Raw genomic sequence first — 114,432 nt, 5'->3', positions numbered from 1 at the left:
GCTGATCGCGATCATCGAGTCGCTGTGGCTGCAGATCGGCCCCTACATCAATCTGCTCAAGGAAACCGACAACTGGACCAGCGCCAACCGCGATCACAAGGCGATCCATGCGGCGCTGCTACACGGTGATCCCGTGGCGGCGCGCCAGGCGCTGCAGGACGACATCACCGAGGCGGCGAAGGCGCTGGGACGCGTTCTGAAGACGTAACGTGGAGCTGGACAGGCCGGCGGCATCCTTCAGTCGACGGTTCGTTCCTCGATCGCGTCGACCCGGTCGGGGTAGAACGCGATAAGGCCCGCGATGGCTGAGACTGCGGCAAAGGGCGCCTGATAGCTCCACGCGGCGTTGATCGAGCGCCCGCCTCCGTTTGGGACGCTGAAATACGTGCAGTCACCTTTGTAGGGGCAGTAGGTCGCGTGCGAGTTCGCTGCCAGAAGCGACATGTCGACATCCTCGCGCGGAACGTACTGGACCGGAGCATAGGCCGCCTCTCTTAGCGTCAGGGCTCGGCGCGTGTCGGCGACGACGCGGCCTGCGACCGTCACCACAACACGCTTGGGATTGTGCGCGATGCTGACTGGATGATCAGGTCCCGGAATCTTGACCGTCTTCGGTGATTGCGTGTCCATTGTGGCCATTATCCTGCCTCCTGCCGTGTTGAGACGGCCCGCGATGGGCGCACCATGATCGATGGTTCGTAACACGGGAGAGCTGCGCCATCAGCCGACATTGAACAGCTGACTGCAAGCGAAATTGGCATCCCTTCAATTTCGAATTTGGTCTCCGATGCTCAACGATGATGCCGCCATCAAACGTGTCCACCGTGTCGCGCGATCTTGACGCGACCAACTGGCTCCACAGCAGCTTGACATGCCACTTAGGAAACCGATAGCGTATCAAATAACAAAATGACGTTTCATTATATGAAATGGAACGCACGAGGAAACGCTCTTGTCGACCGATCCGGACATCGCTGCGGGTAAATCCGCGCCTGCCGGCACCAGCACGCTCGATCTCGCGCTTCGCGCGGTCGAGTATCTGGTGCAGCAGAGCCGCGCGTCCTCGCTCGCGCAGATCGCGGAGGCTCTGTCGGCTTCGAAGGCCACGATCTATCGGCATCTGGTGACGCTCCAGAAGCACGGCTTCGTGCGGCAGGACGCGGAGACCGGCCGCTACGAGGCGGGCATTAAGCTGCTCGTGCTGGGCGAGTCGCTGCGGCAGCGTTTCGACATCGTCAGCGCGGCCCGCGAAGAGCTCATGATCCTGCGCGACCGCACAGGACAAGCGGTCACGGTTTGCGCAGCGATCGACGCCGAACTGATCGTCCTCGAACTTATCCAGGGCCGAACGCTGATCGAGTTCGCGACACGGCCAGGTACGCGGCTCGCGTTTCATGCCAGCGCGCACGGCAAGATCTGGCTCGCCTTCGGCTCGCAGGAGCGCATGGCAGCGATCGCCAGCGGCCCGCTCCAGGCCTGGACGCCGGCGACAATCGTCACGAAAGACGCCCTGCTTGCCGATCTCGACAGCGTTCGCGAACGGGGCTGGGCGACCGCTCCCGACGAGGTCATCACTGGCGTCAACACGCTGGCGGCTCCCGTCTTCGACCATCGCCATGCGCTCGTCGGCTCGATCGCCATCGTCGGCTCGACGCAGTTCATCACACCTGTCCCCGATCCCGAACAGATCCGTGAGGTCGTCGGCGCCGCCGCACGCATCTCGCGCGGTTTGAACTGGCAAGACTGACAGACACGGCAAGACAGCAAGACACGGAAAGACTGAGAGCATGAGCTATTCGCTAGCCGTCGACATAGGCGGGACCTTCACCGACATCGTCTTGCGCGACTCGCGAGGAGCCTTGAGCGTCGACAAGACGCTGACCACCCATCACGACCTGCTGGAAGGCTTCTTCCGGGGTGTCGATTCCGTCATGGGCAAGGCGGGTATCGCTGCCGATGCGATCGACGGCGTCGTCGTCCATGCTACCACGGTCGTCACCAACGCGCTGATCGAGCGCAAGGGACTGCCCACCGCACTCGTCGTCACCGAGGGTTTCCGCGACGTGCTCTCGATCCGCAACGAGCACCGCTACGACATGTACGATCCGCAGATCGAGTTCCCCGAGCCGCTGGTGACCCGTGACCTGACCTTCGGCATCAAGGAGCGCGTGCTGGCGGACGGAACGGTGGCGCTTGCACCGACGCCGGAAGACATCGCCGCGCTTGCAGAAGATCTGCGCGCCAGCGGCGCGCGCGCCATCGCGATCTGCTTCCTCAACAGCTTCGCCAATCCGGAAAATGAGGCGATCGTCGCAGCCGCGCTCTCGCGCGAACTGAACGACGTCTTCATCTGCACCTCGGCCGAGGTCGCGCCACAGATTCGCGAATACCAGCGGGCATCGACCGCGACGGTCAACGCCTATGCGATGCCGATCTCGCAGCCCTATCTCAAGCGCCTGAGCGACAGGTTGCGCGTCGAGGGCTTCGCCAACACGCCCCTGATCATGCTGTCCTCCGGCGGCGTCGTCGGGGCCGAGACGGCCGGCAAGAACCCCGTGCGGATGATCGAGAGCGGCCCCGCCGCCGGTGCACTCGCCGCCTGTCATTATGCCGAACTGCTCGGCATCGACCGGCTGATGTCCTTCGACATGGGCGGCACCACCGCCAAGGCCTGCCTGATCGAGAACCGCACGCCGCTGATCACCGGCCTGTTCGAGGTCGACAGGCGCTACCGCTTCCGCGAGGGCAGTGGCCTGCCCGTCACCGTACCGTCGATCGACCTGATCGAGATCGGCGCCGGCGGCGGCAGTATCGCCCATGTCGACGACCTCGGCCTGCTCAAGGTCGGTCCCGAGAGCGCCGGCTCCAATCCGGGGCCGGCCTGCTATGGCAAGGGTGGCCAAAGCGCGACCGTCACCGATGCCGACCTAGTGCTCGGGCTAATCGATGCCGAGAACTTCCTCGGCGGCGACATGTCGCTCGACAAACCGGCCTGCGACGCCGCCCTGATGCGGTTGGGAGATGCGCTCGGGCTCAATGCGGTGCAGGCGGCGCGCGGTATCTATCGGATCGTCACGGAGGCCATGGCCTCGGCGGCGCGCACGCACGCCACCGATCGCGGCGTCGATTATCGCGGCTTGCCGCTTTTCGCCTTCGGCGGTGCCGGCCCCTTGCATGCCTGCGGCGTTGCGGATCTGCTGCAGAGCACGAGCGTGATCGTGCCGCCGCAATCGAGCGTGTTGTCCGCCTTCGGCACGCTGGTCACCCCGGTCCGTCTCGATCTCGTCCGCAGCGACCTGACGCGGGTCGACCATCTCGACTGGAGCCGCGTCGACCGCGTGCTCGGCGATCTCGAGAGCGAGGGCCTGACGGCACTGGGCGAATCCGGCTGCGCGGCTGCCGACGTTACCATCCTCGTCGGCGCCGATATGCGCTATGTCGGCCAGCAGCACGAGGTCACGATCATCTTCGAGACCGACCCGCGCAAAAGCCGCGACACGGCAGCGCTGACCGCGCAGTTCGAGGGCGTCTATCGCACGCTTTACGGGGTCAATCCCTCGCATGTGCCGATCGAGCTTGTGACCTGGCGCGTCGTCGCGCGCGGTCCCTTGCCGCATTTCGACGGTCAGGAGCGGCCGCAGATCGAAGCCGGCGCGCCCAAGCGCCGCCGCCCGGTCCATGCCTGGGAAGATGGCCAGTCCGTCCCCGTCTACGAGCGCTCAGCGCTTGCTGCCGGGCAGACTATCACCGGGCCCGCCATCATCGAGGAGCGCGAGACCACGACCGCGCTTCCGCCCGGCTGGAGTGCGACGATCGACGCGCTCGGCTGCATCGTCGCCACGAAAGGCTGAACTCCGATGGCAAAGTCACAGCCCATGGCAAAGGCGCTCCCGATGGATGGCGTCGAACTCGAGATTCTCTGGTCGAACCTGATCGGCATCGTCAACGAGCGCGCCAAGGCGCTGCAGCGCATCGCCTTTAGCCCGATTGTGCGCGAGGCCGGCGACCTCGCCTGCGCGCTCTTCGACCAGCGCGGGCGCATGGTGGCCCAGGCCAACACCGGTACGCCGGGCCATATCAACTCGCTCGCCATCGCCGGCGCCCATCTGGTGCGCCTGTTCGAAGGGCGCTGCGAGCCCGGCGACGTGCTGATCACCAACGACCCCTGGCTCTCGGCCGGGCACTTCTTCGACATCACTATCCTGACGCCGATCTTCGACGGGCAGAAGCTGCTCGCCTATATCGGCTCGACCATCCACCACACCGACATTGGCGGCTACGGTATCGGTGCCGGCGCCCGCGACGTGCATGAGGAGGGGCTTTGGATCCCGCCGCTCAAGCTCTATGAGCGCGGCAAGCCGAGCGAGATGCTGCACGACATCATCCGCCGCAACGTCCGCACGCCCGACGCGGTGTTCGGCGACCTTTCTGCGCAGGTCTCCTCGGGCGAGGCTGCGGCCGAGCACCTGATCACGCTGTGCGAGCGTTACGGCATCGACGACATCGAGGCCTTGTCGGACGAGATCATCGACCGCTCCGAGGAGGCGACCCGGAACGCCATCCGCAAGCTCAAGCCCGGCACCTATCACGGCGAGACCTCGTTCGACGTGCCGGGCGGCGAGATCATCACGCTGAAGACGGCGCTGACGGTGGATGTCGAGGCCGGCACGATCATCATCGACTTCGCGGGTTCCTCTCCGCAGACGACGACGGGTATCAACGTCGTGCTGAACTACACCCACGCCTATTCGACCTTTGCCGTGCGCTCTTGCCTCAACCCGGACCTGCCCAACAACACCGGGTCACTGGCACCGATCGTGGTGCGCGCGCCGGTGGGCTCGATCATCAACTGTGCCTACCCGGCGCCGGTGAACGCACGCCATGTCGTAGGCATGTACGTGCCGATGCCGATCCTGAAGGCGCTTCATCAGGTCATGCCGGAGCGGGTCCTCGCCGAAGGCTCCGGCGCGGTCTGGACGATCCAGATTCAGGGCCGGCGTCCGGACGGCGAGCCCTTCACCTCGTCGATGTTCAACTATTCCGGCGGCATGGGCGCGCGCGCCGGCAAGCCCGGCCCGAGTGCGACCTGCTATCCGACCGGCGTCGCGGCCGTGCCGATCGAAATCCTCGAGGCGGCCATGCCGGTCGTCTTCGATCGCAAGGAATTGCGCCCGGGGTCCGGCGGCAAGGGCCGGATGCAGGGCGGCGATGGCCAGATCATCCAGTTCCACATGCGGACCGACCATGCCTGGCTGCTCAACGCCGTGCCGAGCCGGCTCGAGCGTGGCCCCGATGGCATCAATGGCGGCCTGTCGGGCGCGCCGGGGCGCTTCCTCGTCAACGGCAAGTCCGTCAGCGAGGCCAAGAAACTGACCATGCAGGCCGGCGACATCGTGCTGCTTGAGACGCCGGGCGGCGGCGGCTACGGCAAGCCGCTCGCCTGAAACCATCGCGCAGGACAAGAAAAAGAAAACGGCGGCCCCTTCGCGGGTGACCAGCCGGACCCAAAGGAAACCGGGAGGACAGATGATGAAGCAGACCCTTGTTGCGGCCGCATTGGCCGTGGGCATGGCCTTGATCGGCGCGTTGCCCGCCAGCGCGCAGGAGCCTTACAAGATCGGCGTCTCGGCCGGCCTGACCGGCTATGCCGCCACCGTCGACCGCGCCTGGCGTGACGGTGTCGAGCTGGCGGCGGCGGCGGTCAACGCCAAGGGCGGCGTCATGGGCCGCAAGATCCAGGTCATCGTCGAGGACAACCGCTCCGAGCCTCAGGAGGCGGTGACTGTCTATCGGAAGATGCTGAGCTCCGACAAGGTCGACGTCTTCGTCAGCGGCTGCGTCTCGGCGGGTAATTTCGCGGCGGCGGGCCTGCTGCTGCGTGCCAAGGTGCCGATGATGCTGTGCTCCATCCTGCCGCAGCAGGCCGAGCACCTGCCCTGGGCCTTTACCACTTTGCCGCCCGCCGGCTTCGAGGTCGACAAGCGCCTGGAATACCTCAAGGAAAAGACTCAAATTCGCAAGATCGCGGTGCTGTACGACCCGACGCCCTATGCGAACCTTCAGAAGGGCGTGGCCGAGCGCAACGCCGCCAAGTTCGGCCTCCAGGTCGTCTCGGTCGAACAGTACAAGCAGGACGATGCCGATCTCAGCGTGCAGATCAGCAAGGCGCGCGCGGCGGGTGCCGGCGCGATCCTGAAGATAGGCCTCGGCGGCACGACGCTCACCGCCGCCAAGAACATCAAGCAGCTCGGCGCCGACATGCTGCTGCTCACCAGCCTCGAGGACCTCGCCGTGTTCGGCCCGGTTTCCGAGGTGCTGGGCGACAAGTTCTTCTTCGTTGCCTCGCCCTCGCAAGTCTACGAGGCGCTGCCCGAGGGCGCGCTCAAGACCGGCATCAAGGCGTTCCTCGATCCCTGGCGCGAGAAGTACAAGGACCGCGACCCGAACTGGGCCTCGCGCGGCTGGGACGGCGTCATGCTGACCGTCGCGGCGATCGAGAAGGCGAAGTCTTTCGAAGGCGAGAAGGTGCGCGACGCCTATGAGACGCTGAGCGGCTTCCAGGGCACGACCGGCCTCTACAACTTCCGCCCCGACCTGCATCAGGGCATCACCGAGAACCCCTTCGTGCTGGCGACCATCGAAGCCGGCAAGGTCAAGGTGGTGCAGTGAGCCCTGCGGTCGCGGCCAGGACCGAAACGAGCGCTGCTGCGTCGAGCCCTGCTCGTCCGATCCTGGCCGCGACCGACCTTTCGGCGCGATACGGCCATGTCGAGGCGCTGCATGGGGTCGACATTCGCATTGGCGAGGGCGAACTCGTCGCGGTGCTCGGCCCCAACGGGGCCGGCAAGTCGACCCTGCTTCGCGCCATCATGGGGCTCTCGGTAAATAGCGGTGAGGTTCGTTTCCGGGGCGACCTCTTGCCACGGAGCGACGCGGTCGCGGTTGCCTCGCGCGGCATCGTGCTGGTGCCGGAGGGGCGTGGCCTGTTCGCACCGATGAGCGTCTCCGACAATCTTGAACTCGGTGCCTATCGCCTGCGCGACAAGGCCGAGTTCAACCGTCGCCGCGAGCGCGTGCTGACGCTGTTCCCGCGTCTGAAGGAACGACTCGGCCAGGCCGCCGGCTCGATGTCGGGCGGCGAGCAGCAGATGCTCGCGCTCGGGCGCGCGCTGATGGCCGGCCCAAAGCTCCTGCTGCTGGACGAGCCCTCGCTCGGCCTGGCGCCGCGCGTTACCGGAGAAATTCTGGAGACGCTCGGCCTCCTGAACCGCGAAGGCCTGGCGATCGTGCTGGTCGAGCAGAAGGCGCCTCTCGCGCTCGAACTCGCAAGCCGCGTCTACCTGCTTTCGCTCGGGCGCATTGTCGCCGAACTCGATCCGCGTGACATCACATCCCATGACGATCTCGCCCAGCATTATTTCGCCTGAACGGCGCACCGGTGTGCCGCGACTTGCGGGGCTGCTGCCCTGGCTGTTCGCGGCGGTCGTGGTCGGCTACGCGATGGTCGTAGGCGGCTATGCCGCGACCGTGGTCTCGTTCGCGCTGATCTACGCCGTCTTCGTCACCGGCCTGAACCTGTTCATGGGTTTTGCCGCTCAGGTCTCCTTCGGCCAGAACGCCTTTGCCGCGATCGGCGGCTATGGCTCGGCCGTGCTGACCGCGACCTATGGCTGGAGTCCGTTGCCTGCCATGGCGGTGGGTATCACGGCCGCCGTACTCGCCGCCGCGATCGTCGGCTTTCCGGCGCTGCGGCTGAAGGGTCATTATCTCGCCATGGGCACGCTCGCCATCGGGCTGATCACCTATGAGATCACGGTCGAATGGCAGTCGTTGACGCAAGGCTATCTTGGCATCTCCGGCATCCCGCCCTTCGGCATCGGCGCCTATGAGGTCACGTCCGACAGGRGCCAGCTCGTCATGCTCTCGCTCGTCGTCGCGGCCTCTGCCTTCGCCGCATCGCGTATCCGCCGCTCGCGCTTCGGTCGCGCGCTCTCGGCGGTCGCGGGCAGCGAGGAGGCGGCGACCGCACTCGGCATCGACGTCTCCCGTTACAAGCTGATGGCTTTCCTGCTCTCGGCGGGGTTCGCGGCGCTTGCCGGCTCGCTCTTCGTCCATGTCGTCGGCTATGTCAGCCCCGAGGTCTTCGGGCTGCACATGGTGATCCTCACCTTCACGATGCTCTATGTCGGCGGTATCGGCACCGTCGCGGGGCCGCTGGTTGGGGCGCTGATCGTCAGCCTGCTGCCAGAGACCTTTCGCCCCTTCAAGGACTATCAGGACCTTGCTTATGGCGTGGCGCTGATCCTGCTGCTGATCTACGCGCCACGTGGTCTCGCCGGCCTGTTTGCCCCGCGAGGCCGCTCATGAGCCGCCTCAAACTGGAAGGCGTGACGCGCCGTTTCGGCGGGCTTGTCGCGGTCGACGACATCTCGTTCGAAGTGCCGGCCGAGGGCGTCACCGCCGTGATCGGCCCCAACGGCGCCGGCAAGACAACGCTCTTCAATCTGATCTCCGGCGCGCTGCCCCCGAGTGCGGGGCGGATCCTGTTCGAAGGGCGCGACATCACGGGCCTGCCTGCTCATAAGGTCGCGGCTGGCGGCCTGGTGCGGACATTCCAGTTGGTCAAGCTGTTCGAGGATCTGAGCGTGCTCGACAACGTCAAGGTCGGCTGCCACCTGCAAGGCAAGGCCGGACTGTTTGCAGCGCTGCTGCAGCCGGCCTCGTCACGCCGCGAGGAGGCCGACGTCGATGCGAGAGCACGCGCGTTACTGGCTTTCGCCGGGCTGGAAACCTTTGCCGACGAGCCGGCCTCGGGCCTGCCTTATGGCCGCCAGCGCATGCTCGAACTGGCGCGCGCCATGGCGGCAGGGCCGAAGCTCATCCTGCTCGACGAGCCGGCTGCTGGCCTCAACACCGAGGAATCTGCGGCCCTGTCGCGCATCATCCGCCGCATCGCCCAGGACGGGACAAGCGTACTCCTGATCGAACACGACATGACGCTGGTGATGACCACCGCGGACCGCGTCGTCGTGGTCGATTTCGGCCGCAAGATCGCCCAGGGCACACCCGCCGAGGTGCGCGCAAACCCTGCCGTAATCGCAGCCTATCTCGGCACCGGCAAGCCTTCCGCGACTGATTCCGCCACGCAGGAGGCGGCCCATGGCTGACTTGTCCTACATCCCGCAGGTGCTCGTAAGCGGGCTCGGCATCGGCTGCGTCTACGGGCTGATCGGGATCGGCTTCTGCGTGATCTACAACGCGAGCGGCATCGTGAACTTTGCGCAGGGCGCATTCGTGATGCTCGGCGGCATGATCACCCAGGTCTTGTTTGCGCGCAGCGGCATGCCTTTACCGCTTGCGGCCCTGATCGCGATCGCGGCGGTTGCGGTGCTGGGCGTCATGATCGAGCGCGTCGTCGTCCGGCCCTTGTGGAACCGCAAGGCGACGATGTTCGTGATGATCCTGGCGACGCTCGCCACCCAGATCGTGATCGAGCGCCTGACCCTGATCGCGGTCGGCGACCAGCCCAAGACGCTGCCTGTCTTCACCGACAGGCCGCCGCTGATGTTCGGGTCCGTCGCGATCGGCTACCAGCTGATCTGGATCGTCGGCGGGTCCTTGGCGATCGTCGCGGCGCTCGCGGCCTTCTTCGGCCTGACGCGAACCGGCAAGGCGATGCGGGCTTGCTCGATCAACCGCGAGGCTGCGGCCCTGCAGGGCATCCCGGTCTCGCGCATGCTGGCGCTGGCCTTCGCGCTCAGCGCGGCGCTCGGCGCCATTGCAGGCATCCTGATCACGCCGACGCAGTATACCGCCTTCAATGTCGGCGTGCCCTTCGCGATCAGCGGCTTCATTGCGGCAATCGTCGGCGGCTTCGGGCGGCCCTTCGGGGCCTTCCTCGGCGGATTGATGCTGGGCCTGCTGCAGGCGCTCGCCATCGTCGGCTTCGGTGCTGGGCTGAAGAACGTCGCAGCGCTTTCGGTGCTGCTGCTCTTCCTGTTCATCCGGCCGTCGGGAATCCTCGGCACAGCCAAATAACCCACCATCATCGGGGAGAACCGCCATGGACATTCACAAGATCGATTGGAGCCAAATTCCATGGACGCCGGTGCGTCCGGGGGTGGATCGCAAGGGCTTTTCCGGCAATGCCGCGACGGTGGCGCTGCATCGGCTGATGCCCGGCCACGAGCCCAAACCTCACAGCCACCCCCATGAGCAGATCGCCTATATCGTCAGCGGCACGATCCGCTTCTTCATCGACGGGGAGGAGCACCTGATCGGGCCCGGCGGGCTGGTCCTGATCCCCTCCAATGTCGAACACTGGGGCGAGGTCGTCGGAGACGAGCCGGTGATCAATCTTGACGTGTTCACCCCGAAAAGACCCGAATACGCCTGAAAGAGATAGGCGCCGCTGGCGGGGTGCTTGATAGGGCGGGCCATACGAAGGACAGTGTCGAGCTGCCGTCCGTCAGCTTATCCGTTCGAAGTCAATCGTGCGGCGTTGGGGATCGACGGCGGTCAAGCTGACCTTGATGGCGTCGCCCGGTTCCGCACCCAAGCCCCGAACGCGCGCGACGATCGGCCAGTCACGCAGCTGAATGCGCAGGCCGTGCTCGTCCATATCGGTGACGACCGCCTCGAACACAGTGCCTTCCTGACCCCTAAGCATGACCGATTCAGCCAGCGCAACGACGGTGCGGTCGATCTGCCCGTCGCGCGCGTCGGCTTTTGCCATCACCGGAGAAAGCCGCTCGAAGGCATCGGAAACAGGAGTCGGGACTGGCTGGCCGTTCGCGACCGCGAGCACGGCGCGCAGGACATAGCGATCAGCCAGGCGGCGCAGCGGCGCGGTGGCATGGACGTAAGTCGCCGCCATCGGCGCATGCCAGGGCACGATGCCCTCGCGATAGGGGACATAACCCGCGCCGCCGCTCGCCCGCCGCACGGCGAGCATAAAAGCGGCATGGCGGCTGTCGGCTGGATCGAGTGTCTTGTCGAAGGCAACGAGCGTTTCCGCGTCTGGCCATGTCAGCCCCAAGGCCTTCGCTGTCTGCCGCAGGCGCTGGACCGCCTTCGAATCCGGCTCGGGCATGACACGGAAGAGGCCTGTACGAGCGGCCAGCAGCGCGTCGGCAACGGCGAGATTGGCCGCCAGCGACAATGCGGCGTTCCGATCTTCGGCACGCAGCCGGGGACGAAACATCAGCTCATAGCGACCGTCCCCAACAGGTTCGACATCTTGTTCGGGCGGATCGACGCGGGCTGCGCCACGCCTGATCTCGGCTGCCTCGATGCGCCTCGCGAACTCGTCGAAATCGGGCGGCAGTTCGGTAGCAAGAACCTTGTCATAGGCTAGCTTCGCCCGGCTGCTGATGAGCGCGCGTTCGGCACTTTCGAGACGAACGTAGCCATCGGCATCGACGCGCGTCGTCAGGATGATCGAAGGGCGCGGCACGCCCGGAAGCAGGCTCGCAGCGCCCTCCGACAGCACAGGCGGATACAGCCCGGCCTTGCCGTCCGGCAGATAGAGTGTGGTCCCGCGCTGCCAGGCTTCGCGATCGACAGGATCGCCGTCCTCGACGAACCAGGCGACGTCCGCGATGGCGTAGTGCAGCAGGAGATCATTGCCGCTGCGCTCGATCGCAAACGCCTGGTCGAGATCCATCGATGTCGCGGGGTCGAGCGTGACGAAGGGGACCTCCGTGCGATCGACGTGATCGGCCGGAGCCTTGCGGGTCGCGGCCTCCGCGGCCGCGAGAACAGCCGGCGGGAACCCATCGGGTACGGCGAACTGCTGGCGGATCGCAGCCAGCCCTCCGACCAGGGCATCCGTCGTGTCGATGAGTGTCTTCATCCAGCCCGCAGTCCTAACATCACGCGTTTTCGCCGAGGAGTCTCGGTGAGCCGCGCCACCTCAATTCAAATCCCGCAACTTAAAGGGAGGTACTCACGATTGAAGAAATTCAGCCATGACGCGTTCTCCGCTTTCAAGCCAATGGCGGCGCGGCGACCTATCAAGGATGAAAGACCCAGATTTTGCCCGCAAGCAGATATTCATATGCGACGTCCCTCAGCCGGTGTGGTGCTACCCGGCATCAACTTTATTCCGGTCGGGACGCTCTTGGTCACGACATAAGAGTAGTAGCGCTCGATACCGATCGCCAATTCCAGCAACCGATCCATGAGCCGCTGGTAGTTGCCGATGTCGGGCGTGACGACGCGCATGATGTAGTCGATGCCGCCGCCGGTCGCGTCGCAGGCGACGATGGAAGGCTCCCGCGATACCGCCTCTTCGAAGCGGCGGAAATCCGCCTGTTGGTGGCTCTTCAAGCTGATCTCGACGATCACAGTCGTTCGCGGTGCCTCCGGATTCAGCTCGACGATCGCGGTATAGCCTCGGATCACGCCGGCCTTTTCTATCCGGCGCAGCCGCTCCCAGCAGGCGGCCGGCGACAGCGCCACCGTTTCGGCAAGCTTGAGCTTGGTCATGCGGCCGTCGCGCTGCAGGGCGGCGACGATCTTGAGATCGATACTATCGAGCTTCATCTTCGGGGACCGGGGGTGCATAATGTCATGAATTCCATCCTCTAAGAACGAGACAATTCCATGGCCCGTCAAGCCGAGCGGCCCTTCGGCAACACGCCCCCTCCCAGTGTCGAGAAGCCTGTCGAATGGCGCCCGACCCTGAAGAGGGAAAAAGGCGCGACCAAGCATGCCGCGCTGACCGAGCGCATCATCGGCGATATCGAGGCCGGTATCCTGAAGCCGATGGACCGGATGCCGACGCATCGCGATCTTGCCCGCGAGATCGGGATTTCCGTCCAGACCGTCAGCCTGAGCTACAAGGAGGCCGAGCGCCTTGGCTATCTCAGCGGCGAGGTCGGGCGCGGGACTTTTGTGAAGCGCCGCGTCACCGAGCAGGCCGGACGGCTGATGCTGGACCGCAGCCCGACCGAGGTTATCGATCTCTCGATCGTGCGAGGCGTTTATCTCGAAGCTCATGAGGCTGCATCGCGCCAAGCGTTGGCGGATATGGCCGCGGGCGATACCGGTGCCTTCATGCGGCCATGCCGGCCGATCGCGGGTCTTGACCGCCATCGAGACACGGCGCGGCTCTGGTTGGCTCCCCTTGGTGTCGAGACCTCCGCAGAACGCATCCTGATTACCAATGGCGCGGCGCATGCCCTCTTTCTGGCGCTCGCCTGCGTGGTTCGCGCCGGCGACCTCGTTCTCACCGAGAACTTGACCGATCACGGCATCATCGGCCTCGCCACCATCCTCGGCTTCAGCCTCAGGGGCTTGGCCACGGACGAGGAAGGTATTCTCCCCGATGCATTTGAGGCGGCTTGCCGGGCTGGCGGCGTCCGCGCGCTTGTCCTCATCCCGACACTCAACAATCCGACCAGCCACGTTGCCGGTCCCGAGCGCCGACGCGCTCTCGCGGATGTCGCGCAGCGCCATGGCGTGTTTGTCGTCGAGGACGAAGTCTACAAGCCGTTGATTCCCGAGCCGCTGCCGTCGATCACCGGCATGCTGCCCAATCTTGGCTTCTTCCTCACGAGCTTTACCAAAACGGTGCTGACCGGCCTGCGTGTCGGCTATCTCGTGGTGCCGCCACAATATTCGATCCGCGCGGCCTCGATCCTGCGCGTGACCAGCTGGAGCGGCACCTATTTGCCGGCCGAGATCGCGACGCGCTGGGTCGAGGATGGGACCGCGCAAAGGCTGCTCGTCGTCCAGCGCGAGGAGGCGAGGGCGCGCCAGCACATCGTCACGGAGACGCTTGGTCAGCATGTCGCATCGAGCCACCCGCTGTCACTTTGCGCATGGCTCAAGGTTCCCGCGCATTGGACCGAAGACAGCCTCACGCGCTCGCTCGCCGATCGGCGCATCGCCGTGACGCCGTCCGACCCATTTGTCGCTGGCGCGGGTCATGGCGGCGGGATTCGGATCTGCCTGGGCGGGCGGATAAGTCATGCATTGCTGGAACTGACGCTGGCGACGGTCCGGCAGACATTCGAGCAGCTGCCGCCGGTCTTCGACATCGGCGCAATCGGCTAGAAAGCCGCGCGGCACTACAGGTCAAGACAAGCCCGAATTGAATCATGACAATATAATAATTGACATGAAATAACCGCTCTCGCAGCATGACAAGCGAGAGGGGAATGCCAGTGACCCAACCGCACCTTGCTATCACCGTCATTGATCGCCTTGCCGTGCCGCAGGCCTCGGCCGGTCTTCGTCGGACTCATCGAGGTCCAAGCCGCCGCCGCGCGAATTGCCGGGTGGGTCGAGCGCGCGCCCTTGGTGACGTCCCCTTCATCGACACCAACGCTGAAGCGGGAGACGCTGCGTGACCGTGACGCTGAATTTTTCGCGCGAGGAGTATGCCGAGCGCCTCGCCAAGACCCGGGCCGCGATGGAGCGGGCGGGCATCGAGCTGATGGTCGTCACCGACCCATCCAACATGCACTGGCTGACGGGCTACGATGGCTGGTCGTTTTACGTCCACCAATGCGTGCTCGTGCCGCCGAGCGGCGAGCCGATCTGGTACGGGCGCAAGCAGGACGCGAACGGCGCCAAGCGCACGGCCTATCTCGGCCATGACAACATCATGGGCTATCCCGATCATTACGTTCAGTCGACCGAGCGCCACCCGATGGACCTGCTGGCGCAGATCATCGCCGAACGCGGCTGGGACAGGCTCTCCATCGCCGTCGAGATGGACAATTACTATTTCTCCGCGGCGGCCTTCGCCTCGTTGCAGAAGCACCTGCCGAATGCCCGTTTCAAGGATGCGGGCGGGCTGGTGAACTGGCAGCGCGCGGTCAAGAGCGCAACCGAACTCGATTACATGCGCAAGGCCGGGCGCATCGTCGAGTTGATGCATGAGCGCATCGTCGAGGTCATCGAGCCCGGCATGCGCAAATGCGATCTCGTCGCCGAGATCTACGACGCCGGAATTCGTGGAACGGCCGAGTTTGGCGGCGATTATCCGGCGATCGTGCCGCTGCTGCCCTCGGGCGCCGACGCCTCCGCACCGCATCTCACCTGGGACGACAAGCCGATGCGGCTGGGCGAGGGCACGTTCTTCGAGATCGCCGGCGCCTACAAACGCTATCATTGCCCGCTCTCGCGCACGGTCTTCCTGGGCAAGCCGACCCAGGCCTTCCTCGACGCCGAAAAAGCGACATTGGAAGGGATGGAGGCAGGCCTTGCCGCGGCGAAACCCGGCAACACCTGCGAGGACATCGCAAACGCCTTCTTCGCCGTGCTGAAGCGCTACGGCATCATCAAGGACAACCGGACCGGCTATCCGATCGGGCTGTCCTATCCGCCCGATTGGGGCGAGCGCACGATGAGCCTGAGACCCGGAGACCGGACGGAGTTGAAGCCCGGCATGACCTTCCATTTCATGACGGGGCTCTGGCTGGAGGACATGGGCCTCGAGATCACCGAGAGCATTGCGATCACGCGGACGGGCGTGGAGTGCCTGTCGAACGTGCCCCGCCAGCTCTTCGTGAAGGACTGACCCACGATGTCGAGCGCGGCGCTTCGTCCCTCACCCATCGCCGCGACGGTCGATTTCGCCGGCCGGGGCGTCCAGCACGGCCATCTGCGCCTGCCCTACAGCCGCGACGACAGCGCCTGGGGCTCGGTGATGATCCCGATCTGCATCATCGCGAACGGTGAGGGGCCGACGGCGCTCCTGACCGGCGCCAACCATGGCGACGAGTACGAGGGGCCGGCGGCGCTGTTCGAACTGGCGAATACGCTGGACGCAAGCCAGGTCTCGGGCCGCGTCATCATCGTGCCGGCGCTGAACTATCCGGCCTTCAGGGCCGGGACGCGGACTTCGCCGATCGACAAAGGCAATCTCAACCGCAGCTTTCCGGGCCGTCCGGATGGCACGGTGACGGAGAAGATTGCCGACTACGTTACGCGCCACCTCCTGCCGCTGGCAGATATCGTGCTCGATTTTCATTCTGGCGGCCGGACGCTCGACTTCCTGCCCTATGCCGCAGCCCACGAGCTGCCCGACAAACGGCAGGAAGAGCGCTGCTTCGCGGCTGTCGCGGCCTTTGCGGCTCCGTATTCGATGAAGATGCTCGAGATCGACGCCGTCGGCATGCTGGACACCACCGTCGAAGGGATGGGCAAGGTCTTCGTTACGACCGAGCTTGGCGGCGCCGGGACAGCCAGTGCGAGCAGCATCGCCATCGCCCGACGCGGCGCCACGAACCTCCTCAAGCATGCTGGAATCCTCGCGGGTCCGCTGGAGCCCTCGCCAACGAAGTGGCTCGACATGCCATCAGGCGACTGCTTCGCCTTTGCGCAGGATGATGGGCTGGTCGTGTTCGCGCGCAATCTCGGCGAGGCGGTGCGCGCCGGCGATCTCATCGCGCAGATCTATCCGATCGGTCGCACCGGGTCGGCGCCGGCAGACTACCGCGCCGCGATGGATGGCGTTCTCGCAGCTCGCCATGTGCCCGGTTTGATCAAGGCCGGCGATTGCCTGTCGGTTCTAACCGTCCTGACGGAGGCGCCCTGAAGAGCCTCGGCCGGGAACGGCCCAACTCCCATCCGCCGGCGGCCAACGCCAGAGACCCGAGCCAATCGGCACGCGGACACATCATCATCAGAGGAGAATGACCATGCCGTTCCTGAAAATCGCCGGATTGTCCGCTCTCGCCTTCGCCGCCGGCCTCGCAGCCGCCGGCGCTACCACGCTCAAGGATGTCAAGGATCAGGGCTATATCCGCGCCGCGACCGCCAACGAGGTGCCCTATTCCTACATGAAGGACGATGGCACTTCGGCCGGCATCGGGCCCGATGTCGCCAATGCAGTGCTCAAGAAGATGGGCGTGAACGAGGTCAACTGGACGGTTACGCCGTTCGGCACGCTGATCCCCGGGCTCAAGGCCAGGCGCTTCGACTTCGCAGCCGCCGAGCAGAATATTTCCGCCGAGCGCTGCAAGCAGGTGTCCTTCACGGAACCGAATTCGTCCTATGGCGAGGGCCTGCTGGTGAAGAAGGGCAACCCGAAGAAGCTCACCACCTATGCCGACATCGCCAAGGACCCGTCGCTGAAGGTCGCCGTCGTTTCCGGCGCCAACAATATCGATTTCCTGCGCGCCGTCGGGGTCAAGGACAGCCAGGTGATCTTCATCACCGCCAATGCCGATGCGCTGGCGACCGTCCAGAGCCGCGCGGACGCCTATGCGGCGACCGAACTCACCGTCGCCTCGCTTGCCAAGGGTCAGGCCAATGTCGAGCAGGTCGCGCCCTTTACCGATCCGGTGGTGAACGGCAAGCCGGTGCGCAATTTCGGCGGTTTCGCCTTCCGGCCCGAGGACAAGGAGCTGCGCGACGCGTTTAATACGGCGCTGGTCGAGTACCGCAAGACCGACGAATACAAGAAGACCCTTGGGACCTACGGACTGTCCGAGGCCAGCACCAAGGCCGCGGCAGAGCGCAAAGTCGAGGATCTCTGCGCCGGTAAGTAAGACATCGATAGCCGGCTCCGCCCGCCCTCGCGGGGGGCGGGGCCATCGCGGCACGATAAAAGGGAGCCCGGGATGGAATGGCTAGGCTATCTGCCCGCGCTATCGCGCGGCGCGCTGGTGACGGCATCGATCACGGCGGCGGCGATCCTTATCGGGGCCGCCATCGCCTTCCTGGCGGGCATTGCGCGCGTGGAGGGTGGGCGCTTCATCTCGCTGCTGGCGCTTTGCTACACCGAGATTTTCCGGGGCACCTCGCTGTTTGTCCAGCTGTTCTGGTTCTACTATGCGCTTCCGCTGGTCGGCCTGAGCCTGGAGCCTGTGACGACCGGCATTCTGGCGCTTGCGCTGCATACCGGTGCCTATGGGTCGGAGATCGTGCGCGGTGCGCTGCAGTCGGTTGCGCTGCAGCAGCACGAGGCGGCTCGGGCCCTGAATTTCGGCCGCGCGCAAACGCTCGTTCGCATCACCCTCCCGCAAGCGCTGGTCGAGATGATGCCGGCTTTCGGCAATCTCGCGATCGAGACGCTGAAACTCTCGTCGCTCGTGTCGCTGATCTCGATCGCCGACCTGACCTTCCGCGCCCAGTCAATCCGCAATCTGACCCTCGACAGCGCCGGGGTCTACTCGCTGACGCTCATCGGCTATTTCGCGATGTCGCTGGTGCTGATGCTGATCATGAAGCTGATCGAGCGGCTGGCCCGTCGCGGCGCCGCCTTCCCACGCGCGGCACATTCGTGAGAGCCGTCGCATGATGTACGGCTTCGCGTGGGATACGACGACGACGCTGACTTACCTCACGTCGATCCTGCCGATCATCCTGATCGGTCTCACCGTGACGCTTCAGGCGGCCGCAGCCGGCTTCGCGATTGCGCTGACATTGGGGCTCGTCTTCGCGCTGCTGCGACGCAGCCGCTACCGGACGGTATCATGGGCCACGGTCGCCGTGGTCGAGTTCCTGAGGGACACGCCGCTGCTCGTGCAGCTCTTCGTGCTTTATTACGTGCTCCCGGATTATGGCATCACCCTGCCGGCCTTCCTGAGTGGCGCGCTCGCGCTCGGGCTACAATATTCGGCCTACACCTCCGAGGTCTATCGCGGCGGCATCGAAGCCGTGCCGCGCGGGCAGTGGGAGGCGGCGACGGCGCTGAACCTCTCGCGAGCCCAGATCTATCGCGACATCGTCGTGCCGCAGATCGTCCCCCGCATCCTGCCCGCGATGGGCAATTATCTCGTAGCAATGATCAAGGAAACGCCCGTGCTCTCGGTCGTCACGGTGCTGGAGATGATGGGGCTCGCCAGCATGATCGGCGAGCGCACATTCGAGTACCTCGTCCCGCTGACATTGGTCGGCGTAATCTTCCTTCTCCTGACGCTGATCTGTTCGGCCGGCCTGCACCGCCTGCAAAAGATCTTGCCGAAAGCCGGGATACCGCTGCGATGACCGACATGGCCCAGGCGCCTATCATCGAGTTTGCCGGCGTGACCAAGCGTTTCGGCGCGCTGACGGTGCTCGACGATTTCAACTTCTCGGTCGCTCAGGGCGAGAAGGTGACGCTGATCGGCCCGTCCGGATCGGGCAAATCGACGGTGTTGCGAATTCTGATGACACTGGAGCCGTTCCAGGAGGGCCGCCTGACGCTCGCCGGCATGTCCTATCAGGAGCCTGCCGGGCGCGGTCCCTTCAAGGCGTCGGACCGGCATCTGCGCCAGATCCGCAGCCATGTCGGTATGGTCTTCCAGAGCTTCAACCTGTTTCCGCATATGAGCGTACTGCGCAACGTCGCCGAGGCGCCGATACGGGTTCTCGGCCTGCCGCGCGGCGAGGCCGAATGCCGGGCCATCGATCTGCTCGCCATGGTCGGGCTCGCCGATAAGAAGGATCATTTCCCCTCGCAGCTCTCGGGTGGCCAGCAGCAACGCGTGGCCATCGCGCGCGCTCTCGCCATGCGACCACGCGTGCTGCTCTTCGACGAACCGACCTCGGCGCTCGACCCGCAACTCGTCGGCGAGGTGCTCTCCGTCATCCGCGGGCTCGCCAGCGAGCACGACCTGACCATGCTGCTGGTGACGCATGAGATGCGCTTCGCGCGCGAGGTGTCGGATCGGGTCTGCTTCTTCGAAAAGGGCCGCATCTGCGAACAAGGCGATCCGGAACGCATCTTCAGCGCGCCGGAACAGCCGCGGACGCGTGAATTCCTCGCCTCGGTGCTGGGATGAGTCGGCGCCGAGACTATCTCGGTGGGACATCGATCTTTCGAGACTCCATCGGCGGACCGCCGGTTCTTCGGAAGCTGTCCCGGCCTCGATCCGCCTAGGCTCGTCATGAGCCGAGGGAACGCGATCATGAACGTATTGAGCGATCAAGACGGCCAAGCCCGCCATGGCGGGCTTGAGCCGCCGGCCTGTCACCCCGGCCTGTCACGCCTCGCTGATCGGCGGCTGCTTAAACACCGCGCCTATATCGATGGGCGCTGGACCGCCGGGCGGGACGGCGAGGTCTTTCCTGTCACCGATCCCGCGAGCGGCATGGTCGTCGCTCAGGTCGCGGCCTTGGGATCGGCCGAAGCATCGAGGGCGATCGACGCCGCCCACGCGGCGTTCCCGGGCTGGAAGGCTCTGCTGCCACAGGCGCGGGCGGCCCTGCTGCGGCGCTGGCACACGTTGATGCTGGCGGCGGCTGAAGATCTCGCGCTGCTGATGACCCTGGAACAGGGCAAGCCGCTGGCGGAATCGCGCGGGGAGATCGCCTATGCCGCCGAGTTCATCGCCTATTATGCAGAGGAAGCGCTGCGTCCGAATGTCGAAGGCGTCACCAGCCATCTGACGGGCGCGCAGATGGCGCTCTCACGGGAGCCGGTGGGTGTCGCGGCGCTGCTGACTCCCTGGAATTTCCCCTCCGCCATGCTGACGCGGAAAGCGGCGGCGGCATTGGCTGCCGGCTGCACGGTGGTCGTCCATCCGTCCTCGCAGACGCCGCTCTCGGCGCTGGCGCTGGCCGAACTAGCCGACCAGGCAGGCTTGCCCGCAGGTGTGTTCAATATCGTCACCGGCGAGGCGGGGCCGATCGCGGAGATCTACTGCACCGACACACGCGTGCGGGCCGTCAGTTTCACTGGATCGACCGAAATCGGGCGGCTCATGGCGGGCAAAGCGGCCGCGACCGTCAAGCGCGTGGTGCTGGAGCTGGGCGGTCACGCCCCTCTGATCGTCTTTGACGATGCCGATCTCGAGCGTGCGGTCGCGATCGCAATGGACGCCAAATTCGCGACGTCCGGGCAGGATTGCCTGGCCGCGAACCGGATCTACGTTCAGCGCGGGCTTTATGATTGCTTCTGCAGCGCCTTTGCCGAACGGGTCGCGGCCCTTCGCGTCGGCCCCGGCTTCGATGATGGTGTCGAGATCGGCCCGTTGATGCACGCGGCGGCGAAACAGAAAGCGGAAGCGCAGATCACAGACGCCCTGGCCCGTGGTGCCCGGCGCCTGACCTGCGACCGCACCATGCCCGGCCCGCTGTTCCTGTGTCCGACCGTGCTCGCGGACGTGCCCGACGAAGCGCTGATCATGCGCGAGGAAACCTTCGCGCCTGTGGCCGCGATCGCGCCGTTCGACCACGAGGATGAGGTCGTCGCCAGGGCCAACGAGACCGAATACGGCCTCGTCGCCTATGTCGTGACCCGCGACGGGGCCCGGGCCGCCCGCATGGCCAAGGCGCTCGACTACGGCATGGTTGCGATCAACCGCGTGAAGATCACCGGCGCGCCGGTCCCGTTCGGCGGCGTGAAGCAGTCCGGCCTTGGTCGCGAGGGTTCGCGACACGGGCTCGAGGCCTTCACCGACCTCAAATATGTCTGCCTCGACCTCAGCTGAGGCATCCTTTTCCGCATCAGATAAGGACACATCGTCATGCTCGATCAGCCCCCCCGCGCCGACAACGAACTGGACGCCTGGGACCGCGACCATTTTTTCCACCCGTCGACGCATATGGGCCAGCATGCCCGCGGCGAGACCCCCAATCGCATCATCACCGGCGGCGAGGGCGTCTTCATCGTTGATCGCAACGGCAGGAAAAGCCTGGACGCCTTCGCTGGCCTCTACTGCGTAAATGTCGGCTACGGTCGCAAATCGATCACCGATGCCATCGCCGAACAGGCCGCAAAGCTGCCCTATTACCACGCCTATGCCGGGCACGGCTCCGAGCCGTCGATCCGCCTCGCCAAGATGATCATCGACAGGGCGCCCAAAGGCATGAGCCGGGTGTTCTTCGGCCTCTCCGGCTCTGACGCCAACGAGACCAATCTCAAACTGGTCTGGTATTACAACAACGCGCTGAAGCGCCCCGAGAAGAAGAAGATCATCTCGCGCTGGCGCGGCTATCACGGCTCTGGGATCATGACCGGAAGCCTCACCGGCCTGGCGGCTTTCCATAACCTCTTCGACCTGCCGAAAGCGCCGGTGCTGCATACCGAAGCACCCTATTATTTCCGGCGGGCCGATCGCGACATGAGCGAGGAGGCGTTCTCCCAGCATTGCGCCGACAAACTTGAGGAGCTGATCCAGGCCGAGGGGCCCGAGACGATCGCGGCCTTCATTGGCGAGCCGGTGCTCGGAACCGGCGGCATCGTCCCGCCGCCCGCTGGCTACTGGCCGAAGATCCAGGCGGTGCTCAAGAGGCACGATATCCTGCTGATCACCGACGAGGTCGTTACCGGGTTCGGACGCCTGGGAAGCATGTTCGGCTCTGACCATTACGGGATCGAGCCGGACCTGATCACCATCGCAAAAGGGCTCACCTCGGCCTACGCGCCGCTTTCGGGCGTCATCGTGTCGGAGCGGTTCTGGCGGGTCCTCGAAAAAGCCTCTGACGAATTCGGGCCGATCGGTCATGGCTGGACATACTCGTCGCATCCCCTTTGCGCGGCGGCGGGCGTCGCCAATCTCGAGCTCGTCGATGAACTCGACCTCGTGCGCAATGCAGGCGAAGTCGGCGCCTATCTCAATGCGGTGCTGAAGGATGCCGTCGGTGCCCATCCCCTTGTCGGCGAGGTGCGCGGGGAGGGCATGCTGGCGGCGGTCGAGTTCGTCCGCGACAGGGACGATCGCGTCTTCTTCGATGCTGCCGACAAGGTCGGCCCCCGGATCGCCAGCGCCTTGCTCGAACGGGGGGTCATCGCTCGCGCCATGCCACAAGGGGACATCCTCGGCTTCGCACCGCCGCTCTGCATCACGAAGGAGGAGGTCGATCAAGTCGTTGATGCGACGCGGCATGCTGTAGAGGCGGTAGCGAATACGCTTTAAGCGGCGATATCATTGAATAAAGACGTCGTAGCTGCGTGCGCGACGTCTTTATTCAGTCGCTCCTCGGGTGTTGAGCGGCTTTGCAGAGTTCCGGGTCAATTCGCGATACGATCCGAAAATCGCTTGGTCGATTGGTCGAGACGCTTGATCTCGCCATCGACCACCGATGCGGCCTCGGCAATGCCTGCACTGTGAGCGAACGTGTGCTCGGCGTCGATTCCGACACGACGCATGGCTTCAGCGGCGGCTCCGGCTTGATGGACAGCCTGGGTCAGCAGATCCGTGATCTGGTCGACTGTCAGATCCTGCTGGTCCGCAGCGGCGCTGATGCCTTTCGAGGCATCGATGATCGACGTGATAGAGTTCCCGATATCCTGCATCGCGCTCATCGACCGGTCCGCAGCCTGTTGAACCATTGTGATTCTCGAGGCGATCTCAAGTGTCGCTTCGGCAGTGCGCGCCGCCAGGGATTTGACCTCGCCAGCGACGACCGCAAAACCCCGTCCCGCCGTTCCCGCCCGCGCGGCCTCGATCGTTGCATTCAAGGCGAGCATATTGGTCTGGGCCGCGATTGTATGGATGACCTCCGACACTTTGCTGATCTCGTTGACAGCCGCACTCAACTCGTCTCGGCACATCATCGAAACGTCGACACTCGTCGCCGCCCCTTGAACGAGATCGGCCGTCCCGTTGGCGTTCTGGCGGATTTGCGTAGCAATCGCCGATAGTTGCTGTGATCGATCCTGTGCGCGGGCGATGTCGTCGTTGACGGAGCTCACTTGCTGAATGGCTCCTATGAGGGAGCTATGAGCCGCATTTGCAATGCAGGCTAAGACGTTTGCAGCGCTTGCCGTGCGCTCCGCCGATTGAGAAACCTTCCCTATGATAGCCCCGACCTCGTCGTGGAACTCCTGGGACTGGCCCTCGATGCGCTGTCGTCGCTCCTCTTCGCCAGAGGCGCGTTCTTGGGCTGCGCTTCGCAGTTGCGCGGCCGTCAGCTCCGCCTGCACGCGGTCAATGTAAAGCTGGGCGAACGCCCGTAGACAGATCAGCAGGATCACGACGTAGATGATCAGAAGTGCCAGGCTGGCGACCGCTTCATTGGGCGGTGTGTACAGAACCTGGGTCATTCGCCCGATCATCACGATGCCCGAGAACGTCAGTGCCGCCGCCGGCATGCTCGCCATCGTGAAAATGCCGGCGAAGACAAGGCCGGCCAGCATTGTCGCGATCAGCGATTCCATTCCGGGCACGACAGAAGGATTGAGCCACAATCCTGCAATGAGCCAAGGCAGCGCCATGACACTTGAATCGATGATGGTGCGCCGCGCGAAACGCGACGAGGGAGTTTTTTGAAGACGCTTATGGGCCAGAACTCGCGTTCGATGCAGGCCAAGCAAGCCGATCGCCCAGACGCTGGACAGCCATGCGATCGCGCTCCAGACCCAGCCGTACCAGACGGCAGCGAACGCTGTCACCGATGCAGCCGCCATGTTCGAAATCATGACGGGTGGCAAGACGGTACAGAATACCTCCGCCTGCATAGCCCGCAAAAGCGCGGCTTCCCGCTCGTTCAATTGCGGTAATCCGAGCCAGGCTTGGACCGCAAGATCGTACTTCTCGAGGTGGGACATGCGAGGCGCATGTACGGCTTGTTCAGAGGTCATGATCTGATGCTAATTCATCGGCGGAAACAAACTGGCATCGGCGGATTAACGAGAGATGTTTCGTGCCTGCCACCTGCGTCCAGGGTACCCGTGTGCCGTTGGCCCACAGCATCCCAATCTCATTGATTTGCCAAAGGCTCGATCGTTCCGGGAGCGTGGTCGGCCTTCATCGGCTTGATGGACGCGCTTGAGACGGCCGGTGCGCACAATTTAAGAATTGGCTGTCTCAAAGGTCCCAATCCAATCGCATAAGGCTTATAAGCAGTGCGTCGCATCCTTCGTGTGGGCGTCGAATAAGGATTATCGGATGAACAAGCTCTCGATCACATGCGCTATGACCATAGCCGTATTGGCTGGTGGCGGGTCGGCCTCGGCGCAAACGGCTGCTGATCAGCAGGCGGTGGCCTATCAGGCGGCTCGCAACCAGCTCGGTATCCTCCTCTACTGCACTGACAAGGGTTTTCTGACGGCGGATGTTCCGGAGATTCAGCGCAAGATGCTCGGGATGCTGCCGGCACCGGCGGACAAGAGCGGGGGCGATGCCGCCGAGGCCTCCGGTCGAAAGGGGATGATCTCGGCGATGGGAATCAATCAGGACATCGAGGCCGCCGCCAAGGCACAGGGCGGATCGGTCCAGCCTCTCTGCACGCAGATCGGCGCTGCGGTGAAGCAAGCCGGAGCGATGCTGCCGAAGTAGCGCGACCTGGCATTGACCGTGTGCCCGATGGGAGGCAGGGGTCCTGCCGCTCTCAAGTCCGAGAGCTTATCATCCCATGGCCTCGACCCGCCGAGCTCTCGCCCGGCGGGTCGTTTCATAGCGATGGCCGGCACACCTTTGCGTGCATCCCGGACTGTCGAGGGACGCGAGGTTCGGGGATGGATCGTCGATCGTTGATCTGCAGCGGCGGAGCCCTCGTCGCCATCTTGCCGATCTTGTCATGGGCACCTCGGGCGGCGGCCCAGCAAATTCCTTTTCCTTTTCCGGATGATGCCGAGGCAGCAGCTCGGCTTGCACCGAGTGTGTTGATGCTCAAGGCACCGCCCCTGCTCGCCGCAGGGCGAGGCGACGAGGCGACCTTCTGGTTCTACGCCGGACAATTGCGCTACCGCAGCTTCCTCGCCTCTCATCCCGGTCTGGACCCATCGGGAGATCCGGCACTGTTCGCGAGCCTCATGGAAGCCATCGGGCGCCCGGTCAACGAATACGCCTTCGGCGACGTGCCGCGGCTGGCGGCGATTCTCGGGCAAGTGCTCGAATGGGATCGCCGCTATCCCGATCCGTCGCTCGCCGGCCCGGAGCACGAACGAGCGCGGAAGGGTCTCGATGGACTTCGTGCCCAAGTCCTCGCCCAAGCCGAGACCATTCGCAGCGAACGGCAGCAGCGCGGATTGGCCAATCGCTGAAGCTGGCGGCGATCAGTAAGTCTTCTGCTCTTGGCCCGTTGCTGCCATCGAGGGCGGGTTACCGCGAAGATGATCAGCGCGAACCGGGTCGCAGCCCGTAGGGACCTGAAGCGTCAAAAGGCAGCATCATCCTTAGGCGATCGTTCAGCATGCCTCATCACCTCAAATTCATTCCGCCAGCGGAGTGCTGTCGGAGGGGGTTATTTGGGGATTCGATCAACCGTGCTGCAGCTCCAGAACTGTATCCTCGAAATGATCGCCAGGGGAGAAACCCTTGAAGCGACGACGGATCGGCTTTGTCGCGAGATTGAGCTGCGTCTGCCAGGTGTCTGGTGTTCGGTCTTGCGCGTCGAGAGAAACGGCTTGCTTTATCCACTCGCCGCCCCAAGTTTCCCCGACACATATTGCGCGATGCTGGAAGGGCTGATGATCGGCCCCCAGGTCGGCTCCTGCGGTAGCGCCGCCTATCACGGGACGGCTGTCTCCGTGACCGATATCGCGACGGATTTCCGCTGGGCCGACTTCAAGGAGCCCGTCCTGGCAATGGGGCTCAAGGCATGCTGGTCCTCGCCGGTTTGCGGCGCAGATGGCACGGTCCTCGGCACCTTCGCGTTTTACTTCCGGGAGAAACGTGGCCCGACACGCCGTGAGGAGGACATGGTCAAGTCCTGCGCCTCCCTTTGCGCCATAGCCTTGGAGAGGCATCAGCGCGTCATCGAGCGCGAACGCCGGGCCTATGTCGACGCCTTGACGAATTTGCCGAACAGGGCAGGTTTCGACGTCGCGCTGGAGCGACTATCCTGTGCCCAACCAGGCGCTTGGGCATTGCTTGCGCTTGACCTCGATAACCTCAAGATCATCAACGATACATTCGGTCATGCCACCGGCGACGCCTTGCTGCAGACCGTTGCGTCGCGGGTCAGCGCCAGTGTGTCACCGGACCGGGTGTTCCGAATGGGCGGCGACGAGTTCGCCGTGATCTTGCAGCGTGCCGAGGCACTCGCCGACATCGAGCGCGTTGCCCTCTGCATTCTCGAAGCACTGGCGGTGCAGGCCGAGTGCGGGGGTCACATGATCATGCCGCGCGCGACGATTGGCGGCGCGATCCTTTCTTCTGAGGACCCTGACGCCGACAGCGTGCGTGCACATGCTGATTTTGCGCTCTATCACGCCAAGGAAAGCGGGCGGGGTCGTTTCGTGCTGTACTCGAAAGGGATCGGTAGCGCGATCGAGACGCGCGTCAACGTCATCCGGGATGTCGGTGCTGCGCTGCGGGATGGCAGGATCGATGCGTATTATCAGCCCATCGTAAAACTGGACACCCGCGAAATCGTCGGATTGGAAGCACTATGCCGCCTGCGTAAGCCCAGCGGCGAGATCGTATCCGCGGCGGCATTCCACCAAGCTACCTCCGATGTCAGCATCGCTTCGCAACTGACGGAACGCATGGTTTCGATCGTCGCGGCCGACGCCCGCTCCTGGCTGGAGCAGGGCATCCCGCTGCAGCATATCGGCATCAACATAGCCTCTGCCGACTTCCATAGCGGCACGCTCCACACGCGTCTGGAGGCCGCCTTTGGTCGGGAGAACGTCTCCCTGAAACATATCATCCTGGAGGTGACGGAGTCTGTCTATCTCGGCCAGCGCGACCCCGTCGTCGCGCGCGAGATCAAGGCCTTGCGCGGCCATGGCCTGCGCGTAGCCCTCGATGATTTCGGGACGGGCTTCGCCTCGCTGACGCACCTGCTTACGGTCCCCGTCGACATCATCAAGATCGACAAGACGTTCGTGGACCGGCTTGCTCCAGGCGATCCAAGCCTGGCGATCGTCGAAGGCCTGGTCGACATCGCGCGCAAGATGGACCTCAAGATCATAGCCGAGGGTGTCGAGACGGAGGCGCAGGCCAACCTTCTAACGGACGTCGGCTGCAAGCTGGGCCAAGGCTACCTATTCTCGCCCGCCGTTCATCGCAACATCGCGACCGGGTTGTTGAAGCGGTTCGCCCAACCGCTGGCCCAAGGGGTCGGCCAAGCAACAGACCTACCATCGCGCATCGGCCGTGCGAAGGCATGAGCGCGCCACCACGATCTTCATGGATAGTCTTCACCAGGGTCGCTACCGCGAGCGGTCATCGGCGGGTCCGGTGCTTAAGGCTGCTGCGACCTCTTGCGCGGCCAAGTCCGCCTCCTCCGCCTCCTTCTCCATGTCGCTCCTCGTTTTGGCCTTGAAGTGCAGCTCCGCGACGTAGATTTCATCGCCGGTCTCGTCCTCGACCTTTACCGTGAAGTCAGCGGTATTGCCGTTCGGGAGGCGTTCGCGGGCCATGTCGGCTAAGGCGACCTGCGCATCGTCCATGGCGGCCTTCGCATGAGGAAACTCCAGGGCCTCGATGGACCGATCTCGGGTGCGGTCGGTGTTGGTGGTAAAAACAAACTTCGGCATTGTGCACGGCCCTGTGGCTCCCCTCACAGAACGGGGAAGCCAGTCGGTGGTTCCTATCACTTCAAGACCGTGCCAGAGCCAGAGTCGGCAGGCGCGTGCAGACTGCGAGTAGTATCGAGCCAAAGACTGGATGCAGTCTCTCGCCTCCATCGGCCGCGAGCACGACGCCTGCTACCCGTCTTCCGGGCGGTTGCAGGCCGGCGCGGACCCGCCTTATCGTCGTCAACGAAGAACAGGCCCAAGGGGTTAGAGCGGTACAATGAATCCACCCGATACGATCTCCGCATCGCTGTCGCTTGCGGCCCTCGGCTGGACGGGTTTCTTCGCAGATCAATGCGGACCGGACGACGCCGGCTTTCGGCCAGCGCGCATCGCCAATGTGCATCGCTCCCGCATGAGCGCGATGACGCCCGATGGGCCGATAAGGCTCGAGCTGCCCATCCATACCAATACAGGCGATTTTACAGTGGGGGATTGGGTTTTGGTGGAGCCCGGGACGCATCTGCTACGGCGCCGGCTGGAGCGCGCGACGGTGTTGGCGCGGCGCACGGAAGGCAGCATGATGCCGCAGCTCGCCGGGGCTAATATAGACACGCTATTTATCGTCACATCTTGCAATGATGATTTCAACGTCGCGCGTCTGGAGCGATATCTTGCCTTGGCCAATGAGAGCGGGGCGGATCCCGTGATCCTGCTGACCAAAGCCGATCTTGTGCCGGACGCGCAGCCCTATCTTGACCAGGCAACGGCCCTGCAACGCGGTCTCGTTGTTGCAACCGTCAATCCGCGTAGCGCTCATGCTGCCGCTGCATTGGCACCCTGGTGCGGCGAAGGCCGTACGCTCGCGCTGGTCGGTTCGTCCGGCGTCGGTAAATCGACGCTCGTGAACGCTCTTGCCGGCTCCAACCAGGGTGAGCCGCAGGAGACCGGCGAGATTCGCGCTCACGACGCCAAGGGTCGCCACACCACGACGTCGCGCTCGCTGCACGCGATCGCCGGCGGCGGCTGGGTCATCGACACGCCGGGCATGCGCACGCTCCATGTCGGCGATGCGACGTCCGGTCTCGAAACGCTGTTCGCCGAGATCACGGAACTCAGTCCGCTCTGCCGCTTCAGCGACTGCACCCACGACCACGAACGAGGCTGCGCGGTTCAGGAGGCTGTCGCGAACGGCGTGATCGACCCTGAGCGACTGGCACGCTGGCGTAAGCTCGACCAGGAGAACAGGGCCAATACACCGGATGTGAGGGGGCCGAGGGGAAGAGGCGCTGGTCGGCGGCGTCCGTTCTCGTCCCGGTCATAAGCTCCGGCCGTGCTGATCGGCTGAGCAAAAAGCTCGGCTTCGCTTGATCGCGATGCTCGTCGATGTCCCGCGCTATGCCGGGTGGCCCTGAAAATCGACGGCGCTACAATGGCGGCGCAAGCCTGATTTGCTCAGCGGAAAAAGCAATATCCATCGCCGCCATGCCCAGCGACAGGACTTATTTCGGCCCGCGACCAGTCTCGGCCGGCTAACAGAGACCGAAGTCGCATGATCCGGCGGATCGGCTCATACGGCCTGCCGTCGCCGAAACGAGCAACGGCGGTTATTGACGTTTTTTCGGCGCTTTCTTGGTCGCGGCGATCGCGAGAGCCGCTTGTAGATCGAGAGCTTCTTTCGCGAGCCGGAGTTCCTTCAACCTGACGGTGTTGTCCGCTCGCTGCTGGCTGACGCGCTCTGTTTCCGTGACGATCCTGGCCAACGAAAGCGAGCGGGTCTGGATCTTCAAAAACTGATTGTCGGCTGCGGTGCGCTGCTTTGAAAGCTCGATCATCATGGTCCCACTTGTACGAGGTCAAAGAAAAAGGCCGGGCGTAAGCCCAGCCTTCTGATTGGTTCTATCGCTGGTGCCAGTACATCCGTGGTCAACGGCGACAAGAACCAGATTACGCAGCTTGAAGCTGTTCAGCGGCCATTTTGCCCGATTTGTTGTCGCGAGCGACCTCAAATCCAATCTTCTGACCTTCCACAAGGTCGCGCATCCCGGCCCGCTCGACAGCGGAGATGTGAACGAACACATCCTGGCTGCCATCGTCAGGCTGAATGAAGCCGAAGCCTTTGGTGGAATTGAACCATTTCACTGTGCCGGTGGCCATTGAGAAACCCTCCTTTTGGCATAACCTCTGTCGCCCGTTCGACAGGGTGCCGAGCGGGTTCAGAACGATTTCGAAAGGGGGGTCATCAGAAACGCACCGAAGCGCGAAAATAATAGAGGCCGTCCAAGCAATCTCGATGAGAACAGAACTATCGTATTCGGCTGTAGATTTCAAGGGATATATTCTGAGTGTCGACCAGCCTATGGAAGGCTCATCGCCAGCAGCGGACCATCGGGGCTCTATAGACGGCGGTCAAGACATCAAAGAGCCGGTCATATCGGCCTGCGACGCCACGAAAATCTTGAGCCACGGGAATATGCGTTCAATGGCGCTTCGGTCGCGGTAGAGCACTTGACATCCCATTATGCAACCGGTTGCATGACGAAATGGCACGGAACTCGATCACGATCGGGGATGTCGCAGCGAAGGCCGCCGTGTCTCGGGCGACGGTCTCCCGCGCCTTTACGCGACCCGACCTCTTGACGGCCGCCGTTGTCGAGCAGGTCAGGCGGGTTGCCGATGAGCTGGGCTATGTTCCCAACCGCATTGCGCGAGCACTCAGCACGGGGCGCTTCGGCACCATCGCCCTGCTGGTTCCGGATATCGCCAACCCCTTCTTTCCGCCGCTGATCCGTGCCGCGCAGGCGCGGGCCGATGCTCTGGGCTACGCGGTGTTCCTCGGCGATTCCGACGAGACGCCGGATCGGGAGGATCGCCTGCTCGCGAAGTTCACGCCACAGGTTGATGGCTTCGTCGTCGCCTCGCCACGCCTCGACGAGGACCGCATCCGCTTCCATGCGGCCCAGAAGCCGACTGTGCTGATCAACCGAGACATTGCCGGCGTGCCGCGTGTGCTGATCGACGTGCGCGGCGGTATCGAAATGGCGATGACGCATCTCTTTGCGCTCGGCCACCGCCGCATCGCCTATGTCAGCGGCCCGGCCGCATCCTGGGCGAACCAGCAGCGTGAGCAGGCCGCGAAGGCGATAGCGCGGCGCTTTGGCATTGAGGAGCTGGCTATTCCCGCCTATCGGCCGACCTATGAGGCTGGCCAGGCAGCAGCCGAGCGGCTGATCGCGGCCGAAGTCAGCGCCGCCGTCGCCTTCGACGATGTCGTCGCGCAAGGGCTGGTCGCGGGCTTGAGCGCGCGTAGCCTCGTCATCCCCCGTGACGTCAGCATCGTCGGCTTCGACGATGTGCTGGCCGCGACCACTTACCCGCCGCTGACCACGATCGACGCGCATTGCGCCGATGCCGGCGCGGCCGCCGTCGAGTTGCTGCTGGGGATCATCGAGACGGGTGAGCAGCGTGACGCGTCGCTCATCATCCCGACCCACCTCGTCCAGCGCGAAAGTACCGGTCCGTTCACGATCCAACACGCGAAACATGGGCGAGCCGCATCCACAGGGACCTGAGCGGTTATCCGAATAACGAGGGAGAACATGATGTCGAGATGGTCAATCCTAGCCGCCGCAGCCGCTTTGATCGGGCTCGTCCCGCTCGCCGCTCAGGCGCAGCCAAAATCTGTTCAGCCGAAGCCCAAGGCGCCGTTGACGATCAGCGTGATCGACGTTGCCGGCGACCTGCAGATCAGCCAGCCCGCGATCGAGAAATTTCAGAAGGAGCATCCCGAGCTCGTCGCCCGCTTCGTCTTCACCAAGGCGACGGCGCCGGAACTTGCCGGCAAGCTCAAGGCGCAGCAGCAGGCCGGGCGCGTCGATATCGACTTCGTCCTGACGGGGAATGACGCGCTCGCCGCCGGCATGGAGCAGAATCTCTGGCTCGATATCTTCCCGCAATACGCCGACCGTTTTCCCCCACTCGACAAGCTCTACATCCCCGGCGCCTACGCCATGCAGAAGATGGCGCGCGGCCAGGCGATGGTGCTCGACTGGAATCCCTCCGGTCCGCTGCTCGAATATGACCCGGCCAAGATCAAGGACATGCCGAAGACGGCGGAAGAACTCCTGACCTGGTGCAAGGCCCATCCCAATCGTTTCATGTATGCCCGCCCGGCGAATTCGGGCCCGGGGCGCACGTTCGTGATGGGTCTGCCTTATCTGCTGGGGGACAAGGACCCGCTGGATCCGGTCCAGGGCTGGGACAAGACCTGGGCCTATCTCAAGGAGATGAATAACTGCATCGAGTACTATCCGTCCGGTACCACGGCCACAATGAAGGAGCTCGGCGACGGCTCGCGTGACATCATCGCAACCACCACCGGCTGGGACATTAATCCGCGCTATCTTGGCATCGTCCCGGAGGGCTTCAAGGTAGCGACGCTGAAGGGCTTCCACTGGGTCGGCGACGCCAACTACATGGCGATCCCGAAAGGCGTCACCGGCGAGAAGCTCGACGTCGCGCTGGCGTTGATGGCCTATCTGCTCGAGCCGGCGCAGCAAGCCTACATGTTCGACCACGGCTATATGTATCCAGGCCCATCGATCCATGGTGTGACAATCGACATGGCGCCGAAGGAGAGCCAGGAGACGATCGCCAAGTTCGGCCGGCCGGACTATGCCGACATGATCGCAAACAACCCGACCGAACCGCCACTCGACGCCAAGCCCTTGGTGACGATGTTCGAGAAATGGGATCGCGAGATCGCCGGGAATAAAGCAAAGCAGTGAAGGCGCCCCGCGGTGCGGCTTGTCCGCATCGCGGTCTAACCAGTCTCAAACGCCACTCCGACGTGTACGCGTGTGCGCGATTCCTCGATTAGGTGGACCGCCTCGATCTTGAACTCACGCCCAGACTGTCTTCGCGGCGTATGCGACGTCCGGTTTCATGAAACACCCAATCTCGGTGTCCACGAAACCGGCAACGGGCCAGCCATCGCAAGTTTCGTGAAAGGTTGGCGGGCTATCGCTGCCGCGTTCGCACGCCATGCAATCCGCCCATTGAGGCGGAAGTGACGTGCGCCAGGAAACGCTACAGCAAGGAGATACGCCCATGCGCGCTCGGATTCTCACGACATCGATCGTTTTTGCAGCTTTGCTGGCTGCTGCCGGCTCGGCGCTCGCCGCCGACAAGATCACCATCATCGTCGGTGGCTATGAGAAGCAGATCTACCTGCCGGCCAAGCTGGCCGAGAGCCTGGGCTACTTCAAGGACGAGGGCATCGAAGTCGAACTTCTGAACGAGGCAGCCGGCGTCGATGCCGAAAACGAGATGCTCGCCGGCGCCGTGCAAGGCGTTGTCGGCTTCTACGATCACTGCGTCGACCTGCAGGCCAAGGGCAAATACGTGATGTCCGTGGTCCAGTTCAGCCAGGCGCCGGGCGAGGTCGAGCTGGTCTCGTCGAAATACCCCGACGTGAAGTCGATGGCCGATCTCAAGGGCAAGAATCTCGGCGTTACCGGCCTCGGCTCCTCGACCAACTTCCTCAGCCAGTATCTGATGCTGAAGCAGGGCGTGAAACCGGCCGAATACACAACGCTCCCGGTGGGAGCCGGCACCACTTTCATCGCCGCCATGCAGCAGGACAAAATCCAGGCGGGCATGACCACGGAGCCGACGATTTCACGCATGCTCTCGACGGGAGAGGCACGAGTGCTCGTCGACATGCGGACGGTCGAGAAGACCAAGGAAGCGCTCGGCGGCACCTACCCGGCCGCTTCGCTCTATATGCAGACGTCCTTCGTCGAGAAGAACAAGCCGTTGGTGCAGAAGCTGGCCAACGCCTTCGTTAAGACGTTGAAATACATCGACACGCATGACGCCGCCGACATCGCCGACAAGATGCCGAAGGATTATTATGCCGGCAACAAAGAATCCTATGTAAAGGCGCTCGCCGACGGCAAGGCGATGTTCACCTCCGACGGCGTGATGCCACAGGGCGGTCCGGAAACGGTTCTGGCAGTGCTCTCGGGCTTCTCGAAGAACGTCAAGGGCAAGCAGATCGATCTCGCCAAGACCTATACGACCGAGTTCGTGAAGAACGCCAAGTAACAGCTTCCGCTGCTCGAACCGGCTGCAAGGCGGCCGGTTCGCCATCCATCATCGGAATTCCTTGCAGAGGCTGGCTCGCCGGCGAAGGAGGACGCATGTCCGCAACGGACGCTCAAGAGACCCCTGCCATCGAGCTGATCAATGTCAGCCGCCGCTTTCTGACTCCTGACGGCAAGTCGATGACGGCGATACGCGACTTCAACATGAGCGTCGCGCGCGGCGAGTTCGTCGCCGTCGTCGGCCCCACCGGTTGCGGCAAGTCGACGACGCTCAACCTCGTCACCGGGCTCGCCCGCCCGTCCAGCGGGGAGGTCAAGCTGTTCGGCGGCTCCGTCGACGGCATCGACCCGCGCATCGGCTTCGCCTTCCAGACCGACGCGCTGTTCCCCTGGCGCAACGTCATCGACAATGTCGTGGCCGGCCCGCTGTTTCGCGGCAAGCCGCGTGAGGAGGCCTATGCCAATGCGCGGCGGTGGCTCGCTCGCGTCCACCTCACCGGGCACGAGACCAAATACCCACACCAGCTCTCCGGCGGCATGCGCAAGCGCGTCTCGCTGGCGCAGACCTTCATCAACGAACCGCAGATCCTGCTGATGGACGAGCCCTTCTCGGCGCTGGACGTGCAGACCCGTGTGCTGATGCACGACGTGCTGCTCGACCTGTGGTCGGAGGCCAAGGCCTCCGTCGTCTTCGTCACGCATGATCTCGAGGAGGCGATCGCGCTTGCCGACAAGGTTTATGTGCTGACATCGGGGCCGGCGACGGTGAAGTCGGTCTATCCCGTCGATCTGCCGCGTCCGCGCGTCGTTGCCGACATCCGCTACCAGGACGACTTCATCGCCCTGTCGAAGACGATCTGGGACGATCTGCGCGACGAAGTCACGCGCGGCGCCGCCCGTGACGAAGCCCGCGCAGCGTAAAGGAGGCCGACATGACCGATATCATCCTCGCCTCGCCGACCATCTTTCGCACCGGGACCTCCGATGCCGAGATCGAGGCCGCCGCCGCCAAGGCCGGCCGCCGTCGCAGACAGATGGTCCTGTTCTGGCGCTGGGCCATCCTGCTCGCCTTTCTCGGCGGCTGGGAGCTGGCCTCGCGCACCGAGCTGATTGACCCGTTCTTCTTTTCGAGCCCTGTCGCGATCTGGCAGCGGCTGGTCGAATGGACGTTTGAGGGCACCTCGGAGGGCCCGCTCTGGTTCCATCTCTGGGTCACGATGGAGGAATCGCTGATCGGTTTCGCCACCGGTTCCGTTGCCGGGATCGTGGTGGGCATCGCACTCGGCCGAAACCGGATGCTCGCCGATATCTTCTCGATCTACATCAAGGTCATCAACTCGATCCCGCGCGTCGTGCTGGCGCCTATCTTCATCATGATCTTCGGGTTGGGCCTCGCTTCGAAGGTCGCGCTTTCCTTCGTGATGGTGTTCTTCGTCGTCTTCGCCAACGCCTTCCAGGGCGTGCGGGAGGCCGATCGCAACCTGATCGCGAACGCTCAGATCCTGGGCGCCACGGACTGGCAGCTGACGCGATCAGTCGTGGTGCCCTCGGCGATGAGCTGGATCTTCGCCTCGCTCCACGTCAGCTTCGGCTTCGCCATCGTCGGCGCCATCGTGGGCGAGTTCGTCGGGGCGCGCTACGGCATCGGCCTGCTCATCAACATCGCCAAGGGCTCGTTCGACTCGGCCGGCATGTATGCCGCCATCGTCATCATCATGGTCGTGGCGCTCTTCGCCGAATTCCTGATGACGCGCCTCGAGGCCAGCCTCGCGAAATGGCGGCCGGCCCCGCTCCACGACGCGAACTGAAGCGCCTGCCGCGATCGACGATCGCTAAGAGGCCCACCGCGGCGACGTGGCGGGCCTCATCGCGTCTCCCCGGGCTTCACCCTAGCGTCGCGCCGTCAAGTCTCACCTCGGCGCGCAGGCCGCCACCCTGGCGACGGTCGGACAAAGCAATGCCGCCGCCATGGGCCGCGACGATTTCCCTGACGATCGCCAGCCCCAGCCCGGTGCCGTCGGCCGGCCCACCAGGCAGGCGGTAGAAGCGCTCGAACACCTTGCCCCGTTCGCTGGCCGGAACGCCGGGGCCACTATCCTCGACGACGAGCCAGGGTACGCCGTCCCCGATCGACAGCTCGACCGAGATCATGCCGCCACGCGGGGTGTAGCGCAGCGCGTTGTCGACAAGGTTCGTCACCATCTCGCGCAGCAATGTGGCATGGCCGCTGAGCATGATCGGCGCACCGCCATCATCGAAGACGAGGTCGATGTCGCGCTCGAAGGCAAGCGGCGAGAGGCTTTCCAGGGCCGCCCGCGTCAAGGCCCCGAAATCGACGGTTTCCTTGCGCAGCGCCTCTCCGCCGGGCTCGGCTCGCGCGAGGGTGAGCAACTGGTTGACCAGCCGGCTCAGCGCATCAAGCCCCCGGTCGATCGCGCGCAAGGATTCGTCCTTCGGCCCGGGCTCGGTTTCGCGCAGCCCCACCGTCGCCTGCGTCTTCAGCACCGCCAGAGGCGTGCGCATCTGATGCGAGGCGTTCGCCACAAAACGGCGTTGCAGGGCGATGTAGGCGTGAACGCGGTCGAAAGCGTGGTTCAGCGCTTCGGTCAGCGGTCGCAGCTCGCTCTGGAGACCGCGGGGGTCGAGCCGGCTCAACGAGCCCGCATCGCGATCGACCAATTCTCTCCGTAGGGCGAGCAAGGGGGACAGCCCGCGCTGCAGGCCGAGCAAGGCGAGAACGGCCGCGATCGCCACCAGAAGCGCTTGGTCGCGCAGCGAGGCGTACCAAAGACTGGTCACGAGGCGGTCGCGGCCCCGCAACGTCGTGGCGACGACGACCAAAGCGTTTCCTCCCGCGGTCCTCGACACGACGGGCTGGGCCATCGCCACGGCCCTGATCGGCTCGGTCCTGAAAAGATCCGCGAAGAACACCGGCTGGAGGTCGCGCGGCGGCTCCGGCGGGATGGCGACATCGGGAAAACCGGCCAGGAGTTCGCCGGCAGGCGACATCACCCGGTAGATCACGCGGTCGCGATCGGGCGAGGCGAACATCTCGAGCGCCGAAGGCGGGATCTGCGCCTCGACGCTGCCATCGGTCTCCTTGACCTGCTCGGCGATGACCCGCGCCGCCGCCAGCAATGTCCTGTCGGTGATGAGGTCAGCCGTCGCCATCGCATTCGTGCGCGTCGTCCAGGCGTTGAACCCGACGACGCCCGCAAGCGGCAGCAGCATCCAGCCCATCAGCTCGAGGCGCAGGCTCCTGGAGTATGTCCGCGTTCCTCCGAATCGCGGAAATGCTCCATCTCCTTGTTTTATCGAATTGTCTTCACGCGAACCGGCCGTCACTTCGCTCGAAAATTCTTCAGCCATCGAGCTTCCTCAACGCATAACCCAGCCCGCGTAGCGTCCCGATCCCGACGCCGCTGCCTTCGACCTTCTTGCGCAGGCGATGGATGTGGATTTCGATCGCGTTGCTGCTCGCCTCCTCCTCGAAGCCGAAGACCGTCTCGGTCAGCGCGGCCTTGGACACGATCCGCCCGTTCGCGAGCATCAGGGCTTCGAGGATCGCATGTTCGCGCTGGGTGAGGGGCAGCGGCTCGTCGCCCAGATGGAACAGGCGCTGGTTGGTTTCGAGCGAGAGCGCGCCGAAGGCGATCGTCAGCGATTTTTCGCCTTGCCGCCGCCGCAGCTGCGCGCGCATGCGGGCTTCGAGTTCCTGCGGGTCGAAGGGCTTGACGAGATAATCGTCGGCGCCCGCATCGAGGCCAGCGATGCGGCTGGTGATCGCGTCATTGGCGGTCAGGATGATGACCGGCGTCAGGCCTTTGCGGGCTCGGAAGCGCTTGAGCACGTGCAGCCCACTCATCTCGGGCAGGGCCATGTCGAGGATCACGAGATCATAGCTTTGCGTCGTCAGCACCGCATCGGCGTCGGCACCGTCATGAACCGCATCGACGATGTAGCGGCTCTTACGCAGCAGGCGACCCAGCCAGTCCGCCAGCTCCCGGTTGTCTTCGATCAGAAGGACACGCATGGCATTTCGTCGCATAATCCGCAGCTTGATGCGACCGTTCCGTATCCGCCCGGCAGTGAGTTCGGGCTTCGATATACGCGGCGATTGGCTGCGGCTTTGGATCGACGCCTGCCGCGACCGGTTAAAGAAAGCCGATCGAAATCCAGGGGATGAAGGTGATCAACAGGAGACCAATGAAGAGCCAGCCGAGATAGATCCAGATGCGCCGCATGCCGGCATCCGGTGGCACGTTCCCGATGATGCAGGCGGCGTAATAGCAGAGGCCGAAAGGTGGAGCGAACAGGCCAAGGCCCATCGCGAGGATGACCACCATCGAATAATGGACCTCGTGGATGCCGAACTGCTTGGCGATCGGGAACAGCAGCGGCCCGAAGAGCACGATGGCCGGAATGCCCTCGAGCACGCTGCCGAGCACGATGAAGGCGATCACCGAGATCAGCAGGAAGCCGTTGGCGCCGCCAGGCACATTGGCCATGCGCGCCGCAAGATCATGCGAAAATCCGGATTGCGCCAGCGCCCAGGCCATCGCGCTTGCAGCACCGACGATGAACAGGATCGCACCCGAAAGCGAGGCGGTCTGCACAAGCATCGGCAGCGCGTTCTTCCATTTCAGCCCGCCGCGATAGATCAGCAGGCCCAGCACGAGGCTGTAGGCGATGCCGATGGTCGAGACCTCGGTTGCGGTCGCGACGCCCTCGACCACGGCGCTGCGGATCAGGAAGGGCAGGATCAGCGCCGGCACCGCGATCCAAAGCGTTTTTGCGACGAGCGACATCGGCGCCCGCGGGATCTTGATTCCGGCATCTTCTTCCGTACCGGCGCGATAGCGCGCGACCAGTGCCAGCACGAGCGCAAGGACCAGCGCCGGCAGTATTCCAGCCGTGAACAGCGCCGCGATCGAGACGCCGGTGACGGATGCGATCGCGATCAGCACGATCGAGGGCGGGATGGTCTCGCTCATGGCGCCCGATGCCGCCAGCAGAGAGACAAGCTCACCATCCTTCATGCCGCGCTTGCGCATCTCGGGAAACAGCACAGGGGCGATCGCCGCCATGTCGGCGGTCTTGGAGCCGGAAATACCTGAGACCAGCAGCATCGCGCCCAGCATTACATAGGACATGCCGCCCCGGACATGGCCGAGCACGGAGGCCAGGAATGCGACCATGACGCGCGCCATGCCTGTGGCCTCGACAAGTTGCCCGAGCAGGACGAACAGCGGGACGGCGAGCAGGATCAGCGAGCTCATGCCCTCGTCGATACGGCCAACGACGACGAGAAGCGGCGTGCGCGTCGTCACCAGCAGGAAGGCCGCGGTCACCAGGCAGAAGGAAAAGGCGATCGGCACGCCCGCCATCACGGCAAGGCCGAGCAGGCCGACGAAGAAGATCAGCAGGTTCCAGTTGCCCAGCCCCTTGAGCGAGGGGCCGACGAAATAGAGCCCCCCGCCGATCACGACGAAGATGGCCGCCACCGACAACACGTCACGCAGTGAATGTCGCGCCAGGCTGAGGAGCACACTCGTCAGCGCGATCAGGCAGCCGACGGGGATGGCTGCGGCGCGGATTGTGCCGGGCCAGCCCAGCGCAGGCGTTTCCACGAAAGCCTGATCTTCCAGATACTCCCAAGCGGGATGCAGGATCAGCGCGAGGAAGATCGCGACGCCGCCGGCGGCCAGCGTCGCGGCCCAGGCTTCGGCGCGGGGCGACAGAAAGGAGATGAAGAAGGTCAGGCGCATATGGGCCGTACGCTGAACGGCGATGGCGCTGCCGAGCATGGCAAGCCAGAGAAACAGTATGGAGGCCAGCTCGTCTGACCAGATGATCGGCTGATGGAAGGTGCGGGCGAGGATTCCGACGAACAGGATCACCACTTCCGCAACCACGACGAACGCGGCGGGGATTTCGACGAGCAGGCGCAAGGCGCGCTCGATCCTGACGATCGCCCCGGGGCTGCGCCCCGGATCGGTCGTCAGGCCGTGGGGGTCCAAGATCGTCGTGCTCGTGCCCGCTGTGCCCGTGCCCGCAGCGCTCATGCCAGCGCCCCGACCACCGCCTCGAGCGACTTCCAGTTCTCTTCGCCGAACTTGCCCCGCCACTCCTTGTAGAAGCCGGCATCGCTCAGCGCCTTGCGGAAGGCGGCCTTGTCGGAGGCCTCGAAGGTCAGGCCCTTTGCGACGAGCTGGTCCTTCAGCGTGGTGTTGAGCTTGGCCGTATCCTCCCGTTGCTCGGTCGCGGCGCGGTCGAACTCGCGCTTGACGATGCCCTTCAAGTCTTCGGGCAGCGTGGTGAAGGAGCGGCGGTTGCCGAGGATGAAGAAGGGGTCCCAGATGTGGTTGGTCTCGGAGACGTATTTCTGGACTTCGTAGATCTTGCCGGATTCGATGGTGACGAGCCCGTTCTCCTGCCCGTCGACGAGCTTGGTCTGGAGCGCCGTGTAAAGTTCGTTGAAATTGATCGAGGTCGGCGCGGCGCCCAGCGACTTGAACAACGACGTGAAGATCGGCGAGACCGGCACGCGGATACGGTAGCCCACGAGGTCGGCCGGCGTCTTGATCGGTTTGGCCGAGGAGGTGATCTGGCGGAAGGTGTTGTCGCCTGGCTTGGCGACGACGAGCGCGCCGGTCTTCTCGATCTGCGCTGCGATCAGCTTGCCGAGGTCGCCGTCCATCGCGCTCCAGACCTGGGCATAGTCGGCGAAGGCGAAGCCGACATTGGCGATGCCCGCCAGCGGCGCGACCGTCGAGATCACGGACCCCGCGATATTAAGGAAGTCGATGCCTCCGCTGCGGATTTGTGTCAGCAGGTCGGTGTCTGAGCCCAGCTGCGAGGCCGGGAAGAACTTGACCTCCATGCGGCCGCCGCTGGCCTCCTTGATGCGCAGGCAGGCTTCGCCCAGCCGCGTATTGATCGGCTGCGAGAGCGATTGCCCTGTGGCGAGCTTGTATTCGAACTCCGCGGCGCGGGCCGGCTGCGTCCGGATAGCGACGAGGGGGATCGCTGCGGCGCCTGCCAGCAGGCTGCGCCGCGACAGCATGGCGCCGGTCATGGCGGATTTCGGATCACGTGACATGGGTGGTTCCCTCCTGTTTCTTGTCGAACAGCGCTTTTCGCGCTCGGTTTTATGAAGATCGGCCAGCCTGACGCCTGATCGGCGCTTGAGGTCTGGACGTCGAGCATCGCGTTCGTATCGCGCAGCAAATTGACATCGGCGCGTCACGGCAGGCTTTGGGCCAGCTTGCGTCGAGGTGATCTTGTCCCTGCACTGGAGGCTGCGAGGCAGCGTCCAGCGGCGTTCTCGGTGATGACGCGGCGAGCGGTTCCTCTTGCCTTGGGCGGGCCGGCTTTTCGGCCGGTTGCATTGCGTTCCTGGCGCCTCTCTGTACCGGAGGCTTTCCCTGTCCGTACCGCCGAAAGGCGGGTGCCGACGGAGATACCGTAGATGGCTGGTCGATGCGCACAATTGAGTTATATTCGGTGTCCTTTTAGCTGACCTTAAAGGTCGCCGATGCATATCCCCTTCCGCTCGATCATCGTTTTCCACGCTGTCGCGCGCGCGGGCAGCGTCTCGCGCGCCGCTGAAGAACTGCGCGTGACGCCCTCGGCGGTCAGCCAGCAGATCCACGCGCTCGAACTGCATCTGGGTACGGCGCTCACCCTGAAGGTCGGCCGCAATATCGTGCTGACGGAAGCCGGCGAGCGCTATTTCCAGATGATCGGCCGCGAAATCGAGCATATCGCCGATGTCACGCAGCATGTGCGCGGTGTCCGCTCGGCGATGACGCTCACGGTGCGGGCCGCCCCCAGCGTCGCGAGCAAATGGCTTCTGCCGCGGTTGCACAGCTTCGTCGACGCCAATCCGGACATCGAGCTTCGCCTGGACGGCACCAACGAGACCACGGATTTCAGCAAGGAGAACGTCGATATCCAGATCCGCCACGGCGACGGCGTCTGGCCCGGCCTCTTCGTCGAGAGCTTCGGCAAGGAACGCTTCCTGCCGCTCGCGGCGCCTGCCCACGCACCGGCGGCAAGCCTGACGGCAGACGCGCTTGCCGACCACCGCCTGATCCATTCGGTCAAGAGTCAGGTGCAGTGGCCGTTTTGGTTCGCCCAGGCCGGCGTCGAGACTGGGCAACGCTGGAAGCGCGTGCTGTTCGACCGCAGCCACACGGCGATCGATGCAGCTGTCGCTGGCATCGGCATCGCGTTGGAAAGCGAATTGCTGGCCTGGCGCGAACTGCGAGAGGGTACGCTGGTCTGTCCGATCATCGCGCCGCCTTCGGTTGCGTTGGCGACGCAGTGGATCGTGTGCCCCCACAGCCATCTGCGCCACCGGAAGACAAGGACCTTCCTGGACTGGCTGCGCGGCGAGCGCGACCTTTGGCAGACGCAGGCGGCAACAGTTTAGCCTTCCTACAGTGTGGTGGCAGATAATCTGAATTGCCCCGAACTGTCGCGCTGCCTACCCTTTCCTCACGACGCGAGACGCAAACACTGCTCCCGCCGTCCCGATACGGCCTTGATGCCTGCCGGGGAAATCAGCCGACAGAGGAAACGACACCCATGAATCTCCATCGGATGCTGCTGGAACGACAGGCGGCGGGAAAGCCTGTGACCGTGGGCCTCATCGGCGCCGGCAAATTCGGTTTGATGTTCATGTCGCAGGTGCGCTCGACCGACGGCATGCATCTCGTGGGCGTGGCCGACCTCAACACCACCCGCGCTCGCGCCCAGCTCAAGCTCGGCTGCTGGCCCGAGCAGCAATATGCAGCGACATCGGTCGACGACGCGGTCAAGAACGGCAGCACCCTCGTTACCGACAATGCCGACGCGCTGATCGACGACCCCCGTATCGAGGTCATCATCGAGGCGACCGGCGATCCCGGTGCCGGTATTCGTTTTGCCCTGCGCGCGATCGAGCATGGCAAGCATGTGGTCATGGTCAATGTCGAGGCCGATGCGGTGGCTGGGCCTCTGCTCGCCCGCAAGGCCAAAGCGGCCGGTGTGATCTATTCGCTGGCATGGGGCGACCAGCCGGCGCTCATCGCCGATCATGTCGATTGGGCCCGCGCCGCCGGCTTCAAGGTGGTCTCGGCCGGCAAGGGCACGCGCTATCACCCGACCTATCACCAGTCCACGCCCGACACGGTCTGGGACATCCTCGACAAATACATGAACATCAAGGATCGCAAGTCGATCAACCCGAAGATGTTCAACTCCTTCGTCGACGGCACGAAGTCCGGCATCGAGATGACGGCCGTCTGCAACGCGACGGGCCTGCACTCGCAGACCGACGGCCTGTCCTTCCCGCCTGCGACACGGTTCGAGCATGCCGAAATCTGCAAGCCGAAAGCGGACGGCGGCGTGCTGGAGCGCAAGGGCGTCACCGAAGTGACCTCCTCGGTCTATCGCGACGGCACGGACGTGCCGCACTCGCTGGTCATGGGCACCTACGTCGTCTTCGAAAGCGATAGCGCCTACAGCGAGGAGTGCTTTCGCGAGTACTCGATGCTGCAGGACAAAAGCGGCAAATACGCCTCGCTCTACCGGCCGATCCACATGATCGGGCTGGAACTGGGCATCTCCGTCGCCTCGGCGGCTCTGCGCAAGGAGGCGACCGGCGCCCCGATCTGCTTCAACTCGGATGTCGTGGCCACCGCCAAGCGCAAGCTGACGCCCGGCGAGATGCTGGACGGCGAGGGCGGTTTCTGCGTCTGGGGCAAGCAGACACCGGCCGACATGTCGCTGAAGGAGGGCTACCTGCCGTTGGGCCTGGCCCACAACGTCAAGCTCAAGAACGAGATCACTGAGGGCCAGCGGATCAAGTGGGACGACGTTGAATACGACGCCGACAGCCAGGCGGTGAAGGTCCGTCGCGAGATGGAAACGACGTTTCGCAATCCTGAGGCCGCCTGAACGTGGCGACGGGGTGTAGAAGGCGGTGGCAGGGCGTACTGCCGCACTTGCCACCGCGCTCTCGGACTGGGCGCTTTTTCGAATGGAATGCGCTCTGCTTTGCCGACTGTTCATCATCTGATCGTTTGCCAGATGTCTGCGGTTTGACGGGCACCATAAAGCCGCTGCTGACCTCACGTGGCTGCGATATCGACGCGGTCAAAGGCGAACGATGAGTTATGAACAGTGTGGCTCGCGATCATCATGATGCGGTCCTGAAATCGGGCCACCAGGCGCTCTAAAATGCGGAAACCCTGATCCGCCGGTAGATGCTCAAGCGGCTCGTCGAGCAGGATCAGCGGCCTTTGTGAGAGCCAGGCGCGCGCGAGATTGAGCCGTTGCGCCTCGCCGAGCGAAAGGCTGTCCTGGCCAATCCAACTGTCGAGTCCATCGCCATCGCGGATGCGCCCGGATAGCTCGACGGCATCGAGTGCCTGCCAGAGTTCGGCATCGCTCAGGTCAGGCGCGAAGAGATTTTCCCTAACGGTGTCGGTGAGGATCGCGGCGTCGTGCAGGCTCAGCATGGACAGTGCGTCGCGATCGGCTGCTGCAAGCGGACCGAGGTTGCTGTCCATCTCATCCTCGCCCAGCCAACCGGCGACCTGCTTCAGCAGGCTGGTCTTGCCGATGCCGCTGGCACCCGACAGAACGGTCGGGCGCCCAGCGCGTAAATCGAGCGGCACCGGCTCGCCCAGAGCGCGGCCATCCGGCGCTCGACGCTGCAAGCTTCGGGCGCGAAGCCATGACAGGCGGGGTTCAGCCGCTGGCGTGCGCCGTTCGGCAGGGTTGGTGGAGAGCATCCAGGGCTCCAGCGCCGCATGAGCCGTCTCGCGACGCAGCCTTGCGAAAACGATACGCGCAAGACCCTGCATGCCCTCGCTCCATGCGAGCCAGGAAAAGGCGAGGAACACCGGGACCAGCAGATCCTCGTCGCGAAAGCCGCCGAACCAGGCGAGCAGAACGACCGCAAGCGCGGCAAGCGGTCCGACGAGGCCGGCCAGCGCATCGACCTGTGCTTGCCCGAACCGGATTTCGCGCTCGGCTTCATCCGCTTGCGACAGATGATGAAGAGCGGCTGCGCTGCGGCCGGCCCACTCGCCTTCGGCCTGCAGGGGAACGATGGCGGCCATGGCGGCACCCAATTCTCCGGCGCCCGCACGGCGCAGGCTGCGCGCGCGCGTCCAGAACCCTGTGCTTCGTTTCGCGAACCTATGGGCAGACAAGCCTACGAGCGCCAGCAAAGCGGCGATCGGGACCAGCGCCAGCGGGACCAGCACAGCGGTGGCTATCGCCGTCCCAGTCAGACCCAGGCAGATGAGGGCGCCCGGCAAGTCGGCGCGAAGCGAAGCGAAGTCGATATCCTCGACATCATCGAGATATTCGGTCAGCCGCGTTTGGTCGCCCAGTTGCCAGCCGACCCGGCGCGTCTCGGGAGCCATTGCCATGCGCTTGAACAGAGCGACCCGACGCGTGCTCTGGTCGATCAACGCCGCCTGATGGCCGACAAGGCGTTCGCCGTAACGGGCGGCCGTGCGGCCAAGCGCAAACAGCCGCACCAGCGAGCCTGGAATATGGAAATTGAAGGTCAAGGCGGCAGCGGAAAGCCCGGCGATCGCGACCGAACCAAGGAACCAGGCGGAGAGGCCGCCGAGCAGCACGCCGCAAACGAGAGAGGTCGAGCCCAGCGTGAAGGCGAGACGCCAGAGCCGGCGCGAACCGGCGCGAAGCGGTTGGGACATGCGCATCATGCGGCGGTCTCCAGATCCTCGCTGGCCGGCTCCGCCAGATCGATCCTGAGGTTGGCTAAGGCGATCAGCTTCCGATCATGACTGGCCGCGACGACCAGCCGCGTCCGGGCGATCTCGACCAGCGTGTCGCGGACCGACTGCGCCGCCTCGGAATCGAGCTTGGCCGTCGGCTCGTCGGCGATGACGGCGCCGGCCGCCAGCCAGGCGCCTGCTGTGGCGATGCGCAGGCGCTGGCCGCCGGAGAGGTTGGCGCCGCCGACTTGCAGCGCAGCATCCAGGCCGCCGGGCAGCAGCGCGTCGTCGAGAAGGCGAACGCGCTCGGCCGCCTCGCGCAGGCGTGCCTTGTCCACTCCCGCGCGATGGCCGATCGCCTCCGCCAGCGTCGCGCCGGACACGAAGGCTTCTGTCGAGATCCAGATGCAGCCCCCAGCCAGCGCGGGATGAGGTGGCGTCCCGTGCTCGATTCCTGCGATGCGTCGCAGCAGCGTCGATTTGCCCGCGCCGCTTGGCCCGGTCAGGACGACGAGGCCGCGTCCGGGCAGCGCGAGCATCGACAGCGCCTGGTCGATGGCCGGGAGGGCTGGCAGGGCTTGCGGCTCGGTATCGAGGATCCGGTCGAGAGCGGCGGCTGCGACCTGCCCCTCGGCCTTGGCGTGATAGAGTTCGGAGAAGCGCCGAAACGGCGCGAAATACTCCGATGCGACCATCAGGATGAAGAGGCTCTGCCACAGCGCGAGGCCGGAAAAGCCGGGGATCGTCACGAGTTTCAGATGACCGAGGCCGAGAAAGACGGCGAGCATCGCGATCGAAAGCGAGGTGAAGAAATCGATTAGCGCGGCGTTGAGGAAGGCGATCCGCAGCACGCCCATCGTCTTGCTGGCATAGGTATCGAGCCGGCCGGCAAGCTTGGCTTCCTCGCTGGCCAGCGCGTGATGGGCGAGAATGGTCGGCAAGGTGCGGATGCGATCCGCGAACTGCCCGGCGAGGTGGCTGAAGGCTCGCTCCTGTGTTTCGGCGCGGGCGCGGATAGTTTCGCCGACGAGCACGAAGAACACGATCATCACCGGGGTCAGTGCCAGCACGAGCAGCGCCGCCGGCCACGAGACGATGGCAAGGGCGCCGGCTGCCGCCAGCGGGCCGCTCGCCAGCATCAGGCTGGCGGCGCGATGGCCGATGACCAGTTTCGCCACGGCGTCGGGGTGCCGCTGCATCGAGACCGCGACGGCTCCCGGCGACAGCGCGCGGATGGTTGAGGCCGGCATCGCGCGGAGGCGTTCGCCTGCGGCTTTGCGTAGGCTGACCGCGACGTGCGCTTCGGCCGTCGCCTGGACACGCTCGGTCTGCAATCCGGCCAGCGAAACCGCCACCATCGCCGCCATCGCAGCGGCGAGCGGCACCGTTGCGAGCCTGCCGTCCATGGTCATGTGCCCCACGAGGAGCGACAGCGCGCCGGCAATTCCGAGCCGGCCGAGATGCCGCAGCATAAGCCAGATCAGCGACCGACGCAGGCCCGCGGCGCCGCAAAGGCGGGCATGCGCGAGCGCGCCGAAGGGCTCTTTCCGGCTTGTCGGGGAGGGGGATGGGGTCATGGCGTCTTGTCGCATGGCTGGGGACCGACGCGTTTGATCCAGATCAAGCGCGAGCGTGAGTGTCCGGCGTATGGGAGTGCATCCCGAAAGGATGTCTCATGGTCGATCCCCTGCTCGTAGACCTGTCGCGGCTGCAATTCGCGCTGACGGCGCTCTACCACTTCCTGTTCGTGCCGCTGACGCTCGGCCTCTCCATCCTGATTGCGATGATGGAGACGGTCTACGTCATGACGCGCCGCCCGATCTGGCGCGAGATGACCCAGTTCTGGGGCGTGCTGTTCGGCATCAATTTCGCTCTCGGCGTCGCGACCGGCATCACCATGGAATTCCAGTTCGGCATGAACTGGGCCTATTACTCGCACTATGTCGGGGACGTCTTCGGCGCGCCGCTGGCGATCGAGGGGCTGATGGCCTTCTTCCTCGAGGCGACCTTCGTCGGGCTGTTCTTCTTCGGCTGGGACAGGCTCTCAGCGCGCGCCCACATGGTCGTCACCTGGCTGATGGCGCTGGGCACCAACTTCTCCGCGCTCTGGATTCTCATCGCCAATGGCTGGATGCAGAACCCGGTCGGCTCGGCCTTCAACGTCGAGACGATGCGGATGGAGGTCACCGATTTCGTTGCGGTGATCTTCAATCCAGTCGCGCAGGCGAAGTTCGTCCATACGGTTTCGGCCGGCTATGTCTGCGCGGCGACCTTCGTGCTCGGCGTTTCCGGGTGGTATCTGCTGCGCGGTCGCCATGCCGAGCTCGCCAAGCGCTCCTTCGTCATCGCCTCTGCCTTCGGCATGGCCTCGGCGCTCTCGGTCATCGTGCTCGGCGACGAGAGCGGCTATGCGCTGACCGACAACCAGAAGATGAAGCTCGCCGCGATCGAGGCCATGTGGGAGACCGAACCCGCGCCCGCCTCCTTCACCCTCTTCGGCATTCCAAACCTCACGGACCGCAAAACGCATTTCGCCATCCATCTGCCATGGGCGATGGGGTTGATCGGCACGCGCTCCATCGACAAGGAAATCCCAGGCATCGACCAGCTGGTCGACAAGGCCGAGCTGCGCATCCGCAGCGGCGTGCTGGCCTATGATGCGCTCGAGAAAATCAAGGCGAACCGCAGCGACGGCGAGGCCCGCGCTGCTTTCACCGCGCATTCGGCCGATCTCGGCTATGCGCTGCTGCTGAAGCAGTTCCTCGCCGATCCGCGCCAGGCAAACGATCAGCAGATCAAGGACGCAGCCTGGTCGACGGTGCCTGGCGTGCCGTGGCTGTTCGCCTCGTTCCGCATCATGGTCGCGTGCGGCTTCGCGCTGCTCTTCGTTTTTGCGATCTCGCTCTGGCACACGATCCGCGAGGAGGAGGCCCCGTCCTGGGTCCTCCGCCTGGCACTGATCGCGATGCCTTTGCCCTGGATCGCGATCGAAATCGGCTGGTTCGTCGCCGAATTCGGCCGCCAGCCCTGGATCATCGAAGGCGTGCTGCCGACCTTTCTTGCGACCTCCGAACTTGGTGCCTGGAACCTGATGCTTACCATCGCCGGTTTCACGGCGCTCTACGGCACGCTGGCCGTGATCGAGGTCAAGCTGATGCTCGCCGCCATCCGCAAGGGGCCGGAGATCGCGAAGCTCATCGACGACAACGCGCCGATCCGCCGGGGTTCGTCCCTGCAGCCGGCCGAATGAGCGACGCGGGACAAGGACGTAAACGATGATCGATTTTCTCTTTTCCTACGAGACGCTGCGCCTTGTCTGGTGGGTGCTGCTCGGCCTGCTGCTGATCGCATTCGCGGCCATGGACGGGTTCGATATGGGCGTCGGCGCGCTCCTGCCCTTCGTGGCACGCACGGATATCGAGCGCCGCGTCGCGATCAACACCATCGGCCCGGTCTGGGAGGGCAACCAGGTCTGGTTCATCTTGGGAGGCGGGGCGATCTTCGCGGCCTGGCCGGCGCTCTACGCGGTCAGCTTCTCGGGCTTCTACCTCGCCATGTTCCTGATACTGGCAGCGCTCATTCTGCGGCCGGTGGGGTTCAAATACCGGTCCAAGCGCCCCGACGCCGCCTGGCGTGCTCGCTGGGATTGGGCTCTGTTCGTGGGCGGAGCGGTCCCGGCGCTGATCTTCGGCGTGGCCGTCGGCAATGCGCTTCAGGGCGTGCCCTTTCACTTCACGCCGGATCTGCGCCCGATCTACGAGGGCAATCTGTTCGGTCTGCTCAATCCGCTCGCTTTGTTCTGCGGGCTGGTTTCGCTCTCGATGATGGTGATGCACGGAGCCGCCTGGCTTGCCTTCAAGGCGGACGGTGCGGTCTCGCGCAGGGCAAAGCGGTTCGGTGCCGTGGCTGCGATGGTCCCGGCCACCTTGTTCGCGCTCGGCGGGTTTTTCGTGCGGCTGGGCTGGCTCGGCGGCTACCGCGTGACGTCGGCGGTGGTCTGGGACGGGCCGTCCAATCCACTCGGCAAGACCGTTGTCGCCGATCCCGCCGCCTGGCTTGCCAATTTCCAGGCGCATCCGCTGCTCTGGGCCGTGCCGATGCTCGGCATTGTCGCCCCGCTTCTAGCGGCTATCGGCTTCCGCGCCGGGCGCGAGGGACTGACCTTTCTCGCCTCTAAGCTCGGTGTCGCGATGATCGTCGCCACTGTCGGCCTCGCGATGTTTCCGGTCTTGCTGCCGTCCAGCACCAATCCCGGCCATTCGCTGATGGTGTTCGACGCTTCGTCCAGCCGCGCCACCCTGCGCAACATGCTGCTGGCAACAGTGATCTTCCTGCCGCTGATCCTGATCTACACGTCCTGGGTCTACAGGGTGCTATGGGGCAAGGTCAGCGAACGCAGCGTCGAGGACGCCGGCCATTCGGCCTACTGACCGTCCATTACGGAGAAGCTGCCATGTGGTATTTCGCCTGGGTCCTGGGTCTGGGACTTGCCGCCGCCGTCGGCATCCTCAACGCGCTCTGGTACGAGCTTCGCACCGTTCGCGAGGAGCCGGTCCATCCCCCCGTGCAGTTGCCGACGCCGTGACCCGAGCACCGGTCTCACTCGCCGGCGCGCGTTGCGAGGATTGAGGGCGCCTCGACGACGATATGGCGGTTGTGCTCGATGCGGATCACGCCTTCGTTGCGCAGGCGCGTCAGCTGGCGGCTGACCGTCTCGATCGTCAGACCGAGGAAATCGGCGATCTCGCTGCGCGATAAAGGCAGTTCGAAGCGGCTCGCTCCCGCCTTTGCCACGGGATCAATGTTGCGGGCAATCATCAGGAGGAAGCTCGCGATCCGCTCGGCGGCGGTCTTGCGGCCGAGCATAAGCATCCAGTCGCGGGCCTGATCGAGTTCCTTCAGGGTCTGACGCAGCAGGCGGTTTTCGAGGTCGGGCTGCTCGCTCATCATCCGCTCCACCGCCTTGCGCGGAAAGGTGCAGAGCTTCACCTCGGTCGCGGCCTCGGCGCTAAGAGTGCTTTCGCTTTTGAAGGGCCGGCCGAGAAAATCGGGCGCGAACTGAAGCCCGACGATCTGCTGACGCCCATCCGACATCATCTTGGTCAGCTTCACCACGCCGGAGAGGATATTCGAATACTGATCGACATGCTCGGCATCGCCGACCAGTTCCTCGCCCGCTACGGCGGTATGGCGCAAGGCGCTCCGGGCGAGCGTCGTCAACTGGTCCGGCGTCAGCGCACCGCAGACACCGCCATGGCGCGCTTCGCAAGAAGCGCACAGGACGGGTATCCCCGCATTATGGATGTCCTCCCGCACGGATGCCGGCCCTCGGATGCACTCGAACGCTACATGGACGATCGCGACGCAAAACGCAGCGAGGCAAAATGTCCTCCGAGGCCTATATCTGCCAGCTCGCCAGTGCCATGGACTACCACCCTGCTTCCAATCGCTGGTCTTTGGCCAAGGTCCGTCACGGAATGACTTTCGAGGCTCGCAGGCGCGTGAACAGCTCGAAGAAAGCGTCGTCCGTCGCTTGGTAGTCGAGGAAGCCGAGGCGCCGGCTTTTGCTCATATCGGTCACCACCTCGATGGGGCGGCCGAGATCGGCGTCCGTGTGCCAGGCCGACGCAAGGCGCGCGAGATCGGGCTCGACCAGCCCGTGCCGTGCCGCGAGCGCGGCCCAGACCGGCGCATCGTCAGCCATCTGCTCTTCCAGAGGACGCACCGTGCCGTCGTAGAATGCAGGCTCGAGCCCGAACCAGTCGGCAAGGCGGCCCCACATCCAGCTCCATCGAAAGACATCGCCATCGACGACATTGAAGGCTTCGTTGCGAGCCGCAGGCGTCGTAGCGGCCCATTCGAGATGCCGGGCGAGCAGATGCGCGTCGGTCATGTCGGTCAGCCCGTTCCACTGCGCAGCGGAGCCGGGGAAGCGGAACGGACGCCCGGTCTCCCTGCAGAGTGTTGCATAGGCTGCCAGCGTCACGCCCATGTTCATGGCGTTGCCCAGTGCATAGCCGATGATGGTGTGAGGCCGGTGAACGCTCCAGCCGAACCCGTCGCGTTCGGCCGCAGCGAAAACCTCGTCTTCCTGGGCGTAGTAGAAGTTCTCGATATCGAGGCGGGCCTGGTCCTCCCGAAACGGCGTCGCCGGCAGGATGCCCTTTCCATAGGCCTCGAACGGACCAAGATAGTGCTTGAGACCCGTGACCAGAGCGACATGACGCACACTGTCTGCCGGCCGCAGCGCATCGAGGAGATTGCGAACCATGGCGGCATTGACGCGGATATTCTCGGCCTCCGTCTTCTGCCGCATCCAGGTCGTGATGAAGACATGACTTGGTCGTCGGTCGGCCAGCGCAGCCGACAGATGCGTGGGATCGAGCAGGTCGGCCTCGATTGGATCGACGCCGGGAACGTCATGTGGCGGCCGCCTGGCGAGCCCCTGCACCGACCAGCCCGACGCGACGAGGCGACGCGCGAGGTTGTTGCCGACGATGCCGCTGACGCCTGCGATCAATGCCGTCTTGTTCATGATCTCTCCAATCCTTCACCGCGATCTAGTCAGGCGGGGCATGGAGCGCTAGACGGCACCCGATAGGGTCATAGGCACACAATGGTAACCAGCATGCAGCCCGGCTCCCCGGAAGACGGATGGCGAGAGGATTGCGCGCCCAGGCGCATCCTGGAGCTGTTTGCGACCAAGTGGACCAGCATGATCCTGTACACGCTGTACGCCCTCCACGATGGACGCGCGCGGACCGGCGTTCTGCAGCGGAGCATTCCCGGTGTTTCGAAGAAGATGCTGGTTCAGACCCTGCGGGAAATGGAAGGCAGCGGCCTGCTCTCGCGGCATGTGGCCGGAACCGTGCCGCCTGCCGTGGAGTATCGTCTCACCGCGCTTGGAAGGCGTTTTGTCGAACCCGTAGAGTTCCTTTACGCTTGGGGTCGCAGCAATGCCGACGCCCTCGACGCTCTCGGTGACCGCCCGACTTCTCGACGTCAGACGAAGGGTCAGCGCGCAGGCGGCGAACGGTCGGGCACGCAGCCGAATTCGAATGAAGAATAAGCTCGGGCTGCTTCAGGCACGCCGGTTCGCCGCTGCCCTGTCGTTCTGCCACGTCCCGACGGACATCGTCGGCAGATCGAAATAGTCGCGCGTCGTCACATAGCCATGCCCGCCCATCCGACCGATCGCATCGAGAGCGGCAGGGTCGACATGCAGCCGTTCGTTGACGGTGTCGGCCCGGAAATGCGCATAGACGACCTCGCCAAGGATGATCTCGCGCGAATTGCCGATGCCGAGCGTGGTGTGATGTCGGCATTCGAAGGCGGCCGGGGCCTGGCCGATCCAGGGGCAGGGCACCTTGGTGCCCGGCATCGCGGTGAGGCCGGCCTGGGCCAATTCGTCTGTGCCCGGCTCGAACGGGACGGCGCAGACGTTCATCCCCTCGACCAGCGCATCCGAGACGATGTTGACGGTGAAGGCCAGCGTTTCTCGAACATTGCGGCCGGTATCCTTTTGCGAACCGGTCGGTCGGTATTCGACGCCGAGCGCCAGGATTGCGGGATCGGCCGAGAGGCAGTTGAAGAACGAAAAGGGCGCGGCATTGACCACGCCTTGCGCATCGACCGTCGTCACCAGTGCGATCGGCCTCGGCACCACCGCCCCGATCAGAAGCTTGTATCGCTCCCGGGGGGTGAGCTTGGCGAAATCGAAGGTGACGATGCCAGGGGCCTCGGTGGCCCGTGGCTGGACGGCCAGTTGCGCGGTCACGATGGGGTCAGTCCTTCACCAAGGGCGTAGGGGGCGAGCACGTCGCGAATGTCGCGCTCGACGCGGGGGGTCAGCAGGGCGCGGTCCACGACCGCACGCAGGTGATGGTCCATCAGGTCTGCGGCGCGGGCCGCATCGCCGGCACGCAGTGCCTCGATCAGCTGCCGATGCTCGGACACCGCGCATTCGGAAGAATGTGGCCGGCCATAGATCGCCAGGATCAGCGAGCAACGCGACGAGGATTCCTGCACATAGCGCAGCAGCAAGGCGTTCCCAGTCATCTCCGCGAGCTTGATATGGAATTCGCCAGAGAGTCGGATTGACTCGGGGCCGTCCTGCCCATGCGCCTTTTCTTCCTGCCGGACATGGGCCTCGAGTTCGGCCGCCTGCGCAGGCGTGAGGCGCCCGGCAAGGTTCTCCGCCACCAGCCGCTCCAGCCCGCGCCGCACCTCAAAAACGTCGCGCGCCTCTTCCAGTGTCGGATAGGCGACGGAGGCACCCTTGTTCGGCTTCAGCTCGACGAGGCCCTCGACCGAGAGGCGGCTGAAGGCCTCCCTGACGAGGGTTCGGCTCACTCCGAGCTGCTCCCCGATCGAATCCTCGGGCAGCTTCATTCCCGGTTTCAGCGCCTGTTCGATGATGGCGCGCCGCAGCGCCCTGTAGACGGATTGCGCACGCAATCCCGGAGTCCGTGGCTCGCTCATCTCGGCCCTGTCCCGTTTTCGTCCAGTGGTGTGAGGGGCCGTCAATGTCACGATGCCGGGCTCCGTTCCAGTTTCTGCTTGTGTTCAATAAATGCATACAATACGGTTTTAAGATCGTATGCAACATTGAACATTAATCGCACACGAGATGGCGCGAGAAGCGCCACGATGCACAAAGAGGCGGCAGACTGATTGCGCCGACCGGCGCACCGGAACAGGGAGTTATTGCGATGAAGAAGGCTTGGCTGCTGGCGGCCGTCGCTGCCTTGGCGCTCACCGGCGCGGCGGAGGCAAAGCCGCTGAAATGGGGCGCAGGTCGCGAGATCGCCTCGCTCGATCCCTATTCATTTGGCGAGACCTTCACGCTTTCGGTGCTGAACCACGTCTATGAGGGTCTGGTCCGCTATACCGGCGACCTCAAGATCGAGCCGGCGCTGGCGGAATCCTGGGAGACGGTCTCGCCCACGGTCTGGCGTTTCCATCTGCGCAAGGACGTGACCTTCCACAATGGCGACGCCTTCACCGCCGACGACGTGCTGGCCTCTCTCGACCGCGTCTCGGACGCGGCCTCGCCGCTGAAGGGCAATCTGCCGGCGTACAAATCCGCGAAGAAGATCGACGACCATACCGTCGAGATCGAGGTTGTCGGCCCCTATCCGCTGCTGCTGAACGACCTGACCAACATCTTCATCTTCGACAAGAAGTGGCTGGAGGCGAACAATGCGCTGAAACCGACCGATGTCGGTAAGGGCGTCACCGGCTACCCGACCGACCACGCCAACGGCACCGGCCCCTTTTCGGTCGAGAGCCGCCAGCCCGACGCGAAGACCATCTTCGTCAAGAACCCGAAATGGTGGGACAAGCCGCAGCACAATATCGATCGCATCGAGTTCACGCCGATCACTTCGGCCTCGACCCGCGTCGCCGCGCTGCTCTCGGGTGAGATCGACTTCACCAATGTCGCGCCGCTTCAGGATCTGCCGCGGCTCAAGGCCTCGCCCGACATAAAGGTGCAGCAGACCAACGAGCTGCGCTCGGTCTTCTTCGCGCTGAACCTCAAGGACAAGCTGTTCGAGAGCGATGTGAAGGACAAGAATCCGCTGAAGGACATCCGCGTCCGTGAGGCGCTGTACCGCTCCATCGACATCGACGCGGTGCAGAAGCGCGCCATGCGGGGCCTCTCGCGCAACACCGGCGCCCTGATCGCGCCCGCGATCCCCGGCTATGAGCCCTCGCAGGACGAGCGCCCGACCTTCGACCTCGCCGCCGCCAAGAAACTGCTGACCGAGGCGGGCTATCCCAACGGCTTCTCCTTCCAGATGAACTGCCAGAGCGACGGCCTCGTCAACGAGGAGGAGTTCTGCCAGGCGGTCGCCTCGATGTGGTCGCGAGCCGGCCTGAAGCCCAATCTCAGCCTCGCCCCGCGCAGCCAGCAGACACCGAAGCGCACCAAGGGCGATTTCGACGTGATCTCCTTCGGCTGGGCCAACGAGCCGATGATCGACGCTTATTCGCTGCTGGTGCAGGTGATCCATTCGAAGACCGGCACGGCCGGCGTCTTCAATTGGGGCGACTGGGGCAGCGCCAAGGTCGATGATTTGATCGATCAGTCCGGCGTCGAGCTCGACAATCCCAAGCGCATCGAACTGATGAAGCAGGCGCTCAAGCTGGTGAAGGACGAGACGCTGTTCATCCCGCTGCACCAGCAGCCGATGGCCTGGGCGATGCGCGCCGATGTCGAGACCATGGTGCAGGCCTCCGACAACAAGCCCCGCCTCTGGCTGACCAAGCTGAAATGAACCTTCTGTCATTCCGGGGCAKGCCGAAGGCGTGAACCCGGAACCCACGACCGGGTGACCGACCCGGGTCACCGCTGAGACGCGTGTCACCCGGTCGTGGATTCCGGGTTCTCCGCTCCGCGAAGCCCCGGAATGACAGCTAAAGACCGACGCCCGGATCAGGAGATATTCCCATGCCGGCCTTCCTCCTCAAGCGCCTCCTGAATGCCGCCGGCGTCATGCTCGCGGTGGCGTTCCTCGCCTTCGTCAGCTTCCGCTTCATCGGCGACCCCGTCGAGCTGATGCTGAACGAGCAGGCGAGCCAGCAGCAGCGCGACGAACTGCGCAGCCGGCTCGGGCTCGATCACAACGTCGCGCTACAATTCGCGACCTTCGTGAAGAATGCGGTGCAGGGCGATTTCGGCATCTCCTACCGCAACCAGCAGGACGTGTTCGGGCTGATCGCCGAGCGCTTCCCCGCGACCTTCGAACTCGTTCTGGTCGCGACCTTTCTCTCGCTCGCCATCGGCATTCCGCTCGGCGTCTACACGGCGATCCGGCGAGAGAGCCCGCTCGCCAAAGTGCTGCAATTCGGCTCGGTGCTCGGCGTTTCCCTCCCGAGCTTCGCGCTCGGGATTATGCTGATCCTGGTGTTCTCGGTGACGCTGCAATGGCTGCCGGCTTTCGGGCGCGGACAGGTGGTGAGGCTGGGCTGGTGGAGCACCGGCTTCCTGACATCTTCGGGGCGCGCCGCGCTGATCCTGCCCGGCATCACGCTTTCGGTCTTCCAGATCACGCTGGTGATGCGGCTGGTCCGCGCTGAGATGATGGAGACGATGCGGACCGATTTCATCCGCTTCGCCCGAGCGCGGGGCCTGCCGGACCGGTCGGTGCATTTCGGCCACGCGCTGCGCAACTGCCTGATGCCGGTGATCACCGTGACAGGCCTGCAGATCGGCAATCTCATCGCCTTCGCGCTGGTGACGGAGACGGTGTTCCAGTGGCCGGGCATGGGCATGCTCTTCGTCCAGGCCGTCACTTTCGTCGATATCCCGGTGATGGCGGCCTATCTCATCATCGTCTCCTTCATCTTCGTCTCGCTCAACACGCTGGTCGATCTGACCTATGCATGGGTCGATCCGCGTTTGCGCGAGGATGCCTTGTCGGGAGCCGCAAATGCCCGCTGACATCGTCAAGCCGCAGGGCCGGCTGCGCCGCTTCCTCGACAGTGACATCGGCTGGAGCTTTCGCACCACGCCGGTCGCCTGGATCTCGGCACTGGTGCTGCTTCTCCTGGTCGCGACCGCCTTCCTCGCGCCGCTGATCGCCGTTCAGAACCCCTACGATCTCTCGCAGATCTTCATCGACAAGGCCGAGATCCCGCCGATCTGGCAGGAGGGCGGCGAGTGGCCGTTCCTGCTCGGCACCGATCCCCAGGGGCGCGACGTGCTCTCCGCCATTCTCTACGGCTCGCGCATTTCGCTGATCATCGGCTTCTTCGCTGTCGTGGTCTCGATGCTGATCGGCGTTTTCCTCGGCCTCGTCGCCGGTTTCCATGGCGGCCGCATCGACAATCTGCTGATGCGGCTGGGCGATACCGTGCTGTCCATCCCGACGCTGCTGATGGCGATCCTCGTCTCGGCGCTGTTTCGCGGGCTGCTGCCGCCGGAGTTGCGCGAACCCTTCGCCGCTATGGTGCTGGTCCTGGCCATCTCGCTGACGAACTGGGTGCAGTACGCCCGCACCGTGCGGGCCTCGACCATGGTCGAGCGGCGCAAGGAGTATGTTCTGGCGGCCCGCATCATCAAGGTGCCGGCGACGCGCATCATGCTGCGCCACATCCTGCCGAACACGCTGACGCCGGTGATGGTCGCAGCGACGCTCAATCTCGGCCTCGCGATCCTCTCGGAGGCGACGCTGTCTTTTCTGGGCGTCGGGATGCCGATCACTCAGCCCTCGCTCGGCACGCTGATCCGCATCGGCAACCAGTATCTCTTCTCCGGCTCCTGGTGGCTCGTCGTCTTTCCCTCGCTGCAACTCGGGCTGATCGTGCTGAGCGTCAACCTGCTCGGCGACTGGCTGCGCGACGCGCTGAACCCGAAGCTGCGCTGATCATCACAAAAAACGCGAGGACACGCCTGCGATGACCGCCTCCCTTCTCCTGAAGAACGTCCGGCCCTATGCCGGCATCGCGCTCGACATTCTGATCGAGAACGGCCGCATCGCCCGCATGGCCAAGGACATCGTCGTGCCGGCCGGTGTTCTCGTCGAGGACGGGCGCGGCGAGATCGTCATCCCCGGACTCGTCGAGGCACACACCCATCTCGACAAGAGCCTCTGGGGCCAGCCCTGGTACAAAAACGAGGTGGGGCCCAAGCTGCTCGACAAGATCGACAACGAGCGCGAGAGCAAGAAGCGGCTGAACATCGACCCGGCCCGGCAGTCGGCGCGGCAGTCGATCCAGTCCTCGCTGATGGGCTCGACCCATATCCGCAGCCATGTCGATGTCGATACCGAGCATGGGCTCTGGGGCGTCGAGGGCGTGATGGAAACCCGCGACGCCTATCGCGACATCGTCGACATCGAGATCGTCGCCTTTCCGCAATCGGGGCTGCTGCGCCGGCCCGGCACGCTGGAGCTGATGGATGCGGCGATGAAGGCCGGCTGCGAGGTGGTCGGCGGGCTCGACCCTTGCGCCATCGATCGAGACCCCAAGGGCCATCTCGATGCGGTTTTCGACCTCTGCCAGCGCCACGGCAAGCCGCTCGACATCCACCTGCACGAGCCCGGCGAGATGGGGCTGTTCTCCTTCGACCTCATCGTCGAGCGGACCCGCGCGCTCGGCATGGCCGGCAAGGTCACGGTCAGCCACGCCTTCTGTCTCGGCGTGGAGCCGGCGTTGGTCGACCCGCTGATCGAACAACTCGCCGAACTCGACATCGCGATCATGACGACGGCGCCCGCCAGCCGGCCGGCCCCGCCGGTGCGGAAGCTGCTCGCGGCCGGCGTGCGCATCTGCTCGGGGTCCGACGGCATCCGCGACACCTGGGGTCCCTACGGCAATGCCGACATGCTGGAGCGAACGATGTTCGTCGGCCTGCGCAACAATTTCCGCCGCGACGACGAGTTGCGGCTGGCGCTCGACGTTTGCACCGTCGAAGGCGCCAAGGTGATGGAGGTCGCCGATTACGGGCTCACCGAAGGCAACGCGGCTGATCTCGTCATTCTGCCGGGCGAGACACTGGCCGAAGCCATCGTCACCCGCTCGCCGATGCGCCGGGTGCTGAAGCGGGGCCGGATCGTCGCCCGCGACGGCGTCTCGATCAGGACGGCGCCGTGAGTCTCGAGCCGGCCAAGCGCCCCGAGGGCCGCATCCTGATGGCGGCGCGTTGGGTGGTCGGTCACAAGGACGGCCGCCACCGGCTCTACGAGAACGGCGAGATCGTCTTCGAAGACGGCGCGGTTGTCTTCGTCGGTCACCGCTTTCCCGGCGAGGTCGCCCGCCGCATTGATTACGGCCAAGCCCTGATCGGGCCGGGCTTCATCGATTGCGATGCGCTCTCCGATCTCGACACCACCATCCTCGGTTACGACAACCAGCCGGCCTGGAAGAAGGGGCGCGTCTGGCCGCGCTCTTATCTCGAAGCCGGCCCTTACGAGATGTATTCGCGCGAGGAGTTGGCCTTCCAGAAGAAGCACGCCTTCGCCACGCTGATCCGCAACGGCATCACCACGGCGCTGCCGATCGCCTCGCTGTTCTACCGCGCCTGGAGCGAAACGGCCGAGGAATTCGAGGACGCGGCGGAGGCTGCTGCGACGCTCGGCCTGCGCACCTATCTCGGCCCGGCCTACCGCACCGGCAACCAACTGGTCGAGGCCGATGGCCGGATCGTGACCCATTACGAAGAGGCCTGTGGTCTCGCCGAACTCGACGCCGCGATCGAGTTCGCCCGACATCACGAAGGCGCTGCCGGCGGCCTGATCCGCGCCATGCTCGCGCCGGACCGCATCGAAACCTCGACCGCAGAGCTCCTGCGCCGCACGGCGGCGGCCTCGCGCGATCTCCACATCCCTGTCCGGCTGCATTGCTGCCAGTCCAAGATCGAATACGATCTGGTGCTCGCGCAGCACGGCATGAGCCCGCCGGAGTGGCTGCAAAGCCTCGGCTTTCTGAGCGAGCGCTGCCTGCTGCCGCACGGCACCGTGGTCTCGGGCAGTCGGCTGATCGAGCGGCCGGGCCGCGACCTCGAGATCATCCGTGACGCCGGCGCGAGCATCGTCCACTGCCCGCTGGTCTCGGGCCGCCACGGCAACGCCATCGACCATTTCGGCCGCTACCGCGAGATCGGAATGAAGATCGCGATGGGCACTGATACCAGCCCGCCCGACATGGTAATGAACCTGCAGGTGGGCATGATCCTCGCTCGCACCATGGCCGGCAGCGCCGCCGCCGTGCGCTCCGAGGATTACTACGATGCCGCGACCATCGGCGGAGCGGATGCGCTGCGGCGCCCCGATCTCGGGCGGCTCCAATCCGGCTCGCGCGCCGACATCACCGTCTTCGATCTCGATCGTCCGCATTCCGGCCAGGTCATCGACCCCATCCAGACCATGATGCTGACCGGCCATGGCCGCGACGTCTCGACCGTGGTGATCGATGGCCGCTTCGTCATGGAAGACCGCGTCATCCCCGGCATCGACGAGGTCGCCGACAACGCCCGCGCGCAAAAGCAGTTCGAGGGTGTGATGAGCCGTTATCCGCAGCGCACCCACGGCCATCCGCCCCTGAGCGAGATTTTCTCGTCGAGCTATCCGATCGAATGCGAGGCCGCCCCATGATCGCACCCGTTGCCGCGCCGCTGCTCTCCGTGCGCGATCTGCGCATCGTCTTCGACGGACGCCATGGGCCACTGACGGCGCTGGACGGCGTCTCCTTCGACATCGCGCCGGGCGAGATCCTCGGCGTGGTCGGCGAATCCGGTGCGGGCAAGTCGCTGACCGGCACGGCGGTGATCGGCCTGCTCGATCCGCCGGGCCGCATCGCCGGCGGCGAGATCAGGTTGGAGGGCCGCCGCATCGACAACCTGCCGCCCGAGACGATGCGCCGGCTGCGCGGCCGCCGCATCGGCGCGATCTTCCAGGACCCGCTGACCTCGCTGCATCCGCTGCTGACGGTCGGCGCTCAACTGGTCGAAACGATCACGACGCATCTCCCTGTAGGCAAGGCAGAGGCACGCCGGCGTGCGCTGGATCTGTTGAAGGAGGTCGGTATCCCGGCAGCCGAAACCCGCATCGACCAGTATCCGCACCAGTTCTCCGGCGGGATGCGCCAGCGTGTCGTCATCGCGCTCGCGCTTTGCGCCGAGCCCGTGCTGATCATCGCCGACGAGCCGACCACGGCTCTCGACGTTTCGATCCAGGCCCAGATCACCACCCTGCTGAAGCGGCTCTGCCGCGAGCACGGCACGGCGATCATGCTGGTGACCCACGATATGGGCGTGATCGCCGAGACGGCCGATCGCGTCGCGGTGATGTATGCCGGGCGCATCGTCGAGATCGGCCCGGTCGAGGAGGTGGTGCGCCGGCCGCGCCATCCCTACACGGCCGGCCTGATGGCCTCGATCCCCAGTGTCCACGCCCGACACGCCCAGCTCAACCAGATCGACGGCGCCATGCCGCGCCTCAACGCCATCCCGCCGGGCTGCGCCTTTAACCCGCGCTGCGGCCGCGTCGAACCCTTCTGCCGAGATCACAGGCCGGGACTGCCGCCCGCGGCCCATGCGGCCGCCTGCCATTTCCCGCTGAAGGAACTGGCGCATGCTTGACCAGCCAGCCGCCGTCGCCCCTGTGCAGCCCCGGTTTGATGACATCATCCTCGATGTCGCCGCCGCCTCCTGCCGCTTCGACGTCTCGGCCCCAACTCTGTCGCGGCTGTTCTCGAAGGAGCCGCGCCGTATCCTGCGCGCCGTCGAGAGTGTCTCCTTCACCGTTCGGCGCGGCTCCACCTTCAGCATCGTCGGGGAATCAGGCTGCGGGAAGTCGACGCTCGCCCGCATGGCTGTCGGCCTCCAGCGGCCGACCGAAGGCAGGCTCGACTTCCGCGATATCCGCCGCGCCGACGGTTCATTCGCGCCGCCGCGCGTGCAGATGATCTTCCAGGACCCTTACGCCTCGCTGAACCCGCGCTGGCGCGTCGGCGATATCATCGCCGAGCCGATCCGCGAGTTGAAGCTGCGGCCTGACGTGGAGAGCACGAAGGAGCGCGTCGGCGAACTGCTCGAAATCGTGGGCCTCTCGCGGATTGATGCAAGCCGCTATCCTCACGCGTTCTCAGGCGGCCAGCGCCAGCGCATCTCGATCGCCCGCGCGCTCGCGACCGAGGCCGATTTCCTCGTCTGCGACGAGCCGACCTCGGCGCTCGATGTTTCGGTGCAGGCGCAAATCCTGAACCTGATGGTCAAGCTGCAGAAGGAGCTCGGGCTGACTTATCTCTTCATCAGCCACAATCTCTCGGTCGTCCGGCACATGTCGGACGATATCGCCATCATGTATCTCGGGCGTTTCGTCGAGACAGGCCCGGCCGAGGAGGTTTTCAGCCGGCCGCGCCACCCGTACACTCGGCTGCTGCTGGAGGCGATACCCGATGTCGAGCGGCCGAACCGCGAGCGCCGGCCGATGGCGGGCGAGGTGCCAAGCCCGATTGCCCCGCCTCCGGGGTGTAGCTTTCATCCACGTTGCGCCATGGCAGTCGATCGCTGCAGGGTCGAACCTCCGCAGTTGCGGCCCGTCTTCAGTGCGGCCGTGAGCTGCCATCTGGCGGGTTGATCGAGCTGCTCGAGCCGCTTAACGGCGTGGGCTCCGACCAGACTAGGTAGCCGTGCCATGTCTTCGCACGAAGACCAGATCGGCCGCTCTCTCGAAGGACCGAAGCCAAGACTGGCTGACTCGATCCGCTTTCGCCCCAGACTGGGCGCAACCGCAACACTTGACCTATGAATGCAAATCGGGGGCATGTCGGCGGGCATGGCCAAAGAAAAGTTCACTATGGAGAGGATATCCGGCCCGCCCTTCAGGCAGATCGAGATCTTCCACGCGATCATGACCACGCACTCGATCAGTGCGGCTGCCCGCCTGTTGAACGTTTCCCAACCTTCGCTCAGCCGCAGTCTCGCGCGCCTCGAAGATCAGTTGAAACTGCCGTTGTTCCAGCGCCTGCATAAACGGCTGGTTCCAACGGCCGAGGCCCTCAGGCTCTTTGCGGAGGTCGATGGAGTGATCAACCAGATCCATGCCTTGTCCGGTTCGATCGCGCGCATCGTCGAAGGACAGTCGAGCATCTTCCGTTTCGGGGCGACCCAGAGCGTCACCCGAGCGCTGGTCCCGCGCGCAATCAGGATGATGATGCAGCTGGCGCCGGAACTGCAAATCTTCCTCGACGCCCTCGTGCGCGTCCAGCAGGTCGATTATCTCATCGGCGGCCCGGGCGAATGCATCGTCACGCTCGCCGATGTCCGCCATCCCCTAATCGTGGCCCGCGTGATCGGACAGGCGCCGTTGGTCTCGCTGATCCCGCACGACCACCCTCTGACCCGCCAGGAGATCATCGGGCCCGGCGATCTTGCAGGCGTGAACCTGATCGGCTTCGAGCATAGCGGACCTCATTCCCAAGCGATCGAGACCTTCCTGGCGGCCCAGCCTGTGCGGCCGAAGCTGCGGGCGTTTGTCAGGTTCTCGGAGGCCGCGGTGACTCTGGCCGCAGAAGGCGTCGGGATCGCTCTGGTCGATGATTTTACGGCTCAAGGCATGCTGACCGACAGGCTGGTACGGCGCCCCCTCGTCAACGCGCCGAGCTTTTCCGCGCGCCTGTGCTGGAACAGCGAACGCTCAAACTCGCGCTATGTCGAGATGTTCGGTGACGCGTTGGTCGAAGCGATGCAGCAGGTCGTACCGCGCTGACTTCATGCCCTCGAGGCATGAGTCGGCCATGAAATGATATTTTTCGTTTCTAGGCAAAAGCGGTTAGCTTCGTTTCAACGAGGGCGCGTCAAGCGCCTCGCTTCCACCGGAGGATGGCGCCCATGAGACTGACCCGCCGCGGCTTCGCCGCTGCAAGCATTCTGCTTGCCTTCGCCTGTACCGCTCAATCGGCCCACGCGGGGGACAAGGTCGCCGTCGGCGCCCTTCGTTTCGTCTCTTCTGGGGGGCTCTATCTTGGCGTCGAGCGCGGCTATTTCGCAGCCGAAGGCATCGATATCGACATCAAATTCTTTGAAGCCGCCCAGCCGATCGCAGTGGCCATCGCTTCCGGCGATATCCAGTTTGGGTTGACCGGCATCACCGGCGGCTCGCTCAATCTCGCGGGCAAGGGCGGGCTCAAGATCGTCGCAGCGCAGGGCGGCGAGAAGAAAGGCGTCGTCGGCAATGTTCTGGCGGTCTCCAACGAGGCCTATGCCAAGGGGATGACGGGGGCCGAGAAGATCGCCGGCGCCAATGTCGCGATTACGCAGGTCGGTTCGACGTTCCACTATCAGTTCGGTCAGATCGCCGATGCCAAGGGTTTCGATCTCGCCAAGGTGACGATGAAGCCGCTGCAGTCTATTCCAAACATGGTCGCGGCTCTGAAGACCAACCAGGTCGATGCCGCGATCCTGCCACCTCATATTGCGGGGCCGATGGCGGCACGCGGCGAGATCAAAATCCTCGGACCTCTCTCGGACATCGCTGACTACCAATATGGCGCTGTCTTTGCCTCGCCCAGGCTCGTCGCGGACAACCGCGCCCTCGTGGAGCGCTTCGTACGCGCCTATCAAAAGGGCCTGGGGGACTACACCGGCGCCCTGATGCGGGTCGACGCCAGCGGGAACCGTATCACCGACGAGCTTTCGACCAAGGCAGCCGAGCAGATCGGAAAATACGTCTACCCATCAGATACTCCGCCGGAAGCCGCCAAGAAGGTCGTTGTCTCGGCAGTTTACTGCGATCCGACCGGCAAGCTCGACATGGCCAACATCACGAGGCAGATCGTCTGGTACAAGAAGGAGAAGCTGGTCGATGCCGCGGTCGACGGAGCCAAGTTCATCGACACCACATTCGTAAAGTGAGGCCTCAGGCCGGATTCCGATCGGCGAACAGGGGGCATAGGTCATGAATCTGGTCGTTGACAGTCTCAGTCATCGCTATGCCGGTCTTCAAGTCCTGGACGATATCAGCCTGACCGTTTCCAGCGGAGAAATCGTCGCGATCCTCGGTCCTTCGGGCTGCGGGAAATCGACCCTGCTGAGGATGCTGGGGGGCCTGGAGAGACCGACTTCCGGACAGGTCCTGATGGCCGGCGAGGCGCCGGCCGATTCGCTCAACCCGTTGACCTATGTCTTCCAGGATTTCGCATTGGTGCCTTGGCGGACGGTCGCCGCCAATGTCGGGATGCCGCTGGAGCACCATCCGATCAGCGAAGCCGAGCGCGGTCATCGCGTTCTGGACGCCCTCAGGCGGGTGAACCTGGCGGAATTCGCGGACGCCTATCCCAAGCAGCTCTCGGGCGGCATGCGCCAGCGGGCCAGCATCGCCCGGGCGCTGGCGGTCAATCCCGCCGTGCTGCTGATGGACGAGCCGCTCTCGGCACTTGACGCGCAGACGCGTGAATTATTGATGGCCGACCTGATGCGCCTTTGGACCGAGACGCAGTTCACAGCCGTCTATGTGACGCACAACCTGACGGAGGCCATTCGGCTCGGTCACCGCGTCGTCGTGCTCTCGCGGCGTCCGGGACGTGTTCGTGAGATCGTGCCCATCGACGTTCCGTTGGCGGAGCGTACCGATGGCCATCCCAAGCTGGTCGAGGCCAGCGCACGGATCTGGTCGCTCATCCGCGACGAAGCCGCTACCGCAGACCGGGAATTGCTCGATGTCCGCTGACACTGTCCTCCGTCCTGTCCCGTTTCGGGGCGGTGGGTTTGCCCCCGGCAAGCTGCGCTATGCCGCCCCGGCAACGTTCCTGACTCTGCTCGTGCTGTGGTGGATGGCCACGCGCTACGGTTGGGTCAGCCCACTGGCCCTGCCGCGCCCGGACGAGGTCGCAATCTCACTCGTCGACATGGTGCGCAGCGGAGAACTCTGGCTGCATCTCGGCGCTTCGATCCAGCGGCTGCTCCTGGGCTGGGTGCTGGGTGCGAGTTGCGGCGTGGTGGTCGGCTTCGCGATCGGTCTGTCGACCTTGGCGCGGTCCACCGCGCTGCCACTGATTTCGGCACTGTTCCCGATTCCAAAGATCGCCCTGCTGCCGCTGTTCATCATCTGGCTCGGCATCGGCGAGGCCTCGAAATACGCCACCATTGCTTTCGGCGTGTTCTCGCCCGTGGCGATCGCGGCGTTCGGTGGCGTTGATGGCGTCGATCGGACACTGATCCGGATGGCCCAGAGTTTCGGCATGCCGACGCGCGACATCATCCGCAAGATTGTGCTCCCCGGTGCCATGCCGGCTCTGCTCTCGGGCATCCGCATATCCGCCTCGATCGGCATCATCCTGCTGACAGCGGCCGAGATGATCGGCGCTCAATACGGCATCGGGGCGATGGTCCTTTCGGCAGGCAACCTGATGCAAACAGACCGGCTTGTCGCCGGCGTCCTCATCCTTTCTGCCTTCGGCCTTTCCGTGGCGCAATTGATCGGCCTCGCCGAGCGCCACCTTTTGCACTGGCGTTGAACATGAGCAAAACCGAACATTACGACGTCGTCGTGGTCGGGGGTGGCAGCGCCGGCGTGGCCGCCGCGGCAGGCGCCGCGCAGACGGGAGCGCGCACGCTGCTGGCGGAGACCTATGGCTTCCTCGGCGGAGCGGCGACCCATTCCATCGTGCTCGCCTGGTGCGGCTTCTATCGCCAGCGGCCGGGTCCACGCCCGGACCGTCTTGTCGGAGGCGTCGCGACGCAGGTTCTCGACCAGCTTGCTGCGCTCGGAATAAACGTCGATCCCTATTACTCGCCGACGGGAAACTGGAATATCCGCCTCAATCCGGAGGCGACCAAGATTGCTCTCGATCGCACTGTCCATCGCGCCGGGGTCGAACTTGCGCTGCATACGGCGGTTACCGGCGCAACAGCCGGCCGAGGCCGCATCGAGTCGCTTCTTCTCAGTGATCATCGCGGCCCGCGCGTGATTAGCTCGACCGCCTTTGTCGATGCCTCGGGCGAAGCCGATCTGGCGTTCCTGGCCGGTGCGGCACCCTGCTCGCTGCACCCTCCCGGCCATAGTCGCCAGCCGGCCTCCTATCCGGTCCGGATCACCGGCATCGCGCCGCGGCAGATCCTGCACAAAGCCGCACGGGCCGCAGCGATGGCGACGATCGACCGCCGCCTCGGTCGAGCAGAACTGCGCGCCGATGGCGGCATCATGACCGACATGCCAGGAACCGACGATGTCTGGTGGCTTGCGGTCGAGGTGGAAACCAACGGTCTCGACGGCGTCGATCTCGGCGAGGCCGAACGTGACGGACGCGCCCTTGTCTGGCGCGGTGTCGAGGCGCTTCGCAATTGTGTTCCCGGTTTTGAACGGGCCAACGTTTCGGGCACAGGTCCGAACATCGGCATCCGTGAAACGCGCCATGCAGCGACCGTCGCGCCATTGCGAGAGGCTGACGTCATCGCGGGCCTCAGGCGGACCGACGGCATTGCGATGGCAGGCTGGCCGATGGAGATCCATCATGGCCCCGGTCGCACCGAATACCGCCCGATCGGAGCCGATGGCGTCTACGACATCGGTCTCGGTGCGCTCCAGTCGAGCGATTTCGCCAATCTCTGGTTCGCCGGCCGTACGATTGGAGCCGACCCCGCCGCATATGCGTCGGCCCGCGTCATGGGAACGGCCTTTGCGACGGGGCACGCAGCAGGCGTCGCGGCCGCGCGCCAAGGCGACGATGTGGGCGCCGTTCGGTCAGAATTGTTGCGGCAGGGAACGTTCCTTTGACCGGAGCGGGATGATAGAAGCGCTGCAACCGACCAGCCCGCCATTCGTCCCATGCCGCAGCCGCCATCTTCTGGCTTGATCGACGGCTCCTGGGCTTAGGGCCCGGCGCATTCGAGCGGCTGGGACACCGGAACCTGCCCGACATCGGCCGCGTAAGCGCGGAAGCCGTCCTCATCGAGCATCAGGATGCGATAGCAGGGCGGGCCGCCGGTCCACCAGGGTCGCGTCGCCTCGGGTTCCGTAATGAAGCGGTGCGTGCAGGACTGGCCGGAGCTGAAGGCGATACCCTCGCGGCTGACACCGGTCAGCTGGACATGCAGATGGCCGAAGACGATATGGCGCACGCCGCCGGGATGGCGAGCGAGGCGGGCGATGACCGCGCCATCGTCATGCAGTCCAATGTTCTTGAAATGCGCCAGCCCGTCCGGCACCGGCGGGTGATGGATAAAGACCGTGACGGGCTGCTTACCCGAATCTTCCAGTGCCGCATCCAGCCACTTGAGCCGCGTCTCGCAATAGATGCCGCCGATCACGCCGGCTTCATGGCTGTCGAGGAACAGCAGCCGGCCGAACGGCGTGTCCTGCCAGGACTGGATGAAACCGGCCTCGTCGCATGGATGGTCCGGAAAGGCTTCGCGGAAGGCCGGGCGTCCGTCATGGTTGCCGAGCATCAGCTTCACCGGCATCGGCATCGGCGCCAGCAGCTCTTTTAGCAGCGCATAGGCTGCCGGCTCTCCATCATTGCAGAGATCGCCGGTGATCGCGAGCAGGTCGGCATCGGCATGGCGCTCCGCAACATCGGCCAGCGCGGCACGCAACTGTTCGGCTGGGTCCAACCCATGCACGATGCCGCCGGGCGGCACGAGATGGGTGTCGGTGATCTGGATGATCTTCATCGGTCGTGGTCCATCCGAAGCAAAAAGGACGGCAGCGCGATCGCCGCCGTCCGTTGGTTCCGCAGTCCGGCTGCTCAGCCGGGCCCGCTTACTTGATCAGGGCGTTGGTCTGCTCGACGATCTGCTTCAGGCCTTGCTCGGGCGTCACCTCGCCGCGCATCACCGAGGCGATGATGTCGCGCTGGGTGCGCCAGATGCGGACGGAATCGCCGCCCGGATAACCGGCCCAGGGCTGCGACTTGTCGGCCTGGAGCGAGGCGGTCTTCACGTTGGGATGCTCGGCGTAATAGGGCGCCAGGAAGTCCGGGCCGGTGGCGAGCTTGTTGGTCGGCAGGTAGCCGGTGATGCGCACGATGATGTTCTGCGCCTCGGGGCCGGTGACCCATTTCAGGTATTTCCAGGCGGCCGCCTGCTTGGTCTTGTCCTGCGTCAGGATGACGGCGGCATTACCGCCCGTCGGCACGCCGCCCTTCTCCTTGTTGTCGAGCGGGAAGGTCGCGGTGGTGAGCTTGAAGCGCTCACCGACGAGGCCCTCTATCGTCTGCACATGCGCCGGCGTCGAGACGATGAACCCGGTGAGGCCGGCGCCGAACTGCTGGCGCGACTGGTCCCAGTCGAGCACCGGCTGGCCGGCCTCGGTAACGAAGCGCCGCACCAGCTTCATCGCATTGAGGCCAATCTCGTTGTCGAAGGCGACCTTGCCGGTCTTCGGGTCGGTCAACGTGCCGCCCTGTTCGTAGATCAGCGCCTGCCACAGCCAGTCGTCCGGCCAGCCGCCGATGTCGTAGGCCATGCCGGCGACCTTCGGGTCGTTCTCATGGATTTTCTTGGCGAGCGCGATCAGCTCCGGGAAGGTCGTTGGCATCTTGTCGGGGTCGCCACCGGCCTTCTTCACCAGATCGGCGTTGATGTAGAGGATCGGCGAGGAGGCGTTGACCGGCAGGCCGTATGTCTTGCCGTCGACGACGCCGAGCGAGGCCATCTGCGGGGTGTAGTTCTTGTCGAGGAAGGCCTGGCCGCCATCCGCCTCGATCATCGGGCCGAGATCAGTGATCTGGTTACGCGCCTTCAGCGTCGTCACCAGCTCGTGCAGCAGATGATAGCCGGAGAAGAACACGTCCGGCGTGTTGCCGGTCACGGCCGAGCGCAGCACCTGCTGATGGCCTTCATTATAGGCGACAGCCGGCGCCAGGAAGCTGATCTTGATATCCGGATTGCGCTTCATGAACTCATCAGCCAGTGGCTGATGGAATTTCGTGAAGCCCGGCAGGTTGTAGAGCACGTTGAGCGTGACCTGCTGTGCGCAGGCCAGGCCCGGTGCCAGCGCCAGCCCGAGGGCCATGGCCCCGGCGGCGAGGCGGTTGCGGAAAGACATCAAGAACTCCGATCGTGGTGGATGAGGACAGCGAGGGGGCGAAGCCGGTCACTTGACCCCGGTCATGGTGACGCCGGCGATGAAGTGGCGACGCGCGAGCAGGAAGCAGAGCACCATCGGCGCTGTGATGATGGTCGCGCCGGCCATCAGCGCGCCGTAGTTCGCGCCGGATTCGACGTCGGAAAAGAACAGCATCCCGAGCGGCGGCGGCGCGAGCGCGGTGTCGGAGACGACGATGAGCGGCCAGTACAGGTCGTTCCAATGGGCGACGACCGAGAACACCGCGAAGGCCGCCAGCGAAGGCAGCGAGCCGCGCATCACCAGCCCCCAGCAGATCTCCATCTCGGAAAAGCCGTCCATCCGCGCCGCGTCGATGATCTTGTCGGGATAGCTGCGGAAGGACTGGCGGAAGAGGAAGATGGCGAAGACCGAGAGGAAGAACGGCGCCATCAGCGCGAAATAGCTGTTGAGCAGGTTCGCCCAGGCGAGCCCGACGAAGAGCGGCAGCGCCAGGGCCTGCATCGGGACCGACAGCGCGGCGATGACGAGGGTGAAGAACAGCCGGCGGCCGGGAAAGCGCAGTTTCGCCAGCGCGTAGGCTGCCGGCACCGCCACCAGCACCTGCACGATCAGGATGCCGCCGCAGACGATGACGCCGTTCAGCATGAAGCGGCCCATCGGCGCCTGCGTCGCGGCGCGCAGATAGTTCTGCACGGCACTGAAATCGCGCGGGATCGGCCAGAGCGAGACGTCGAAGATCTCGGAGGACGAGCGGATCGAGGTCAGCACCATCCAGTAGAACGGCAGCAACATCACCGCTGCGCCCAACGCGAGCACCGTGATCGGCAGAAGGCGGGCAGAAAAACGAAACAGCGTGCCGCGCATCAGTAATGCGCCTTCCTGTCGAGATGCAGGGTCTGGCCGATCGAGAGGATCAGGATGATCGCCAGAAACAGCAGCGTCAGCGCCGCGGCGTATCCGGTCTCGCCGTATTCGAAACCTTCGAGATAGAGCGCGTAGAGCAGCGTCTCGGATCCGGTGCGCCCCTTGGTCAGGACGGCGACGGTCTCGAAGACCTTGAACGCGGAGATCGAGGTGGTGACGACGACGAACAACGTCGTCGGCCCCAGCATCGGCCAGGTCACGGTCAGGAAGCGGTCGATCGGATGCTTTGCGCCGTCGAGGCGTGCAGCCTCGTAAAGGTCCTTCGGCACGCCGGAAAGGCCGGCCAGGAACAGCACCATGTTGAAACCCAGCACCTGCCAGATGCCGATCACGGCCAGCGTCGGGATCAGCAGCGAGGGCGTGGCGAGGAACGAGACCGGGTCGTAGCCAAGCGCGCGGATCGCTGCGTTGACGGGCCCAAGCGAGGGGTGCAGCAGGAACTGCCAGACCGTCGCCATGGCCACCAGCGTTGCGGTGACCGGCAGGAAATAGGCCGTCTCCCAGAACCAGCGCGAACGCTTGCGGGCATGGGCGAGCAGTGCGACGCCGAGGCCCAGGAACACGCCGAAGGGAATGACGATCACCGCATAGAGCACGGTGTTGGCGAGCGAGCGGAGAAACACCGGGTCGCTGAAGGCGCGAGCGAAATTGCCGAGGCCCAGGAAGCGGGTCGAGATCGCGCCGAGCTTGTAGTCGGTCAGGCTGAAGCCCGCGAGTGCAACCATCGGCAGGATGTAGATCGCGAGCAGCAGCAGCGCGGCGGGCGCCACGAAGGCAAGCCCTCGCACCCGCATCCGCGCCGCGGCCTGATCGCGCGGGCGCTGCGGGGCGAAGGTGACGGCGGCCTCGAGACCGATCGCGCTCACGCGGCCACCCGCTCGACCAGCGACAGCACGCGCCGCTGCCCGTCACGGCCGAAGAGGTGGGCGCGAGTGGGCGTGAAGGCGAGGGAGACTTCGGCGCCGACTGCGATCGCGGCGCTTTCCGCCCCGTTCTGGCGCAGGACCACACGGGTCTCCGGCGCATCAGTTAGAGTCAGATGCAGATAGCGATCCGCGCCCTGATGCTCGATCCGCTCGATCCGAGCCGGCAGGCCGTCGCCGTTGACGAGCATCAGATCTTCCGCCCGCAGGCCGAGCGTCGCAGGGCCCGTCTCGCCCTGCGCCGCCAGCGGCAAGGGCCGGCCGGCGAAGGTGAGGCGTCCCTGCTTCTCGATTTCGACGGGGAGGAGGTTGATCGAGGGCGAGCCGATGAAGCGCGCGACCGTCAGGCAGGACGGTTTCTCGTAAAGCTCGGAGGGCGCGCCGAGCTGCAGGATGCGGCCGGCATCGAGCAGGGCGATGCGGTCCGACATCGTCATCGCCTCGATCTGGTCGTGCGTAACGTAGACGAAGGTCGCGCCGAGCCGGCGATGCAGCCCGGCCAGTTCGTCGCGCATATGAGCGCGCAGCTTGGCGTCGAGATTCGACAGGGGCTCGTCCATCAGGAAGGCGGCGGGCTCGCGCACCAGCGCACGGGCGAGCGCCACCCGCTGCCGCTGGCCGCCGGAGAGCTGCGAAGGTCTGCGGTTGAGCAGCGGCGCGATCTGCAACAGCTCGGCGGCCCGCTCGACGGCGGCATTGATCGCGCTCAGGACAGGGCTACGACCGGGCGAGAGCGCGCCGACAAGCGGCAGGCGCTGGGCCAGAGAAAGCCGACGCATCCTGAGCGGCGTGGCGATGTTCTGCCGGACCGTCATATGCGGATAGAGCGCGTAGGACTGGAAGACCATGGCGAGGTTGCGCTCGCTTGGATCGATGCCGGTCACGTCGCTGCCGCCAATCGCGATCGAACCGGCATCGGGCGTTTCCAGCCCGGCGATAATGCGCAGAAGCGTCGATTTTCCGCAGCCCGACATGCCGACAAGCGACAAGAATTCGCCTGGGCGGATCGACAGGTCGATGCCCTTCAGCACCGGATCGGCGCCGAAACCCTTGATGATGCCCGAGATCTCTATCGACTTTGGTAGCATGCCGCGTCCTTCAACGCGGCCGACTTCAACTGTCGAGATGACAGCCCGATGACGATGGCATCACCGAACGATATCGCCGCTCAATGACGAAGCGGGACAACCCCGTCGCTTTGTGGGTAGCGATCGGTGGTTTCAAATCCTTCGGTTCGATCAAGTGTCGATGCTGTTTCGCTGGCCCTAGCGCGCGCTACCGGACATCTCGACCCAGTATCCGGGCTGATAGGCGACCGGCAGGAAGGCTTCGTGGAATCGACGGAACGTTTCGTCTGGATCGATTTCGGCGAAAAGCGAGGGATGCAGCCATTTCGCGATCCGCTGGATCGCGACGAATTGGTAGGGGCTGTTGTAGAACTGGTGCCAGATGCCGAAGAATCGGCTGTCCCTGACCGCTTTCGAATGCGCGAAGGCCGGCCGCTGCGACAGGGCCTGCAAGCGGCGCCGGGCTTCGGCCTGATCGGCTCCAGGCCCCAAGCCGACCCAGGCGCCGCCGGGCGCGAGCGCGCCCCAATTGCCTCCTGTGACGATGACGACATCTGGATCGTGCGCGGTGACGGCTTCGGGATTGAGGGTTCCGAAGGTCCCGGGGAGCAACTGGCTGCCAAGATTGCGCCCGCCCGCCATCTCGACCATACGGCCGAAATTCTCCGCGCCGAAGGTCAGGCAGCAATCGTCGGAATAGCCCGCGATCCTGTCGATCATCACCAGCGGACGGTCGCGCTCGGCGAGCGTCGCGACGCGCCGGGTCACGCGTGCGATCTCGGCCGCTCGCCAGGCGACGAGGCGCTCGGCGATCTCGGTCTTGCCGAGAATGCGCCCGAGGAGGCGGATGGAGGGCTCGGTGTTCTCGAACGGCCTGTTCCGGAAGTCGATAAAGACAGTCGCAGTGCCGATCGCAGCAAGCTTCTGGATCAACCCGGTTTCCCTGACGGCGCCGTCCTCCTCGCGATTGAGGATCACGACGTCAGGCTTCAGGGCGACGAGCGCCTCGTCGGCCAGTCCCGATCCTTCGGCTGCGCCGCTGCCGACGATCGGGAGACGGGCGAATCCAGGATCACTCTGCAAATAGGCGCGGTAGGTGTCTGGGTCGCTCTTGATCAGATCATCGCGCCAGCCCACGACGCGCCCAATCGGCGCCTCGCGTTCGAGGGCGGCCAAAAGATAGAGCTGCCGTCCCTCGCCCAGCACGATCCGCCGCACGGGGGAAGGGACATCGACGGCGCGGCCGGCGATGTCCGTGACCGTCAGCGTTTCGGATCTGGCCGGGCACGCTCCGATCAGCGGCAAGCCGGTGGCGAGCCCCGCGAGGACGGCGCGACGCGATGGTGTGAGGGCGTCAGCGCTCACAGATCGACCGACATCGACAGGAGATAGGTGCGGGGCGCCCCTTGCGTGAAGGTGCCGAAGGAAGCGACGCCGGCCCAGTATTTGGTATCGGTGACGTTAGTCACATTGGCGCGGAACACGGTCTTCTTGCCGATGACCTCCGTTGCATAGCGCAGTCCGAGATCGAGACGCGTCCAATCCGACAATGCCTGGGTATTGGCAGTGTCGACATATTGCCGACCCGTATGCACCAGCGCGCCGTTGACACTGAGGCCAGCCACCCAAGGCACGTCCCATTCTGCGCCGAGATTGAGTTGGATGCGCGGTACGCCGATCGGGGTGTTGCCAAGATTGGCGACCGTCGCGGTCTTGGTCAGTTCGCCATCGAGCAGCGTGACGCCGCCTAGAAGCTTGATGTCGGGCGTGAGCTTGCCATAGGCGCTGAGCTCCAAGCCCCTGACACGCTGTTCTCCGGTCTGGGCGAAGCGCAACGAGGGGCTGAGTTCGCCGGTCGGTCGCGTGATCTGGAATGCGCTGAGCGAGCCGCCGATCTGGCCGAAATTGAGCTTAACGCCGGCCTCGACCTGCTTTGCGACATAAGGCGCGAGGATTTCGCCCGAATTGGTCGCGGTGGCCGGTGCGGCATCGCCGCGGCTGAGGCCCTCGATGTAGTTGCCGTAGAAGGAGACGCTTTCCCAGGGCCGGACGACGAGACCCGCGAACGGAGTCGTCGCGCTCTTGTCGTAGGTCGATGCCAGAGAGCCGACATTGGAGACATAATTGTGCGCCTCGATGCTCTGCCGGCGCAGACCGAGCGTGAGCAGCACGCGCTCGTCCAGCACCGACAGCGTGTCGGCGGCCGAGAGGCCGGTGAGCGTGCTGTCGGAGAGACGCGCGCGCGAGCCGAGGATGCTTGGCTTGATGTAGGATGCGCTGACCGGATTGTAGATGTTCGAAAGATAGGTGCCGGCCGCCGGCGACAGATAGCGCGAAGTATCCTCGTCGTAGAGCGAGGCCTGTAGCGTGAGTTGGTGGCGGATGAAGCCTGTGTCGAACTTGGCGCGCAAGCCGCCTTCGTAGGTCTGGCGGTCGACCCCGAGATCGTAAAACTGCGGTACGGTGCTCGTATCGCCGAGCCCATTCAGGATCGTAGGCGCCGAAGCAAAGTAACGCTCCACATCGGTCTGAGACCGACCGATGCTGCCGAACAGCGTCACCTTGTCGGTGACGTCGTATTCCATCCGCAACAACCCGCCGCGGTCATCGACATCGGAGTATTCCCAGGGCTGGGTCAGGTTGCGGCGTCCGCTGGGCGCCGAGGGCACAGACGATCCGGCCCTGAGGAAGAATGGCCGCAGCGGCGCGTGAAACCGGTCGTTCTGCGCCAGCACATACAGCCAGGCGCGGAACCGGTCGCCCTGATAGTCGAGGGCGAGCGAGCCGACGGCCGCCCGCTCGGACTGCCGGTCGACCGGAGTGTCTCCGTTGTGAAGGCTGGTGACGACGCGCACGCCCCATTCCCGGTTAGCGCCGAAGCGACGGGCGAGATCGAGCTGGGCACCGAGGCGCGCGGTCGAGCCGTAATCGAGGGTGACCCGGGTCAGGTCCTCTTGGGCACGCTTGGGCACGATGTTGATGACGCCGCCGACGCCCCCGTTTGGAGAAACGCCCATCAGCGCCGCCGAGGGACCTTTCAGGGCTTCGACGCGCTCGGCGTAGTCGGAGAAGACACGCAGACTCGGTGCAACGCCATAGACGCCGTCGAAGGCGATCTCGCCGCTCGTCCCTTCGTTGATCGGGAATCCGCGGATGTAGAAGGAGTCGAACGGCGCATTCGTCCCTTGAGTCGCGCGCACGGAGGGGTCGAGCGCCAGTGCCTCGGAGGCGGTGCGCGCCTGGCGGTCGCGGATAAACTGCTCGGTGTAGCTGCTTGCGCTAAAGGGCGATTTTTTCGCTTCGGTGTTGCCGAGAAGGCCGAGCCGGGCTCCAGTCGCCACTTGGCCCCCCGTGAAGGCAGGCGGAACCTCTGAAGGCGAGCGCTGCCCCTCGACCACGATCTCGCTCAGCTCGACAGTCCGCGATGCCCCCTGCGCAGCGGCTCCGGAAATGCCGAACACGAGCATCACCGCGGTCGACATTGATCGAGGGTTCGTCATGACGTGGTCCTTTAGCCCAACCGGAAGTATCGGCTAGCTCAGTTGATGTCCACGACGGGCGATAACGTCTGAATTTGGTTTATGTCAACGACGATAGTATTTTAATTTGAGTATAATAGTTTTAAATTGAGTAAGAATTTTACATTGGAGGATTTAAAATCTGATTACAGACCCTGTGGTTATCTGGATTAATTGAGCGACTTACCTGAAAGCCGCCCGGATGCATCTCGCGAACCTTGGGCGACCGGTCCCGCACCAGCTGCACAGGTCGAGCCGCGTCGGTTCAAGCCCTGCGGTGGCGAACCAGTCCTTGATCTGGCGAAACATCGCCGAGTGTGGCTGATTGCTGACGAATGGCGGCGGATACAGATCGGCCGGGGTGACGATAGGCGCCAAGCCCCAGAATGATCGACAGGAGAGTCGAAGTGAGTTTGATCGAGTCACGCGGCCACCAGATGTTCCCGGTGCTCGTTGCCGAGCAAATCGCGACGTTCAAACGCTTTGCCAGTGGGCCCGAGCGCCGGTTTCGACCCAACGAATTGATGTTCGACGTCGGCGACCATCATGCGCCGGTATGGCTGATCTTGGAGGGCACGATCGAAGTCGTCCGCCGTGATGGCCTCGGCCATGAGAAGCCCATCACGGTTCACGGCAGCGGGCAGTTCACCGGCGAGGTCAGCCAGCTTGCAGGGCGCGGTTCTCTGGCGGCGGGCAAGGCAGGGGCGGAGGGTTGTCTGGCGGTGCCGCTGGATGCGGCGCATCTGCGGGCGCTGATCATCGGCTCGGCCGACCTCGGCGAAATCGTCATGCGCGCTTTGATCCTGCGCCGCGTTGGCCTGATCGAAGGCGGTGCGGCCGGGTCCGTGCTGATCGGCCGAAGCGGCGAAAGCGAACTCGTGCGTCTGCAGGGCTTCCTGTCCCGCAACGGCTATCCTCATACGACGATCGATGCCGTGGGGGACGAGGAGGGGCGCGCCATCGTCGATCGGCTCGGGTTGCAGGCAGACGATCTGCCGCTGATGATATGCCCGATCGGCACGGTTTTGAAGCGTCCAAGCAATGCGGATGTCGGCGTCTGCCTGGGGATGACGCCAGATCTCGATCCGAGCAAAATCTACGACACCGCCATCGTGGGCTGCGGTCCGGCAGGTATGGCTGCGGCTGTTTATGCGGCTTCGGAAGGGTTGAGTGTTCTGGTGCTCGACCAGCGCGCCTTCGGCGGCCAGGCAGGAGCCTCGGCGCGGATTGAGAATTATCTGGGCTTTCCCACCGGCATCTCCGGGCAAGCATTGGCTGGACGTGCCTATAATCAGGCGCAGAAGTTCGGAGCTGAGATCGCCATTCCCCTGGCTGCGACCGAGCTTGACTGCCGCGATAGCGAAATCAAGCGCCTATCTCTCTCGAATGGCGTCATCGTCCAGGCGAGAACAGTGGTGATCGCTGCTGGTGCGCGCTACCGCCGACCGGACATCGCAAACCTCGACGCCTTCGAGGGAAACGGCATCTCCTACTGGGCCTCGCCTGTCGAAGCCCGCCTTTGTGAAGGTGAGGAGGTCGCGTTGGTCGGCGGAGGAAACTCCGCTGGGCAGGCCGTGGTGTTCCTGGCCCCAAAGGTGAAGCGGCTGCATCTGATCATACGCCGGAGCAGTCTCGAAGCGACGATGTCGCGTTATCTGATCGACCGCATCGCAGCGCTGCCGAATGTCGAGATCCACGCGGAGACGGAAGTACTGTCTCTGGAGGGAGACAGAACCCTGGGGCTCACGGGCGCCACTCTCGGCAACCGTGCAAAAGGAGCCATGTACTCTCGCGCTATGCGGCACTTGTTCCTGTTCATCGGTGCCGAACCGAACACCGATTGGCTGGCAGGCTGCGTGGCTGTCGACCATGCCGGCTTCGTGAAAACCGGAACGAGCCTTCTGAAGGAGACAGCCGCAACAGAAGACGTGCCCCGTACGCTCGAGACCGACCAGCCCAGCGTCTTTGCTATAGGCGACGTCAGATCGGGTTCGACCAAACGCGTGGCCGCCGGCGTCGGAGAAGGGGCAGCTGTTGTTTCTCAGATTCACGGTTACCTGAGCAGTTCCGTGTCCATGCGACAAGCCCAGCGACAGCCTTTGGTTTAGTCGCCCTACCTTCAGGATTTCAATGCCATCCTGGAGAGCCCTAAAATAGCAAGTCGGGTTTCCGGCCCTGGAGGTGAAATAGATGAGATGAAACGGAGGCCATTCAGCGCCAACGAGGGAGGTCCGGTTTTCGGCAATGTCCCGGCGATCGCTGATGGCGCGATCCGCCCGCTCCTGCGACAGGACCTTCGCTGAAGGTACCCGAGTAGGACGTTCTTTCGAGCGAAAAATGCGATAGCATCCATTCGGTATTACGGGGCGATTGGACCGAAGGTGAACAACCGTCAAATCGAGGTTTTCGCGGCCGTCATGAAGGCGGGCACGGTTTCGCGCGCCGCTGAAATTCTCGGGGTAACCCAGCCTGGCGTCAGTCGCCTTATCGCCGAGCTCGAAAGATCCCTCTAGACGGCGATGTCACCTTCCTGGCGCTTGCTCTCGCGGCGTGGCTGCGCCGTGTCCGTGGCACGGACGAAAAGGGTGCCCCGCTTCTGGTGACGCATCCTCTTGCAAATCTTTTGAGGGAGAAAGCGATCCAAGGAGGCGCTGATCCGCGACCGCTTCTGTCTATTGGTTTGTTGTTTGGCGAGCTTCGCGACGATCCGCGTCTCGTGCAGCCGGTCGAATACTGGCTGGCCAGCCTCTACCGAAGCGGGATCGAAGCAACGCTCGATGATGCCGAACGATGTTTTCGGTGAGCAACCGTCTTCCGTCTTTGGCCGAATGATTCATCTACGGCAAAAATGGGCGAGCCGAAAAATCAGGGAAGTTGCTGGGTCTCGAAAAATCCATCTAATGGGATTTGTGTTGTTTTCTCGAAATCGTCCATCGCCTCGACCAACCGCGAACGATAGTTGAGCAGCGCGAGCAATAGCTGCGCCGCATCACGAGAAAGCCCATACCGAGCCCAACTCTCGGACGTCCGGCGCTCCAGCCCGATATGATCTCCAAAGGCTTCGACGCTTGCAAATCCTAGCCCAGTAATGACTTCGCGCAATTCGTCGGCCGACATGCGGGGTTTAACGATGTGCGAATGCAGTCGTTCAAATACAAGCCTGACATCCGAGGGCTTGAAATGAATCGAATTGCGAGCAAATTGTTCTAGGTTATTGGCCATTTTTCTTGTTCCTCCATTTAAGCGCGGCGGATCTCGAACTGTCAGTCAATGTTTTTGCCTGTTCCAGCCAAGAGCGCATCTGCGGCGCTTTCATCAGTTATGAGAACCTTCGCGCCCGTGGCGCGCAAGGCCGCGAGAAGAGCGGGGGCCTTTTTGGCGCCGCCCCCTGCGATCGCCACCAATCCGATGCCCGAGAGTTCCAGCGGGTTGACTGCCATAATACGGTGATTGACGGGATGATCCACGACCTTTCCCTCGGCATCGATGAAATGGCAAAGCAAATCGCCGACCGCGCCCGCCATTTTTATCGACGTCAGGTCTGACTCTGGCAAGAGCCCTTCACGAAACAGGGTCGAGTCTCGCCCGACATTTCCGACGCTGAGCAAGGCTACATCCGCAGCTCTCGCCCGATCCAGTAGCTCACGCAATGTGGGTTCCTGCCACAGAGCAGCTCGCATCTCCGCGCTTGAGACGAACACCGGCGCCGTGAGCTGAAAGCAGTCCGCGCCAAACATATCGGCGACACGACGCGCCACCGCAGAAGGATTGATGCTCCGTGAATGGGTCAGTCCGCCGAGCAACGAGACGACGGACATCGCGTCGATCTGACGGGGCTGCATGCCGCGTAGCGCTAGAGATAGTGTCTGCCCCCATCCAACGGCCAAGGACATCTGGTCTTTCAGCATGCCGGATAGCCAAACCCCGGCTGCGTATCCGACGAGAGCCGGTATGCTCGCCGCGTCGCGCGCTGTCGGCACGACGATGACTTCCTCGAGGGCCAACGCCTTCGCGACACGTCTTTCCAGCCCTACCTGTGCCGCAGAGCGGGCATCGATGCGGATCCTGACAACGCCTTCCGCGCGCGCGGCGGCAAGCATCCGAATGACCTTGATCCGGCTTAGCCCCAGCGCATCAGCGACCTGCTCCTGTGTGAGCCCTTCGACATAGTAGAGCCACGCTGCTCGGACCTTGGCGTCTGCAGCGAGTTCGTGGCCGTTGGCCCATCGTTCGTCTGCGTCCACCGCCAATTGTCCTCGTTCGGGGCCAAAGCATCACCGGCCGACCATCGTCCGTCCTTTGGGACACGGCAATCATTTTGACGCCTTGACAGGACAAGTTCAATGATCTTTTGTGCTTCTAAATGAACATATGTTCTGATAAAAAATCATTCTTGGGTGGAGACAATTTGATGGCCTCCGAACTTTTGTCGCCGACAGGAATGCCGATGGCGTCCGGCATGACGTTGGCTGAGGCGCTCGATCATCGCCAAAAGCTCGGCAAGCCGGTCCGGGTCGGGCTCATTGGCGCTGGCCAGATGGGCACTGACATCGTCGTCCAGATCTCGCAGATGCAGGGTATCGAGATTACGGCGGTAGCCGACATCGCGCCTGACCGGGTCTCGCGCGCTGCGGCTCTCGCCGGGCGCGAGGTGACGATCGTATCCGACGAGATGGAACTGACTGCGGCGCAGCGGGTCGGGCGGATCGCGGTGACGAGCTCGCTCGATCTGGTTTGCCGGTCGCCGCTGGTCGACGTCATCATCGATGCGACGGGCAATCCGGAGGCGGGTTCGCGGGTGGCGCTGAGCGCTATCGCGGCGCGCAAACACATCGTGATGATGAATGTCGAGGCCGACATCACCATCGGCTCCTATCTCGCCGCCGAGGCGGCGAAGGCGGGCGTGGTCTATACGCTCGGCGCCGGCGACGAGCCTGCCGCCGCGATGGAGCTGATCAATTTCGTCCGCGCCATGGGGTATCCCGTCGTGGCCGCGGGCAAGGGCAAGAATAACCCGTTCCGCATCGATGCAGTGCCGGCCGACTATGTCGAGGAGGCCACGCGGCGGAACATGAACCCGCGCATGCTGGTCGAGTTCGTCGACGGCTCGAAGACAATGGTCGAGATGGTCGCCATCGCTAACGCTTGCGGCTTCGTGCCCGACGTGCCCGGCATGCACGGCCCCGCCGCGCCGCGTGCCGAGCTTCAGGATTATTTCTGCCCGAAGGAAGAGGGCGGCCTGCTCTCGACCAAGGGCGTGGTCGACTTCTCGGTAGCAAAGGGCGTCGCGCCAGGCGTCTTCGCCGTCGCCGAGATGCGTCATCCGCGCGTCCGCGAGCGGATGAGCGACCTGCATCTCGGCCCCGGCCCCTACTACTCTTTTTTCCGGCCCTATCACCTGACCAGCCTTGAAGTGCCGCTCTCGGCGGCAGCCGCCGTGCTCTTCGGCCTCAGCCACATGAAGCCGCTGCCGATCCCGACGGCCGAGGTCGGCTGTGTCGCCAAGCGCGATATCGCGGTCGGCGAGACGCTCGATGCCATCGGCGAATATGCCTATCGCGGTTTCGCCCTGTCGCGCATCGACGCGCTCGCCCGCCACGCTTTGCCGATCGGCCTTGCCCAGGGTGCGACCGTGACGAAGGCCGTCCGCAAGGGCGAACTCATTACGCTCGCCGACGCAGCCCCCGACGAACGCCTCAACATCGTCGCGGTGCGACGCGCGCAAGAGGCGATGATCGCAGCCCTTGGAGCTTCGGCATGATGGCAGAAGACACAGCCGCCCGCCCTAACCAGCGGCCGGAGTTGGCAGCGCTCGACGACGGAACGCTACGCGGCGCGCTGATGCGCATGCACCTGATCCGCAAGTTCGAGGAGGCGGCCGAAGCGAGTTACATGCGCGGCCTGATCCACGGCACGATGCACCTCTCGATCGGTCAGGAGGCGAGCGCAGTCGGCACGACGCTGCCTCTGGAAGCCCACGACTATATCCTCTCGACCCATCGCGGCCACGGCCACTGCATCGCGCGCGGAGCCGAGCCGAAGCTGATGTTCGCCGAGTTCTTCGGCAAGGAGACCGGCTACTGCAAGGGCCGCGGCGGCTCGATGCACATTGCCGATGTCGAGGGTGGCAATCTCGGTGCGAATGGCATCGTCGGCGGCGGCCTGCCAATTGCGGTCGGCGTCGGGATGAGCATCAAGGCGCAGAAGAACGGCCGCGTCTGCATGGTGTTCTTCGGCGATGGCGCCTCGAATGAAGGGGCTTTTCACGAGGCGCTCAACATGGCCTCGATTTGGAAGCTGCCGGTCGTCTTCGTCTGCGAGAACAACAAATACGGCATGTCGATGGACATCGCGCGGGCCATGGCGGTGGCTAATGTCGCCGATCGCGCCAGCGCCTACGCCATGCCTGGCCATTGCCTCGACGGCAACGACCTGGCCGGCGTCGCCGCCGTCGCGCGCGAAGCAATCGAGAAGGCCCGCTCTGGAGGCGGTCCCTCACTGATCGAGTGCAAGACCTATCGCCTGCGCGGCCATTCGAAAAGCGACCGCAACCTCTACCGCACCAAGGAGGAGATCGAGGATTGGCGCGGTCAGGATCCAATCCGCCGGCTGGAAGCCGAGCTGCAGTCGCATGACCGCTTTAACGCGGGAGAGCTGCTGGCGCTGGAAGAGGAGGCCCAGCGCGAGATCGACGCGGCGGTCGAATTCGCCCGCACCTGTCCGGACCCCGACCCGAAAGACCTGACCCGTGACGTCTATGCGCTCTGAATTGATCGAGCCACCCGTACAATTGCGCGAGCTGACCTATGCCGAGGCTGCGCGCGAAGCGCTGGCGCAGGCGATGGAAGCCGACGAGCGCGTTTTTCTTTTCGGCGAGGATGTCGGCGTCTATGGCGGCGCCTTCGGCGTCTCCGGGGACCTTGTGCATCGCTTCGGCAAGGACCGCGTCATCGATACGCCAATCAGCGAGCTCGGCATTGCGGGCGCGGCGGTCGGTGCGGCGATCACAGGCATGCGGCCGGTGCTCGAAATCCAGTTCTCAGATTTCGTCACGCTTGCCATGGAACAGCTCGTCAACCAGGCGGCCAAGATCCACTTCATGTTCGGTGGCAAGGCCAGCGTGCCGATGGTGGTGCGCCTGCCCGGGGGCTCCGGCACCGGCGCGGCGGCCCAGCACAGCCAGAGCCTCGAGGCTTGGTTCGCCCATGTGCCGGGGCTGAAGGTGCTCCAGCCGAGCACGCCGCACGATGCCAAAGGCATGCTGCTCGCTGCAATCGACGATCCCAACCCTGTGCTGATCTTCGAACACAAGCTGCTCTACAAGACCAAGGGGCATGTTCCCGAAGAGGCCTATCGCGTTCCGATCGGACAGGCCGCCATCCGTCGCGAGGGCACCGACATCACCATCGTCGGCTCTTCGATCATGGCGCTGAAGGCGCAGGCAGCCGCCGCGCGGCTGGCGGAAGAGGGCATCTCGGCGGAGGTGATCGACCTGCGATCGATCCGCCCGATCGACTTCACCACCATCGCCGAAAGCGTGCGTAAGACGCACAGGCTCATGGTCGTCTATGAGGGCGTCAAGACCATGGGTATCGGCGCCGAGATCTCGGCCATGATCGCCGAAAGCGAGGTCTTCGACTTTCTGGACGCGCCGATCATTCGGCTCGGCGGTGCGGATGCGCCCATTCCTTACAACCCGGTGCTGGAGAAGGCGGCCGTGCCGCAGGAGGACGACATCGTCGCCGCGGCGCAGAACCTCATCCGTCGCGGAGAGGCCTGATGCCTGTTGAGGTCATCCTCCCCAAGGTCGACATGGACATGGAATCGGGCACGATCGAAGCCTGGCATGTCAAGGAAGGCGACCATGTCCGTCAGGGCGATACGATCTTCGAGATCGGCACCAACAAGGCGGTGATGGAGGTTGAAGCCCCCGCGACCGGCGCGATCCGGCGCATCCGCACCGAAACTGGCGTCGCGATCACGGTTGGCACGCCGGTGGCCTGGATTTATCTCGAGGGCGAGGCGAGCGATACACCGGTTGCCGACTCCTCGCCCGCTCGAGAATCCGCGCCAGCGCCCAATTCGGCCGCCCCAGCCGACGCTTTGCCTGCCAGGTCCGTGTCTTCCACCGCACCCGCATCTGCCGGCCTGCGCGCCACGCCGCTCGCTCGCCGGATCGCGCGCCTCAATGGCCTCGACCTCATGACGATCAAGGGAAGCGGACCGCGCGGGCGGATCAGCGAGAGCGATGTCAGCTCGGCCCTCACCCTGAGGGACGCCGCGAAAAACGCCGCCGCGGATACGTCCGTCGTGAAGGTCCCCCTTCCGCGGGGCGAGATGGCAGCCCAGGGAACGCTGAAGCCTTTTTCGGCGATCCGCCGCATCGTTGCGAGCCGGCTCTCCGAAAGCATGCGCACGGCACCGCATTTCTATCTCACTTCGGAGATCGAGATGGGTGCGGCCCGCGACCTGCTGCGCCGGCTATCGACCAGGCATGAGCGCTTGTCCCTGCCCAAGCCGAGCTTGACCGTGCTGATCGCCCGGATCGTGGCCGGCGTGCTGCGGGACCATCCGCTGATCAACGCCTCCGCCGAGGGCGAGGCAACGCGCCTGCATGAGCGTATCGACATCGGCATCGCCATGGAGCGCGAAGGCGATCTCGTCGTGCCGGTGCTGCGGAATGCCGGCGGTATGGACATGCTGACGATGACAAGCGAGTTCGCCAGATTGCGCGAAGGGGTCGCAAAGCGCAGCCTGACGCCGGCCGAACTCGGTGGCGGCAGCTTCACCATATCCAATCTCGGCATGTACGGGGTCGACAGTTTCACCGCGATCATCAACCCGCCCCAGAGCGCGATTCTCGCTATCGGCCGCACTGTCGACAAGCCTGTCGGGCGCGACGGGCAGATCGTGCTGCGGCCGATGGCCAGCTTCACCCTGTCGTCGGACCACCGCATCGTCGACGGCGTCACCGCCGCACGGTTCATGGCAGACCTGCGCGAAGCCTTGGAATACCCGGAGGTCTTGTTGTGATTTGAGAGGCGGCAGCGCTTTCCAAAAGCGCGCCGCCTGCCGCTGCCGATAGACTACGCTGCCAGAACGAATTGACGAAGATCGTCCGACGCCACTCGGCGGAACGGACGGCAAGCCAACGGAGGAAACCGCTATGACCATGACCAGACGCAACCTCGTCTTTGCCGCCGCATTCGGGACGCTGTTTGCCGCCGCATTCGGGACGCTGTTTGCCGCCGGCCCCGTTCTCGCCCAGGCGCCCTCAGGCAAGCTGGTACTTTACACCTCGCAGCCCGAGAAGGACGCAGCTCAGACAACTGCCGCCTTCAAGAAGGCCTATCCCAATATCGACGTGGAGATTTTCCGGTCCGGAACCACCGAGGTCATGGGCAAGCTCGCGGCCGAAATCTCCGCCGGCCAGCCGCGCGCAGATGTGCTGCTGATCGCGGACGCTGCCAGCATGGAAGTCCTGAAGAAGGACAAACGCTTGCTCGCCTATCCCGGGGCCAAGGTCGAGGGGCTGCAGTCCGGCTCCTTCGATGTGGACAAGACCTATTTCGGCTCCAAGCTGATCACCACCGGGATCGCGGTCAATACAGGCGCCAAGACCCGTCCGACCTCTTGGAACGATCTCGGCAAGCCCGATCTCAAGGGCCAGATCTCGATGCCGAGCCCGCTCTATTCCGGTGCGGCAGCGATCATGCTTTCGACCATGACGGCCCGTCCGGATATTGGCTGGAAGCTTTTCGAAGAGCTCAAGGCCAACGATGCGGTCGCCGTGCGCGGCAATGGTGCAGTGCTACGTGCGGTCGCGACCGGCGAGAAGGCCTATGGCGTGCTGGTCGACTTCATGGCCTACAACGCCAAAGCGCAGGGGTCGCCGATCGACTTCATCTTCCCGACAGAAGGCGCGCCCGCCGTCACAGAGCCGGTCGCGATCTTGAATACCAACAAGAATGAAGTAGCTGCCAAGGCCTTCGTCGATTTCATCCTGTCAGATGACGGCCAAAAGCTCGCCCTCGCCATGGGATACATTCCAGCCAAGCCGAGCGTCGGCGCCCCCTCCTGGCTGCCGGCCGGCACCAAGATCAACGTGATGGCGTCGGATATCGCCGCCGTGGTCAAGGCGACGGAGGCCGACAAAAGCCGCTTTGCCACCATGTTCGGCAACTGAGCGCAGGTCTTAATGTCGTTCGCGGATGCCTCCACGGCGCGGACCCGGCTCGAGGAGACAGGCCTGCTCTGGGGCCTTGTCATCCTGGTCGCGCTCCTGTCGCTGCTGCCGATCGGGCGCCTGGTCGTTGAGGGCTTTGCCCCCGGCGGTCAGCTCTCGACCTCCTCGCTGGGAAAGGTCTTCGCCAGCCCTGCGACCTGGACGGCGACGGGCAACAGCCTTGTCGTCGCCGTGGCGGGCACGATCCTCGCGGTCTCGATCGGCGGCGTGGTCGCGCTTGTTACCTCGCTGACCGACATCCGCGCCCGCAACGCCTTCACCTTTTGCTTCGTCCTTCCCCTGATGATCGCGCCGCAAGTCACGGCGTTGGCGTGGCTGCAGCTTTTCGGCCCGTCGAGCACGCTTCTCAAGCTCATCGGCATGGCGCCGGGCCTTGGTAGCCGCAATCCCCTGTATTCGCGCGAAGGCATCATTCTGCTGCTCGGCCTGCAATATGCGCCGCTGGTGTTCCTGACCCTGCGGGCTGGGCTGCGGGCCCTGCCGAAGGAACTGATCGAGGCCGGTCTCTCCGCCGGTGCCAACCCGCTCACCGTCCTTCGCACCGTGGTGCTGCCGCTGATGACACCGCCGCTGGTGGCAGGCATCGCGCTTTGCTTCGTCTCCTGCCTCGGCAATTTCGGCATTCCCGCCTTCCTCGGCATCCCCGGCAATTTCGTCGTCTTGCCGACGCTGGTCTACCAGCGCCTTGCGGGGCTCGGGCCGGGCGTATTGTCGGAGGTTGCGGTCCTCTCGCTGCTGATCGGCGTGATCGCCATGGCTGGCATCCTCTTCCAGGATTTCGTGCTGCGCCGCCGCGACTTCCGGATCACAACGACCTCCAGTGCGATGCGCCGCTTCGAGCTCGGCAGCTGGCGCAAACTCGTCGAAACTGCGCTTTGGACATTTGCCATCCTCGTTCTGGCACTGCCGTTCCTTGGCCTCCTGACGACCTCCCTGATCCCGGCCTTCGGCGTGCCGCTGAATGCCAGGACCGCAACGCTCGGCAACTACGCCTATGTGCTGTTCGAGCATGCCGCCTCGAAGCGCGCCTTCCTCAACAGTTTCCTGATGTCGGCCACCGCCGCGATCGTCATCGTCGTGATCTGCGTGCCGCTCGCCTATTTCATCGTCTGGAAGAAATCCCGGCTCCTTCGGCTGCTCAATGTCGCCGCCGAACTGCCCTATGCCATGCCCGGTGTCGTGCTCGCCATCGCAGCCATCCTGCTCTTTCTGAAGCCGCTGCCGGTTCTCGGCTGGTCGTTCTACAACACAATCTGGATCATCTTGTTCGCCTATCTGGCGCGGTTCCTGGTGCTCGGCCTGCGGCCGATCGTCAGCGGTTATCTCCAGCTCGACCGCACGCTGGAGGAGGCTGCCCAGATCGCAGGTGCCGGGCTGCCGCGTCGGCTTGTGACCATCATCTTCCCCCTGGTGGCGCCAGCGGCAGTGGCAGGCGCCATGCTGATCTTCCTGACCGCTTTCAACGAACTCACCGTCTCGGCGCTGCTCTGGTCGTCGGGAGCTGAGACGCTCGGCGTCGTCGTCTTCTCCTTCGAACAGGGTGGCGATTCCACCTACGCCTCTGCGCTCGCCGCCATCACCGTGCTGGTCACCGTCGGGCTGATGCTGTCGACGCTGACATTCGCCCATAAACTGCCACAGGGAGTGCTGCCGTGGCGCGACTGACCATCGATCGAGCGCAAAAGCGCTTTGGCACTTACACGGCTCTCGACGAGGTTTCGCTGACGGTCGAGGATGGCGAATTCGTTGCCGTGCTCGGCGCGTCCGGCTGCGGCAAGACCACGCTGCTGCGCCAGATCGCCGGCTTCGACAAGCTCGACGGTGGTTCGATCACCATTGGCGACAGGCTGGTTTCGTCCGGGTCCCAGCATGTTCCGCCTGAGCATCGCAAGATCGGCGTCGTCTTCCAGTCCTATGCGCTCTGGCCGCATATGACCGTGGCCGAGAACGTCGCCTATGGGCTTACGGTCGCAGGCGTGCGCGATCCAGAGCGGGCGCAGCGCGTTACGGCCGCCCTCGAACTCGTCGGCCTGACCGGTTTCGCCGACAGGCGGCCGGGACTGCTCTCGGGCGGCCAGCGCCAGCGCGTGGCGCTGGCTCGCTGCCTCGTCACCGAGCCGTCGCTGGTGCTGCTTGACGAACCTCTCGCCAATCTCGACGTGCATCTTCGTGCCTCGATGGAGGAGGAGTTCTCCCGCTTTCACGAACGCACCGGCACGACGATGGTCTACATCACCCATGATCAGGCCGAGGCGATGGCCCTCGCTGATCGGATAGCGGTGATGGATCGCGGCAAGCTGCTCCAGCTCGCCACTCCCTCGATGCTCTATCGTGAACCCGCCAACGCCATCGTCGCCGGTTTCATCGGAGACGGCATGGTGCTGCCTGCACAGGTGTTGTCGGCGCCCGAGGCGGGGCGCTGCAAGGTGCAGGTGCTTGGCGTCGAGGCCGTGGTGCGCTGCCGCGCGGATCAGCCCACGACCGGAACCGCCAGCCTATGTCTGCGGGCACGCGATTTCAGCGTGGGCGAGACGAACGGCGACGGCCGAGGCATTCCCGCCCGCGTCGAACGACTGTCCTATCAAGGCGGTCATTTCCGCATGGAGGCCCGCCCGATCGCCAGCAATGACGTGGTCCTTCATCTCGATGCCGCAGAGCCCGCCCCCGCCGAGCCCGGAGACGTCATTAGCCTCAGCATCTCCGATGGCTGGGTGATCCCAGAGTTCGCCGCATGAAGGTTCGGATCCATGGCGGGGTAGGGGAGAAGGGCCGCACTTGCATCGGCGTCGAGCATGGTTCGACGCGCGTGCTGCTTGATGTCGGTGTCGACACCAGCGCCCAGCGCGGGGCGGGCTATTATCCCGCAACAACCTCCGAGATGCTCGCGGCCACGGATGCGATTATCGTGACGCATGCGCATGAGGACCATGTCGGAGCCCTCGGCTGGTGCATCGCCAACGGTTTTGCCGGGCGCATCTTGATGACGGCCGAAACGGCGGCGGAAGCGGGAGCGACGCTCGCAGCCTACGCGACGCCGGAAGAGGCCGCTCTGGCAGGTCGGGCTTCGATCGAACTCATCGAAGCCGGTCGCCCCTTCGCGATCGGATCGCTAACGGTCTTGACGGGCCGCAGCGGCCATGTCGTCGGCGGCGTCTGGTGTCATCTTTCCGCTGGCGGCCGTAGCGTCGGCTATTGCGGCGACGTGGTTCCGGCGAGCCCCGTCTTTGCCATGGACCCGTTGCCGCCCTGCAACCTCATCCTCGTTGACGCCTCCTACGGGGCAGACCGCATATCCGCCGCTGCGCGCGGTCTTGCCGTCACCGACTGGCTGCGTGCCCATTCAGGCGGAGCGGTGCTGCCTACGCCATTAAGCGGCCGCTCACTCGAACTGCTCGGGTTGATCGAGACGCCGATTGCGATCGAGCGGTCCATGCGCGAGCCACTGGCGCAGCAAATCGCGGCTGAGGGCTGGCTAGCCTGCGGCGTTGCCACGCGGCTGTCGCGACGCCTCGCTGAAGCTGAACTTTGGAGCGTCGGCATGGCGCTGCCGAAGGCCGCGTTGCTCTGCCACGACGGAATGGGCTTGTCGGGCCCCTCACGCGCGGCACTGAACCAGGCGCGGATCGAGCGGCATCCGGTTCTATTGACCGGGCATTTGCCAAGCGGCAGCCCCGGAGATGCGATGCTCGTGGCGGGCGAGGCCGAATGGCTGCGCTTTCCAACTCACCCAACCGTGCTGGAGAACGCAGCGATTGCCGCCGCCAGCGGTGCTTTGGTCGTGCTCGCCCATTCCTGCGATTCGGGGACGGCCGCAGCACTTGCCGCCAATATTCCGGGTCTGGACCCAACGCCGCGTCCCGGCCAGGTCATCGAGATCTAGAACAGGGTTTTATCATGCGTATCTTGATTGCAAACGACGACGGCATCGACGCTCCAGGCATCGCTCTGCTGAGGGCAGCCGCTAGGCGCCTCAGCTCAGATATCTGGGTCGTTGCACCTGAGCGCAAATGGACCGCGGCCAGCCATCATCTCTCATTCGATCGGGATCTCGTCCTGTCTCGCCGCGAGCCACAGGTCTACGCTTTATCGGGCACTCCTGCCGATTGCGTCGTCGGTGCAATGACCGTGCTCTTCAGCGACGGCGGTAAGCCCGACCTGATGCTGTCCGGCGTCAATGATGGCCGCAACACGGGTGAGGATGCGGCTTATTCGGGCACATTATCGATCGCGCGAGAGGCCTGCTTCTGGGGACTGCCAGCCATCGGGCTCTCCCGGAACAAGGGCGGTGACTCCGGCGAGCTCGAGGTTGCAGCATTGGCCGCCTTGATCGAGAGCCTTTGGAAGCGGCGGGATCAATGGATGCGCGATGGTGCTTGGCTGAGTGTGAACCTGCCAAAGCATCTCCCAGCCAATGTAGGCCTCGCACGCATTGGCCGCGACAAGATCGCAGGCGCTGCGGACATTATCTCCAGCGAAGAGGACCGTATCGTCTGGCGAATTCGGCGCGGTCGGAGCTACTCCACGCAGCCCGGCGACGAGAATGATCTGATCGACTCCGGGCGCATCGCCATCGTGCGGCACTGCTGGACCGACGGCGCTCCCCTCGATGGATCGCTTGCATCCGGAATGAACGATGACCTCACTCCGCCTGCATAGTCCGAATCCGTAGCTAGCGGTCCAAGCAGCAGCGTCACGTCCGTATTCCGGCTGCCCGCCCTTCTTCGTGGCGCCATTGTCAGCCAGCGATGCGCGGTACGGCTTGTCCCACTGCCGACAAGAATCGAACACGCGTTATTCCGTTAATCGGAACATCTAAAAAAATATGGACCGATTAACGGTGTATGATTGACAGCGTCGCGATCCCGACCTTCCATAGGGTCAACAGGAGTGATCGCATGGCTGTCGTCGAGCGGGTGAAGAGCGGAAGCAAGTTCGAGGAGCTGTACTGCTTCTCGCGGCTCGTGAAGGTCGAGAACTGGATTTACTCGTCGAACACGGCGGGGCGTAATTATCAGACCCGCGAAATGTCCGAGGATGTCGCGGCGCAGGCGACGCAGGCGCTTAACAATCTCGAAGGCGCGCTTCATGCCGTTGGCGCAAGCCTGCAGGACACGGTGCGCTTCACCGTCTGCGTGGGGCACCCCGACGATCTCGGCGCGGTTCTAGCCACGATCGCCGACCGTATCCGCGGGATCGACCCCGCCCACACCATCCATATCGGGCCGCTGCCGCATCCGGAGATGAAGGTCGAACTGGCGCTGGTCGCCTACAAGCGCGATCCCGCCACGCCCGACATCGTCACATCCGTCACGGTGTGAGAGCAATGGCCGACGTCGTTATCATCGGTTCGGGGATCAGCGGCGCTGCAACCGCCTACGAGCTCGCCAAGGAAGGGCTCGACGTCATCCTGGTTGATCGCTTCGGCCCGGCGGCCATGGCGTCGGGCTGGACGCTGGCGGGGGTGCGCCAGTCGGGGCGCCACCCCGCCGAGCTGCCGCTGGCGAAGGCCGCCGTCGAGATCTGGGACACGCTCGCCGAAGAACTCGGTGGCGAGACCCATTACCAGCGCGGCGGCAATCTGCGATTGGCCCGCACCGAGGCGGAAATCCCAGTCATCGCCGCCCTGGTCGAGCAACAGAACGCGGCAGGCCTCGACCTGACGTTCCTCTCCAGCAATGCCGAGATCAGGACTTTGGCACCGGCCTTGTCCGAACGCGTGCTGGCAGCCTCGCATTGTCCCACCGACGGCAGCGCAGACCCCGCCTCGACAGTCATGGCCTTCGTCGAGGCCGCCAAGCGGCTCGGCGCCACGACGCGGTTCGGAGAGCGCGTGCTGCGCATCGAGACCAGCGGTGGCCGCGCGACCGGCGTCCTGACCGACAAGGGCCGTATTCCGGCGGGCAGGGTGGTGATCGCGGCCGGGATTTTCGGAAACGAACTCTTGCAGCCCTTCGGCTACGAGGTGCCCTTGCAGGTGCCGATGGTCACCGTGCTGCGGTCGACGCCGCTCGATGCCACGCTCCGGCAGGTCATTGGCGTAGCCAATGCCGACTGCGCCGGACGCCAGGAATTCAACGGCCGCTTCCGCGTCACCAGCGGGCTGCAGGACTGGCATGGCGGTTTGAAGGAGACGGCGACGGAGGCAGGTCCACGCCCGAAGGTGCTCCCGACCGGCGACAGCATGGCCGAGGTCGTAAAGCTGTTCGGCGAAGTCGTTCCGGCGTTCGCAAGCGCGCAGATCGAGGAATTTTGGGCGGGCCTGATCGATCTGACGCCGGACGCGCTGCCGGTGCTCGACAATTCGCTCGAGACGGAAGGCGTCGTCGTGGCGATGGGCTTTTCCGGGCACGGCTTTTGCCTTGGCCCCATCACGGGGCGCATCCTCGCCGACCTGGTGCAAGGGCGGCCGTCGCGGATGCCAATCGAGCCCTTCGGAATCCGCCGCTTCTCCGCTCTTCGCAATGCAGCGGAGCCGGCGACACTGCACGGATAGGACACGCATCGCCCACGACGTTTCGCCTTCAACAAGAACAGGGGAATGGCATGGCTATCAGGATCAGGACATTCGGGGCGGCGGCTCTCATCGGCGTGTTTCTCGGGGCTGGTGCGCAGGCGCAGACGTTGCGCGTCGCCGTGCCGGGCAACGATATGGCGAGCCTCGACCCCTATCGCGCGACCGCGACGCTCGACGTCAATGTCGTCAACTGGATCTTCAACGGCCTCGTGCGCATCAAGCCCGGCCAGATCAGCCCCGAGATGATCGAGCCCGATCTCGCCGAAAGCTGGACCTCGACGCCCGACAAGAAGGAATGGACCTTCAAGCTGCGCGCCGATGTGCAGTGCCAGGGCGAATACGGTGCCTTGACCGCCGATGACGTGGTCTACTCGCTCAACCGCGCGGCGACCAAGGAGACCTCCAGTTTCTTTGCCGACTATCAGGCCTTCCAGTCGATCGAGGCGCCCGACGCGAAGACGGTCAAGATCACGCTGAAGGAGCCGGTGCCGAGCCTGCTCGGGTTGCTCGTGCCCTATCATGGTGGCAACATCGTCTGCCGCAAGGCGGTCGAGGCGCTGGGCGACGAGTTCGCCCGCAAACCGGTCGGCACCGGGCCGTTCCAGGTCGTCGAATACCAGCCGCAGCAATTCGTGCGCTTGCAGGCCAACGCGAAGTATTTCCGCGGCACGCCGCAGATCAAGGAAATCCTGTTCCGCTACATGGCTTCCGATTCCAGCCGCGACTTGGCTTTCCAGGCCGGGGAGATCGACCTCGTCAACGGCAAGTTCGAGGATAGCTGGATCAAGCGCATGAGCCAGTTGCCGGAGACGACGGTCGATGTGATAGGCCCCACCGAGATCCATTCGATCTACCTCAACACGTCCCAGAAGCCGCTCGACGACATCAGGGTGCGCCAAGCCATCGCCCATGCGGTCAGCCGCGATGCGCTGGTCAAGTTCCGCGGAACGATGCTGTCCAAGGCCGCCGATTCTGTCGTTCCAAACGGCTATCTCGGTCATGTCGCCTTGCCCCTGCCGCAGTACGATCCGGCGCAGGCGAAGAAGCTGCTGGCCGAGGCCGGCTATCCGAACGGGCTGACGATCAAGTCGATCCAGACGACCCTGCCCGCCATGCTGACGACGATGCAGGTGGTCCAGTCGCAGCTCAAGGCGTCCGGCATCAATCTCGAGCTGGCGCTGGTCGATCATCCGACCTTCCACGCCCAGATCCGGCAAGACCTGTCGCAGGTGGTCTACTACGGCGCGGCTCGCTTCCCCGTCGCCGATACCTTCCTGACCCAGTTCTTCGATTCCGCCAGCAGCATCGGCAAACCGACGGCCGTGACGAATTTCGCCCATTGCGATGTCGCCGATGCCGAGATCAAGGCAGCGCGCACCGAGCCCGACATCGAGAAGCAGAAGGCGCTCTGGGCCACCGCTCAGAAGAAAATCGTCGCCGCGGTCTGCGCGGTGCCGATGTACGAGATGGGCCAGCCCTGGGCGTGGAAGAACAAGCTGACATTCGCCTACAAGGTCGTGGGTTCGCTCGGCCTGTCGCCGCCTATCGACGAGACCACGCGCCTGGCCAACTGAGCCGATGGCAGGCTTCGTTCTCCGGCGCCTGGGCTTTGCACTCGTCACGCTCTTTGCCGTCCTGACGCTGGTGTTCTTCGTCGTCCGGATCTTGCCGGGCGATCCCGCCATGGTCATCCTCGGCGACCAAGCCTCGGCGGCGACGATAGCGGCGCTGCGCACCCGGCTTGGACTCGATCTGCCGATGACGACGCAATATGCCCGCTTCATCCTCGGCGCGATCGGGGGGGACTGGGGCGTCTCGATGGTGACGCGGCGTCCGGTCGTTCAGGAGGTGTTGAACGTCCTGCCCTATACGCTGGAACTGACCGGGCTCGCACTGGTCCTTGGCGTCGCGCTGGGCATGCCGGCCGGAGTCTGGGCGGCGGTGCACCGCAACCGCATTCCAGACTACGTCACGCGGATAGTTTCGCTTGTCGGGCTTTCGGCACCTGCCTTCGTCTCGGGAATCGTACTCCTCCTGATCTTTGCCATCGCGCTGAGCTGGTTTCCGGTGATCAGCGGCGGGCAGGCGACAACGCTCGCGGGGCGCTTGCGCGAGCTGGCGCTGCCGGCGATCAACCTCGCTTTGATCATGGCGGCCTATGTCACCCGCGTCACCCGTTCGGCGATGCTCGAGGTTCTGAGCCAGGACTATGTCCGCACGGCGCGCGCCAAGGGCGTGCCGGCGCGCGTCGTCGTCTGGCGCCACGCCTTGCGCAATTGCCTGATCCCCGTCGTCACCGTGGTCGGGCTCTATCTCGGCATCCTGATCGGCAATTCGGTGCTGACCGAGATCGTCTTCAACCGGCCGGGCCTCGGCAAGCTGATCGTCGGCGCGCTGGCGCAGCGCGACTATACGATGCTGCAGGGCATGATGGTGATCTACACGCTGATCGTCGTGCTGGTGAACCTCGCCACCGACCTCGTCTACGGCCTCGTCGATCCGCGGGTGACGTTCAAATGAGCGACGAGACGCAAGCGGCCCCGCCGCGCCGTCCCTCCGAATTGGCCTCGCTGCTAAGGCTCTGCGGCCAGACGCTGAAGCGCGCCTTCGCCGGAAACATCACCACCTGGGTCGGCACCGCCATCTTCGGCGCGATCGTGATCCTGGCGGTGCTCGCCCCCCTGATCGTCCCCTTCGACCCGATCGAACAGGACATGGCCTCCCGGCTCCAATCTCCCGATGCTGTTCACTGGCTCGGTACGGATTATTACGGCCGCGACACTCTGGCCCGCCTGCTGGTCGGCGCCCGCTATTCACTGATCATCGGCCTGACCTCGATCGTGGTGGCGGTCGTCATCGGCACGCTGATCGGCCTGCTCGCCGGTTATTTCGGCGGACGGCTCGACATCGTCGTGATGCAGGCGATGGATGTCGTGCTTGCTTTTCCGGCACTGATCCTCGGGCTGATCCTGGTCGCGATGCTGGGCGCGACGGTGACCAACATCGTCATCGCCATCGCCTTCACGGCGATTCCACCCTTCGCGCGGATCGCGCGGGCTCCGGTGATTGCGCTGCGCGAGCGCGAATTCGTCCAGGCAGAGCGCGCGCTCGGCTTCTCCGACATGCGCATCATGTTCCGCCATGTCCTGCCGAACATCCTGCCCGACATTCTGGTGATGGCGTCGCTGTGGATGGCGACAGCCGTTCGAACGGAGGCCTCGCTCGCCTTCATCGGCCTGGGCATCGCGCCGCCGACGCCGACCTGGGGCGGCATGGTGCGCGAGGGTTTCGAGAACATCCTCGACAGCTATGCGCTGGCGCTCGTGCCGAGCCTGGCCGTGCTGGTGCTGGTCCTTTCGCTCAACCTGATCGGCGACGGTCTGCGCGATGCGATCGATCCCAAGCTGAAGGTGGAAGCGTGACCGATCAGCGCTCTCCAGTCCTGAGCGTCGAAGGGCTGCGGATCGGCTTCGGCCGGTTCGAGGCCGTGAAGGGCGTCTCCTTCGACGTGGCGGCCGGCGAGACCGTCGCGCTCGTCGGCGAATCCGGCTCCGGCAAGAGCGTCACCGCGCTTTCGATCATGCGGCTTTTGCCCGAGACCGCGACGATCGCCGGCAAGATCTCGCTGTCTGGCACCGACATGCTGGGGTTGCGCGGCGACGCCCTTCGCAGCGCTCGCGGGCGGCTCGCCGGCATGATCTTCCAGGAGCCGATGACGAGCCTGAATCCTGTCTTGAGGACCGGTTTCCAGGTCGCCGAGGCGCTGCGCTACCATGGCGTTGTCTCGCAGAAGGCGGCCGAGGCCGAGGCGCTGCGGCTGTTCGACAAGGTCCGCATCCCAGACGCCAAACGCCGCTTCACCGACTTTCCCCATACGCTCAGCGGCGGTATGCGGCAGCGCGTGATGATCGCGATGGCGCTGGCTTGCAAGCCCAGGCTGCTGATCGCCGACGAGCCGACCACCGCGCTCGACGTGACGATCCAGGCGCAGATCCTGCAACTCCTCACCGAACTCCAGCGTGAGAGCGGCACCGCGATCCTGTTTATTACCCACGACATGGGCGTCGTCGCCGAGACTGCCGACCGCGTCGTCGTGATGCGCCATGGCGAACTGGTCGAATCCGGCACGACGCGCAACCTGTTCGAGGCGCCCCGCCACGACTGCACCAAGGCGCTTCTGGCCGCCGTGCCGCGTCTTGGCGACATGGCCGGCAGCACGGCACCACGCCGCTTCACGCAAGCCTTGGGCAGCACGCCTGCCCGGCCCGAGACCCTGTCGTCAGGGGAAAAACCGCCGGCAGGGCAGCCGCTCCTGCGAGTGGACAATCTCGTTACCCGTTTCCCGATCACCTCGGGGTTCTTCGGCCGCCGGACCGGTGCCGTGCATGCCGTGGAGGACGTCTCGTTCACCGTAAAAGCCGGCGAAACCCTGGCGCTCGTCGGCGAATCCGGCTGTGGAAAGTCGACGACCGGCAAGAGCCTGCTGCGGCTGGTCGAGCCGCAATCGGGCAGCATCGTGCTGGACGGCATCGACGTGCTCACCGGAGATCCGGCCGCGCTACGCCTGGCGCGGCGGCGCATGCAGATGATCTTCCAGGATCCCTACGGCTCGCTCGATCCGCGCCAGACCATCGGCTCGGCCATCGCCGAACCGATCAGGGTCCATGGCATCGCGCAGGGTTCGGAAGTCGACGACCGCGTCGCGGCGCTGCTGAAGCGTGTCGGCCTCGAACCGTCGCGGATGGCGCGCTTCCCGCACGAATTCTCCGGCGGCCAGCGCCAGCGCATCGCGATCGCCCGCGCGCTGGCGCTCGATCCCAAACTCGTCATCGCCGACGAGGCAGTCTCGGCGCTGGACGTCTCGATCAAGGCCCAGGTCGTCGATCTGATGATCGACCTGCAGGAGAATTACGGGCTGGCCTATCTCTTCATCAGCCACGACATGGCCGTCGTCGAGCGTGTGAGCCATCGAATCGCGGTGATGTATCTCGGGCAGATCGTCGAGATGGGCCCGCGCGCGGCGGTGATCGAGAACCCGCAACACCCCTATACGCGCCGGCTGCTCGCGGCCGTCCCAGTGGCGAACCCCGATGCGCGCGGCCGGTTCGAGGGCGTTAGCGCGACAGAAGAACTGAAAAGCCCCATCCGCCCGCTGGGCTACGAACCGCCGCCGCCGCGATATCGCCAGGCGGCGGAGGGGCATCTGGTGGCTGAGGACGCTTGAATCTGACCGCGCTCAGGATTGGGGTTTGAGTCATTTGCAATCGTTAGCCGTCATTGCAGCGAAGCAATCCAGAATGGCTGTGCGAGACGTCTGGGATTGCTTCTATGCGTTCGCAATGACGGCAATAGGTTCAAAAGCCGCTTCCGATCAGGGTGCTTCCCAGCGTCCGCTTGTTTCCGAGCGGAACAGTGCGTCGATAATGCGCATGTTCAGGATCGCGTCTGCGATCGGGTGGTCGAACGGCTTGTCCAGCCGGATCGCCTCCGAGAAGGCATCGGCTTGCGCCGTATAGGGATCGCAAGGGTCGAAGCTCTCGCGGACGGCGCCGCCGGCATAGAGATCGCGTGCGTCGTCGATGACCAGCTCGGTGGGCTTCGCGGGATCGGGATTGAACGGCACGCTCACGCTCAGCCGGCCTTTCGTGCCGAGAATCTCGACATGCTGCCGCGCCGCGAGCTGGGTCGCGGAGGAGAACACGAGCTGCCGCCCGCCGGGGAACTCCATCAGCCCGCTGACAAGCCGGTCGATCTTCATCACCGGATCGCGCTCGACCGTAGCGATGACGCGCAGAGGCTCGGCGCCGAACAGGTAGCGCGCGCTCGCGATCGCATAACAGCCGATGTCGTACAGCCCGCCGCCGCCGATCTCCGCCTGGTTGCGGATATTGCCGKGGTCGGCATTGCTGTAGGCGAAGACCGTGCGGATCAAACGCGCCTCGCCGATCGCGCCATCGGTGACCAGCGCACGCGTCCGAAGCCATTGCGGATGATGGCGCACCATGAAGGCCTCGGCCACGCGCCTGCCGGTGCGCTTCTCGGCTTCGACGAGCAGCCCGGCCTCCTGCGCAGTGAGCGCGACGGGCTTTTCGCACAGGACATGCTTGCCCGCCTCCATCGCTTTGATGCTCCAGGGCACATGCAGATGGTTGGGAAGCGGGTTATAGACCGCTTCTACCGAGGGATCGGCGAGCAGCGCCTCATAGCTGTCGTAAGCCGCAGGGATGCCGAGTCGGGCCGCGGCTTCCCGTCCCCGTTCGCCATCGCGTGAAGAGAGCGCGACCACACTCGTGGCGCGCCCTTTCTGCATCGCAGGGATGACCTTGTCCGTGCCGATTTTGGCCGTGCTGAGAATGCCCCAACGCACAGGTTCCATCTGCCGTTCCTCGCTGTTCTGGTGTGTTGTAGCGAACGTTTCAGCCGTGCAGCTCTACCGCCTGCCTGGCGGACACACTATTGAACCGGCCGAGTCGGAAGGGCTCGATTGGCAGCGGCGAAGGTTGGCCGAGTGCCAACGCGCTGAGGATCTGGCCCGTGACCGGCCCGAGGCAGAAGCCGTGACCGGAGAAGCCCATGGCCGCGACCAGGCCGCGCGGCGATTCAAAAGCCTCGATCGCGGGGATCGCATCCGGCGTCTGGTCGATCAGGCCGCACCATGCCCTGTCGATCCTGAGACCGGCGAAGGCCGGCAGCAGCGCCGTGAAGCGTGCCAATAGGTCGCAGATGCTGGCCGCACCCGGCCGGACCGAGGGCAGCGGATCCTCGCTCATCGTGCCGTCCCAGACCTCGTGGCCGCCGCCGAAGCGGATCTCTCCATGAGCCTCCTGCCGCACCGTGGTGTCGCCGTTGGCGACGCCGACGACCGGAACCAGTTGCTGCGGGATCGCGACGGAACGGATCATGGTGGCGCTCATCGTCTCGAAAGGCACATGAATCCCCAGGGGATCGAGCAAGTCATTGCCGAAGACGCCGGCCGCGACAACGACAGCATCCGCCGCGACGCGGCCCTTGTCGGTAACGACCCCCGTCACGGCTCCGTTTTTGACGCTGATCGACAGCACGCGCTCGCCGAAGCGCGTCGTCACTCCCAGGCGCTGGGCCGCGGTCAGATAGGACTCCACGGTCGCGATCGGGTCGGCATGGCCGTCCGTCGCGCAGAACGAGGCGCAGACCACCTCTTCGGAGACGAGCGGCGCGATGAGACGGATGTCTGCGCCTTCGACCAGCGAAATGTCGAAACCATCGGCCCGCTGCGCCTCGACGAGCGCCCTGATCTTCGCAGCCTCTGCCGCGTCGCGGGCGCAGCGCAGATTGCCGCCACGGCGATAATGCGTGGCGCCATCGAGCCGTGCGTCGAGATCGGTCCAGCGGGCCACGGCAGCCTTCGCCAGGGGCCACTCGGCCGGGTGGCGCCCCGATTGTCGCACGCCGGCAAGAGTCCAGCCCGAGGCCATGGCGGCCGGGGCATAGCGGTCGATCAGGACGACCTTCGCCCCCGCGACGGCCAGTTCATAGGCGGTGGCCGTTCCGCTGATGCCAGCACCGATCACAACCACGTCCGCCATGCGGCAATTCCTTCGCTGAGCGGCCCGAAACCCTGATGCAGACTGGCGGCTCGGTCAGGAAGCGTCAACACGATTCCAAATAACGTAATTGAAATGCCTTATCATGCCGGTTATCGGAATTTTTTGGAGAAGGGGAGAGCGGCATGGTCAGTGAAAGCTCGACAAATGTCGAACGGGCGGCCGAGATCTTGGTTCATCTCGGCCGTGCCGGCGTGCCGGGCCTGTCGCTCCAGCAGCTCTCGGAAACGCTGGGCGATGCCAAATCCGCGACGCGGCGCTCTCTTGTGGCCCTGTCGGTCCGCGGCTTCGTCGAAGCCACCGGAAAACGCGGCCAGTACCGGCTCGGCCCGGCGATCTATGGGCTCGCCAACCGCTCGAGTTCGACCAGCGAACTGGCGAGGCGGTTCCGCCCGGCCGTGATGGAGGTTGCGGCGAAGACGGGACAATCGAGCTTCCTGCTGACGCGGGCTGGGTTCGACGCGATCTGCATCGACATGCATGAGGGCACATCCTTCGTGCAGACGTTGACCGGTGGTATCGGCGGGCGCGTCCCGCTAGGCATCGGGCCGGGCAGCCTGGCGATCATGCTGGGGCTCGATGTCGTCACGCGAGACGCCGTGATCGCGCAGAATGCACCCCGCTACGGCCAATACAATGGCGCCGATGCCGCCAGAGTGCGCGACAAGCTTGCGCGCGCGATTGCTCAGGGATGCAGCTACGACATTGGCGAAACCTATTCCGATGCGGGCGGCGTCGCCGTGCCGATTCCGGTGAGCCCCAACGATGCTACTGCCTCGATCTCGATCGCGCTGCCGGCCGCTAGCCTCGATCCCGACCGCGCGGTGACCATCGCCGGGCTGATCCGGAGCGAGATTGCACGCTGTATCTGAGATCGCCGCCCCCGCGAGGTGGCTCTTCACGTCGCCGCGGAACCAGGTGGCGCAGGAATTCCAGCGGTCGTTCCGATCGCGGGTTTGCCATCAAGGCGTCGTGTTATCTCTATCGACTCCGGCCGCAATGATCTGCAGCTCGAACGCTTCGTCTCGGAGGAGCGGCGCCTCGGCCGCCTCACTGTCCTCGCGCATCGGCCAGCTCAACGACCTCGTCGTTCGCGAGCGCGTCGAAATATTGATCGAGCGCATGCATCGCCAGGCGGAAGCGCATCTTGGCGGTCTCGGGATCCTTTGTCCGCAACGACACGAACACCTTGTCGGCGACGGTTACGGTGGCGTGGGAATTACCGAGGGGGAGCGTAAGGGTGCGGCCGCGCGGTTCCGCGCAGCGCCGTCTTCACCTTCACGGTCAGATAGCACGATCCCGACTTGGTAGCCAAAGGATGAGGCATCGAAGAGCCATGGTGTGAAACCGCAGTGTGAAACCGGATACCACCCAAGTCCTTATCAATGCTTAACTCTTTGACGCGAAACGCGAAAAAGAGTGGTGCCCAGGAGAGGACTCGAACCTCCATATCGGGCTTCCAGTCATTGAAATTCAACGAGTTTTTTTTGGCCGCGTGGGTCGGGTGTTAAAGCGAAGTGGTGAAGCCGATAACTCCGCGTTAGTAGCATGATGGGGCATGAAATCCAACGCCGAAGAGCGGTCTGGATCGGTTACGACATCCGAGACGCAGATCGCTGGATTGACTCGAAATCTGTGCCGGAGATGCGGTGCACGGCGAGACATTGTCATAGAGCGCAATCGCTCGACCGGACGTGGCCAAGCAATGATGACTACCGCAACCACGGACGCTTCCGCCTGTGTTAGCCTCGCCTGCTGTCTTTGCCGGTTGCGCGCCGCTCGTTGATGCCGCGACGGAGCGAGCCAAGTCAGGCTTCCGATGTGCAGAGGCGCCCTTCTGCGTCCACCGATGGCGCGGTTCCCGGTTCCTCTCTGCGCCTGAGAAAGGCGAAGACGACGATCGCGGTGATGATTGTGATGGCGCAAAGCATCAGCAGCAGCGTCGCGAAGGCATCACCATAGGCCTGGACCAGCCCTGCGTGACCGATGCGCGGCAGGGCGCCGGCGGCGCTGGCGAGATCGCCCGTGACGAGCCGTTGAGCGGCCTGGGTCGCGTCGGCGCCAGCCCCTGCCACGGTTAGATGCCCCGCCGTCAGGGCCGACAGCACGGCGCTGACCAGGGCGAGCGCCACACCCTCTCCCGCGACGCGGGTGGTGCTGAAGATGCCGGTCGCCATGCCGGCGCGCTCCCTGGGCACGACGCTGACGGCAAGCCCGTCCATCAGCCCCCAGGGCAAGGCGATACCGATCCCGATCAGCGCCATCGGCGCGATCAGGCCCATGACGTCGCCACCGACCGGCATGCGGCACAGCCAGAACAGGCCGGCCGCGGACACCAGCAGGCCGACGCCGCAGATCGTCGCCGACGCGAACCAGCGCGTCAGCAGCCCCGCCGCGATCGGCAGGATCAGCAGCGGCGCGGACAGCGCGATCATCAGGCGGCCCGCCGCGATCTCGCTCAGTCCCTCGATGCCGATGAAGCGCACCGGCAGCAGGACCAGCAGCACGACGAAGGCATAGGCCGGCGCCGCCGCCAGTAACTGCACGCCGACGAAGCGCGGATAGCGGAACAGGGTCAAATCCAGCATCGGCCGCGCGACGCGACGTTCGATGATTCCGAAGGCGACGAACAGGACGACCGCGCCGGTGAGCAGTCCCATCACGGCAGGATCGCTCCATCCACGCTCGGGCGCCAGCAGCACGCCATAGGTGAACAGCGCGAGCGCCATTGTGAAGCTCAGCGCGCCGGGCCAGTCGAGCCCAGCGGCGTCCGGGTCGCGGGTTTCCTTCAGGAAGCGGGTTCCCAGCAGGAAGGAAAGCACGGCCAGCGTCACGACGAGCCCGAAGATGCTGCGCCAGCCGAAGGCGTCGATCATCAGGCCCGAGGCGATCGGCCCGAAGGCCAGGCCCACGCCGAAGCTCGTGCCGACGATGCTGAAGGCGCGGATGCGGGCCGGCCCGTCGAACTCCTGCGCCAACGCTGCCATGCCGCTGGAGAAGGCGGCGGCGGCCGCCATGCCTTGCGCCGCGCGCCCGAGGTCGAACCAGAGGATGTCGGGCGCGACGGCGAGCGCCGCGGAGAGGATCGCGAAGGCCCCGACGCCGATGAGGAAGACGTGCTTGCGGCCATAGGCGTCCGCCAGGGCGCCTGCCGCCATCAAGCTCGAGCCGAAGGTCAGCATGAAGGCGTTGGTCACCCAGTTGAGCGCGATCGGGCTGCCGCCGAGCGCCCGGCCAATCGCGGGCAGCGCCACGGCCGGCCCGGTGAAGGTCAGCGGCATCGCCGCCGCGGCGAGGCAGACGGCCAAGAGGATGAGCGCTTGCTCGGCCGCTTGAGGCCGTAATGTGGTTTTCGTCATGGCGTGATGTCCTGTCGATGCTCGGCCGCCGCACGACTGCACGAGCGTTCGCCTTTTCGTGCAAACAGGATAATCTGAAGGGAATGATCGCCTAAGTAGCGTCTGCGCCGATCTTATCGGAACAGAACGCTCGAATGACGGGTTTCGAAAGGGGTCTCCATGGACTCGTTAACGGGCCTGATGGCCTTTGTGCGCACCGCCGATCTCGGTAGCTTCGTCGCGGCCGGCCGCATGCTGGGCCTGTCGGCCTCCGCCGTCGGCAAGGCCGTCACCAAGCTCGAAGAGCAGCTCGGTATCCGCTTGCTGCAGCGCTCCACCCGCAGCCTGCGCCTGACCGAGGAGGGCCGCGCCTTTCACGAGCGCTGCCGGCGCATCCTGGACGATCTCGACGATGCCCGCGCCATGCTGACACGCACCATGGAGGCGCCGCGCGGCCGGCTGCGCATCAGCACGCCCATCGTGAGCTATCACCTGCTGCTGCCGGTGTTGCCCGAATTCATGGCGCTCTATCCGGACATCGAGGTCGATCTCGACTTCAACGATCGCATCGTCGACCTGATCGACGAGGGCATCGACGTTGCGATCCGCAGCGGCGACTTACCGGATTCACGCCTGATGGCGCGTCGCTTGCGGCCCTTCCAGATGCTGCTCTGCGCCGCGCCCGCCTATCTGGAGCGGCACGGCACACCGACCTGCCCGCGCGATCTCGACGGGCATCTCGGCATCCGCTTCCGCTATCCCAATAGCGGCAAGATCCAGACATGGCCTCTGACCCTGCCATCCGGCGACCCCGAACTGCGCACGCGCACGGTGATGACCTGCAACAACATGGAGGCGCTGCGCGGCGCCACCGTCGCCGGGCTCGGCATCGGCTGCATGCCCGACTTCTTGGCGCACGGGCCGCTGGCGCGGGGAGAACTGCGCACTTTGCTCGACGATCGCATCGATGCGCCCGGCCATTTCAGCCTGATCTGGCCCTCCAACCGCAACCTCTCGCCGAAGGTCCGCGTCTTCGTCGACTTCATCGGCGAACGCCTGTTTGCAGCCCGCTGCGAAACGGTTCTTCAGACAACCGTCATTCCGGGTTGAGCCAGCCTCCATGTCGACGGCTGCCGCGCCAATAGATGCTGTGCGACAGACTCGCTGCGCGCCTATCGCGACGTAGGCATCACCCACTTCATCATGTCGGATACGCCGTATCTGCAGGAGATCGCACGCCAGGGCGACCAGTTGCTGCCGCTGCTGCGGCCATGGGACGGTAAGCCTGCCTCGGAAAAGGCTCCTCGCACCGCCGTCAAAGCGAGCTTTTTGGCCTCCCGTCCGGCCAATCTTTGGAAGGTGATTTCATTGACGTAGCAGGCGATCAAAGAAATGATAGAGGCATCGGTTGCATTCATGGCGATCGATCGCGGGATTTGCTGGAGCAGCTTGCGCCGCGTCAAAAACGCTAAAAGCACCACGAAATATTCGTGGGCTCCGAATGGAGTCTGATGATGGGCCGACATCTCTGGGACAAGCCGAAGCGTCCGGCGATGCGCCGATGTTGCTTCCGGGATTAGCGGCCCAGATCTCCCAAAGCTAAAATTCACGGATCGATCCGACGCTGCTCCTTCGGCGAAGGAGGCCTGATGCCGTCGCCATGCATCGGCCTCGGCATTGGCATCGTGCGTCCGGTGAACCGCTCCAGGCCCAACTTCGAGCCGTGTCGCGAACGACGCCTGACCAAGACCCCCGGAGCTTGACCATGAAGATCGTGTCACTCGTGCCCAAACTCGCAACCTCCAGGCCGATACCTGCCAATCCGCCGGCCGCCGCAGATGCCGGTCTGTTTCGCACGGCGCTGCGCCAGCTCGCCGGGGGCGTCAGCGTCGTCACGACAGGGCGCGATCGCGATCGCACGGGGCTCGTCGCGACATCCGTCTCAGCGCTCTCGGCCGAGCCGCCGACGCTGATGTTCGGATTGAACCTGTCTTCGTCAAGCTTCCCCGTGTTGCGCAACCACGGAGCCTTCGCGGTCAATATCCTGGCGTCCAACCAGCAGCCGATCGCCGACAGGTTCGCGGGCCGAGGCGGTGAAAAAGGCCTGGCGCGCTATGCCGATGCGACCTGGACCCAAGGCGTCACCGGCGCTGCGCTGCTCGACGGCGCGCTCGCCAACCTCGACTGCGAGGTCGAGGAACGGATCGAGCGCCACTCCCACGCGATCGTCATCGGCCGGATTCGGGAGATCAGGATCGGAGGCGAGAACGCCGCGCTGCTCTATTGGCGGGGTGCCTATGAAAGTCTCGGTTGGCTGGCCGAAGAGGCCAATTCGGCCCTTGGCCAGCGCGCCCACTGACGGAGGCATGAGATGAGCTACGGTCTGAGCTTGCTCGACAAAAGCCCGGTCGCAGAGGGTGAAACCGGCGCTACCGCCCTGCAAAGAACCGTCGCGTTGGCGCAGAACGCCGAGCGGCTCGGCTATCGGCGCTTCTGGGTCGCCGAACATCATGGCTTTGCCGGACTCGCCAGCTCGGCCCCTGAAGTGCTGATTGCCTATCTTGCAGCGCGTACCCGAACCATCCGGATCGGCTCCGGCGGAGTCCTGCTGCCGCATTACAGCCCCTACAAGGTCGCCGAGATCTTCAACGTCCTGGCTTCGCTGGCGCCGGACCGGATCGATCTCGGCATCGGCCGGGCTCCTGGCGGGTTTCCGGCCTCGACCAAGGCGTTGAGGGCACTGCATGCGCCGGGTCCGGCCCCCTCTTTCGACAGCGCGCTTGCGGAGCTGGATGGCTTCCTTGGTGTCGACGCCGTCACAGGACCGGAAACCGAAGCCCGTGCCTTGCCGCAGCCCGCCATTCTGCCGGAGCGCTTCCTGCTCGGCGGCAGCCCCGACAGCGCCCGACTCGCGGCTCGGCGCGGCTGGAATTTCGTCTATGCGGGGCAGCACAATGGTGACGAGAAAGCCATCGAAGCAAGCTTCGCGGCCTACATCAAAGCGGGTGGCAAAGGCCTGCTCCTTCTTGCCCTAACGGCGCTCGTCGCCAGCACGACCGAAGAGGCACGCGGCCTGACGGAGATGCTGAAGTCGGTCCGCGTGACGCTTGAAGACGGTCACAGCGTCAATCTGAGCAGCGAGGAGCAGGCCGCCGAATATGCGCGGCAGGCGGGTTCTGCCTCCTACGCCACGGAGATTCGCAAACCCCAGGTCCTGGCCGGTACGACGCGGCAGGTGCGTCGCGAACTGGACCAGCTGCAGGCGCGCTTCGGTATCAGCGAATTCATCATCGACACGCCGCCCGTGGCGGCCGCCAAGCGCCTCGATTCCGTGCTGCAGCTCGCTGGCGAAGCGCCGGCGCTGGCAGCCTGATGGCTCTCGAAAGGGTGACGACCATGTCAAAGACACGCCTGACCTTCGGCCTGATGCTCCAGGGCGCCGGCAGCCACATGAACTCGTGGCGCCACCCGAGCAATCCGCCCGATGCCAGCGTCAATCTCGACTTCTTCATCCGCAACGCCCGTAAGGCCGAGCAGAACGGCATCGCCTTCGCCTTCATTGCCGATGGGCTCTACATCAACGAGAAGTCGATCCCGCATTTCCTGAACCGTTTCGAGCCGCTGACGATCCTCTCGGCGCTCGCGGTCGCGACGAAGAAGCTTGGTCTGGTCGGCACCGTATCGACCTCCTACAGCGACCCTTTCACGATCGCCCGGCAGTTCGCTTCGCTGGACCTGATCAGTGGCGGGCGTGCCGGTTGGAACGCGGTGACCTCGCCGCTCGAAGGGTCGGGCCGCAATTACAGCCGGTCTCATCCCGAGCACGCGCTGCGCTACGAGATCGCCCAGGAATATCTCGATATCGCCAAGGGGCTATGGGATTCCTGGGACGACGATGCTTTCCCACGAGACCGGGAGAGCGGCCGCTTCTTCGACCGCGAGAAGCTGCACACGCTCGGCTACAAGGGCCGCTTCTTTCAGGTCGAGGGACCGCTGAACATCCAGCGCTCGCCCCAGGGGCAGCCGGTGCTGTTCCAGGCCGGCGCCTCCGAGGCCGGCATCGGTCTTGCCGGCAAACATGCCGATGCCGTCTTCGCCAATCATGTCCCTCTGGAAGAGGCGCAGGCGCTGTATCGCGCCATCAAGACGAGCGCCGTCGCGCAAGGCCGCAGCGCCGATGACGTCAAGTTGTTTCCGGGCGCAGGCCCGATCGTCGGCCGCACCTCGGCCGAAGCCGAGGAGAAATACCGCGCGATCCGCGAACTGATCTCCATCGATGAAGCGCTCGCTTATCTCGGCCGCTACTTCGACCATCACGATTTCAGCGCCTATTCCTTGGATGCGCCTTTCCCGGATCTCGGCGACATCGGCAAGAACAGCTTTCGCTCCACCACCGACCGCATCAAGCGCAATGCCGCCCTCAAACGCCAGACGCTTCGCGAGGCCGCGTTGGAGGCGGCGACGCCGCGCACCGACCTGATCGGCGCGGCGGACGAGGTTGCCGACCGGCTGATCGAGCGGGTCGAGAAACAGGCCGCGGACGGCTTCGTGCTCGGCTTCCCGGTCCTCGGGCAAGGCCTCGACGACTTCGTCGAGCTGGTCATTCCCGTCCTGGAAGAGCGCGGCGTCTACGACCGCAACCTCCCCGGCCGGACCCTGCGCGACCATCTCGGCCTGCCGCGCCGCGAGAGCCGCTACGCGCGCAATGCCGGCGCGGCGACCGTGCGCAAGGCCGGCTGAATTCGCCGCCATCCCTTCATCAGAAAGGCTCCGAACATGGCCGATCAGTTCCTTTACACCACCCCGCTCGACCCGCTCGCCCAGCCCCTGGTCGAGCAGCTGACCTGGGAATACGCGACCCGCTATGGCAGCTATTTCGGCGAGGCACCGGGCGCCGAGATGAGCCGTTATCCGGCCGAGCTGTTCGCGCCGCCGGATGGCAATTTCGTTCTGCTGCTGCGTGACGGCCGCGCCGTCGCGGGCGGTGCCTTCAAGCGCTACGACGCGCGCACCGCCGAGATGAAACGCATTTGGACCCACAGCGACGTCCGCCGCCAGGGTCTGGCCCGCATCATCGTCGCCGAGCTGGAAGCGCAGGCCCTTCGACAGGGTTACGGCAGGTTCTACCTGACCACCGGCTTCCGCCAGCCGGAGGCGAAGGGCCTCTATCTGGAGACCGGCTACACGCCGCTCTTCGACGTCTCGGTCGACCCCGAGATCTACGGGAAGCTGGCCTTCGAGAAGAACCTGGCCGCTGTCCCGGCCCAGGGCGCAAGGCCGCCCGACGCGGTCGTCTCGCGCAACGCAGCCTGACGGCCCGCACTCACGCCCTCATTACCAGAGCCAGCCATGACCCTCGCCAGCGACTTCGCGGGCCTACCCGCGCACGCCCATAAACCAGCCCCGGTGCGCGATTTCAGTCGCCTGCGGATTGTTCCTGCACGCTATCCGGGCCGCATCGTCGGTACGGTCTTCGCCGGTGTCGTGATCTTCGCGATCCTGAATTCCGTGCTGTCCAATCCGCGCTGGGGCTGGGATGTCTTCGCGGAGTGGTTCTTTGCCGAGCCGGTGCTGGTCGGACTCGGACGCACGCTGCTGCTGACGCTGCTCGGGACGGTCTTCGGCTTCCTGCTGGGAACGGTGCTGGCGCTCGCGCGGGTCTCGGGCTCGCCGCTGCTCGCTTCTCTGTCTTGGGGCTATGTCTGGCTGTTCCGCTCGATCCCGCTGATCGTTCTGCTGCTGATCCTGAACAATCTCGGCTATCTCTACAGCACGATCTGGCTCGGCATCCCCTTCACCGACATCACCTTTGCCTCCTGGCAAACGACGCAACTGATCACGCCTTCCCTCGCCGCCGTGCTGGGGCTCACACTCAACGCGGCCGCCTTTTCTTCCGAGATCGTACGCGGCGGCATCCTCTCCGTCGATCACGGCCAGCACGAGGCGGCGGCGGCGCTTGGCTTGCCAAAAAGCCGTCAGATTTCCCGCATCGTTCTGCCGCAGGCGATGCGCTCGATCCTGCCGACCGCGTTCAACGAGATAATCAGCCTCGCCAAGGGCACCAGCCAAGTCTACATCCTGGCCCTGCCGGAGCTGTTCTACACCATCCAGGTCATCTATCGGCGCAATCTCGAGGTCATCCCGCTGCTGATGGTGGCGACGATCTGGTACCTCGTCATCCTCAGCGTCCTCTCTTTCTTCCAGCGCCATATCGAGCGGCATTACGCGCGCGGCGCCCTGCGCAATCCGCCTCCTTCGGCGCTCGACTGGGCGCTGCGCCGGTTCCGGCCAGCCATTGCCCCGCATAAAGCGGCGATAGTGTCCGCTCCCCCGAGAGCTGCATCGCCAGCCCCGGGTTCGCTTGCGACGCTTAGCCGGCGCGGCGGGGGCGAGATCCGCATCAGCCATGTCTCGAAGAGCTTCGGGACGCTGAAGGTGCTCGACGATGTCAGCCTGTCGCTGAAGGCCGGCAGCGTCACCGCCATCATCGGCCAGTCAGGCTCGGGCAAGTCGACGCTGCTGCGCGCGATCAACCATCTGGAGCGCGTCGACGAAGGCTTCATCGCCATCGACAGCGAACTGATCGGCTACCGGCAGGATGGCGACACGCTCTACGAGCTGAAGGAAAAGGAGATCCTGAAGCGCCGCGTCGATGTCGGCATGGTGTTCCAGAACTTCAATCTCTTCCCGCACCTGACCGCGATCGAGAACATCATCGAGGCGCCGGTGACGGTGCGTGGCCTGTCGCGCGAGCAGGCCCTGACCGAGGCGCGCGAGCTGCTGGCCCGCGTCGGCCTCACCGAGAAGGCGAACGCTTATCCGCGCCAGCTTTCCGGCGGCCAGCAGCAGCGCGTCGCCATCGCTCGCGCACTCGCTTTGAAGCCCAAGGTCCTGCTCTTCGACGAACCAACCTCTGCGCTCGACCCCGAGCTCGTCGGCGAAGTGCTCGACGTCATCCAGGAGCTCGCGCGCTCCGGCACGACGCTGGTGATCGTTACCCACGAGATCGGCTTCGCCCGCGAGGTCGCCGACCAGATCGTCTTCATGGAGGCAGGCCGCATCCTCGAAAGCGGCACCCCGGCCCAAGTGCTGGGCACGCCCGACCATCCCCGCACCCGCGAATTTCTCGCCAAGGTGCTCTGACGTTTCTCCCATCGGACAAGGATCCCGACCATGCTGACCCGCCGCCATTCGCTCGGCCTTCTTGCCGGCGCTGCTTCCTCCGCGCTCCTGCCAGCCCGCGTCTTCGCTCAGCAGACGATCGATCTCTCGCCCGAGCAACCCGGCCGGGTCCGGGCCGAGCGCGACGAGGAGGCGATCGGGCTTATCGCCAAGGAGGCGAAGTTCGCCAAAGACGGAGTGTTTACCGTCGCCAACAATGCCGGCCGCTTCCCCTTCGGCGGCTATGCCACCGACACAAAAACGATTGTCGGCGCGGAGCCCGACATCGCCCAGCTCGTGGCCGACGCGCTCGGCCGCAAGCTCGAGATCGTTCCGACCGCCTGGGCCGACTGGCCGCTGGGTGTCGTCTCCGGCAAGTTCGATGCCGTCATCTCGAACGTCACGGTCACCGAGCAGCGCAAGGAGAAGTTCGACTTTTCGACCTACCGCAAGGATTTGCTCGGCTTCTACGTGAAGAAGGGCAACGAGATCGTCATCCGCGACCCCCGCGATGTCGCCGGGCTGAAAGTCATCGTCGGCGCCGGCACCAACCAGGAGCAGATCCTGCTGCGCTGGAACGATGCCAATGTGAAGGCCGGGCTGAAGCCGGTCGAGGCGCAGTATTACGACGACGATGTCGTGCTGTACCTCGCGCTCGAATCCGGGCGTGCCGATGCCTATCTTGGTCCCAACGCGCTGCTGAGCTTCAAATCCGCGCAGCAGGGCAAGACGCGGCTCGCCGGCAATTTCAGCGGCGGCTGGCCCGTGCTCGCCGAGATCGCGGTCACGACCCGAAAGGGTGCTGGGCTCGCCGACGCGATCACCCAGGCGCTCAATACGCAGATCCGAAACGGCAACTACGCCAAGGCTCTGGCGCGCTGGAACCTTTCCACTGAGGCGATCGAGCAATCGCGCACCAACCCGCCCGGACTGCCGAAGGCGTGACCGGTAGCCATCGCCTTTGGACAAAGGAGTTTCCATGATCCCGCGATGGACCTTGCTGTCGCTTCTCCTCGGCGCGCTGACGGCAGCGAGCCTCGGGCCGGCCAGAGCCCAGAATTCACCGTTCGACCTCGGCCCTGAACAGCCCGGTCGCATCCGAGCGGAGAAGGACCCGGCGGCGATCGCACGCCTGCCGAAAGGCCTGCTCTTCGCCGAGCCGGGAAGCCTGACCATCGCGATCAACCCAGGCGGGCCGCCGCTGGCGACCTATGCGACGGATGCCAGGACGATCATCGGGGCCGACCCCGATTTCGCGCTGCTTCTCGCCGACAGCCTGGGGCTGAAGCTCAACCTCGTCGCCGTCGCCTGGGCAGACTGGCCGCTCGGGCTGACATCGGGAAAATACGACGCCGTCATTTCGAATGTCGGCGTCACCGAGCAGCGCAAGGTGAAGTTCGACTTCTCGACTTACCGCCAGGGCTTGCACGGCTTTTTCGTCAAGGCCGATAGCGGCATCGCTGCGATCCGTGAGCCGAAGGATGCGGCGGGCCTGCGCATCGCCGTCGGCGGCGGCACCAACCAGGAGCGCATCCTGCTCGAGTGGAGCAAGCAGAACGTCGCGGCCGGGCTGAAGCCGATCGAACTCCAGCTGTTCGACGACGAGGCAGCAAGGCTCGTCTCGCTGCGCTCCGGCCGGACGGATGTTCTCGTGCAGCCGCATGCGCAGCTTGTCTTCATCGCCGCCCGAGACCAGGACATCAAACGGGTGGGCACGCTCAGCGCCGGCTGGCCGCTGAAGTCGGACGTCGCCGTCACGACACGAAAAGGGAGCGGCCTCGTCGACGCGCTCACGCTCGCCACGAACGATCTCATCGCCAATGGCAAATACGATCAGGCGCTGGCGCGATGGCGCCTTGAAGAAGAGGCTCTGTCGCGGTCGGAAACCAACCCGCCCGGGTTGCCGAAATACTGATCCGCCCCCAGGCTCAAAAACATCGATTGGCCTTAGGTGCCGGCCCCGCCCTGCTGCCGGCCCGCATTCCGGCGAACAATCACTGGACCGATATCACGAGGCTCATCATGACCAGCGTCAACAACCGCCGACCCGATCATCCGATCGACACGCTTTTCCTTGAACGATGGTCGCCGCGCGCCTTCACGGGTGACGTCATCGAGAAAAGCGATCTGCTGCGGCTGTTCGAGGCCGCGCGGTGGGCGCCATCGTCCTACAACGCTCAACCCTGGCGCTTCGTCTATGCCCGAAGAGGTGAAGACCACTGGGAGCGGCTGTTGGGGCTCCTGAACCCGTTCAACGCGTCCTGGGCGAAAGACGCCTCGGCCCTCATTGCCATCGTCTCGAATCAGACGTTCATCGTTCCGGGCAAGGACGAGGCGACCGCCAACTATTCGCACTCCTTCGATGCCGGCGCTGCATGGGCGTCGCTTGCCTTGCAGGCTTCGTTGCTCGGCTGGCAGGCGCACGGCATGGCAGGCTTCGACCATGCGCGGGCCATCTCCGAACTCAACCTGCCGGACGGATTTAGACCGGAAGCGATCGT

At 64.6% G+C, this 114,432-nt stretch carries 104 protein-coding genes and 1 pseudogene (2 of these 105 only partly in view); 75 read left to right on the top strand and 30 right to left on the bottom strand.

Annotated elements, in window-relative coordinates; all coding sequences use genetic code 11:
* Positions 1–208, top strand: partial view of a GntR family transcriptional regulator gene (locus AC1DR6_RS12395; protein ID WP_476829536.1) — the end only. Its footprint begins 470 nt before the window's first position; the window shows 208 of its 678 coding nt (coding positions 471–678); its start codon lies off the left edge, out of view; its stop codon occupies positions 206–208.
* A gap of 29 nt (positions 209–237) precedes the next feature.
* Here the strand turns inward: AC1DR6_RS12395 and AC1DR6_RS12390 are convergent, their stop codons facing one another.
* Complete coding sequence (locus AC1DR6_RS12390) at positions 238–630, bottom strand: DUF427 domain-containing protein (protein WP_476829535.1); 393 nt, start codon at positions 628–630, stop codon at positions 238–240.
* 322 nt (positions 631–952) lie between these two features.
* On the opposite strand from AC1DR6_RS12390, the gene AC1DR6_RS12385 reads away from it, so the two are divergent.
* The 9 genes from AC1DR6_RS12385 (at position 953) to AC1DR6_RS12345 (ending at position 10,396) form a co-directional block, all read left to right on the top strand.
* On the top strand, positions 953–1,747 hold the full coding sequence (locus AC1DR6_RS12385; RefSeq protein ID WP_476829534.1) for an IclR family transcriptional regulator: 795 nt from the start codon (positions 953–955) through the stop codon (positions 1,745–1,747).
* Positions 1,748–1,787: 40 nt separating this feature from the next.
* The gene (locus AC1DR6_RS12380) at positions 1,788–3,851 is read left to right on the top strand and encodes a hydantoinase/oxoprolinase family protein (RefSeq protein ID WP_476829533.1); all 2,064 of its coding nucleotides are present in this window, start codon (positions 1,788–1,790) and stop codon (positions 3,849–3,851) included.
* Between the two features lie 24 nt (positions 3,852–3,875).
* Positions 3,876–5,444 carry a hydantoinase B/oxoprolinase family protein gene (locus AC1DR6_RS12375; RefSeq protein WP_476829532.1) on the top strand — a complete coding sequence of 523 codons (1,569 nt, stop codon included), beginning with the start codon at positions 3,876–3,878 and terminating at the stop codon, positions 5,442–5,444.
* 82 nt (positions 5,445–5,526) lie between these two features.
* The gene (locus AC1DR6_RS12370) at positions 5,527–6,669 is read left to right on the top strand and encodes an ABC transporter substrate-binding protein (RefSeq protein WP_476829531.1); all 1,143 of its coding nucleotides are present in this window, start codon (positions 5,527–5,529) and stop codon (positions 6,667–6,669) included.
* Positions 6,666–7,427 carry an ABC transporter ATP-binding protein gene (locus AC1DR6_RS12365; RefSeq protein ID WP_476829530.1) on the top strand — a complete coding sequence of 254 codons (762 nt, stop codon included), beginning with the start codon at positions 6,666–6,668 and terminating at the stop codon, positions 7,425–7,427. The genes AC1DR6_RS12370 and AC1DR6_RS12365 overlap by 4 nt, the downstream gene beginning before the upstream one ends.
* Complete coding sequence (locus tag AC1DR6_RS12360) at positions 7,396–8,367, top strand: branched-chain amino acid ABC transporter permease (RefSeq protein WP_476829529.1); 972 nt, start codon at positions 7,396–7,398, stop codon at positions 8,365–8,367. The genes AC1DR6_RS12365 and AC1DR6_RS12360 overlap by 32 nt, the downstream gene beginning before the upstream one ends.
* The gene (locus AC1DR6_RS12355; protein WP_476829528.1) at positions 8,364–9,167 is read left to right on the top strand and encodes an ABC transporter ATP-binding protein; all 804 of its coding nucleotides are present in this window, start codon (positions 8,364–8,366) and stop codon (positions 9,165–9,167) included. The genes AC1DR6_RS12360 and AC1DR6_RS12355 overlap by 4 nt, the downstream gene beginning before the upstream one ends.
* On the top strand, positions 9,160–10,038 hold the full coding sequence (locus tag AC1DR6_RS12350; RefSeq protein WP_476829527.1) for a branched-chain amino acid ABC transporter permease: 879 nt from the start codon (positions 9,160–9,162) through the stop codon (positions 10,036–10,038). Before AC1DR6_RS12355 ends, AC1DR6_RS12350 begins: the two co-directional genes overlap by 8 nt.
* A 25-nt stretch (positions 10,039–10,063) precedes the next feature.
* A complete protein-coding gene (locus tag AC1DR6_RS12345; RefSeq protein WP_476829526.1) occupies positions 10,064–10,396 on the top strand; it encodes a cupin domain-containing protein in 333 nt (110 codons plus the stop codon).
* A gap of 72 nt (positions 10,397–10,468) precedes the next feature.
* Here AC1DR6_RS12345 and AC1DR6_RS12340 read toward each other — a convergent pair whose 3' ends face one another.
* Both AC1DR6_RS12340 and AC1DR6_RS12335 read right to left on the bottom strand, forming a co-directional pair.
* Positions 10,469–11,854 (bottom strand): RNB domain-containing ribonuclease, encoded by a 1,386-nt coding sequence (locus AC1DR6_RS12340; RefSeq protein WP_476829525.1) that lies wholly within the window; start codon positions 11,852–11,854, stop codon positions 10,469–10,471.
* Positions 11,855–12,054: 200 nt separating this feature from the next.
* On the bottom strand, positions 12,055–12,546 hold the full coding sequence (locus AC1DR6_RS12335) for an Lrp/AsnC family transcriptional regulator (RefSeq protein WP_476829700.1): 492 nt from the start codon (positions 12,544–12,546) through the stop codon (positions 12,055–12,057).
* A 60-nt stretch (positions 12,547–12,606) separates the two neighbouring features.
* On the opposite strand from AC1DR6_RS12335, the gene ehuR reads away from it, so the two are divergent.
* The 9 genes from ehuR to AC1DR6_RS12290 all read left to right on the top strand — a co-directional run bounded on the left by ehuR (position 12,607) and on the right by AC1DR6_RS12290 (position 22,802).
* A complete protein-coding gene (ehuR, locus tag AC1DR6_RS12330) occupies positions 12,607–14,061 on the top strand; it encodes a MocR-like ectoine utilization transcription factor EhuR (RefSeq protein ID WP_476829524.1) in 1,455 nt (484 codons plus the stop codon).
* A 292-nt stretch (positions 14,062–14,353) separates the two neighbouring features.
* Positions 14,354–15,532 carry an ectoine hydrolase DoeA gene (doeA, locus tag AC1DR6_RS12325; RefSeq protein WP_476829523.1) on the top strand — a complete coding sequence of 393 codons (1,179 nt, stop codon included), beginning with the start codon at positions 14,354–14,356 and terminating at the stop codon, positions 15,530–15,532.
* Positions 15,533–15,538: 6 nt separating this feature from the next.
* On the top strand, positions 15,539–16,552 hold the full coding sequence (gene doeB / locus AC1DR6_RS12320) for a N(2)-acetyl-L-2,4-diaminobutanoate deacetylase DoeB (RefSeq protein ID WP_476829522.1): 1,014 nt from the start codon (positions 15,539–15,541) through the stop codon (positions 16,550–16,552).
* Between the two features lie 103 nt (positions 16,553–16,655).
* Positions 16,656–17,507 carry an ectoine/hydroxyectoine ABC transporter substrate-binding protein EhuB gene (gene ehuB, locus AC1DR6_RS12315; protein ID WP_476829521.1) on the top strand — a complete coding sequence of 284 codons (852 nt, stop codon included), beginning with the start codon at positions 16,656–16,658 and terminating at the stop codon, positions 17,505–17,507.
* A 72-nt stretch (positions 17,508–17,579) separates the two neighbouring features.
* Entirely contained in the window at positions 17,580–18,245 is a 666-nt protein-coding gene (ehuC, locus tag AC1DR6_RS12310; RefSeq protein ID WP_476829520.1) for an ectoine/hydroxyectoine ABC transporter permease subunit EhuC, read from the top strand.
* 10 nt (positions 18,246–18,255) lie between these two features.
* Entirely contained in the window at positions 18,256–18,948 is a 693-nt protein-coding gene (gene ehuD / locus AC1DR6_RS12305) for an ectoine/hydroxyectoine ABC transporter permease subunit EhuD (RefSeq protein WP_476829519.1), read from the top strand.
* Positions 18,945–19,724, top strand: a complete 780-nt coding sequence (gene ehuA / locus AC1DR6_RS12300; RefSeq protein WP_476829518.1) for an ectoine/hydroxyectoine ABC transporter ATP-binding protein EhuA — start codon at positions 18,945–18,947, stop codon at positions 19,722–19,724. The genes ehuD and ehuA overlap by 4 nt, the downstream gene beginning before the upstream one ends.
* A 126-nt stretch (positions 19,725–19,850) precedes the next feature.
* Positions 19,851–21,374: an NAD-dependent succinate-semialdehyde dehydrogenase gene (locus tag AC1DR6_RS12295; protein WP_476829517.1), complete on the top strand. Its 1,524-nt coding sequence runs from the start codon at positions 19,851–19,853 to the stop codon at positions 21,372–21,374.
* A 36-nt stretch (positions 21,375–21,410) separates the two neighbouring features.
* Positions 21,411–22,802, top strand: a complete 1,392-nt coding sequence (locus AC1DR6_RS12290; RefSeq protein ID WP_476829516.1) for an aminotransferase — start codon at positions 21,411–21,413, stop codon at positions 22,800–22,802.
* 95 nt (positions 22,803–22,897) lie between these two features.
* Here AC1DR6_RS12290 and AC1DR6_RS12285 read toward each other — a convergent pair whose 3' ends face one another.
* The gene (locus AC1DR6_RS12285; protein ID WP_476829515.1) at positions 22,898–24,469 is read right to left on the bottom strand and encodes a methyl-accepting chemotaxis protein; all 1,572 of its coding nucleotides are present in this window, start codon (positions 24,467–24,469) and stop codon (positions 22,898–22,900) included.
* Between the two features lie 307 nt (positions 24,470–24,776).
* Between AC1DR6_RS12285 and AC1DR6_RS12280 the strand changes: the two genes are divergently transcribed.
* The 3 genes from AC1DR6_RS12280 (at position 24,777) to AC1DR6_RS12270 (ending at position 27,946) form a co-directional block, all read left to right on the top strand.
* Positions 24,777–25,166, top strand: coding sequence for a pore-forming ESAT-6 family protein (locus tag AC1DR6_RS12280; RefSeq protein ID WP_476829514.1), 390 nt, complete (start codon positions 24,777–24,779; stop codon positions 25,164–25,166).
* A 329-nt stretch (positions 25,167–25,495) separates the two neighbouring features.
* Positions 25,496–25,873 carry a hypothetical protein gene (locus AC1DR6_RS12275; protein ID WP_476829513.1) on the top strand — a complete coding sequence of 126 codons (378 nt, stop codon included), beginning with the start codon at positions 25,496–25,498 and terminating at the stop codon, positions 25,871–25,873.
* A gap of 252 nt (positions 25,874–26,125) precedes the next feature.
* Positions 26,126–27,946 carry a sensor domain-containing phosphodiesterase gene (locus tag AC1DR6_RS12270; protein ID WP_476829699.1) on the top strand — a complete coding sequence of 607 codons (1,821 nt, stop codon included), beginning with the start codon at positions 26,126–26,128 and terminating at the stop codon, positions 27,944–27,946.
* A gap of 42 nt (positions 27,947–27,988) precedes the next feature.
* Here the strand turns inward: AC1DR6_RS12270 and AC1DR6_RS12265 are convergent, their stop codons facing one another.
* The gene (locus tag AC1DR6_RS12265) at positions 27,989–28,315 is read right to left on the bottom strand and encodes a DUF6894 family protein (RefSeq protein ID WP_476829512.1); all 327 of its coding nucleotides are present in this window, start codon (positions 28,313–28,315) and stop codon (positions 27,989–27,991) included.
* 259 nt (positions 28,316–28,574) lie between these two features.
* Between AC1DR6_RS12265 and rsgA the strand changes: the two genes are divergently transcribed.
* Positions 28,575–29,618 (top strand): ribosome small subunit-dependent GTPase A, encoded by a 1,044-nt coding sequence (rsgA, locus tag AC1DR6_RS12260; protein WP_476829511.1) that lies wholly within the window; start codon positions 28,575–28,577, stop codon positions 29,616–29,618.
* A gap of 283 nt (positions 29,619–29,901) precedes the next feature.
* Here rsgA and AC1DR6_RS12255 read toward each other — a convergent pair whose 3' ends face one another.
* On the bottom strand, positions 29,902–30,132 hold the full coding sequence (locus tag AC1DR6_RS12255; protein ID WP_476829510.1) for a hypothetical protein: 231 nt from the start codon (positions 30,130–30,132) through the stop codon (positions 29,902–29,904).
* A gap of 109 nt (positions 30,133–30,241) precedes the next feature.
* Positions 30,242–30,451 carry a cold-shock protein gene (locus AC1DR6_RS12250; protein WP_476829509.1) on the bottom strand — a complete coding sequence of 70 codons (210 nt, stop codon included), beginning with the start codon at positions 30,449–30,451 and terminating at the stop codon, positions 30,242–30,244.
* A gap of 386 nt (positions 30,452–30,837) precedes the next feature.
* Between AC1DR6_RS12250 and AC1DR6_RS12245 the strand changes: the two genes are divergently transcribed.
* From AC1DR6_RS12245 to AC1DR6_RS12225, 5 genes are all read left to right on the top strand, one after another.
* A complete protein-coding gene (locus AC1DR6_RS12245; RefSeq protein ID WP_476829508.1) occupies positions 30,838–31,866 on the top strand; it encodes a LacI family DNA-binding transcriptional regulator in 1,029 nt (342 codons plus the stop codon).
* A gap of 30 nt (positions 31,867–31,896) precedes the next feature.
* Entirely contained in the window at positions 31,897–33,081 is a 1,185-nt protein-coding gene (locus AC1DR6_RS12240) for an extracellular solute-binding protein (RefSeq protein ID WP_476829507.1), read from the top strand.
* A gap of 322 nt (positions 33,082–33,403) precedes the next feature.
* The gene (locus tag AC1DR6_RS12235; protein WP_476829506.1) at positions 33,404–34,402 is read left to right on the top strand and encodes an ABC transporter substrate-binding protein; all 999 of its coding nucleotides are present in this window, start codon (positions 33,404–33,406) and stop codon (positions 34,400–34,402) included.
* Positions 34,403–34,497: 95 nt separating this feature from the next.
* Positions 34,498–35,322 (top strand): ABC transporter ATP-binding protein, encoded by an 825-nt coding sequence (locus tag AC1DR6_RS12230; RefSeq protein ID WP_476829505.1) that lies wholly within the window; start codon positions 34,498–34,500, stop codon positions 35,320–35,322.
* Positions 35,323–35,333: 11 nt separating this feature from the next.
* A complete protein-coding gene (locus AC1DR6_RS12225; RefSeq protein WP_476829504.1) occupies positions 35,334–36,209 on the top strand; it encodes an ABC transporter permease in 876 nt (291 codons plus the stop codon).
* Between the two features lie 76 nt (positions 36,210–36,285).
* On the opposite strand, the gene AC1DR6_RS12220 is transcribed toward AC1DR6_RS12225, so the two are convergent.
* The 4 genes from AC1DR6_RS12220 to AC1DR6_RS12205 all read right to left on the bottom strand — a co-directional run bounded on the left by AC1DR6_RS12220 (position 36,286) and on the right by AC1DR6_RS12205 (position 41,503).
* A complete protein-coding gene (locus AC1DR6_RS12220; RefSeq protein WP_476829503.1) occupies positions 36,286–37,632 on the bottom strand; it encodes a sensor histidine kinase in 1,347 nt (448 codons plus the stop codon).
* Between the two features lie 130 nt (positions 37,633–37,762).
* Positions 37,763–38,434, bottom strand: coding sequence for a response regulator (locus AC1DR6_RS12215; RefSeq protein WP_476829502.1), 672 nt, complete (start codon positions 38,432–38,434; stop codon positions 37,763–37,765).
* Positions 38,435–38,555: 121 nt separating this feature from the next.
* Positions 38,556–40,466: a TRAP transporter large permease gene (locus tag AC1DR6_RS12210; protein ID WP_476829501.1), complete on the bottom strand. Its 1,911-nt coding sequence runs from the start codon at positions 40,464–40,466 to the stop codon at positions 38,556–38,558.
* Entirely contained in the window at positions 40,463–41,503 is a 1,041-nt protein-coding gene (locus tag AC1DR6_RS12205; RefSeq protein ID WP_476829500.1) for a TRAP transporter substrate-binding protein, read from the bottom strand. Before AC1DR6_RS12205 ends, AC1DR6_RS12210 begins: the two co-directional genes overlap by 4 nt.
* Positions 41,504–41,938: 435 nt before the next feature.
* Between AC1DR6_RS12205 and AC1DR6_RS12200 the strand changes: the two genes are divergently transcribed.
* Positions 41,939–42,838, top strand: coding sequence for a LysR substrate-binding domain-containing protein (locus AC1DR6_RS12200; protein ID WP_476829499.1), 900 nt, complete (start codon positions 41,939–41,941; stop codon positions 42,836–42,838).
* A 155-nt stretch (positions 42,839–42,993) separates the two neighbouring features.
* A complete protein-coding gene (locus AC1DR6_RS12195) occupies positions 42,994–44,346 on the top strand; it encodes an NAD(P)H-dependent oxidoreductase (RefSeq protein WP_476829498.1) in 1,353 nt (450 codons plus the stop codon).
* 173 nt (positions 44,347–44,519) lie between these two features.
* On the opposite strand, the gene AC1DR6_RS12190 is transcribed toward AC1DR6_RS12195, so the two are convergent.
* Positions 44,520–46,133, bottom strand: coding sequence for an ATP-binding cassette domain-containing protein (locus AC1DR6_RS12190; RefSeq protein WP_476829497.1), 1,614 nt, complete (start codon positions 46,131–46,133; stop codon positions 44,520–44,522).
* Positions 46,130–47,722 carry an ABC transporter transmembrane domain-containing protein gene (locus tag AC1DR6_RS12185; RefSeq protein WP_476829496.1) on the bottom strand — a complete coding sequence of 531 codons (1,593 nt, stop codon included), beginning with the start codon at positions 47,720–47,722 and terminating at the stop codon, positions 46,130–46,132. The genes AC1DR6_RS12190 and AC1DR6_RS12185 overlap by 4 nt, the downstream gene beginning before the upstream one ends.
* 98 nt (positions 47,723–47,820) lie before the next feature.
* Here AC1DR6_RS12185 and AC1DR6_RS12180 point away from each other — a divergent pair, with 98 nt between their 5' ends.
* The 3 genes from AC1DR6_RS12180 to cydX are packed head-to-tail and all read left to right on the top strand — an operon-like array spanning position 47,821 to position 50,730.
* Positions 47,821–49,395, top strand: a complete 1,575-nt coding sequence (locus AC1DR6_RS12180; protein WP_476829495.1) for a cytochrome ubiquinol oxidase subunit I — start codon at positions 47,821–47,823, stop codon at positions 49,393–49,395.
* A 25-nt stretch (positions 49,396–49,420) separates the two neighbouring features.
* Positions 49,421–50,575, top strand: a complete 1,155-nt coding sequence (gene cydB, locus AC1DR6_RS12175; RefSeq protein WP_476829494.1) for a cytochrome d ubiquinol oxidase subunit II — start codon at positions 49,421–49,423, stop codon at positions 50,573–50,575.
* A gap of 23 nt (positions 50,576–50,598) precedes the next feature.
* The gene (gene cydX / locus AC1DR6_RS12170) at positions 50,599–50,730 is read left to right on the top strand and encodes a cytochrome bd-I oxidase subunit CydX (RefSeq protein ID WP_476829493.1); all 132 of its coding nucleotides are present in this window, start codon (positions 50,599–50,601) and stop codon (positions 50,728–50,730) included.
* A 14-nt stretch (positions 50,731–50,744) separates the two neighbouring features.
* On the opposite strand, the gene AC1DR6_RS12165 is transcribed toward cydX, so the two are convergent.
* Together AC1DR6_RS12165 and AC1DR6_RS12160 are read right to left on the bottom strand one after the other, a co-directional pair.
* Complete coding sequence (locus AC1DR6_RS12165; RefSeq protein ID WP_476829492.1) at positions 50,745–51,461, bottom strand: helix-turn-helix domain-containing protein; 717 nt, start codon at positions 51,459–51,461, stop codon at positions 50,745–50,747.
* 154 nt (positions 51,462–51,615) lie between these two features.
* Positions 51,616–52,680 (bottom strand): SDR family oxidoreductase, encoded by a 1,065-nt coding sequence (locus AC1DR6_RS12160; RefSeq protein WP_476829491.1) that lies wholly within the window; start codon positions 52,678–52,680, stop codon positions 51,616–51,618.
* A gap of 93 nt (positions 52,681–52,773) precedes the next feature.
* On the opposite strand from AC1DR6_RS12160, the gene AC1DR6_RS12155 reads away from it, so the two are divergent.
* Entirely contained in the window at positions 52,774–53,214 is a 441-nt protein-coding gene (locus tag AC1DR6_RS12155) for a winged helix-turn-helix transcriptional regulator (RefSeq protein WP_476829490.1), read from the top strand.
* A gap of 12 nt (positions 53,215–53,226) precedes the next feature.
* Here the strand turns inward: AC1DR6_RS12155 and AC1DR6_RS12150 are convergent, their stop codons facing one another.
* Together AC1DR6_RS12150 and AC1DR6_RS12145 are read right to left on the bottom strand one after the other, a co-directional pair.
* On the bottom strand, positions 53,227–53,922 hold the full coding sequence (locus AC1DR6_RS12150; RefSeq protein WP_476829489.1) for a flavin reductase family protein: 696 nt from the start codon (positions 53,920–53,922) through the stop codon (positions 53,227–53,229).
* Positions 53,919–54,626 (bottom strand): GntR family transcriptional regulator, encoded by a 708-nt coding sequence (locus AC1DR6_RS12145; protein WP_476829488.1) that lies wholly within the window; start codon positions 54,624–54,626, stop codon positions 53,919–53,921. The genes AC1DR6_RS12150 and AC1DR6_RS12145 overlap by 4 nt, the downstream gene beginning before the upstream one ends.
* A gap of 230 nt (positions 54,627–54,856) precedes the next feature.
* Between AC1DR6_RS12145 and AC1DR6_RS12140 the strand changes: the two genes are divergently transcribed.
* From AC1DR6_RS12140 to AC1DR6_RS12085, 12 genes are all read left to right on the top strand, one after another.
* Complete coding sequence (locus AC1DR6_RS12140) at positions 54,857–56,425, top strand: ABC transporter substrate-binding protein (protein ID WP_476829487.1); 1,569 nt, start codon at positions 54,857–54,859, stop codon at positions 56,423–56,425.
* Between the two features lie 173 nt (positions 56,426–56,598).
* Positions 56,599–57,591 carry an ABC transporter permease gene (locus tag AC1DR6_RS12135; RefSeq protein ID WP_476829486.1) on the top strand — a complete coding sequence of 331 codons (993 nt, stop codon included), beginning with the start codon at positions 56,599–56,601 and terminating at the stop codon, positions 57,589–57,591.
* A complete protein-coding gene (locus tag AC1DR6_RS12130) occupies positions 57,581–58,516 on the top strand; it encodes an ABC transporter permease (RefSeq protein WP_476829485.1) in 936 nt (311 codons plus the stop codon). Before AC1DR6_RS12135 ends, AC1DR6_RS12130 begins: the two co-directional genes overlap by 11 nt.
* A 31-nt stretch (positions 58,517–58,547) precedes the next feature.
* On the top strand, positions 58,548–59,744 hold the full coding sequence (locus AC1DR6_RS12125; RefSeq protein WP_476829484.1) for an amidohydrolase family protein: 1,197 nt from the start codon (positions 58,548–58,550) through the stop codon (positions 59,742–59,744).
* Positions 59,745–59,782: 38 nt separating this feature from the next.
* A complete protein-coding gene (locus AC1DR6_RS12120; protein WP_476829698.1) occupies positions 59,783–61,243 on the top strand; it encodes an amidohydrolase family protein in 1,461 nt (486 codons plus the stop codon).
* Positions 61,240–62,229: an ABC transporter ATP-binding protein gene (locus tag AC1DR6_RS12115; protein WP_476829483.1), complete on the top strand. Its 990-nt coding sequence runs from the start codon at positions 61,240–61,242 to the stop codon at positions 62,227–62,229. The genes AC1DR6_RS12120 and AC1DR6_RS12115 overlap by 4 nt, the downstream gene beginning before the upstream one ends.
* Positions 62,222–63,229: an ABC transporter ATP-binding protein gene (locus tag AC1DR6_RS12110; protein WP_476829482.1), complete on the top strand. Its 1,008-nt coding sequence runs from the start codon at positions 62,222–62,224 to the stop codon at positions 63,227–63,229. Before AC1DR6_RS12115 ends, AC1DR6_RS12110 begins: the two co-directional genes overlap by 8 nt.
* Positions 63,230–63,427: 198 nt before the next feature.
* Positions 63,428–64,360 (top strand): LysR family transcriptional regulator, encoded by a 933-nt coding sequence (locus tag AC1DR6_RS12105; protein ID WP_476829481.1) that lies wholly within the window; start codon positions 63,428–63,430, stop codon positions 64,358–64,360.
* A gap of 122 nt (positions 64,361–64,482) precedes the next feature.
* Positions 64,483–65,505 (top strand): ABC transporter substrate-binding protein, encoded by a 1,023-nt coding sequence (locus AC1DR6_RS12100; protein ID WP_476829480.1) that lies wholly within the window; start codon positions 64,483–64,485, stop codon positions 65,503–65,505.
* Between the two features lie 43 nt (positions 65,506–65,548).
* The gene (locus AC1DR6_RS12095) at positions 65,549–66,319 is read left to right on the top strand and encodes an ABC transporter ATP-binding protein (RefSeq protein ID WP_476829479.1); all 771 of its coding nucleotides are present in this window, start codon (positions 65,549–65,551) and stop codon (positions 66,317–66,319) included.
* On the top strand, positions 66,309–67,106 hold the full coding sequence (locus AC1DR6_RS12090; protein WP_476829478.1) for an ABC transporter permease: 798 nt from the start codon (positions 66,309–66,311) through the stop codon (positions 67,104–67,106). Before AC1DR6_RS12095 ends, AC1DR6_RS12090 begins: the two co-directional genes overlap by 11 nt.
* A gap of 2 nt (positions 67,107–67,108) precedes the next feature.
* Positions 67,109–68,365 carry an FAD-dependent oxidoreductase gene (locus AC1DR6_RS12085; protein ID WP_476829477.1) on the top strand — a complete coding sequence of 419 codons (1,257 nt, stop codon included), beginning with the start codon at positions 67,109–67,111 and terminating at the stop codon, positions 68,363–68,365.
* Between the two features lie 95 nt (positions 68,366–68,460).
* Here the strand turns inward: AC1DR6_RS12085 and AC1DR6_RS12080 are convergent, their stop codons facing one another.
* The 7 genes from AC1DR6_RS12080 to AC1DR6_RS12050 all read right to left on the bottom strand — a co-directional run bounded on the left by AC1DR6_RS12080 (position 68,461) and on the right by AC1DR6_RS12050 (position 77,071).
* On the bottom strand, positions 68,461–69,261 hold the full coding sequence (locus AC1DR6_RS12080) for a phosphodiesterase (RefSeq protein ID WP_476829476.1): 801 nt from the start codon (positions 69,259–69,261) through the stop codon (positions 68,461–68,463).
* Positions 69,262–69,349: 88 nt separating this feature from the next.
* A complete protein-coding gene (locus AC1DR6_RS12075) occupies positions 69,350–70,636 on the bottom strand; it encodes an ABC transporter substrate-binding protein (protein WP_476829475.1) in 1,287 nt (428 codons plus the stop codon).
* A 48-nt stretch (positions 70,637–70,684) separates the two neighbouring features.
* On the bottom strand, positions 70,685–71,521 hold the full coding sequence (locus tag AC1DR6_RS12070) for a carbohydrate ABC transporter permease (RefSeq protein WP_476829474.1): 837 nt from the start codon (positions 71,519–71,521) through the stop codon (positions 70,685–70,687).
* Positions 71,521–72,375, bottom strand: a complete 855-nt coding sequence (locus tag AC1DR6_RS12065) for a carbohydrate ABC transporter permease (RefSeq protein WP_476829697.1) — start codon at positions 72,373–72,375, stop codon at positions 71,521–71,523. Before AC1DR6_RS12065 ends, AC1DR6_RS12070 begins: the two co-directional genes overlap by 1 nt.
* Before the next feature lie 68 nt (positions 72,376–72,443).
* Entirely contained in the window at positions 72,444–73,592 is a 1,149-nt protein-coding gene (locus AC1DR6_RS12060; protein WP_476829473.1) for an ABC transporter ATP-binding protein, read from the bottom strand.
* 177 nt (positions 73,593–73,769) lie between these two features.
* Entirely contained in the window at positions 73,770–74,936 is a 1,167-nt protein-coding gene (locus AC1DR6_RS12055) for an ABC transporter substrate-binding protein (RefSeq protein WP_476829472.1), read from the bottom strand.
* Positions 74,933–77,071 carry a TonB-dependent receptor gene (locus AC1DR6_RS12050; protein WP_476829471.1) on the bottom strand — a complete coding sequence of 713 codons (2,139 nt, stop codon included), beginning with the start codon at positions 77,069–77,071 and terminating at the stop codon, positions 74,933–74,935. Before AC1DR6_RS12050 ends, AC1DR6_RS12055 begins: the two co-directional genes overlap by 4 nt.
* A gap of 425 nt (positions 77,072–77,496) precedes the next feature.
* Here AC1DR6_RS12050 and AC1DR6_RS12045 point away from each other — a divergent pair, with 425 nt between their 5' ends.
* The 3 genes from AC1DR6_RS12045 (at position 77,497) to AC1DR6_RS12035 (ending at position 79,892) form a co-directional block, all read left to right on the top strand.
* Entirely contained in the window at positions 77,497–79,197 is a 1,701-nt protein-coding gene (locus tag AC1DR6_RS12045; protein WP_476829470.1) for an FAD-dependent oxidoreductase, read from the top strand.
* Positions 79,198–79,470: 273 nt separating this feature from the next.
* Positions 79,471–79,602, top strand: coding sequence for a LysR family transcriptional regulator (locus AC1DR6_RS12040; RefSeq protein ID WP_476829469.1), 132 nt, complete (start codon positions 79,471–79,473; stop codon positions 79,600–79,602).
* On the top strand, positions 79,593–79,892 hold the full coding sequence (locus AC1DR6_RS12035) for a mannitol dehydrogenase family protein (protein WP_476829696.1): 300 nt from the start codon (positions 79,593–79,595) through the stop codon (positions 79,890–79,892). Before AC1DR6_RS12040 ends, AC1DR6_RS12035 begins: the two co-directional genes overlap by 10 nt.
* Before the next feature lie 62 nt (positions 79,893–79,954).
* Here the strand turns inward: AC1DR6_RS12035 and AC1DR6_RS12030 are convergent, their stop codons facing one another.
* Together AC1DR6_RS12030 and AC1DR6_RS12025 are read right to left on the bottom strand one after the other, a co-directional pair.
* Positions 79,955–80,311 (bottom strand): hypothetical protein, encoded by a 357-nt coding sequence (locus tag AC1DR6_RS12030; protein WP_476829468.1) that lies wholly within the window; start codon positions 80,309–80,311, stop codon positions 79,955–79,957.
* A gap of 41 nt (positions 80,312–80,352) precedes the next feature.
* Complete coding sequence (locus tag AC1DR6_RS12025) at positions 80,353–81,333, bottom strand: sugar-binding transcriptional regulator (RefSeq protein ID WP_476829467.1); 981 nt, start codon at positions 81,331–81,333, stop codon at positions 80,353–80,355.
* A 167-nt stretch (positions 81,334–81,500) separates the two neighbouring features.
* Between AC1DR6_RS12025 and AC1DR6_RS12020 the strand changes: the two genes are divergently transcribed.
* The 15 genes from AC1DR6_RS12020 to AC1DR6_RS11950 all read left to right on the top strand — a co-directional run bounded on the left by AC1DR6_RS12020 (position 81,501) and on the right by AC1DR6_RS11950 (position 99,073).
* The gene (locus tag AC1DR6_RS12020) at positions 81,501–82,850 is read left to right on the top strand and encodes an NAD(P)H-dependent oxidoreductase (RefSeq protein WP_476829466.1); all 1,350 of its coding nucleotides are present in this window, start codon (positions 81,501–81,503) and stop codon (positions 82,848–82,850) included.
* A complete protein-coding gene (locus AC1DR6_RS12015; RefSeq protein ID WP_476829465.1) occupies positions 82,847–83,857 on the top strand; it encodes a thiamine pyrophosphate-dependent dehydrogenase E1 component subunit alpha in 1,011 nt (336 codons plus the stop codon). The genes AC1DR6_RS12020 and AC1DR6_RS12015 overlap by 4 nt, the downstream gene beginning before the upstream one ends.
* Positions 83,847–84,869, top strand: a complete 1,023-nt coding sequence (locus AC1DR6_RS12010; RefSeq protein ID WP_476829464.1) for an alpha-ketoacid dehydrogenase subunit beta — start codon at positions 83,847–83,849, stop codon at positions 84,867–84,869. The genes AC1DR6_RS12015 and AC1DR6_RS12010 overlap by 11 nt, the downstream gene beginning before the upstream one ends.
* Positions 84,869–86,122, top strand: coding sequence for a dihydrolipoamide acetyltransferase family protein (locus tag AC1DR6_RS12005; protein WP_476829463.1), 1,254 nt, complete (start codon positions 84,869–84,871; stop codon positions 86,120–86,122). Before AC1DR6_RS12010 ends, AC1DR6_RS12005 begins: the two co-directional genes overlap by 1 nt.
* A 139-nt stretch (positions 86,123–86,261) precedes the next feature.
* Entirely contained in the window at positions 86,262–87,275 is a 1,014-nt protein-coding gene (locus AC1DR6_RS12000) for an ABC transporter substrate-binding protein (RefSeq protein ID WP_476829695.1), read from the top strand.
* A 12-nt stretch (positions 87,276–87,287) separates the two neighbouring features.
* Entirely contained in the window at positions 87,288–89,000 is a 1,713-nt protein-coding gene (locus AC1DR6_RS11995; protein ID WP_476829462.1) for an ABC transporter permease, read from the top strand.
* Complete coding sequence (locus AC1DR6_RS11990; RefSeq protein WP_476829461.1) at positions 88,988–90,070, top strand: ABC transporter ATP-binding protein; 1,083 nt, start codon at positions 88,988–88,990, stop codon at positions 90,068–90,070. Before AC1DR6_RS11995 ends, AC1DR6_RS11990 begins: the two co-directional genes overlap by 13 nt.
* Positions 90,067–91,215, top strand: a complete 1,149-nt coding sequence (locus tag AC1DR6_RS11985; protein WP_476829460.1) for an MBL fold metallo-hydrolase — start codon at positions 90,067–90,069, stop codon at positions 91,213–91,215. Before AC1DR6_RS11990 ends, AC1DR6_RS11985 begins: the two co-directional genes overlap by 4 nt.
* Positions 91,216–91,229: 14 nt before the next feature.
* A complete protein-coding gene (locus tag AC1DR6_RS11980) occupies positions 91,230–91,991 on the top strand; it encodes a 5'/3'-nucleotidase SurE (protein WP_476829459.1) in 762 nt (253 codons plus the stop codon).
* Between the two features lie 239 nt (positions 91,992–92,230).
* Positions 92,231–92,653: a Rid family hydrolase gene (locus tag AC1DR6_RS11975; protein ID WP_476829458.1), complete on the top strand. Its 423-nt coding sequence runs from the start codon at positions 92,231–92,233 to the stop codon at positions 92,651–92,653.
* A 5-nt stretch (positions 92,654–92,658) separates the two neighbouring features.
* Entirely contained in the window at positions 92,659–93,828 is a 1,170-nt protein-coding gene (locus tag AC1DR6_RS11970) for an NAD(P)/FAD-dependent oxidoreductase (RefSeq protein ID WP_476829457.1), read from the top strand.
* Positions 93,829–93,878: 50 nt separating this feature from the next.
* Positions 93,879–95,423, top strand: a complete 1,545-nt coding sequence (locus AC1DR6_RS11965; RefSeq protein WP_476829456.1) for an ABC transporter substrate-binding protein — start codon at positions 93,879–93,881, stop codon at positions 95,421–95,423.
* Positions 95,424–95,427: 4 nt separating this feature from the next.
* Complete coding sequence (locus tag AC1DR6_RS11960) at positions 95,428–96,369, top strand: ABC transporter permease (protein ID WP_476829455.1); 942 nt, start codon at positions 95,428–95,430, stop codon at positions 96,367–96,369.
* Entirely contained in the window at positions 96,366–97,271 is a 906-nt protein-coding gene (locus AC1DR6_RS11955) for an ABC transporter permease (RefSeq protein ID WP_476829454.1), read from the top strand. Before AC1DR6_RS11960 ends, AC1DR6_RS11955 begins: the two co-directional genes overlap by 4 nt.
* Positions 97,268–99,073: an ABC transporter ATP-binding protein gene (locus tag AC1DR6_RS11950; protein ID WP_476829453.1), complete on the top strand. Its 1,806-nt coding sequence runs from the start codon at positions 97,268–97,270 to the stop codon at positions 99,071–99,073. The genes AC1DR6_RS11955 and AC1DR6_RS11950 overlap by 4 nt, the downstream gene beginning before the upstream one ends.
* A 147-nt stretch (positions 99,074–99,220) precedes the next feature.
* Here AC1DR6_RS11950 and AC1DR6_RS11945 read toward each other — a convergent pair whose 3' ends face one another.
* Both AC1DR6_RS11945 and AC1DR6_RS11940 read right to left on the bottom strand, forming a co-directional pair.
* Positions 99,221–100,225 carry a Gfo/Idh/MocA family protein gene (locus AC1DR6_RS11945; protein ID WP_476829452.1) on the bottom strand — a complete coding sequence of 335 codons (1,005 nt, stop codon included), beginning with the start codon at positions 100,223–100,225 and terminating at the stop codon, positions 99,221–99,223.
* A 40-nt stretch (positions 100,226–100,265) separates the two neighbouring features.
* Positions 100,266–101,414: an NAD(P)/FAD-dependent oxidoreductase gene (locus tag AC1DR6_RS11940; RefSeq protein WP_476829451.1), complete on the bottom strand. Its 1,149-nt coding sequence runs from the start codon at positions 101,412–101,414 to the stop codon at positions 100,266–100,268.
* Between the two features lie 143 nt (positions 101,415–101,557).
* Between AC1DR6_RS11940 and AC1DR6_RS11935 the strand changes: the two genes are divergently transcribed.
* Positions 101,558–102,304 (top strand): IclR family transcriptional regulator, encoded by a 747-nt coding sequence (locus AC1DR6_RS11935; protein ID WP_476829450.1) that lies wholly within the window; start codon positions 101,558–101,560, stop codon positions 102,302–102,304.
* A gap of 178 nt (positions 102,305–102,482) precedes the next feature.
* Here AC1DR6_RS11935 and AC1DR6_RS11930 read toward each other — a convergent pair whose 3' ends face one another.
* Together AC1DR6_RS11930 and AC1DR6_RS11925 are read right to left on the bottom strand one after the other, a co-directional pair.
* Entirely contained in the window at positions 102,483–102,614 is a 132-nt protein-coding gene (locus AC1DR6_RS11930; RefSeq protein ID WP_476829449.1) for a hypothetical protein, read from the bottom strand.
* A 626-nt stretch (positions 102,615–103,240) separates the two neighbouring features.
* On the bottom strand, positions 103,241–104,791 hold the full coding sequence (locus AC1DR6_RS11925) for an MFS transporter (RefSeq protein ID WP_476829448.1): 1,551 nt from the start codon (positions 104,789–104,791) through the stop codon (positions 103,241–103,243).
* Between the two features lie 159 nt (positions 104,792–104,950).
* On the opposite strand from AC1DR6_RS11925, the gene AC1DR6_RS11920 reads away from it, so the two are divergent.
* The 10 genes and pseudogenes from AC1DR6_RS11920 to AC1DR6_RS11875 all read left to right on the top strand — a co-directional run.
* Complete coding sequence (locus tag AC1DR6_RS11920) at positions 104,951–105,880, top strand: LysR family transcriptional regulator (protein WP_476829447.1); 930 nt, start codon at positions 104,951–104,953, stop codon at positions 105,878–105,880.
* A 51-nt stretch (positions 105,881–105,931) separates the two neighbouring features.
* Positions 105,932–106,039: pseudogene (locus tag AC1DR6_RS11915) on the top strand (LLM class flavin-dependent oxidoreductase); the annotation flags it as partial.
* A gap of 496 nt (positions 106,040–106,535) precedes the next feature.
* Positions 106,536–107,129, top strand: coding sequence for a flavin reductase family protein (locus AC1DR6_RS11910; RefSeq protein WP_476829446.1), 594 nt, complete (start codon positions 106,536–106,538; stop codon positions 107,127–107,129).
* Positions 107,130–107,141: 12 nt separating this feature from the next.
* A complete protein-coding gene (locus AC1DR6_RS11905; protein ID WP_476829445.1) occupies positions 107,142–108,143 on the top strand; it encodes an MsnO8 family LLM class oxidoreductase in 1,002 nt (333 codons plus the stop codon).
* A 23-nt stretch (positions 108,144–108,166) separates the two neighbouring features.
* Positions 108,167–109,510 (top strand): LLM class flavin-dependent oxidoreductase, encoded by a 1,344-nt coding sequence (locus AC1DR6_RS11900; RefSeq protein ID WP_476829444.1) that lies wholly within the window; start codon positions 108,167–108,169, stop codon positions 109,508–109,510.
* 36 nt (positions 109,511–109,546) lie between these two features.
* The gene (locus tag AC1DR6_RS11895; RefSeq protein WP_476829443.1) at positions 109,547–110,083 is read left to right on the top strand and encodes a GNAT family N-acetyltransferase; all 537 of its coding nucleotides are present in this window, start codon (positions 109,547–109,549) and stop codon (positions 110,081–110,083) included.
* 36 nt (positions 110,084–110,119) lie between these two features.
* The gene (locus tag AC1DR6_RS11890; RefSeq protein ID WP_476829442.1) at positions 110,120–111,913 is read left to right on the top strand and encodes an amino acid ABC transporter permease/ATP-binding protein; all 1,794 of its coding nucleotides are present in this window, start codon (positions 110,120–110,122) and stop codon (positions 111,911–111,913) included.
* A gap of 30 nt (positions 111,914–111,943) precedes the next feature.
* Positions 111,944–112,876: an ABC transporter substrate-binding protein gene (locus AC1DR6_RS11885; protein ID WP_476829441.1), complete on the top strand. Its 933-nt coding sequence runs from the start codon at positions 111,944–111,946 to the stop codon at positions 112,874–112,876.
* Positions 112,877–112,910: 34 nt separating this feature from the next.
* Positions 112,911–113,846: an ABC transporter substrate-binding protein gene (locus AC1DR6_RS11880; RefSeq protein WP_476829440.1), complete on the top strand. Its 936-nt coding sequence runs from the start codon at positions 112,911–112,913 to the stop codon at positions 113,844–113,846.
* Between the two features lie 107 nt (positions 113,847–113,953).
* A protein-coding gene (locus AC1DR6_RS11875) for a nitroreductase family protein (protein WP_476829439.1) crosses the window boundary here: on the top strand, positions 113,954–114,432 show its 5' portion. The gene runs 118 nt beyond the window's last position; the window shows 479 of its 597 coding nt (coding positions 1–479); its start codon is at positions 113,954–113,956; its stop codon lies off the right edge, out of view.

The organism is Allobosea sp. P5_A5, assembly GCF_056400625.1.
The sequence above is the reverse complement of the archived record's forward strand: the minus strand, read 5'-3'. Positions and strand labels throughout refer to the sequence as shown.

Coding starts and splice junctions, on each gene's coding strand:
- AC1DR6_RS11955 (WP_476829454.1), top strand. CDS start 96,366: ATGAGCGACGAGACGCAAGCGGCCCCGCCGCGCCGTCCCTCCGAATTG.
- ehuB (WP_476829521.1), top strand. CDS start 16,656: ATGCCGTTCCTGAAAATCGCCGGATTGTCCGCTCTCGCCTTCGCCGCC.
- AC1DR6_RS12065 (WP_476829697.1), bottom strand. CDS start 72,375: ATGCGGGTGCGAGGGCTTGCCTTCGTGGCGCCCGCCGCGCTGCTGCTG.
- AC1DR6_RS12155 (WP_476829490.1), top strand. CDS start 52,774: ATGCAGCCCGGCTCCCCGGAAGACGGATGGCGAGAGGATTGCGCGCCC.
- AC1DR6_RS12060 (WP_476829473.1), bottom strand. CDS start 73,592: ATGCTACCAAAGTCGATAGAGATCTCGGGCATCATCAAGGGTTTCGGC.
- AC1DR6_RS12340 (WP_476829525.1), bottom strand. CDS start 11,854: ATGAAGACACTCATCGACACGACGGATGCCCTGGTCGGAGGGCTGGCT.
- AC1DR6_RS12180 (WP_476829495.1), top strand. CDS start 47,821: ATGGTCGATCCCCTGCTCGTAGACCTGTCGCGGCTGCAATTCGCGCTG.
- AC1DR6_RS12030 (WP_476829468.1), bottom strand. CDS start 80,311: ATGGCCAATAACCTAGAACAATTTGCTCGCAATTCGATTCATTTCAAG.
- AC1DR6_RS11940 (WP_476829451.1), bottom strand. CDS start 101,414: ATGGCGGACGTGGTTGTGATCGGTGCTGGCATCAGCGGAACGGCCACC.
- AC1DR6_RS11965 (WP_476829456.1), top strand. CDS start 93,879: ATGGCTATCAGGATCAGGACATTCGGGGCGGCGGCTCTCATCGGCGTG.
- AC1DR6_RS12235 (WP_476829506.1), top strand. CDS start 33,404: ATGCGCGCTCGGATTCTCACGACATCGATCGTTTTTGCAGCTTTGCTG.
- AC1DR6_RS12070 (WP_476829474.1), bottom strand. CDS start 71,521: ATGCGCGGCACGCTGTTTCGTTTTTCTGCCCGCCTTCTGCCGATCACG.
- AC1DR6_RS12255 (WP_476829510.1), bottom strand. CDS start 30,132: ATGATGATCGAGCTTTCAAAGCAGCGCACCGCAGCCGACAATCAGTTT.
- AC1DR6_RS12080 (WP_476829476.1), bottom strand. CDS start 69,261: ATGAAGATCATCCAGATCACCGACACCCATCTCGTGCCGCCCGGCGGC.
- AC1DR6_RS12355 (WP_476829528.1), top strand. CDS start 8,364: ATGAGCCGCCTCAAACTGGAAGGCGTGACGCGCCGTTTCGGCGGGCTT.
- AC1DR6_RS11925 (WP_476829448.1), bottom strand. CDS start 104,791: ATGACGAAAACCACATTACGGCCTCAAGCGGCCGAGCAAGCGCTCATC.
- AC1DR6_RS11920 (WP_476829447.1), top strand. CDS start 104,951: ATGGACTCGTTAACGGGCCTGATGGCCTTTGTGCGCACCGCCGATCTC.
- AC1DR6_RS12265 (WP_476829512.1), bottom strand. CDS start 28,315: ATGCCGAAGTTTGTTTTTACCACCAACACCGACCGCACCCGAGATCGG.
- AC1DR6_RS11900 (WP_476829444.1), top strand. CDS start 108,167: ATGTCAAAGACACGCCTGACCTTCGGCCTGATGCTCCAGGGCGCCGGC.
- AC1DR6_RS12200 (WP_476829499.1), top strand. CDS start 41,939: ATGCATATCCCCTTCCGCTCGATCATCGTTTTCCACGCTGTCGCGCGC.
- ehuR (WP_476829524.1), top strand. CDS start 12,607: ATGGCCCGTCAAGCCGAGCGGCCCTTCGGCAACACGCCCCCTCCCAGT.
- ehuD (WP_476829519.1), top strand. CDS start 18,256: ATGATGTACGGCTTCGCGTGGGATACGACGACGACGCTGACTTACCTC.
- AC1DR6_RS12195 (WP_476829498.1), top strand. CDS start 42,994: ATGAATCTCCATCGGATGCTGCTGGAACGACAGGCGGCGGGAAAGCCT.
- AC1DR6_RS12130 (WP_476829485.1), top strand. CDS start 57,581: ATGCCCGCTGACATCGTCAAGCCGCAGGGCCGGCTGCGCCGCTTCCTC.
- AC1DR6_RS11970 (WP_476829457.1), top strand. CDS start 92,659: ATGGCCGACGTCGTTATCATCGGTTCGGGGATCAGCGGCGCTGCAACC.
- AC1DR6_RS12245 (WP_476829508.1), top strand. CDS start 30,838: ATGGCACGGAACTCGATCACGATCGGGGATGTCGCAGCGAAGGCCGCC.
- AC1DR6_RS11890 (WP_476829442.1), top strand. CDS start 110,120: ATGACCCTCGCCAGCGACTTCGCGGGCCTACCCGCGCACGCCCATAAA.
- cydX (WP_476829493.1), top strand. CDS start 50,599: ATGTGGTATTTCGCCTGGGTCCTGGGTCTGGGACTTGCCGCCGCCGTC.
- AC1DR6_RS12005 (WP_476829463.1), top strand. CDS start 84,869: ATGCCTGTTGAGGTCATCCTCCCCAAGGTCGACATGGACATGGAATCG.
- AC1DR6_RS12275 (WP_476829513.1), top strand. CDS start 25,496: ATGCTCAAGGCACCGCCCCTGCTCGCCGCAGGGCGAGGCGACGAGGCG.
- AC1DR6_RS12280 (WP_476829514.1), top strand. CDS start 24,777: ATGAACAAGCTCTCGATCACATGCGCTATGACCATAGCCGTATTGGCT.
- AC1DR6_RS12190 (WP_476829497.1), bottom strand. CDS start 46,133: ATGATGCGCATGTCCCAACCGCTTCGCGCCGGTTCGCGCCGGCTCTGG.
- AC1DR6_RS11980 (WP_476829459.1), top strand. CDS start 91,230: ATGCGTATCTTGATTGCAAACGACGACGGCATCGACGCTCCAGGCATC.
- AC1DR6_RS11880 (WP_476829440.1), top strand. CDS start 112,911: ATGATCCCGCGATGGACCTTGCTGTCGCTTCTCCTCGGCGCGCTGACG.
- AC1DR6_RS12015 (WP_476829465.1), top strand. CDS start 82,847: ATGATGGCAGAAGACACAGCCGCCCGCCCTAACCAGCGGCCGGAGTTG.
- AC1DR6_RS12390 (WP_476829535.1), bottom strand. CDS start 630: ATGGACACGCAATCACCGAAGACGGTCAAGATTCCGGGACCTGATCAT.
- AC1DR6_RS12010 (WP_476829464.1), top strand. CDS start 83,847: ATGCGCTCTGAATTGATCGAGCCACCCGTACAATTGCGCGAGCTGACC.
- AC1DR6_RS12115 (WP_476829483.1), top strand. CDS start 61,240: ATGATCGCACCCGTTGCCGCGCCGCTGCTCTCCGTGCGCGATCTGCGC.
- AC1DR6_RS11885 (WP_476829441.1), top strand. CDS start 111,944: ATGCTGACCCGCCGCCATTCGCTCGGCCTTCTTGCCGGCGCTGCTTCC.
- AC1DR6_RS12220 (WP_476829503.1), bottom strand. CDS start 37,632: ATGCTGCTGCCGCTTGCGGGCGTCGTCGGGTTCAACGCCTGGACGACG.
- AC1DR6_RS12375 (WP_476829532.1), top strand. CDS start 3,876: ATGGCAAAGGCGCTCCCGATGGATGGCGTCGAACTCGAGATTCTCTGG.
- AC1DR6_RS12295 (WP_476829517.1), top strand. CDS start 19,851: ATGAACGTATTGAGCGATCAAGACGGCCAAGCCCGCCATGGCGGGCTT.
- AC1DR6_RS11895 (WP_476829443.1), top strand. CDS start 109,547: ATGGCCGATCAGTTCCTTTACACCACCCCGCTCGACCCGCTCGCCCAG.
- AC1DR6_RS12135 (WP_476829486.1), top strand. CDS start 56,599: ATGCCGGCCTTCCTCCTCAAGCGCCTCCTGAATGCCGCCGGCGTCATG.
- AC1DR6_RS11910 (WP_476829446.1), top strand. CDS start 106,536: ATGAAGATCGTGTCACTCGTGCCCAAACTCGCAACCTCCAGGCCGATA.
- AC1DR6_RS11935 (WP_476829450.1), top strand. CDS start 101,558: ATGGTCAGTGAAAGCTCGACAAATGTCGAACGGGCGGCCGAGATCTTG.
- AC1DR6_RS12095 (WP_476829479.1), top strand. CDS start 65,549: ATGAATCTGGTCGTTGACAGTCTCAGTCATCGCTATGCCGGTCTTCAA.
- AC1DR6_RS12215 (WP_476829502.1), bottom strand. CDS start 38,434: ATGCGTGTCCTTCTGATCGAAGACAACCGGGAGCTGGCGGACTGGCTG.
- AC1DR6_RS12120 (WP_476829698.1), top strand. CDS start 59,783: ATGGCGGCGCGTTGGGTGGTCGGTCACAAGGACGGCCGCCACCGGCTC.
- AC1DR6_RS12225 (WP_476829504.1), top strand. CDS start 35,334: ATGACCGATATCATCCTCGCCTCGCCGACCATCTTTCGCACCGGGACC.
- AC1DR6_RS11985 (WP_476829460.1), top strand. CDS start 90,067: ATGAAGGTTCGGATCCATGGCGGGGTAGGGGAGAAGGGCCGCACTTGC.
- AC1DR6_RS12270 (WP_476829699.1), top strand. CDS start 26,126: ATGATCGCCAGGGGAGAAACCCTTGAAGCGACGACGGATCGGCTTTGT.
- AC1DR6_RS12185 (WP_476829496.1), bottom strand. CDS start 47,722: ATGACCCCATCCCCCTCCCCGACAAGCCGGAAAGAGCCCTTCGGCGCG.
- AC1DR6_RS12350 (WP_476829527.1), top strand. CDS start 9,160: ATGGCTGACTTGTCCTACATCCCGCAGGTGCTCGTAAGCGGGCTCGGC.
- AC1DR6_RS12210 (WP_476829501.1), bottom strand. CDS start 40,466: ATGAGCGCTGCGGGCACGGGCACAGCGGGCACGAGCACGACGATCTTG.
- AC1DR6_RS12160 (WP_476829491.1), bottom strand. CDS start 52,680: ATGAACAAGACGGCATTGATCGCAGGCGTCAGCGGCATCGTCGGCAAC.
- doeB (WP_476829522.1), top strand. CDS start 15,539: ATGTCGAGCGCGGCGCTTCGTCCCTCACCCATCGCCGCGACGGTCGAT.
- ehuC (WP_476829520.1), top strand. CDS start 17,580: ATGGAATGGCTAGGCTATCTGCCCGCGCTATCGCGCGGCGCGCTGGTG.
- AC1DR6_RS12205 (WP_476829500.1), bottom strand. CDS start 41,503: ATGTCACGTGATCCGAAATCCGCCATGACCGGCGCCATGCTGTCGCGG.
- AC1DR6_RS12335 (WP_476829700.1), bottom strand. CDS start 12,546: ATGAAGCTCGATAGTATCGATCTCAAGATCGTCGCCGCCCTGCAGCGC.
- AC1DR6_RS12290 (WP_476829516.1), top strand. CDS start 21,411: ATGCTCGATCAGCCCCCCCGCGCCGACAACGAACTGGACGCCTGGGAC.
- AC1DR6_RS12110 (WP_476829482.1), top strand. CDS start 62,222: ATGCTTGACCAGCCAGCCGCCGTCGCCCCTGTGCAGCCCCGGTTTGAT.
- AC1DR6_RS11995 (WP_476829462.1), top strand. CDS start 87,288: ATGTCGTTCGCGGATGCCTCCACGGCGCGGACCCGGCTCGAGGAGACA.
- AC1DR6_RS12370 (WP_476829531.1), top strand. CDS start 5,527: ATGATGAAGCAGACCCTTGTTGCGGCCGCATTGGCCGTGGGCATGGCC.
- AC1DR6_RS11960 (WP_476829455.1), top strand. CDS start 95,428: ATGGCAGGCTTCGTTCTCCGGCGCCTGGGCTTTGCACTCGTCACGCTC.
- rsgA (WP_476829511.1), top strand. CDS start 28,575: ATGAATCCACCCGATACGATCTCCGCATCGCTGTCGCTTGCGGCCCTC.
- AC1DR6_RS12125 (WP_476829484.1), top strand. CDS start 58,548: ATGACCGCCTCCCTTCTCCTGAAGAACGTCCGGCCCTATGCCGGCATC.
- AC1DR6_RS12140 (WP_476829487.1), top strand. CDS start 54,857: ATGAAGAAGGCTTGGCTGCTGGCGGCCGTCGCTGCCTTGGCGCTCACC.
- AC1DR6_RS12050 (WP_476829471.1), bottom strand. CDS start 77,071: ATGACGAACCCTCGATCAATGTCGACCGCGGTGATGCTCGTGTTCGGC.
- AC1DR6_RS11905 (WP_476829445.1), top strand. CDS start 107,142: ATGAGCTACGGTCTGAGCTTGCTCGACAAAAGCCCGGTCGCAGAGGGT.
- AC1DR6_RS12000 (WP_476829695.1), top strand. CDS start 86,262: ATGACCAGACGCAACCTCGTCTTTGCCGCCGCATTCGGGACGCTGTTT.
- AC1DR6_RS12380 (WP_476829533.1), top strand. CDS start 1,788: ATGAGCTATTCGCTAGCCGTCGACATAGGCGGGACCTTCACCGACATC.
- cydB (WP_476829494.1), top strand. CDS start 49,421: ATGATCGATTTTCTCTTTTCCTACGAGACGCTGCGCCTTGTCTGGTGG.
- AC1DR6_RS12090 (WP_476829478.1), top strand. CDS start 66,309: ATGTCCGCTGACACTGTCCTCCGTCCTGTCCCGTTTCGGGGCGGTGGG.
- AC1DR6_RS12085 (WP_476829477.1), top strand. CDS start 67,109: ATGAGCAAAACCGAACATTACGACGTCGTCGTGGTCGGGGGTGGCAGC.
- AC1DR6_RS12105 (WP_476829481.1), top strand. CDS start 63,428: ATGGCCAAAGAAAAGTTCACTATGGAGAGGATATCCGGCCCGCCCTTC.
- AC1DR6_RS12240 (WP_476829507.1), top strand. CDS start 31,897: ATGTCGAGATGGTCAATCCTAGCCGCCGCAGCCGCTTTGATCGGGCTC.
- AC1DR6_RS12345 (WP_476829526.1), top strand. CDS start 10,064: ATGGACATTCACAAGATCGATTGGAGCCAAATTCCATGGACGCCGGTG.
- AC1DR6_RS12230 (WP_476829505.1), top strand. CDS start 34,498: ATGTCCGCAACGGACGCTCAAGAGACCCCTGCCATCGAGCTGATCAAT.
- AC1DR6_RS12100 (WP_476829480.1), top strand. CDS start 64,483: ATGAGACTGACCCGCCGCGGCTTCGCCGCTGCAAGCATTCTGCTTGCC.
- AC1DR6_RS12145 (WP_476829488.1), bottom strand. CDS start 54,626: ATGAGCGAGCCACGGACTCCGGGATTGCGTGCGCAATCCGTCTACAGG.
- AC1DR6_RS12250 (WP_476829509.1), bottom strand. CDS start 30,451: ATGGCCACCGGCACAGTGAAATGGTTCAATTCCACCAAAGGCTTCGGC.
- AC1DR6_RS12020 (WP_476829466.1), top strand. CDS start 81,501: ATGGCCTCCGAACTTTTGTCGCCGACAGGAATGCCGATGGCGTCCGGC.
- AC1DR6_RS12285 (WP_476829515.1), bottom strand. CDS start 24,469: ATGACCTCTGAACAAGCCGTACATGCGCCTCGCATGTCCCACCTCGAG.
- ehuA (WP_476829518.1), top strand. CDS start 18,945: ATGACCGACATGGCCCAGGCGCCTATCATCGAGTTTGCCGGCGTGACC.
- AC1DR6_RS11975 (WP_476829458.1), top strand. CDS start 92,231: ATGGCTGTCGTCGAGCGGGTGAAGAGCGGAAGCAAGTTCGAGGAGCTG.
- AC1DR6_RS12075 (WP_476829475.1), bottom strand. CDS start 70,636: ATGTCTTTCCGCAACCGCCTCGCCGCCGGGGCCATGGCCCTCGGGCTG.